The organism is Trichocoleus sp. Lan (genome assembly GCF_039961855.1).
Taxonomy (GTDB): domain Bacteria; phylum Cyanobacteriota; class Cyanobacteriia; order Cyanobacteriales; family FACHB-T130; genus FACHB-T130.
Genome location: NZ_JAMPKA010000019.1, coordinates 57,672 through 153,250, shown reverse-complemented (window position 1 = coordinate 153,250; position 95,579 = coordinate 57,672). Strand labels below are relative to the sequence as shown.

87 protein-coding genes, 1 tRNA gene and 3 pseudogenes (1 of these 91 only partly in view) are annotated in these 95,579 nt (G+C 47.1%); 43 read left to right on the top strand and 48 right to left on the bottom strand.

From position 1 onward, the window contains the following. Window positions 1–562: 562 nt before the first annotated feature. The 4 genes from NDA03_RS18060 to NDA03_RS18045 all read left to right on the top strand — a co-directional run bounded on the left by NDA03_RS18060 (window position 563) and on the right by NDA03_RS18045 (window position 4,725). Window positions 563–1,450: an MnmC family methyltransferase gene (locus NDA03_RS18060; protein ID WP_190437898.1), complete on the top strand. Its 888-nt coding sequence runs from the start codon at window positions 563–565 to the stop codon at window positions 1,448–1,450. Window positions 1,451–1,813: 363 nt separating this feature from the next. Next, entirely contained in the window at window positions 1,814–2,857 is a 1,044-nt protein-coding gene (locus NDA03_RS18055) for a two-component system response regulator (RefSeq protein ID WP_190414701.1), read from the top strand. A gap of 152 nt (window positions 2,858–3,009) precedes the next feature. Further along, window positions 3,010–4,389 (top strand): bifunctional UDP-N-acetylglucosamine diphosphorylase/glucosamine-1-phosphate N-acetyltransferase GlmU, encoded by a 1,380-nt coding sequence (gene glmU / locus NDA03_RS18050; protein WP_190426984.1) that lies wholly within the window; start codon window positions 3,010–3,012, stop codon window positions 4,387–4,389. A gap of 6 nt (window positions 4,390–4,395) precedes the next feature. Further along, the gene (locus NDA03_RS18045) at window positions 4,396–4,725 is read left to right on the top strand and encodes a YnfA family protein (protein WP_190673697.1); all 330 of its coding nucleotides are present in this window, start codon (window positions 4,396–4,398) and stop codon (window positions 4,723–4,725) included. 52 nt (window positions 4,726–4,777) lie between these two features. Here the strand turns inward: NDA03_RS18045 and NDA03_RS18040 are convergent, their stop codons facing one another. Beyond that, window positions 4,778–5,737 (bottom strand): isoaspartyl peptidase/L-asparaginase, encoded by a 960-nt coding sequence (locus tag NDA03_RS18040; RefSeq protein WP_190414704.1) that lies wholly within the window; start codon window positions 5,735–5,737, stop codon window positions 4,778–4,780. 107 nt (window positions 5,738–5,844) lie between these two features. Then, the gene (locus tag NDA03_RS18035) at window positions 5,845–6,006 is read right to left on the bottom strand and encodes a DUF2256 domain-containing protein (protein WP_190414705.1); all 162 of its coding nucleotides are present in this window, start codon (window positions 6,004–6,006) and stop codon (window positions 5,845–5,847) included. Window positions 6,007–6,119: 113 nt separating this feature from the next. Between NDA03_RS18035 and NDA03_RS18030 the strand changes: the two genes are divergently transcribed. Beyond that, the gene (locus NDA03_RS18030; RefSeq protein WP_348238761.1) at window positions 6,120–6,953 is read left to right on the top strand and encodes an RNA methyltransferase; all 834 of its coding nucleotides are present in this window, start codon (window positions 6,120–6,122) and stop codon (window positions 6,951–6,953) included. A 199-nt stretch (window positions 6,954–7,152) separates the two neighbouring features. Next, window positions 7,153–8,964, top strand: coding sequence for a serine hydrolase (locus NDA03_RS18025; RefSeq protein WP_348238760.1), 1,812 nt, complete (start codon window positions 7,153–7,155; stop codon window positions 8,962–8,964). Between the two features lie 596 nt (window positions 8,965–9,560). On the opposite strand, the pseudogene NDA03_RS18020 reads toward NDA03_RS18025, so the two are convergent. Next, window positions 9,561–9,683, bottom strand: a pseudogene (locus tag NDA03_RS18020) (Ycf66 family protein); the annotation flags it as partial. A gap of 394 nt (window positions 9,684–10,077) precedes the next feature. On the opposite strand from NDA03_RS18020, the pseudogene NDA03_RS18015 reads away from it, so the two are divergent. From NDA03_RS18015 to NDA03_RS17995, 5 genes and pseudogenes are all read left to right on the top strand, one after another. Beyond that, a pseudogene (locus tag NDA03_RS18015) lies at window positions 10,078–11,019 on the top strand (RecQ family ATP-dependent DNA helicase); the annotation flags it as partial. A gap of 121 nt (window positions 11,020–11,140) precedes the next feature. After that, the gene (locus tag NDA03_RS18010) at window positions 11,141–12,226 is read left to right on the top strand and encodes a tyrosine-type recombinase/integrase (protein WP_348238759.1); all 1,086 of its coding nucleotides are present in this window, start codon (window positions 11,141–11,143) and stop codon (window positions 12,224–12,226) included. 1 nt (window position 12,227) lies between these two features. Next, window positions 12,228–13,844 carry a tyrosine-type recombinase/integrase gene (locus NDA03_RS18005; RefSeq protein WP_348238758.1) on the top strand — a complete coding sequence of 539 codons (1,617 nt, stop codon included), beginning with the start codon at window positions 12,228–12,230 and terminating at the stop codon, window positions 13,842–13,844. Further along, window positions 13,828–14,694, top strand: a complete 867-nt coding sequence (locus NDA03_RS18000; protein WP_348238757.1) for a DUF6262 family protein — start codon at window positions 13,828–13,830, stop codon at window positions 14,692–14,694. Before NDA03_RS18005 ends, NDA03_RS18000 begins: the two co-directional genes overlap by 17 nt. Before the next feature lie 286 nt (window positions 14,695–14,980). Beyond that, window positions 14,981–16,321 (top strand): P63C domain-containing protein, encoded by a 1,341-nt coding sequence (locus NDA03_RS17995; protein WP_348238756.1) that lies wholly within the window; start codon window positions 14,981–14,983, stop codon window positions 16,319–16,321. Between the two features lie 336 nt (window positions 16,322–16,657). On the opposite strand, the gene NDA03_RS17990 is transcribed toward NDA03_RS17995, so the two are convergent. Next, window positions 16,658–16,894 (bottom strand): hypothetical protein, encoded by a 237-nt coding sequence (locus tag NDA03_RS17990; RefSeq protein ID WP_348238755.1) that lies wholly within the window; start codon window positions 16,892–16,894, stop codon window positions 16,658–16,660. A 107-nt stretch (window positions 16,895–17,001) separates the two neighbouring features. Between NDA03_RS17990 and NDA03_RS17985 the strand changes: the two are divergent. From NDA03_RS17985 to NDA03_RS17975, 3 genes and pseudogenes are all read left to right on the top strand, one after another. After that, window positions 17,002–17,517, top strand: a pseudogene (locus tag NDA03_RS17985) (RecQ family zinc-binding domain-containing protein); the annotation flags it as partial. A 79-nt stretch (window positions 17,518–17,596) separates the two neighbouring features. Continuing rightward, window positions 17,597–18,139, top strand: a complete 543-nt coding sequence (locus tag NDA03_RS17980; protein WP_190414709.1) for a GNAT family N-acetyltransferase — start codon at window positions 17,597–17,599, stop codon at window positions 18,137–18,139. Window positions 18,140–18,234: 95 nt separating this feature from the next. Next, window positions 18,235–18,417, top strand: coding sequence for a hypothetical protein (locus NDA03_RS17975; protein WP_190414710.1), 183 nt, complete (start codon window positions 18,235–18,237; stop codon window positions 18,415–18,417). Window positions 18,418–18,481: 64 nt separating this feature from the next. Here NDA03_RS17975 and NDA03_RS17970 read toward each other — a convergent pair whose 3' ends face one another. Both NDA03_RS17970 and petN read right to left on the bottom strand, forming a co-directional pair. Further along, a complete protein-coding gene (locus tag NDA03_RS17970; protein WP_190430644.1) occupies window positions 18,482–18,649 on the bottom strand; it encodes a hypothetical protein in 168 nt (55 codons plus the stop codon). A 7-nt stretch (window positions 18,650–18,656) separates the two neighbouring features. Continuing rightward, window positions 18,657–18,746, bottom strand: coding sequence for a cytochrome b6-f complex subunit PetN (gene petN / locus NDA03_RS17965; protein WP_190430645.1), 90 nt, complete (start codon window positions 18,744–18,746; stop codon window positions 18,657–18,659). Between the two features lie 149 nt (window positions 18,747–18,895). Between petN and NDA03_RS17960 the strand changes: the two genes are divergently transcribed. After that, a complete protein-coding gene (locus tag NDA03_RS17960) occupies window positions 18,896–19,339 on the top strand; it encodes a hypothetical protein (protein WP_348238754.1) in 444 nt (147 codons plus the stop codon). Here NDA03_RS17960 and NDA03_RS17955 read toward each other — a convergent pair. Together NDA03_RS17955 and NDA03_RS17950 are read right to left on the bottom strand one after the other, a co-directional pair. Continuing rightward, window positions 19,326–20,003, bottom strand: coding sequence for an SDR family oxidoreductase (locus NDA03_RS17955; protein WP_190430646.1), 678 nt, complete (start codon window positions 20,001–20,003; stop codon window positions 19,326–19,328). The two genes, NDA03_RS17960 and NDA03_RS17955, sit on opposite strands and share 14 nt — an antisense overlap. Before the next feature lie 101 nt (window positions 20,004–20,104). Then, on the bottom strand, window positions 20,105–20,731 hold the full coding sequence (locus NDA03_RS17950) for a class I SAM-dependent methyltransferase (RefSeq protein WP_190667149.1): 627 nt from the start codon (window positions 20,729–20,731) through the stop codon (window positions 20,105–20,107). A gap of 78 nt (window positions 20,732–20,809) precedes the next feature. Here NDA03_RS17950 and NDA03_RS17945 point away from each other — a divergent pair, with 78 nt between their 5' ends. Further along, window positions 20,810–21,514 (top strand): methyltransferase domain-containing protein, encoded by a 705-nt coding sequence (locus NDA03_RS17945; protein ID WP_348238753.1) that lies wholly within the window; start codon window positions 20,810–20,812, stop codon window positions 21,512–21,514. Window positions 21,515–21,579: 65 nt separating this feature from the next. Here the strand turns inward: NDA03_RS17945 and NDA03_RS17940 are convergent, their stop codons facing one another. Continuing rightward, a complete protein-coding gene (locus NDA03_RS17940; RefSeq protein WP_348238752.1) occupies window positions 21,580–22,734 on the bottom strand; it encodes an acyltransferase in 1,155 nt (384 codons plus the stop codon). 254 nt (window positions 22,735–22,988) lie between these two features. Further along, the gene (locus NDA03_RS17935) at window positions 22,989–23,933 is read right to left on the bottom strand and encodes a cobalamin-binding protein (protein WP_348238751.1); all 945 of its coding nucleotides are present in this window, start codon (window positions 23,931–23,933) and stop codon (window positions 22,989–22,991) included. Between the two features lie 124 nt (window positions 23,934–24,057). Here NDA03_RS17935 and NDA03_RS17930 point away from each other — a divergent pair, with 124 nt between their 5' ends. From NDA03_RS17930 to rpsD, 3 genes are all read left to right on the top strand, one after another. Then, a complete protein-coding gene (locus NDA03_RS17930; protein WP_348238750.1) occupies window positions 24,058–27,600 on the top strand; it encodes a PAS domain S-box protein in 3,543 nt (1,180 codons plus the stop codon). Further along, a complete protein-coding gene (locus tag NDA03_RS17925) occupies window positions 27,597–28,037 on the top strand; it encodes a response regulator (protein WP_339380773.1) in 441 nt (146 codons plus the stop codon). The genes NDA03_RS17930 and NDA03_RS17925 overlap by 4 nt, the downstream gene beginning before the upstream one ends. A gap of 107 nt (window positions 28,038–28,144) precedes the next feature. Then, window positions 28,145–28,753: a 30S ribosomal protein S4 gene (gene rpsD, locus NDA03_RS17920; RefSeq protein ID WP_190414721.1), complete on the top strand. Its 609-nt coding sequence runs from the start codon at window positions 28,145–28,147 to the stop codon at window positions 28,751–28,753. 61 nt (window positions 28,754–28,814) lie between these two features. Here the strand turns inward: rpsD and moaA are convergent, their stop codons facing one another. Continuing rightward, window positions 28,815–29,801, bottom strand: coding sequence for a GTP 3',8-cyclase MoaA (gene moaA, locus NDA03_RS17915; RefSeq protein WP_190673671.1), 987 nt, complete (start codon window positions 29,799–29,801; stop codon window positions 28,815–28,817). Window positions 29,802–29,845: 44 nt separating this feature from the next. Then, complete coding sequence (locus tag NDA03_RS17910; protein WP_347276109.1) at window positions 29,846–31,273, bottom strand: MFS transporter; 1,428 nt, start codon at window positions 31,271–31,273, stop codon at window positions 29,846–29,848. 793 nt (window positions 31,274–32,066) lie between these two features. Here NDA03_RS17910 and NDA03_RS17905 point away from each other — a divergent pair. Then, entirely contained in the window at window positions 32,067–33,281 is a 1,215-nt protein-coding gene (locus NDA03_RS17905; RefSeq protein ID WP_348238749.1) for a pentapeptide repeat-containing protein, read from the top strand. 821 nt (window positions 33,282–34,102) lie between these two features. After that, window positions 34,103–35,317, top strand: coding sequence for a pentapeptide repeat-containing protein (locus tag NDA03_RS17900; protein WP_348238748.1), 1,215 nt, complete (start codon window positions 34,103–34,105; stop codon window positions 35,315–35,317). A 97-nt stretch (window positions 35,318–35,414) separates the two neighbouring features. Here NDA03_RS17900 and NDA03_RS17895 read toward each other — a convergent pair whose 3' ends face one another. From NDA03_RS17895 to NDA03_RS17885, 3 genes are all read right to left on the bottom strand, one after another. Further along, on the bottom strand, window positions 35,415–35,636 hold the full coding sequence (locus NDA03_RS17895; RefSeq protein WP_190414726.1) for a hypothetical protein: 222 nt from the start codon (window positions 35,634–35,636) through the stop codon (window positions 35,415–35,417). A 95-nt stretch (window positions 35,637–35,731) separates the two neighbouring features. Beyond that, on the bottom strand, window positions 35,732–37,228 hold the full coding sequence (locus tag NDA03_RS17890; RefSeq protein ID WP_348238747.1) for a DUF4157 domain-containing protein: 1,497 nt from the start codon (window positions 37,226–37,228) through the stop codon (window positions 35,732–35,734). A 498-nt stretch (window positions 37,229–37,726) separates the two neighbouring features. Then, on the bottom strand, window positions 37,727–38,059 hold the full coding sequence (locus NDA03_RS17885; protein WP_348238746.1) for an STAS domain-containing protein: 333 nt from the start codon (window positions 38,057–38,059) through the stop codon (window positions 37,727–37,729). A 124-nt stretch (window positions 38,060–38,183) separates the two neighbouring features. Between NDA03_RS17885 and cbiD the strand changes: the two genes are divergently transcribed. Next, complete coding sequence (gene cbiD, locus NDA03_RS17880; RefSeq protein WP_348238745.1) at window positions 38,184–39,344, top strand: cobalt-precorrin-5B (C(1))-methyltransferase CbiD; 1,161 nt, start codon at window positions 38,184–38,186, stop codon at window positions 39,342–39,344. Window positions 39,345–39,582: 238 nt separating this feature from the next. After that, on the top strand, window positions 39,583–41,130 hold the full coding sequence (guaA, locus tag NDA03_RS17875) for a glutamine-hydrolyzing GMP synthase (RefSeq protein WP_199292247.1): 1,548 nt from the start codon (window positions 39,583–39,585) through the stop codon (window positions 41,128–41,130). Between the two features lie 200 nt (window positions 41,131–41,330). Here guaA and NDA03_RS17870 read toward each other — a convergent pair whose 3' ends face one another. After that, a complete protein-coding gene (locus NDA03_RS17870; protein ID WP_348238763.1) occupies window positions 41,331–42,263 on the bottom strand; it encodes a cation diffusion facilitator family transporter in 933 nt (310 codons plus the stop codon). Window positions 42,264–42,408: 145 nt separating this feature from the next. Here NDA03_RS17870 and NDA03_RS17865 point away from each other — a divergent pair, with 145 nt between their 5' ends. The 3 genes from NDA03_RS17865 (at window position 42,409) to NDA03_RS17855 (ending at window position 43,390) form a co-directional block, all read left to right on the top strand. Beyond that, complete coding sequence (locus NDA03_RS17865; RefSeq protein ID WP_190414730.1) at window positions 42,409–42,750, top strand: hypothetical protein; 342 nt, start codon at window positions 42,409–42,411, stop codon at window positions 42,748–42,750. A gap of 85 nt (window positions 42,751–42,835) precedes the next feature. Then, window positions 42,836–42,958 (top strand): hypothetical protein, encoded by a 123-nt coding sequence (locus NDA03_RS17860; protein WP_277878273.1) that lies wholly within the window; start codon window positions 42,836–42,838, stop codon window positions 42,956–42,958. A 39-nt stretch (window positions 42,959–42,997) separates the two neighbouring features. Next, entirely contained in the window at window positions 42,998–43,390 is a 393-nt protein-coding gene (locus tag NDA03_RS17855; protein WP_190414731.1) for a hypothetical protein, read from the top strand. A gap of 421 nt (window positions 43,391–43,811) precedes the next feature. On the opposite strand, the gene NDA03_RS17850 is transcribed toward NDA03_RS17855, so the two are convergent. The 5 genes from NDA03_RS17850 to NDA03_RS17830 all read right to left on the bottom strand — a co-directional run bounded on the left by NDA03_RS17850 (window position 43,812) and on the right by NDA03_RS17830 (window position 46,941). After that, the gene (locus tag NDA03_RS17850; RefSeq protein WP_190414732.1) at window positions 43,812–44,054 is read right to left on the bottom strand and encodes a DUF4327 family protein; all 243 of its coding nucleotides are present in this window, start codon (window positions 44,052–44,054) and stop codon (window positions 43,812–43,814) included. A gap of 295 nt (window positions 44,055–44,349) precedes the next feature. Then, on the bottom strand, window positions 44,350–46,020 hold the full coding sequence (locus NDA03_RS17845) for a glycoside hydrolase family 3 N-terminal domain-containing protein (protein ID WP_348238744.1): 1,671 nt from the start codon (window positions 46,018–46,020) through the stop codon (window positions 44,350–44,352). A gap of 5 nt (window positions 46,021–46,025) precedes the next feature. Continuing rightward, on the bottom strand, window positions 46,026–46,427 hold the full coding sequence (rbfA, locus tag NDA03_RS17840) for a 30S ribosome-binding factor RbfA (RefSeq protein WP_190414734.1): 402 nt from the start codon (window positions 46,425–46,427) through the stop codon (window positions 46,026–46,028). 51 nt (window positions 46,428–46,478) lie between these two features. Further along, the gene (locus NDA03_RS17835; RefSeq protein WP_190414768.1) at window positions 46,479–46,685 is read right to left on the bottom strand and encodes a DUF751 family protein; all 207 of its coding nucleotides are present in this window, start codon (window positions 46,683–46,685) and stop codon (window positions 46,479–46,481) included. Between the two features lie 94 nt (window positions 46,686–46,779). Next, entirely contained in the window at window positions 46,780–46,941 is a 162-nt protein-coding gene (locus NDA03_RS17830; RefSeq protein ID WP_348238743.1) for a hypothetical protein, read from the bottom strand. Between the two features lie 106 nt (window positions 46,942–47,047). On the opposite strand from NDA03_RS17830, the gene NDA03_RS17825 reads away from it, so the two are divergent. From NDA03_RS17825 to NDA03_RS17815, 3 genes are all read left to right on the top strand, one after another. Then, window positions 47,048–47,881, top strand: coding sequence for a DNA adenine methylase (locus NDA03_RS17825; RefSeq protein WP_348238742.1), 834 nt, complete (start codon window positions 47,048–47,050; stop codon window positions 47,879–47,881). 158 nt (window positions 47,882–48,039) lie between these two features. After that, window positions 48,040–48,708, top strand: a complete 669-nt coding sequence (locus NDA03_RS17820; RefSeq protein WP_190686311.1) for an SOS response-associated peptidase — start codon at window positions 48,040–48,042, stop codon at window positions 48,706–48,708. 173 nt (window positions 48,709–48,881) lie between these two features. After that, entirely contained in the window at window positions 48,882–49,973 is a 1,092-nt protein-coding gene (locus NDA03_RS17815; protein WP_348238741.1) for a DUF3616 domain-containing protein, read from the top strand. A 195-nt stretch (window positions 49,974–50,168) separates the two neighbouring features. On the opposite strand, the gene NDA03_RS17810 is transcribed toward NDA03_RS17815, so the two are convergent. Beyond that, entirely contained in the window at window positions 50,169–51,182 is a 1,014-nt protein-coding gene (locus NDA03_RS17810) for an SGNH/GDSL hydrolase family protein (protein ID WP_348238740.1), read from the bottom strand. 281 nt (window positions 51,183–51,463) lie between these two features. Here NDA03_RS17810 and NDA03_RS17805 point away from each other — a divergent pair, with 281 nt between their 5' ends. Then, on the top strand, window positions 51,464–51,661 hold the full coding sequence (locus NDA03_RS17805) for a hypothetical protein (RefSeq protein ID WP_190414739.1): 198 nt from the start codon (window positions 51,464–51,466) through the stop codon (window positions 51,659–51,661). A gap of 201 nt (window positions 51,662–51,862) precedes the next feature. Here the strand turns inward: NDA03_RS17805 and NDA03_RS17800 are convergent, their stop codons facing one another. After that, window positions 51,863–53,245 carry a cytochrome P450 gene (locus tag NDA03_RS17800; protein ID WP_348238739.1) on the bottom strand — a complete coding sequence of 461 codons (1,383 nt, stop codon included), beginning with the start codon at window positions 53,243–53,245 and terminating at the stop codon, window positions 51,863–51,865. Window positions 53,246–53,462: 217 nt separating this feature from the next. Here NDA03_RS17800 and NDA03_RS17795 point away from each other — a divergent pair, with 217 nt between their 5' ends. After that, window positions 53,463–54,095 carry an AAA family ATPase gene (locus tag NDA03_RS17795; protein ID WP_190414741.1) on the top strand — a complete coding sequence of 211 codons (633 nt, stop codon included), beginning with the start codon at window positions 53,463–53,465 and terminating at the stop codon, window positions 54,093–54,095. A 5-nt stretch (window positions 54,096–54,100) separates the two neighbouring features. Continuing rightward, the gene (locus NDA03_RS17790; RefSeq protein ID WP_190986258.1) at window positions 54,101–54,760 is read left to right on the top strand and encodes a hypothetical protein; all 660 of its coding nucleotides are present in this window, start codon (window positions 54,101–54,103) and stop codon (window positions 54,758–54,760) included. Between the two features lie 305 nt (window positions 54,761–55,065). On the opposite strand, the gene NDA03_RS17785 is transcribed toward NDA03_RS17790, so the two are convergent. After that, window positions 55,066–56,187, bottom strand: a complete 1,122-nt coding sequence (locus NDA03_RS17785) for a site-2 protease family protein (RefSeq protein ID WP_348238738.1) — start codon at window positions 56,185–56,187, stop codon at window positions 55,066–55,068. Window positions 56,188–56,458: 271 nt separating this feature from the next. On the opposite strand from NDA03_RS17785, the gene NDA03_RS17780 reads away from it, so the two are divergent. From NDA03_RS17780 to NDA03_RS17770, 3 genes are all read left to right on the top strand, one after another. Next, window positions 56,459–56,956: a 2TM domain-containing protein gene (locus tag NDA03_RS17780; protein WP_348238737.1), complete on the top strand. Its 498-nt coding sequence runs from the start codon at window positions 56,459–56,461 to the stop codon at window positions 56,954–56,956. A gap of 366 nt (window positions 56,957–57,322) precedes the next feature. Beyond that, the gene (locus NDA03_RS17775; RefSeq protein WP_190414745.1) at window positions 57,323–57,802 is read left to right on the top strand and encodes a hypothetical protein; all 480 of its coding nucleotides are present in this window, start codon (window positions 57,323–57,325) and stop codon (window positions 57,800–57,802) included. A 131-nt stretch (window positions 57,803–57,933) separates the two neighbouring features. After that, window positions 57,934–58,365: a hypothetical protein gene (locus NDA03_RS17770; protein WP_190437457.1), complete on the top strand. Its 432-nt coding sequence runs from the start codon at window positions 57,934–57,936 to the stop codon at window positions 58,363–58,365. Between the two features lie 103 nt (window positions 58,366–58,468). Here the strand turns inward: NDA03_RS17770 and NDA03_RS17765 are convergent, their stop codons facing one another. Both NDA03_RS17765 and NDA03_RS17760 read right to left on the bottom strand, forming a co-directional pair. After that, complete coding sequence (locus NDA03_RS17765; RefSeq protein ID WP_348238736.1) at window positions 58,469–58,870, bottom strand: DoxX family protein; 402 nt, start codon at window positions 58,868–58,870, stop codon at window positions 58,469–58,471. 201 nt (window positions 58,871–59,071) lie between these two features. Then, entirely contained in the window at window positions 59,072–60,280 is a 1,209-nt protein-coding gene (locus NDA03_RS17760) for a NupC/NupG family nucleoside CNT transporter (protein WP_190437462.1), read from the bottom strand. 157 nt (window positions 60,281–60,437) lie between these two features. On the opposite strand from NDA03_RS17760, the gene NDA03_RS17755 reads away from it, so the two are divergent. Both NDA03_RS17755 and NDA03_RS17750 read left to right on the top strand, forming a co-directional pair. Then, on the top strand, window positions 60,438–61,268 hold the full coding sequence (locus NDA03_RS17755; protein WP_190666606.1) for an N-acetylmuramoyl-L-alanine amidase: 831 nt from the start codon (window positions 60,438–60,440) through the stop codon (window positions 61,266–61,268). Between the two features lie 144 nt (window positions 61,269–61,412). Next, entirely contained in the window at window positions 61,413–62,057 is a 645-nt protein-coding gene (locus tag NDA03_RS17750) for a molybdenum cofactor guanylyltransferase (RefSeq protein WP_348238735.1), read from the top strand. 72 nt (window positions 62,058–62,129) lie between these two features. On the opposite strand, the gene NDA03_RS17745 is transcribed toward NDA03_RS17750, so the two are convergent. From NDA03_RS17745 to NDA03_RS17700, 10 genes are all read right to left on the bottom strand, one after another. Then, window positions 62,130–62,777 carry a hypothetical protein gene (locus NDA03_RS17745; RefSeq protein ID WP_348238734.1) on the bottom strand — a complete coding sequence of 216 codons (648 nt, stop codon included), beginning with the start codon at window positions 62,775–62,777 and terminating at the stop codon, window positions 62,130–62,132. A gap of 293 nt (window positions 62,778–63,070) precedes the next feature. Beyond that, on the bottom strand, window positions 63,071–64,243 hold the full coding sequence (gene moeB, locus NDA03_RS17740; protein ID WP_190414751.1) for a molybdopterin-synthase adenylyltransferase MoeB: 1,173 nt from the start codon (window positions 64,241–64,243) through the stop codon (window positions 63,071–63,073). A gap of 98 nt (window positions 64,244–64,341) precedes the next feature. Continuing rightward, window positions 64,342–64,836, bottom strand: a complete 495-nt coding sequence (locus tag NDA03_RS17735) for a Mov34/MPN/PAD-1 family protein (RefSeq protein WP_190414770.1) — start codon at window positions 64,834–64,836, stop codon at window positions 64,342–64,344. A 375-nt stretch (window positions 64,837–65,211) separates the two neighbouring features. Beyond that, a complete protein-coding gene (locus tag NDA03_RS17730; protein ID WP_190414752.1) occupies window positions 65,212–65,940 on the bottom strand; it encodes an ABC transporter ATP-binding protein in 729 nt (242 codons plus the stop codon). A 90-nt stretch (window positions 65,941–66,030) separates the two neighbouring features. Beyond that, on the bottom strand, window positions 66,031–66,255 hold the full coding sequence (locus tag NDA03_RS17725; protein ID WP_190414753.1) for a 4Fe-4S dicluster domain-containing protein: 225 nt from the start codon (window positions 66,253–66,255) through the stop codon (window positions 66,031–66,033). Between the two features lie 178 nt (window positions 66,256–66,433). After that, window positions 66,434–67,657 carry an ATP phosphoribosyltransferase regulatory subunit gene (locus NDA03_RS17720; RefSeq protein WP_190414754.1) on the bottom strand — a complete coding sequence of 408 codons (1,224 nt, stop codon included), beginning with the start codon at window positions 67,655–67,657 and terminating at the stop codon, window positions 66,434–66,436. Window positions 67,658–67,797: 140 nt separating this feature from the next. Then, complete coding sequence (locus NDA03_RS17715) at window positions 67,798–68,769, bottom strand: J domain-containing protein (RefSeq protein WP_348238733.1); 972 nt, start codon at window positions 68,767–68,769, stop codon at window positions 67,798–67,800. 113 nt (window positions 68,770–68,882) lie between these two features. Then, window positions 68,883–69,707, bottom strand: a complete 825-nt coding sequence (locus NDA03_RS17710) for an inositol monophosphatase family protein (RefSeq protein WP_190427486.1) — start codon at window positions 69,705–69,707, stop codon at window positions 68,883–68,885. Between the two features lie 60 nt (window positions 69,708–69,767). Next, a complete protein-coding gene (locus NDA03_RS17705; RefSeq protein ID WP_242033038.1) occupies window positions 69,768–70,262 on the bottom strand; it encodes a thermonuclease family protein in 495 nt (164 codons plus the stop codon). A gap of 52 nt (window positions 70,263–70,314) precedes the next feature. Beyond that, window positions 70,315–70,683 carry a 2Fe-2S iron-sulfur cluster-binding protein gene (locus NDA03_RS17700; RefSeq protein ID WP_190414758.1) on the bottom strand — a complete coding sequence of 123 codons (369 nt, stop codon included), beginning with the start codon at window positions 70,681–70,683 and terminating at the stop codon, window positions 70,315–70,317. A 63-nt stretch (window positions 70,684–70,746) separates the two neighbouring features. On the opposite strand from NDA03_RS17700, the gene NDA03_RS17695 reads away from it, so the two are divergent. Further along, window positions 70,747–70,831: transfer RNA gene (locus tag NDA03_RS17695), tRNA-Ser, on the top strand. Window positions 70,832–71,135: 304 nt separating this feature from the next. Here NDA03_RS17695 and NDA03_RS17690 read toward each other — a convergent pair. After that, window positions 71,136–72,893 (bottom strand): EamA family transporter, encoded by a 1,758-nt coding sequence (locus NDA03_RS17690; protein ID WP_190427481.1) that lies wholly within the window; start codon window positions 72,891–72,893, stop codon window positions 71,136–71,138. 644 nt (window positions 72,894–73,537) lie between these two features. After that, window positions 73,538–74,887, bottom strand: coding sequence for an inorganic phosphate transporter (locus NDA03_RS17685; RefSeq protein ID WP_348238732.1), 1,350 nt, complete (start codon window positions 74,885–74,887; stop codon window positions 73,538–73,540). Between the two features lie 284 nt (window positions 74,888–75,171). Between NDA03_RS17685 and NDA03_RS17680 the strand changes: the two genes are divergently transcribed. From NDA03_RS17680 to NDA03_RS17670, 3 genes are read left to right on the top strand one after another with little or no spacing between them, the layout of a single operon-like run. Then, complete coding sequence (locus NDA03_RS17680) at window positions 75,172–76,566, top strand: hypothetical protein (RefSeq protein WP_348238731.1); 1,395 nt, start codon at window positions 75,172–75,174, stop codon at window positions 76,564–76,566. A 15-nt stretch (window positions 76,567–76,581) separates the two neighbouring features. Further along, window positions 76,582–76,986 carry a hypothetical protein gene (locus NDA03_RS17675; protein WP_348238730.1) on the top strand — a complete coding sequence of 135 codons (405 nt, stop codon included), beginning with the start codon at window positions 76,582–76,584 and terminating at the stop codon, window positions 76,984–76,986. 54 nt (window positions 76,987–77,040) lie between these two features. Next, complete coding sequence (locus NDA03_RS17670) at window positions 77,041–77,682, top strand: hypothetical protein (protein WP_348238729.1); 642 nt, start codon at window positions 77,041–77,043, stop codon at window positions 77,680–77,682. Between the two features lie 156 nt (window positions 77,683–77,838). On the opposite strand, the gene NDA03_RS17665 is transcribed toward NDA03_RS17670, so the two are convergent. The 7 genes from NDA03_RS17665 to speY form a co-directional block, all read right to left on the bottom strand. Next, window positions 77,839–78,399 carry a chemotaxis protein CheW gene (locus NDA03_RS17665; RefSeq protein WP_190986242.1) on the bottom strand — a complete coding sequence of 187 codons (561 nt, stop codon included), beginning with the start codon at window positions 78,397–78,399 and terminating at the stop codon, window positions 77,839–77,841. Between the two features lie 111 nt (window positions 78,400–78,510). Next, on the bottom strand, window positions 78,511–82,341 hold the full coding sequence (locus NDA03_RS17660) for a response regulator (RefSeq protein WP_348238728.1): 3,831 nt from the start codon (window positions 82,339–82,341) through the stop codon (window positions 78,511–78,513). A gap of 211 nt (window positions 82,342–82,552) precedes the next feature. After that, window positions 82,553–87,976: a GAF domain-containing protein gene (locus tag NDA03_RS17655; RefSeq protein ID WP_348238727.1), complete on the bottom strand. Its 5,424-nt coding sequence runs from the start codon at window positions 87,974–87,976 to the stop codon at window positions 82,553–82,555. 122 nt (window positions 87,977–88,098) lie between these two features. After that, window positions 88,099–88,686 (bottom strand): chemotaxis protein CheW, encoded by a 588-nt coding sequence (locus NDA03_RS17650; protein ID WP_190412984.1) that lies wholly within the window; start codon window positions 88,684–88,686, stop codon window positions 88,099–88,101. Window positions 88,687–88,721: 35 nt separating this feature from the next. Beyond that, window positions 88,722–89,087 carry a response regulator gene (locus NDA03_RS17645; RefSeq protein ID WP_190412983.1) on the bottom strand — a complete coding sequence of 122 codons (366 nt, stop codon included), beginning with the start codon at window positions 89,085–89,087 and terminating at the stop codon, window positions 88,722–88,724. Between the two features lie 29 nt (window positions 89,088–89,116). Continuing rightward, a complete protein-coding gene (locus NDA03_RS17640; protein ID WP_190412982.1) occupies window positions 89,117–90,334 on the bottom strand; it encodes a response regulator in 1,218 nt (405 codons plus the stop codon). A 355-nt stretch (window positions 90,335–90,689) separates the two neighbouring features. After that, window positions 90,690–91,883: a deoxyhypusine synthase gene (gene speY / locus NDA03_RS17635; protein ID WP_190412981.1), complete on the bottom strand. Its 1,194-nt coding sequence runs from the start codon at window positions 91,881–91,883 to the stop codon at window positions 90,690–90,692. Window positions 91,884–91,910: 27 nt separating this feature from the next. Between speY and NDA03_RS17630 the strand changes: the two genes are divergently transcribed. Next, window positions 91,911–92,081: a hypothetical protein gene (locus NDA03_RS17630; protein WP_348232578.1), complete on the top strand. Its 171-nt coding sequence runs from the start codon at window positions 91,911–91,913 to the stop codon at window positions 92,079–92,081. Window positions 92,082–92,155: 74 nt separating this feature from the next. Here NDA03_RS17630 and NDA03_RS17625 read toward each other — a convergent pair whose 3' ends face one another. Next, window positions 92,156–92,674, bottom strand: a complete 519-nt coding sequence (locus NDA03_RS17625; RefSeq protein ID WP_190437520.1) for an O-acetyl-ADP-ribose deacetylase — start codon at window positions 92,672–92,674, stop codon at window positions 92,156–92,158. 68 nt (window positions 92,675–92,742) lie between these two features. Between NDA03_RS17625 and NDA03_RS17620 the strand changes: the two genes are divergently transcribed. Next, the gene (locus NDA03_RS17620; RefSeq protein WP_348238726.1) at window positions 92,743–93,183 is read left to right on the top strand and encodes a hypothetical protein; all 441 of its coding nucleotides are present in this window, start codon (window positions 92,743–92,745) and stop codon (window positions 93,181–93,183) included. A gap of 200 nt (window positions 93,184–93,383) precedes the next feature. Here the strand turns inward: NDA03_RS17620 and NDA03_RS17615 are convergent, their stop codons facing one another. Beyond that, window positions 93,384–94,475 carry a response regulator gene (locus NDA03_RS17615; RefSeq protein WP_190412977.1) on the bottom strand — a complete coding sequence of 364 codons (1,092 nt, stop codon included), beginning with the start codon at window positions 94,473–94,475 and terminating at the stop codon, window positions 93,384–93,386. 212 nt (window positions 94,476–94,687) lie between these two features. After that, window positions 94,688–95,579: the 3' portion of an ATP-binding protein gene (locus NDA03_RS17610; RefSeq protein ID WP_190412976.1), read on the bottom strand. It continues 713 nt past the right edge of the window; only the last 892 of its 1,605 coding nucleotides appear in the window; the start codon falls outside the window, past its right edge; its stop codon occupies window positions 94,688–94,690.

The following is a 95,579-nucleotide window of genomic DNA, read 5'->3' as shown; positions in this document are numbered from 1 at the left end:
GCAAGGGGGCATGGCGGCGGGAGTTGTCTCTTTCATTTATCACACCATAACGTGAAATGGTTGCCATGCCTGTATTATACCTTTTTAGAGTCTTGTTTTTCGTTTAAGCACCGTTAGCTGAGTATTAGAACCAATAAAATAGATAGCAAGACACGAAATTATCGCTAAGCTGTAAAGGTTACATTTTGACCAAAACTAAACCAGTTTCACCAAATAAACTGCAACCCGTTGGTAATGCATTTAATCAGCGGCATGATAAACTTTTCATTCGCTTATTAGAAAGCTTTCACGAGCGGTTTTCAAGAATAAATGACCTAAAATTTCTCACTTTAGAGCTTCCATAAAGCAGCATCTTGGTAATCAGGGCTTCATATTATCTCGTATTAAAGAGGCTGAAGTGATTGATGCATTATGTAAAAAGTGGGTTCAGGAGTGGGCAAGCGTAGCCGAAGTCGTGCAGTTTGCCTAAGAGTCACTCGTCATCTGGAAAAATTAAATTTAGTTTCAACTGAGCTTAAGCAGTTTTTGCAGTGCTTTATTAACCTGCCTTCCTCTCTAAAAAATGCAAGACATAGGCATCTTCACACCTCAACTCACCGCTGATGGCTCATTCACCTTCTTTTCAGAAGAGTTTGGCGAAACTTTTCATAGCCAGCAGGGTGCAAAGAAGGAAGCCGAACTTAAGTTTGTCGAACCGACTCAACTTAGGCAGAAAGCACAGCAACCAACATTACATTTGTTGGATATTTGTTATGGTCTGGGCTACAACACCGCGGCGGCTTTGGAAACGATTTGGGAAGTGAATCCAAATTGCCGAGTGGAGTGGGTGGGGCTGGAATTAGATGCATCGGTACCAAAAGCAGCGATCGCGCACCATCTCTTGAACCACTGGAACCCAGAAAACGCTCAAATTTTCCACCAGCTAGCCACTTCTGGCAAAGTTCAGACCGAACGCCTGAATGCTCAGCTAATCGTGGGAGATGCCAGAGCCACAATTCAGCAGATATACCACTCAAACTTCCGGGCAGATGCGATTTTTCTCGATCCTTTTTCACCCCCCCGATGTCCGCAATTGTGGACGGTGGAATTCTTAAGCTGGGTTGCCAAGTGCTTAAAACCCGATGGGAGACTTGCTACTTATTCTTGTGCGGCGGCGGTGCGGGCTGCTTTAATCGCCGCTGGGTTACAAATTGGTGCGACATTCCCGGTGGGAAGGCGATCGCCTGGAACGGTCGCTAGTTTTACAAACCTAGATATAGCGGCGCTTTCAGTACAAGAACAAGAGCATTTGCACACCAAAGCTGCCATTCCCTACCGCGACCCTCATCTGTGCGAACCTGCTGATGCGATTTTGCAGCGTCGTCAAATCGATCAACAAGCCAGTGCTTTAGAGCCAACCTCTCATTGGAAAAAGCGTTGGTTATTTCAATCTCAGCTCAGAATTCAATAGCTCTACAAGCTAGTGCTTTAGAACAAACCTCTGCTTGCAAACAGTGCGGGTTATTACAGTCCCCGATCGGGATTGAATGCGATCGCCGCAATGGTCTAGGTCTCAAACGGCGGTGTATAATCGTAGCATTCTTTGCAATCGCTCAAGTGAAAGATTATTAACTTTTAAGAACTGCCTGACCGAACCCGGATAGATAAAGAATCTCCGAATTTTGTAGGTTATCAGAAGATTAAATCGATGCCTGATGCCAGAAGACGGAAGCTGCAATCAAGATGTCTGCTAAGTGCTGTTAATATCCGTGAAAAACCCGATTCCACGGTTAAGCTATTCGCTCATACTAAAAACAAATTTATGTTATAAATCATGCTCAATTTATCAACGGCTGCTTCTTCTCAAACAAGGTTGTCTTCAGTGAGCTTTCTAGGTTCGGAGTTGCCCAAAATTCTGGTGGTTGACGATCATCCCTCCAGTCGGATGACGGCGGTAGCACTGCTATCGGTGGAAGGCTACGAAGTTTTGGAGGCAGAAAGTGGGCCAGATGCATTGAAGCGTGTAGTCGAGTGCAACCCAGATTTAATTCTGCTGGATGTAATGATGCCGGGGATGGATGGGTTTGAGGTATGTCGGAAGTTAAAACAAGACGAACAAACCCGCCTGATCCCGGTCGTTTTTATCACGGCGCTAAATGATAGGCGATCGCGCATTCTGGGCATTGAAGCAGGTGGAGATGATTTTCTGACTAAACCCTTCGATCGCTTAGAACTCTCTGCCAGAGTCCGGTCTCTCGTCCAGCAAAAGCGTTTGAATGAAGACCTGGATCACGCCGAACAAGTCCTGTTCTCGATCGCCCGTAGTGTTGAAAGCCGCGATCCGGCGACAGGCGATCACTGCGAACGGCTGGTGGAAATGGGTAAAGCTTTTGGTGAATTTCTGAATCTTTCTCGCAACGAAGTTCGGGATTTGATGTGGGGCGGTTATCTCCATGACATCGGTAAAGTGGGCATTCCCGACGCCGTGCTGCTCAAAACAGGGAAACTCAACGACGAAGAATGGGTAATTATGAAGCAGCACGTCCTGATTGGTGAGAAAATTTGTCAGCCGCTGCGAACCATGCGGGGCGTCATTCCAATTATTCGCAATCACCACGAACGCTGGGATGGAACGGGTTATCCCGATGGTTTAGCTAATGAGGAGATTCCCTTTTTGGCGCAGGTTTTTCAAATTATTGATATTTACGATGCCCTGACAAGCGAACGTCCCTACAAACGCGCGTTTACATCAGCACAAGCCTTAGAAATTTTTGCAGAAGAAACGGCAAAAGGTTGGAGAAATCCTCAATTAGTAGAGAAGTTTACTGAGTTTATTCAATCAGCTCGCGTTGCTGAGGCGATGCCAGAAGCCGTGTAGGGGCAAGCTCGGATTGACTCAAAAATTTAGTCGGATGCTGGCGTCGGCTGACTGAGCCAATGTTTCACCCGGAAAGAACCACGAACGCTCTTTCATGGTTCATGCTTCATCCTTTATTCTTTTAGCTGGTCTGATAACGCGAAAAGCTGAATATGGTAGCAGTAGCAATTCTTGCAGCGGGACGTGGGACGCGGATGAAATCGGATCTGCCCAAGGTCCTACATTCCTTGGGAGGGCGATCGCTCGTCGAACGGGTTCTCCATAGTTTGTCTGAAGTCGAACCATCGCGGTGCCTCGTCATCGTTGGGTATCAAGGCGATCGCATCAAAGATGCCTTGGTAGAAGTCATCGATCGATTGCCCCCACTTCCCAATCTGGAGTTTGTTGAACAAACCCAGCAGTTGGGCACGGGTCATGCCGTCCAGCAATTACTCCCCCATCTGGAAGGCTTCACCGGCGATTTGCTGGTTTTAAATGGGGATGTCCCTTTGTTGCGATCGCAAACGCTCAAAAATCTGCTGCAAACTCACCAAGAGCATCAGAACGCCGCCACCCTCCTTACCGCCCAAATGCCCAACCCCAAAGGCTATGGGCGGGTTTTTTGTAATGGTCAAAATCTGGTCAAAGAGATTGTAGAAGACCGGGACTGCTCGCCTGCTCAAAAGCAAAATCGCCGGATTAACGCAGGGGTTTACTGCTTCAATTGGCCTCAACTAGAAAAAGTATTGCCGCAACTGGTACCCAACAATGACCAGCAGGAATACTATCTAACCGATGCGGTTAAATTCATGGAGCCAGTGATGGCTGTGGATGTGGAGGATTACCAGGAAATTCTGGGAATTAACGACCGCAAACAACTGAGCAATGCTTACGAAATTTTACAAGAGCGAGTCAAGGATGCCTGGATGGCGGCGGGTGTGACTCTCGTGAGTCCAGACACGATCACCATTGATGACACGGTAGAGTTGCAACCGGATGTAGCGATCGAACCGCAAACTCATCTGCGGGGAAATACCACGATCGCATCTGGGAGTCGCATTGGCCCTGGTAGCTTGATTGAAAATAGCCAGATTGGGGAAAATGTGACGGTGGTTTATTCTGTGGTGACGGACAGTGTGGTTAAAAAGGGCACCCGGATTGGCCCCTACGCCCATTTGCGCGGTCATGTAGAAGTCGGGGAATCTTGCCGCATTGGAAATTTTGTGGAACTGAAAAATAGCACCTTGGGCGATCGCACCAATGCTGCCCACCTATCTTATTTAGGCGATGCCACTTTAGGGAATAAAGTGAACATCGGGGCGGGGACAATTACTGCCAATTATGACGGCGTGAAAAAGCATCGTACCAAAATCGGCGATCGCACGAAAACCGGCTCCAACAGCGTTCTGGTTGCGCCAGTGACACTGGGAGAAGACGTAACCGTTGCCGCCGGGTCTGTGGTCACGAAAGACGTTCTAGATGATTCTTTGGTAATTGCCCGTGCCCGTCAAGTCGTCAGAAAAGGCTGGCGCTTAAAACCCCAGCAGGAGTAAATCAAGATGCCAGTTATCAAGTCTGTATTCTATTTCGTCTTAGCCGGGTTATGCGAAATAGGTGGAGGATATCTGATATGGCTTTGGCTGCGGGAAAATAAGAGTATTTGGTTTGCTTTCTTAGGAGCGATCGCAATGATTCTCTACGGAATCATTGCGACGCTGCAACCTGCCAATTTTGCGAGAGTTTATGCAGCTTATGGAGGTGTCTTCATCGTTCTTTCTATTCTTTGGGGATGGCAGGTAGATAAGATAGCTCCAGACAAATTTGACTTGTTAGGAGGTTGGATTGCTCTGCTTGGCACGCTGGTCGTTATGTATGCACCTAGGGGTTAATATTTTTACACCCTAACTGCAAGTAGGCTGCAACCTGCCACCCTACTTGCACTTAAGAAATGAAGCCGGATAGGGTGTCACCCGTCCATTCCAAGGTATCGCCCATCTGTTCGCCAGTGTGAAAAGCAGCGAGGAGGACTTCGCTCGTTTTCCCAAATGCGATCGCTCCGGTTGCATCAATCCCAATCGCCCCAAAATCCCGCTGACGCCCACGCGCTTCCGTAAAGGAGCGCTCGAAGGCATCTGCAAGAGACAAACCATCCGTCACCCGCACCACAATCCGCGCTGCCAGACATTCATCAATAATGTCTTCTCCAATTCCCGTACAGCTAATTGCCGCTTGAGCGGTGGCGTAGTTCCCCGCAGGCATTGCGGAATCGCTGACTCGACCAATCCGCTCGAAACCCTTGCCTCCCGTCGAAGTGCCTGCGGCTAAATTTCCCTGACCGTCCAAAACCACAACTCCAATCGTGCCGCGTCCAGCCTCTGGGTCATCCACCAGCTCTTTTTCCGCTACCACCCCAGCGGCTTCTTTAATAAAATTCTCGCTCCGCTCTTGCAGCCACTCCTGCAAGCGAATCTCGATCATCGGATTGTAAATCGGAACCTGCAATTCCCGCACGAGTTCTGCCGACCCGTAATCTGATAGCACGCGATCGGGAGAAGCTTGTAAAGCTTGGGCCAGATCGATGGGATGTTGAATGCGGGATACATTAATCACGCCACTCAAGCGCTGAAATGCCCCATCCATCAGGGAGGCACTCATGCGAATTTGACCATCTGATTGCAGTACCGAACCTGTTCCCGCATTAAAGCGGGGATCGTCCTCCATCAAGTGGCAACCATGTACCACTGCTGCTTGGGCAGTTGCTCCTGCCAAAAGCAGGGTATAAACTTCTTCCACGACTTTGTAGAGTGATTTGCGGACTGCGTCAGCCCCCTCTTGACTTTTGAGGGCGCTACCGGCACCACCGTGAATAATCACCTTGGGTTGCACCTGATTGAGTGACATATTTCAATCCTTTGTAATTTTTAATAAATACCAAGACTCAGCCTTGATTTCAGATTTTAGATTTGTGATGTTTTCAATCCAGTATCGAAAATCTAAAAATTGGGCTTTTACGCGGACTCATTGGCTTGGTTGCGGCGGCGGCGACAGCGCTCCGAACAGTATTTCACATCATCCCAACAATCAGCCCATTTTTTGCGCCAGGTAAAGGGACGCTGACATACCGGGCAAATTTTGCTGGGTAAGTCGGACTTGGATCGAACGCGCTTCATGTTAATTTGACGGTACATTACCAATATTCAATTTTACGAAATAGATCGGAAGTCAGGTAATTATGTCCGCCCATAGAGAGATGCGCTTTTAGACTATTTTATTCTTTTTACTTATGGATGAGACTAGATTAGCTAAGCTGCGGATTGTATTGGTAGAGCCAGCAGGCCCGCTGAACGTAGGTTCTGTGGCTCGCGCGATGAAAAATATGGGGTTGCGGCAGTTGGTACTGGTGAATCCGCAATGCGATCGCCTCTCGAAAGAAGCAACGGATATGGCAGTTCATGCCATAGACGTCCTGGAATCGGCTCAGGTAGTCGCGACGATCCCAGAGGCATTACAAGGGTGCGTGAAAGCGATCGCCACCACTACCCGCTCCCGAACGTTAGACACGCCGCTAGAAAATCCCAGAATCGCTTTACCTTGGTTGCTGGAAGAACCGCTGCCATCAGCCTTGCTCTTTGGCCCAGAAGATCGCGGGTTAAGTAATGTGGAATTAAACTATGCTCAGCGATTTGTACGCATTACCACGAATCCGGAGTATCCTTCATTAAATCTGGCTCAAGCAGTTGGGATTTGTTGTTACGAGCTTTACCAAAATTGGTCAGCACTCAGCAGTCAGTCGCAAACTACTGACAATCAACAGTACGGGCATGGCAGTACCGTGCCTCTCCCAACTGAAAACCCACAACTGACCATTGACCCTGCCTCATTAGAAGTTTTGGAGGGGTATTATCAACAGATGGAAGCCGTGTTATTAAAAATGGGTTATCTCTATCCCCACACCGCTGGCAGCCGTATGGAAAAATTCCGGCGTCTGTTCAATCGAGCCAATCCCAGCAAAGCAGAAGTGGCAATGCTCCGAGGCATTTTCAGCCAGATGGACTGGGCGCTACAATTTTTGCCACATTCTGTTGCTAATGAACCAGAACAGCAAGACGCACCATAAAATAAGCAAAAGTTGCTAGGAACGTTAACGTTAACGCTCTTTTGTCCGTTAGCGGTGTTGCGATACGCAAAAGCATTCGTTCCCTGATGCAAGTGATAGACCCTGGAAAAGTAAAGCCAAGGCTTAGCCGGTACAGTGGTTAGTCACTCTTTTTAACAGCTAACAATTAACAATAACCATAGTGGTGGAGGAGTTAGGAGTGACTCAGCAGTCTGAAACTCAGTCAGTTGTGTCAGCGGTATCAGGAGGAAGTACGTTTAAAGATAATGGGCAAAGCCCAAATAGTTCATCCTCACCGAACCAACACAATCGTTCTGACATCCGCGAACGTCGGCGGGAGCAACAAAAAAGACAACCCGCGTCGCGGAATCGACGCGACGCACTCAAAACTATACCCTTGAGCGTGAGCCGTGAAGTGGCTGCGACGCCGCGAGGAAAGAATCAAAGTTCAGCAAGGATGGGTTTCGGTTTGAAAAATGCGCCCCTAGACACAGAACCAAAAAAATCTTCCCCGTCCCTACGTACTCGAAACTCCTCCCGCGCCAGTCTGTCACTGCGACAGGTGCAGTCAAATTCTGCTCCCAATCGTTCCTTAAGATCCACCACGCCAATGAGGAAATCACTCTCGCGATTCGCTTCCGATGTGAATCGGGGAAGGCAGGGGATAGAAGCACCTGCACCCCAAACAAGCCGCCGCGATCGCTCGCGTCAAGGCGGTTCAATCCCCAATCAAAGTCTGCGCGAGGCAGTGCGCCCTTACCCCGTCCCGTCACAGGGGAATGTGAGGCGCTTCCAGAAACGCCCTCCTGCCCAGCCAGCCCAGCCCACAGGCACGCATAAGAGCGGGGGAACTTTACCTCAGCGCCGGACGCGATCGCCCGGACGCCCGGTTTCTCCCTGGCTGTACGGTGCCCGTCTGCTCATCTTGGGAGTGGGAATTGGTGCGATCGCGGGAACTGTTTTATCTGCTTGGGACCCGGCAACCCGCCAGCTAGCAGGCGCTGCTAACAAGGATTCCGCCCTCCATCAGCAGTCAGCAGTCGGGGCGATTGGTCAAGCGCCGGGACAAAAATCACCAGCTCAAGCTGACGCGGCGATGGGTACGGCGGCGGGTACTTCTGTTCTGACGCTGAATCAAGAAATCCCAGCGCTGAAAGCACACGTACAGGCGCTGGTGACGCAAAATTCCAAATTAAATCCAGGCGTCTTTTTAGTAGAGTTGGAGACGGGTGCCTATCTCGACTTTTCGGGTAGCGAAATCTTCCCAGCTGCTAGCACCATTAAAGTGCCAATTCTCGTCGCCTTTTTCCAAGATGTGGATGCTGGAAAAATTCGTCTGGATGAACCGTTAACGTTAGAGAAAAATCTGATGGGTTCTGGTTCCGGCGATTTGCAGTACAAAAAGCCAGGGACAAAGTACACCGCCCTAGAGGTGGCAACGAAGATGATTGCGATTAGTGACAACACCGCTACCAATATGCTGATTCAGCGTTTGGGCGGTGCTGAGGCGCTGAATCAGCGGTTCCAATCTTGGGGATTGACGTCAACTGTTATCCACAACGCCCTACCGGACTTGGAAGGAACGAACACTACGAGTCCTAAGGAGTTGGCGACGGTGATGGCAATGGTCAATCAAGGCAATGTGGTCTCGGTGCCATCGCGCGATCGCATCTTGCATATCATGCAACAAACGGTGACAGATTCGTTGCTGCCACGGGGACTGGGGAAAGGCGCTAACATCGCCCACAAAACCGGCGACATTGGCTCTCTAATCGCGGACGTTGGCTTGATTGATATGCCCACTGGCAAGCGCTACATTGCCGCTGTGATGGTGCAACGCCCCCACAATGACGCTAAGGCATCAGAGTTGATTCGCCAGATATCTCGTACCGCTTATCAACACTTCAACCAACCGGCGACACCACCCAGTTCGACGGAAGCGCCATCAGGCATCTCTAGCCCAATTCCCAAGCCGATTACGGCGGGAAATCCTACCAGTTTTATTAATTAGCTGAAGTTAGGCAGATTGGTAAAAATAAACTGAATTTGTTGGGAATAGTAATGGGTAATTGATCGCCGGGAATTTTCAACAGTTAGCATTACTTGCAACTGACCACAAATAGGAGGGTAGCCCACCGAACTGTGCTACCCTCCTATTCTTATTACCTTTTTTACATGAAAAACGTAGTTATGTTTAATTAGGTTTATTAGGGGGAGATAAAAGAGCGATCGCTCTGAAGAATTACCACTTTTTCACCGGACACTGTTCTTAATTTATCTGTGTCGCTCTAACCGCTCAATTACAATATCTTTCGCTATCATATAAAGGATTAATAAAAATCAAAGAAATTGCCCAAATTGTAAAATTGGATTTAAACGCCAACCTTGCAAAAATAAAATTAGCCCGAAAATTAGCAGCAAACTTCTTATAATTGCAGATACAAATTTATCTAATTTTAAAACTGAGGCACTCAAGTTATTTCTTCATCCGGATGCTGCACCTTTAATTAAACTTAGATAGATTATAGCCAGAATAATATATATCATCCCTAAAATTGATGCTGAATTTAAACCAAAATTTATCCTTTCATTAACTCCTTTCCGATTTTAAATAAAATCAATATAAATATCTTTGATAATTATGCAAATAATGACCCCTGTTAAAAGAAATTGTACAAACTGAAGGATTGGGTCTAAACGCCAACCTTGAGAAAATAAAATAAAGCTACACGAGAACATTATTTTTGGTAAAATTACGATTTGAACAACCTAAAAAATTAGGAACAAAGCACTCGTCTGCCTTGAACGTTTAATCATTAGAATCATAGCCATTATCGGGTAAATTAAACCGATAATCCAATACACTAAACCGATTAACGAGGCTAAATTTAAACCGTAGTTAACCATTAAGCACACTCCTTCTTAAGAAAGAGCTAAAATAAACTACGTCAGATTTGGCTGAAGCTTAATATATCTTATTGCTAAAAATAGCCACTAGAAGTAATCCTATTTGAGCTGTAGATGCTAGCCCTTGAGATCCCCGACTTCTTTCTCGAAGTCGGGGATCTCTTATTCACGAATCATTTAGGATTGCTATAGAAGCGATCGCATCTACATACGAATGATGAATAATTCCGAAACAAAATCCTGGGAAGAAGTCCGCATCGCCTTCAAAAAAATCTGGGGATATGATGATTTTCGACCTCCACAAGGAGAAATTATTCGCAGCTTGTTGCAAAAGCAAGATGCCCTAATTGTGATGCCAACGGGCGGGGGAAAGTCGATTTGTTTTCAACTCCCGGCGCTTCTGCAAACGGGACTAACGTTAGTGATTTCGCCCTTGGTAGCGCTAATGGAAAATCAAGTGCAGGAATTGCGCGATCGCAAGTTACCCGCTGCCTTGTTGCATAGCGAAGTGCCGACTCACCAGCGACGGCAAACGCTGCAAACTCTCGAACATTTGAGATTATTGTACTTATCCCCAGAAACGCTGCTGAGTGCCCAAGTTTGGGAAAAGTTGTGTCAACCAAAACTAAAAATTAACGGCTTAATTCTCGATGAAGCGCATTGCTTAGTGCAGTGGGGAGAGACATTTCGACCAACTTATCGACGACTGGGAGCGGTGCGACCGGCGCTGCTAAAATTAAAGCCAGCTGGGACTAAAATCGCGATCGCTGCTTTCACTGCCACTGCCGATCCCGCAGCGCAGCAAACCATCCAACAAGTCTTACAACTCCAACAGCCAGCGGTTTTTAAAAATAGCCCCTATCGGCAAAATCTACACCTGAAAGTGCAAACCATTTGGACACCTAGAGGACGCCGCCAAGGGTTATTCAAGTTTATTCAGGAAAGACCCAAACAAGCAGGGTTAGTCTACGTCCGCACCAGGCGAGATAGCGAAGAATTAACTCAGTTACTAAGCGATCGCGGTTGTGCAACAGCAGCTTATCACGCGGGGCTGAGTCCAGAGGAACGCCGCTCAATTGAAGCAAGCTGGCTGAGTGATGAAATGCCTTTTGTCGTGTGTACCTGCGCCTTCGGGATGGGGATTAACAAAAGCAATGTTAGTAAACAACAGTCCTAATTCTTATATCTACAAAGTAAACAACAACAAATATAGTACACTTGTATTGACTTTGTAGAAGATTAGCTATATACTATTCTACAAAGTAAACAAGCTCTACAACGTGAAGGTTCAGAAAGTCAGGATTCCAGAAACGGATAAGTTTACCTGGACTGTCTTGGGAAACGATTTCCTACCTGTTGAGCCAATTGAACAATTTCTCTCTTACCTCAGAAGCGTAGAAAGATCACCCAATACCGTCAGGAGCTATGCCAGTCATCTCAAACTGTATTGGGAGTTTTTACAAGATTCTAAGTTGGGGTGGGAAAGCGTTAATTTAGAAGACTTGGCAGATTTTATTTCTTGGCTGAGAAGACCAGATCCCAGGATCGTTAGCTTGCAGACGGAAGAATCAAAAAGGCTGGAAAGCACGATAAACGTTATCCTTTCAGTCGTCTGTAGCTTCTACCAGCATCATGAAACACTGGGTAACATCAATGGAGTAGAAGTTTATCGGTATCAATTCCAGCCTGGAAGAAAGTACAAGCCATTTTTACACCACATCAGCAAAGGCAAGGAAACACGGACTCGCCTTCTAAAGCTCAAACAACCTAAGAAGTTACCCAAGACCCTCACTCAGGAGCAAGTTCAGCAGCTAATTGACGCTTGCAAACGGATTCGAGATAAGTTGCTAATTTGCCTGCTTTGTGAAACCGGAATGCGAATTGGTCAAGCACTAGGGCTGAGGCATGAAGACATTCGCTCTTGGGACAACGAAATTCAAATTGTTCCCAGAGACGATAACGCAAACGGAGCGAGAGCCAAGACAAAAGAAACTTATACGATTCATGTCACTCAAAAATTAATAGCGCTTTACTCCAAATACCTGACGGATGAATATCCAGAAGATGTTGATTCTGATTACTTATTTATCAATATCTGGGAAGGTAAAGTAGGCTATCCTCTTACCTACTCCACAGTCCAATCCCTGTTTGAACGATTAGAAAAAGCAACTGGGGTTGAAGCCACACCGCACGCTTTTAGACACACTCACGCCACAGAACTAATTCGCAGCGGCATGGAAATGTCCTACGTCCAAAAACGTCTGGGACACGCTAGTATTCAAACCACTCTCAGCACCTACGTCCATCTTCAGGACGAAGATTTGAAGCAAGCTTACCAGGATTATCTAGAACAACGCGATCGCTAATATGGAATCTCAACCAGAAGTAATACAGCCGCTAGTAGTTTTACAGTCTATTGGCACCGAACAATCAGTTACTAAGCCACCCCTACTCTGCACTCACTGCGGCGGCAATCGGTATGTCAAAAGACGCAAAGACAAAAAAAATGGGCATCAAATTTACCTTTGCAAGCAGTGCGGTCGTCATTTCATTGACAATCCCAACAAGTTTAAGGCCGTTGTTAATCCTCAAGCTGAATACGAAAAAAATATTTGGGACTGCCGGAACTTAGGTCTGGAACCTAAAGTAGGCACTACCCAATACAAGTTGAGCTTTGATGTCGTTCAGCCTTGGTTGTTGCCACCGCTTAAGCAATACATAAAACTCACCTTGGCGACACTGAGTTGGTCGTCTGGCTCTGAAAAACTCTGTGCAGTTAAGCGGTTTTCTAAATATTTGGCTGAAATATATCCCGATATTGTTCCCTCTGACATAGATCGGGCTGTAATCATTAGTTTCTTGGGGCATCTGGCAAGCACAAACTTATCGGCAAACACCAAAGCTTCAACAATTGGGTGTATTAGAGGCTTTTTAGAGTTTTGCTATCAGAACAAATACTTGGATGTGCGAAGGTATTTGATTCGGCACGAGGACTTTCCCAAAAGACCAAAGTCGCAACCAAGATACATTCCAGAAGAGGTAATGCAGCAGTTGAACCAGCATCTACCTAAACTGCCAGAACCCGTGATGCGAATGGTTTTGGTTCTCCAAGAGTGCGGAATGCGGATCTCCGAACTACTGCTGATGAAGGCTGATTGCCTCTTGCAAGACAAAGCAGGAGATTGGTTTCTTCGGTACTACCAATTCAAGATGAAAAAAGAGATCACTATCCCTCTCTCAAGAGAATTGGTGCGGGTGATTCAGGAGCAACAGCGCTACATTACCGACAATGTGGTGAAATTCGATTATTTATTCTGTGCCAATGAAGGCGGCGCACGGAGTGCAGGTGGGGTATTTGTGCCATCCCGTAGAAACATGACGGCTCAAGCTTTTTCAAGATATCTCAACAAACTAGCAGAACAGCAAAATATTGTTGATGCCCAAGGGAAGCGGTGGCATTTCCAATCTCATCAGTTTCGCCACACGGTCGGTACGCGCATGATTAATAACGGCGTTCCACAACACATTATTCAGCGCTATTTAGGGCACGAATCGCCCAACATGACTGCGGTTTATGCCCAGATCCACGACCAAACGATGAAAGAAGCGATCGCGAAGTTTCAAGGCAAGGTCGTGAATATCGCAGGACAAGTTATCGAATCCCACACGCCGGAAGTAGAAACGCTCGATCTGGAATGGTTCAAACGCAGCATCCAGGCTCAAGCCTTGCCAAACGGCTCCTGCGCTTTGCCAACTATATCTCAAGGATGCCCACACGCGAATGCTTGTCTAACCTGCGCCCATTTCCGAACCACGACTGAATTTTTAGAGAGCCATAAAGCTCAACTAGCTGAAACCGAAAAGCTAATCGAAAAGGCAAAAGGAAACAACTGGATTCGTCAGATCGAGATGAACGAAAAAGTTAAAGCCAATCTGGTCAACATTATCAACTCCCTGGAGGTGTCCAATGAAGCAGAAGCGTAGCGTCGAGGGATTGCGCCAAAACGCTCAAAAGAAAAGGCAGCAAGCAATAGAACGAACGGAAGAGGCGATCAAGCAGCTTATTAAGGAAGGAAGGAATGTCAACTTCAAGACTGTTTCTGAGGCTGGGCAAGTATCGACTGCTTGGCTGTACCGAGAGCCTGATATCAAAGCTCGAATCGAACAACTTAGGGAACAGGTACAAGGAAAGAAGCAAAAAACAGCCCCCCAAAAGGCTTCCGATGCTTCTAAGGATTCGATAATTGCCACCCTAAAGCGCCGAATTAAGGATTTAGAGCAGCAAAATAAAGACTTAAATCGTCAAAACGAGGTTTTTGCGGGGCAGGTTCTCCGAGTCCGAGAATTAGAGCAGCAAATTAAACGACTGGGGGCGGAGAACACTGCTTTGCGAGGTTCGTCAGGAAGCTCGTCAAATAAGCCCGTAGAAGCTGCTTCGGAGACGGAAGTTAAATTGAAAGAGCTAGGGGTTGAATTAAATTCAACTATCAGGCGGCTACTTCAAGACGCGCCTTCTGATGCCGTCACGCTTGCTCTTGAGTCTCTACGAGAAGCTATTTTTCAAGATAGAGCCAATAACCCATCTGGTTTTTTTGTCAGTGCTGTCAGCGATCGCTGGAAGCCAAACGAAGTTTACGAGCAGAAAGAAAGACGGGCTGTATTTAACGAGTGGTGGAATCTAGCTCGGCCTGCGGGAATAGTTAGCGCATCAATGGAAATCGACGGAATTCAATGCGTTCTAACAGCCGACGACGCATGGATACCTTTTGAGGAGATGCTGGCTCAGCATTCATTAGATGAACTAAGAAGCCGCATTAGCCCTCGGCACGGGTAGTGAAGAAGCTAGATAAACCTGGAGTTATCGGAGTCAAGAGCTTAGAGCAGCAGTATATGAATATTGTTTTAGCTAAAGATGACGGGAGGAGGATAGAACGGTCTTAATCGCAGAATGATTGATGTATTTTGCTTTAACTAGAAAAGCACATAGCTTGTAATTCGGTGTCAGCTCAGTGAATATCCTTACAAAAATACAAAAATATGCAAGCATTTATGGGTATATGCTTGCATATTTTTTGTCAACCTCCTAAAATGCAAGCATAGTCTCTAATAAAAATGCAAGCATGAAAAATAGCATTACTGGGAAGGCCATCGGTGGTCAAGCCCGAGCTAAAAACCTCAGCCCTGACCAAAGACGAGAAATAGCGAAGAAAGCTGCTGAAGCCAGATGGAGTAAAAAAAATATCTCAGAGCAAGCATCTCCTCACCGAGAAAATCTTGATTCTAAGCCGGGGGAGACCACTTCAGAGCAAGCATCTCCTCACCGAGAAAATCTTGATTCTAAGCCGGGGGAGACCACTTCAGAGCAAGCATCTCCTCACCGAGAAAATCTTGATTCTAAGCCGGGGGAGACCACTTCAGAGCAAGCATCTCCTCACCGAGAAAATCTTGATTCTAAGCCGGGGGAGACCACTTCAGAGCAAGCATCTCCTCACAAAGGAAGTTCTAGTATTGAAGTATTTGGTGTTGAAGATATAGAGACATCATTAGGCAGCGACGAATACCTACCAACAGCAATTCATTGGGGATTGCTCAACCTTGTTGGTATACAGCTTCCTTGTTACGTCTTAAACAATGGTCAAAGAATTATTGGAAGAGCTGCCGCTAATGAGATGCTGACTGGTCTTACGAAAGCAGGAAATTTTGAGCAAACAATCAGTGTCAAATCCTTAAAGCCTTTTTTAGATGCAGAAGAAATTATTAGCCAGTTTGTAGCTTTTAGATTGATAGATGTTCAGAAGAAATTCAATATCAGTGTAAAAGGTCTACCAGCAGACTTGCTGATTGATGTTTGCCGAGGTTTTGTTTCTGCACTTGAGTCCAGTTACCATCGTCCTGCGGACGCTGACTATCCTTCGTTGACATCAAGACAAAGGGAAATGGCAGTTCAGGCAAGCATGTTTCTTGGGGCTGTTGCCAAAGTTGGTTTAGATGCCCTTATTGATGAGGCAACAGGTTATCAAGAGGTTCGTCAGAAAGATGCACTTGAGGTTAAGCTTAGAGCCTATCTAGAAGATGAAATGCGTAAATGGGAAAAAACTTTTCCCGACGAATTATGGTTAGAATTTGGGCGTTTAACAAGCTGGAGAGGAAATATACACAAACGTCCTAAATATTGGGGAAAGCTTGTTATGGAACTCATATATGAATATCTTGACCCAGATGTTGCTCAGTGGTTAAGAGAACATGCCCCTAAACCTAGACGTGGGCAAAATTATCACCAGTGGCTTTCAGGTCAATATGGACTTAAGAAATTGATTGAACACATTTGGATGGTTATTGGAATGGCACGAGCCTGCCAAAGCATTCAAGAACTTAAGGAGAAGATGGCTTTGTATTTCGGCAAAGAACCAATTCAGTTAACGCTAACATTTTCGCGTTTAAACACACATTCTCACGAATAGAAATATTAAGACAGTGGATGGTACCACTGTCTTTTCTATCATGGGCGGCGCATGGTGCCAGTGGCGACTCCTAATCCCGGTCTGAGGGGTTCAATTCCCCTGCCGTCCACAATCAATCATATACAGACATGATAATGTACGGAACCCCTAGAGAAACGTGCTAGCTTCCCGAAGATTTTGAGTGGTGGGCACGGCTTCTAAACTGGATGTTTCCTGACACCTGTCATACTGTGAGCTAATCCGTTGGCTTGTCCGTCTTGATCTGACGAAAGCCAGCGGCGGGGGTCTCACCCGCCGACTAGATATTCTGTTGTTACGCTTGAGTTAAGTCTTTCACTAGCGCTGCTTAAAATGACGAAAAAGATTTTTGTCGAGGTTTTCAAGCTCTCGCACTAACTCTGAATCTGACGGAATTCTTATTCCTCGCGCCATTTCATATGCAGTATCGGTTGAGTTTTTACGAGACGCAGTAAGAATTGGGAGGAGTTGTGCAATCTCGTAGGCTGTAATATCGTCCTGTGGCTCAAATACATAGCAGGAGTTTGGGCCAGAAGAAAATTGTTCGTAGTTCACGGAAGGCATATGCTTGTTTTGAACATCAACACCTTCATTGTATACATATCTCCAAAGTAGAAGCCTTCCGGGGTAGGCATTCCACACTTTGTGCTATGGATAACAAGAGGTGGGTTGTTCATTTTCACTCGCCTTTACTACTTTCCGAGTACGTGCAGGAAGTAGGGAGAGCTGGACGAGATGGTAAATTATCTGAAGCTTTAACCTTGGTGAGCGAACGGACGGGGTGGCTGAACCCGGAGGATAAGCAAAGACGGGAATTTTTTGCGGGAAAGATGCGATCGCAATATCAAGAAGCTCAGCAACTCGCATCCAAACTCCCACCAAAAGGGGAAGTAACCGCCGTAACCAAACAGTTTCGAGACGGTGCTATAGCGCTTGCTCTCCTCCACAGTGCTGGACAATTGGAGTGGCAAGATCCCTTCAATTATGTTCGGCGTTCGGTTGGAAAATCTCGCTCTTTTGGGGAACTCAGTAGCCAGCAGCAGCAAGTTCAGTCCCAGATGGCTCAATACCTGAACACACGACAGTGCCGTTGGCAGTTTTTGTTACAGGCTTTTGGCTTCACCCAAGAGGCAGCTGGCTGGCGGTGCGGACACTGCGATAATTGCGCTCGACGCTAATCTTCGGAGTCCGTATCAGTCGTTAACCCCCTGCGAGCAACGTTGAAGATGAAGTAGGTTTTCACTTCGGAATGGAGCCATGTTTATTCAAACTCATCGTCTGCTGCTGCGGGAATTTACGGAAGCCGACTGGTCTGCCGTTTTAGCTTATCAATCCACGCCAGCATATCAACGCTTTTATCCAGAGGTCGGGCGCACTGAGGCAGACGCTCGCGCCTTCGTTAATCGCTTCCTCCAGTGGCAGCAAGAAACGCCCCGATGGAGGTATCAATGGGCAGTCGTCCGGAGACAGGACGGACTGATTGGTAATTGCGGTATTCGCAAAAGCGATCGCGATGCCTCAGAAGCAGAAATTGGGTGTGAATTGGCTCCCGAACACTGGGGGCGAAATTATCCTGTTGAAATGAGTCGTCCGCTACTGCAATTTGGCTTTACAGAGCTTGGACTGCATCGCATTTATGCACACTGTATCGCTGAAAATAGAGGGGCGGTGTCATTAGTGCAGAAGCTTGGAATGACCGAAGAAGGTCGGTTGCGAGAGAATGTCAGCATCCGGGGACGGTGGCATGACACGCTCGTATACGGGATCTTGAAGCAGGAATGGGCGGCGATGGTTGAATAACACCGGAACACGGACTCAGTTAAACTTCTTGACGCAAAAGTTTTTTCTTCTTCTTCATGGCTAGAGCCAAGGGCTTGAAACCCTGTCTGCTGAGGATGCCAACTTCTTTTTTACTGAGTCCTCAGTCCTCAGTCCTCAGTCCTCAGTCCTCAGTCCTCAGTCCTCAGTCCTCAGTCCTCAGTCCTCAGTCCTCAGTCCTCAGTCCTCAGTCCTCAGTCCTCAGTCCTCAGTCCTCAGTCCTCAGTCCTCAGTCCTCAGCCCTCAGTCCTCACTCCTGAAGAGTTTTTCGCTCAAAAGGCAAAAGGCAAAAGTAAAAATTTTTACTTTTGCCTTTTATAGACCCTAGACTTTAGTTGAGCGACGACGAGAGGGCTTATTCTCTCGCCTCTCCCGATCTTGGCGACGGCGATCGCGCCATTCTATCAGCGTCAGATAGATAATGCCCCCAGAAACCACCGTTAACAGGGCGAAGGTAGAAAAAGCCAGAACAGTCAGAACAGAAGTTTCCACAATGCTTTTAGAAGCCGTTACGACCCCAAATGACCATTGAAATCGACCAAGTAAACAAAACCAAAACTGAAACCCAACCGAGACTCAAAATATCCATAGTTGTATGTAAAGATAAGTGCCCAATAATCACTCCAGCGCCTATCATAATTCAATTTGAGGCATCTATGGCAGACCTCGGCGAATGACGAGGTTGCCAAAAAAACCTTTAACTGAACTAGGAGCGATTTTCACAGGATATTGCACGAGATGGTTGATCGGCTTGAGCGAATAGAATCTATCAAGGCAGGAACTGTTGCTGCTTTGTCTTTTTTCCTGGGTTATGGCATTGCTACCCTGAGCAATATTCTCGTGCTGTCGGAGCAGTTTGAGACACTCGCCAATCTGAAAGTCACGAATGGCGTTCACTTTCTAGTGAGTATGGCGATCGCTCTTTTGAGCGGCTTTCTGTTTGGCGTCACCTACCGCTATATTATTCGGGAAGACCCCAATCCGCACCTCAAGACTGGCGCAGTGTTTGCCTTTGGGTTGGTGCGGGGATTAGGGCAAGTGGAGGCTGGGTTAAATTTCCCCGATGCCTTCTGGTCGTTTGGGATTCTAGGAGGAGAGAGTATTTTGCTATTTGCGATCGCTCGTCTCCTCCTCGACTGGACAATTCAGCTAGGCTGGGTAAAACCGTTTAAGTCAAGCTAAATTCCGCAAACTCTGGTTGCCCATACATCATATTTCGGTCAACCGCTGAGAGGATTTTCTGGTTCGCAGCATCAGAATTAAGACACTGGCAAGTCAACTGCGCGACATCCGCGCGATGAATCGTCCCCGCAACTCGCGGATCTTCCGTCAAAACGCCATTGCCAGTTGCTGGTTCAGACTTCAATCCGCCGGGGCGGATAATAGTGTAAGTCAATCCGCTGTCAATCAGATACTTCTCGGCTTTCTCCTTTTCAATTAACACTGGCTTCAGCGTTTCTAAAGCTTGGGGAGGGATAGCCCCGACACTATCTCCACTTCCAATCGAAGAAATGAGAATAAACTTTTTTACCCCTGCTTTCACAGCAGCGTCAATAAGATTTTTGTTCCCCAAAAAATCAGCTCTTTCGCCGTCTTTGGGTAAACCGCCGATGGTGCTAATCGCAGCATGAATCGGTTCATCTCCTAAGATTGCCTGCTCAACTTCGGCAACATTTAAAGCGTCTCCCATCACTCCTTTAATTCCCATCGCTTCCAATTCGGCAGCAGATGCTGGCGATCGCAACAATGCCTTCACCTTCTGGTTTTCCTGTATTAAGTAGTTGGCAATTTCTCGACCAACGCCCCGACTGGCACCCGCTAGAAAAATATAGGATTCACTTGTCATCTTAAATTTCTTACTGTCCTAACTTGATATTTCATATTTTGCCGTAATTAGGGCGAAGAAAAAATGTAAAATTCCCAAACCTATTCTTCAATTTTGCATTTTTAATTTTTAATTTTTAATCTTCTCCTTGCCACCATCACCAGCCAAGATTGAGCTTCACAGGGCAATCCTGGGGGACGATAGTAGTGGTGGAGAATCTCAAAATCAGCTTGTTCTAGACAGGGTGCCAAAGTTTCATATTCCCACCCAGAAACAAAGCGATAGCCGGTTGGACGAACGCTATAGCCTTCGCTATCTCCACGACAAATAGAAATAATAATTGCACCGCCAGGAACCAGCGCTTGATGCAAATCCTTCAGCACTTTCACCATTTGGGAATGAGGAACGTGAAGTAGCGATGCATTCGCAAAAATCCCATCAAAGGTTTCTGGCGGCAGATCGAGATTGAAAAACGACTGCTGCCAAACCTCACAATCCGCAGCCTGTCGTGCCATTTCCACAAACGCAGGCGTTGCATCCAAGCCAATCACAGTATGCCCTTGGCGTTTGAATGCCAGCAAATCTCGTCCGGGACCACAGCCTATATCGAGGATTTTACCCGGATTTTTAGGCATCGCCGCTACCAAAGCATCACGATTTTGGGAAACATCGTGATCCCAAGTTCCCTCCCGAAACGATTCTGCTGTCGCTTGGTACTCCGCAATTGTCAGTTGCTCGTGTTCCTGCATCCTTCGCCTTGCTCAAACCTAATAGAATCTTACTATTCTCTATTTCCTCGTATTCTCTGTACCTCTGTGGTTTAAATTATGTTTCCTGGAGAAGTATTCGCCAACACCGCTGATTTTGACACTGGAATTCGCCATCTGTTGCCACGCTATGACGAAATGCTAGATGCGATTGCCCTTTGTCTACCCTCTAGCACCAAAGCTATCCTGGAACTCGGCTGCGGCACCGGCGAACTCAGTTTAAAAATCCTCAACCGCTGTCCTGATGCCCAACTGGTTGCTGTAGATTACTCTCCTCGGATGATCCAGTTTGCACAAAAGAAAATCCACGCAGCAGGCTATGCAGACAGGTGGACGGGAATTGAAGCCGACTTCGGAGATTGGGCGAATCATGCGTTGGAACTGGGAGAAAGCTTTGATGCCTGTGTCTCATCCTTGGCAATTCACCATCTCGCCGACGAAATGAAGTTGAAATTATTTCAGCGGATTGGTGAAAGCCTCAATCCAGGCGGCGTCTTTTGGAACGCAGATCCCATCCTGCCGGAATCACCAGTGATGCAGGAAATTTACCAAACGGCGCGGGAAGAATGGACATTGCAGCAAGGAACAACGCTGGCAGAAATTCGCGACAAAATTGGTAAGAGCAATCCTCAAGGTTACTCTAGTCAAGATCAATTAGCGACTCTAACCTCCCACTTAGAAATGCTGACAAATTCTGGGTTTACTACAGTGGCTATTCCTTGGAAATATTACGGTTTAGCCGTATTTGGCGGCTTTGTAGGATAAGCTTTTAACCCCAATTTATGGTTGGAAATCCTTATCTAACTCTGTCAACGGTAGTAATCCCAATCCTACTGCTGTAATGCTTGAGTGCCTTTCTTTGCCAAAATTGCTGAGGATAGGGCTGAACGCTTACTTAAAGAAAATAGGTAAGGAAATTTTATCTTTTTTGTTAGCTCATACAACAGGATTGGTAATATTAGACTAAAAATAGTTACCAGAATGATATGTAAAACCACATGATTGATGTGAAGACCTTTTTGGAGGAATATTCGAGTCGCTCCCATTGCTAACATATGAGCTAAATAAATGGGCATCGATAAAAAACCCAGGTAGCGAATAATATCTAATTTTTTGGTTTCTGCCAAGTAGAAAGATATGCCTAGGGTAACTATGATTCCTCCAGATGCCATAAAAAATCTAGTTCCTGGTTGTTCGCTTAAACCAAATTGTAAAAGTGTCATTTGAAAGATGACAAATATCAGCGCGATCGCGCCAATTTGCTGCTTGTTCAATTTATACAAGGTACTCGGAATATTTCTCAAGTCGTTGTGCAACCAGCGTGCCACAATTACCCCAACGACGAAAAACACAAACATACTCATGAATTTAGTCAGAATTTCGCTAGGCGCATAGGGATTCAGCAAGTAAATTAAAATAGAGAAAGAAAACAATATATATAGATTGATAAATTTTCGAGCGATCGCAAAGACTAAATAAGACGCAAATAAAACATATAAGAACCAAAGAGTAATTAAAGGAATGGGGTTAAAAGCCATGTAAAATGGTAAATCTTTAAACTGCAATTTAATGGGATTATTCGTATAGGTTGACATCAAAACCAAAATACTACCTTGGATAACAGACCAAAGTAAGTAGGGATACACAATTGTATTGAATTTATCCCCCCAGAATTTCTTCTTACCCTTCAATAAGCTTTTTTCTACAAATAAACCGGAGAGAAAAAAGAAAAGTGGCATATGAAAGCTAGAAATAAAATTAAAAGAGTAATCATGAAATAAATCATGCATTCCCATTCCAGCATTTTTTAAATTGGTCAAAACATGGACATAGACAACTAAAATGATGCCGATGCCTTTGGCATAATCAATCCAGTCAAGTCTAGTGCATGATAACGGTTCCGGCTTGCTTGGTAAAATTTGTAATTCTTCGACAGGCTTCATAATCTTGGTAGTTCCCCTTAATTGCAGTGCTGCATAATTCATGGAACCAGCAATGCCTGTTTTATAAAGTCAAGGATATAGCTTCCGTAAAGACTACAGAAATCCGATATTTCCGTTGTCATGCTACGTGCAACTTCTTTGCAAGTTCCGCAGCGAGTCAGACGAAAAAATCAACCCTCAGCTAGATCCGGGCAGACACACCTTCAGGTAACAGCACTTCTAAACTACTATCTTCATCTGGATAGTAGAGAGAGGTCAGCCCTAAGATAGATTTTTTTGTGAAGGAAGTATGTAGTCTATACCGGAGAATGATTTAATAAGCACTCCCAGCCAGTACCCTCGTATCCAAAATGGAAGCTTTCGGGATGCAGAATTTCGGCTAAGATTTCCAGAGAATCTACCAAACGGGGACCGGGACGGTTGAAGTAGGCGTTACCATCGGTGATGTAAACCCTGCCGGTTTGTACCGCTTGTAAGCTTTGCCATTCGGGATGTTGGAGTAGCGGCATTGCCTCAGCACGAGTGCGGTTTAAATCGAAGCCACAGGGCATGAAGATAATGGCAGTCGGGTTAGAGGTTGCGATCGCTTCCCACTTCAACCACGGCGAATGTTCACCCTCAACACCGAACAGAGATTGACCTCCAGCCATTTTGACTAATTCAGGAATCCAATTTCCCGCTGCCATTAGAGGATCGATCCACTCGATACAGGCAACTGTAGGACGGGCGCTGTCAGGAAGTGCTTGCGTCTTTTGCACGCAAGCGTCGATGCGAGACTGTAACCCAGCTAGCACGGGTGGCGCTGCGACACCCAAGGCATCAGCGACTCGTTGAATATCTGCCCAGACATCGCTTAAAAAATTAGGCTGTAAGGAAATAATCTGCGGCTGACTGCGGGTAAGCGTAGCAACCGCTTGCTCGACTTCACCGAGGCTAACGGCGCAGACTTCACACTGAGCTTGAGTCAAAATGTGGGTGGGTTGCAGCTGTTCGAGAACGTCGGTTTTGACTTGGTAAACACTCAGAGCAGATTGCAACAAATCTGTAACGCGATCGTGAATTTCCGGACTGGTGCCTTCGGGGTTAAATTTGGGCTGGGTGCAGACGGGCAAATTTTGGATTTCTGGCGGATAGTCGCATTCATGCGATCGCCCGACAATCGCCTGAGTTAGCCCCAAGATCGCTAAAATTTCCGTAGCGCTGGGAATCAGAGAGACAATTTTTAGGTTTGAATGAGTCACTTTTCCAACTCCTTTAGCAGCCTCGATCGAGAACTCATCATCAATTCTTGCTATCAAACAGTTCCAGGATGGCGCTGACGCCGTTAAAGAAAACAGCTCCTTTGGTTAGGGCTAAACCACGAATATGCCTCAATCTCATTCTCGTCTACTTTCTTTCCTGCAAATCGCGTCTCCAGCTGCGATCGCGATCGCGTTTCCACTTGGCTGTTTGGTGATGCTCGATTGGCTGTTCGAGCTTCCTTTCCTCAAGAATGTATTTCCACAGCACTCCCACAGCGACATCGGACTGGCAATCCTTGGAGTGATAAACGCGGTGGTTTTTGGCATCCTGGTTTGGTGGAATGTGAAAACATTAAAAACCATAGACTCCCAACGGCAACAAGCAGAAGAAGAACTGCGCCAACTCAATGCAGAACTGGAGGAGCGAGTCGAGCAGAGTACGGCACAATTGAGGCAAGCCAACGAACAATTGGCAAGCGAAATCGCCGAACGCAAGCAAGCAGAGGAGACACTCTCCCACCGCCCGCAGGAATCCAAAGCCGTGCTTGAAAATGCGCCCGATGCGATAATGCGTCTTGACAGACAAATGCGTTATGTATATGTCAATTCATTTGTCGAGCGGAGCACGGCAATGCCAGCGCAGGCATTCATCGGCAAGACTCCTGAAGAAGCTGGCTCACCCAAAGAGTTGTGCCAGCTTTGGGAAGATACCCTGCGGATGGTTTTTGAAACAGGTCAAGAACAAGCGATTGAATTCCAGACTGTCACGGTAAACGGATTCCGCAACTTTCAATCGCGTGTGGTTCCGGAGTTTAACCAAGAAGGTGAAATCGAAACTGCCTTGGTTGTGAGCCGCGACATCAGCGATCTCAAACGCGCCGAGGCAGCTCTCCAAAAAGAACGAGAATTCTTAAAAGTATTGCTAGATAACGTAGAAGCCGGAATCGTTGCTTGTGATGCCAACGGTGTCCTGACTCTGTTTAATCAGGCTTCACGAGCCTTTCATGGCTTGCCAGAACAACCGCTTCCGGCTGAGCAGTGGGCAGAATACTACGATTTATATATGTCCGACGGCAGAACGCCTATGAAGCGGGAAGATATCCCGCTGTTTCGAGCGTTACAAGGGGAGCATGTCCGCGATGTAGAAATGGTCATCGCCCCAAATTCAGGCAAATTTCGCACCTTACTAGCGAGCGGACAGGCATTCTTTGATTCGCAGGGAACAAAGCTGGGTGCGGTTGTTGCCATGCACGATATCACTGAGCGCAAACGAGTAGAGGAGGCACTGCGAGAAAGCGAGGAACGGCTACAGGCGATCGTAGATAATTCCACAGCGCTGATTTATCTAACGGATACTCAACACAGAATTCTGCTGATCAACCGCAGGTGTGAAGATTTGTTTGACCTGAATAAAGAGCAGACGATTGGTAAAAGCTTGTACGATATCTGGTCGAATGCGATCGCCGATGCCTTTGTCAAGAATAACCAAAGGGTACTCGCAGCCCAAATTCCGATAGAAATTGAAGAAGTTGCCCCTCACGACGATGAGTTACACACCTACATTTCAATCAAGTTTCCCCTTTATGACGCTAGTGGCGTTGTTTATGCCGTTTGTGGAATTTCCACCGACATCACCGAACGCAAGCAGATAGAGGAACACATTCGCACCCTGAACGCCGATCTTGAGGAGCGAGTGAACGAGCGGACAGCAGAGCTAAGGCTGATCAACCAAGCATTGCAAAGTGAAATCAGCGAGCGTCAGCGGGCAGAAGAAGAACGCGCCCAACTCTTGCTCCGCGAACAGGAAGCTCGTGAATTAGCCGAAGCAAGCGAACAGCGCTATCGCTTTCTCGCTGAATCCATCCCGCAGATAGTCTGGACTGTAGACTCAGATAGTGATTTCGATTACGTCAATCAGCGCTGGGTTGATTACAGCGGATTAACCCTCTCACAAAGCCAGGGTGACGGATGGTTCTCTGTCCTACATCCGGACGATCGGCTGGTGTCGATACAGCGGTGCCATCAATCTGCGGAGGCGGGCGAGAGTTACGAAATCGAAAATCGCTTCAAACGGGCTGCGGACGGACAATATCGCTGGCACCTAACTCGCGCAGTGCCGATGAAAGATCCTACCGGACGAATCGTTAAGTGGTTCGGCACCTGCACAGACATCGACGACCAGAAACATACGGCGGAGGCGCTGCGAGAAAGCGAGGCGCGGTTGCAGGCGATTCTAGATAACATTCCGGCAGTTATCTACCTCAAGGACACTGAGGGCAAGTTTATTTTTATTAATCACCAGTTTGAAATTCTTTTTCATATTGATGGAGAAAAGGTTAAAAGCAAGACTGATTACGATCTCTTCCCCAAAGAAATGGCGGATGTATTTCGGGCGAACGATCGAAAGGTACTCGAAGCCAGAACTGCTGTGGAGTGGGAAGAAGTTGTGCCTCAAGATGACGGACTACACACGTACATTTCGACTAAGTTTCCCCTGTGCGACGCGGCTGGAGTTCCTTATGGAGTTTGCGGCATCTCCACCGACATCACCAAACGCAAACGAGCCGAGGAGGCATTACAAGAAAGCGAAGCTCGGTTTAGGCGCATCGTTGAATCCAACATGATTGGGATTCTCTTCTGGGATGTGTCAGGTAACGTTACAGAAGCCAACAACGCCTTCTTAGAGATGGTCGGGTACACGCGGGAGGATCTGCTTTTAGGGAAAGTGCATTGGAAAAAGATGACTCCTGTGGAATATAACTATCTCGATGAAAAGGGCATCCAGGAGCTAGCCGCGACGGGGATTTGTAGCCCCTTTGAGAAGGAATATATTCGTAAAGATGGCAGTCGCATCCCTGTTTTGCTCGGCGGTGCTGTGCTGGAAGGATCTCAAGATAAAGGTGTGTGCTTTGTCATTGACATCACTGAGCGTAAGCGGATGGAGGAGACTCTCTTCAAACAAGCACAGGAACTCGCTCGTTCTAATGCGGAACTGGAACAATTCGCTTATGTAGCTTCCCATGACTTGCAGGAACCGCTGCGAATGGTTGCCAGCTACACCCAGCTTCTGTCTCGGCGCTACAAAGGGAGACTGGATGAGGACGCCGACGATTTTATTGATTTTGCCGTCGATGGTGCGAACCGGATGCAACGGCTGATTCAAGATTTGTTGGAGTATTCGCGCCTGGGAACGCGAAGTCGGGAATTTGAGATGGTGGATTGCGATCGCTCTTTTGAGGAAGCGATCGCGAATCTGCAAATTGCGATCGCCGAAAATAATGCCACCATTACCCGCGATCCCCTACCCTCGGTGAGGGGGGATGCGACTCAAATCGGGCAGCTGTTACAGAACTTAATTGGGAATGGAATCAAGTTTCGTAAAGATGCCCCCCCCCAGGTTCACGTTTCCGCTCAAACAAGCGAAAATGAATGGGTCTTCTCAGTCCGCGATAACGGTATTGGGATTGCCCCAGCTCATCAAGCACGAATTTTTGTCATTTTTCAACGTTTGCACGCACGCGAAACCTATCCTGGTAACGGAATTGGTTTAGCTATCTGCAAAAAAATCGTCGATCGACACGGTGGGCGGATCTGGGTGGATTCTGAATGGGGACAGGGAAGTGTATTCTACTTTACAATTCCCAGAACAGGAGAGAACCCAAGGTGAATCTGGGTAATAGACCCGTAGAAATCCTGCTAGTTGAAGACAATGAGGGTGATATTCGGCTCACCCAAGAAGCATTTAGAGACAGTCAGGTTGGGAATCACCTGAATGTTGTCCGGGATGGTGTTGAAGCGATCGCCTTCCTCAAAAGAGAAGAAAAGTATGCCAATGCCGTTCGTCCCGATATTATCCTCCTTGACCTCAATTTACCGAAGCGCAACGGTATTGAAGTGTTGGCAGAAATCAAGCAGGATGACCAGCTTAAAAGGATTCCCGTCATCGTTCTGACCTCCTCCCAAGCCGAACCAGATATTCTCAGCAGCTACGATTTACATGCCAACTGTTTCATCAGTAAGCCGATTGACCTAGATCGGTTCCTGCGGGTGGTGCAGTCAATCGAGGACTTCTGGCTCACTATCGTCAAACTCCCCCCAGAATAGAAAAAGCGAACCAAAAAATATTTTTCGGCTCACTTTAAATTTCTCCTAGATTGGGCTTACAATGATAGTTTTGGTTAAAGTCTGAAGGGTACACAAGAGGAAGCTATATGTCCCGATATCGAGGCCCACGCCTCAGAATTGTGCGTCGCTTGGGCGATCTGCCCGGTTTAACTCGCAAATCAGCCCGCCGTGCATATCCACCAGGACAGCATGGTCAAGCCCGCAAGAAGCGCTCAGAGTATGCTGTCCGCCTAGAGGAAAAGCAGAAACTCCGCTTCAATTATGGCTTAAGTGAAAAGCAGCTGCTGCGTTACGTGCGGAAAGCACGTCGCGCCACGGGTTCCACGGGTCAAGCATTGCTGCAACTGTTAGAAATGCGTCTGGATAACACCGTTTTCCGGATGGGGATGGCTCCCACGATTCCTGGGGCGCGTCAGCTAGTCAATCACGGTCATGTGTTGGTGAATGGTCGTGCGGTGAATATTCCCAGCTATCAGTGCCGTCCGGGAGAGGTCATCAGTGTCCGAGATAAGGAAGGATCTCGCCGGTTAGTGCAACAGAACCTGGAATATCCAGGTTTGGCAAATATGCCCAGCCATCTAGAGTTTGACAAAACCAAGATGACTGGCAGAGTCAACGGCGTGATTGAGCGCGAATGGATCGCGCTGCAAATCAACGAACTGTTGGTGGTTGAGTACTACTCACGCCAAGCTTAAGATAGTTTTGAGTTTTGAGTTTTGAATAATTCAGGACTCATTCAAAACTCAAAATTATTTTTTAGCCCCCAATTTGCGACATGGTGCGGCTATACGCACCAGTCGTGCCAGCATCTCTCTGCTTATAGTTAATCTCTGGTTTCATTAACAGCAATTGCTGCACTTGATTGCGGAGTTCGGCTGTATTAACACCGGCGCGGAGGGCGGTTTTTAGGTCAATTTGACCCGTCTCATTCAGCAGACAGGGACGCAACCAGCCATCCGCAGATAGACGCATCCGGTTACAGCGATCGCAAAAACACTCGGACATCTGACTAATAAATCCTAGCGTCCCTTTAGCTCCGGGAATCTGGAAGACATCGGCGGGACCATTACCACGAACATAAGATTCTGTCAGGCCAAAGATGTCGCGGATGCGTTGGCGCAAATCGGCGGATGCCACCCAACCATTTCCGACAAATAATTGATCGTTGCCGATTGGCATAAACTCAATAAACCGGACGTGCCATTGCCGGTCAATTGTCAACGCAGCCAGATCCAACACTTCTTGGTCGTTAACATGAGGAATGATCACCACATTTAGCTTCAGAGGGTCGAACCCGACGCGATGGGCGGCTTGAATTCCATCCCAAACTTTCTGCCACTGAGAACGACCGCGATTGCCGATAATTTTGTCAAAGGTTTCGGGATTGAGCGAATCCAGACTGATATTCAGGCGTCGCAACCCGGCGTCGTAGAGTTGTTGGGCGATTGGGGCGAGTAAAAACCCGTTGGTGGTCATTGAGAGGTCTTGCGTTTCCGGCAGGGACGCGATCGCCTCCACCAACTCCACCACCCGCGGACGCAGTAGCGGTTCGCCCCCAGTTAGACGAAATCGAGTAAATCCTACCGGGATAAATACCTCTTCGATCAGGGTGAGCAATTCTTCATCAGTTAACAGCTGTTGCTGCAAAATGTAGTCAAGCTCAGCACCCTCCGGCATACAGTACTGACACCGGAAATTGCAGCGGTCAATTAAGCTAATCCGAAGGTAGTCTACCTGATTCATGTTTTTTTGGGGTTGATGAGAACACCAACCCCTAACCCCTACCCTTATTCTGATCCATTTGTCAGTGGATCTACAGTAATTGGGGCCCGAAGCGGCACAAGTTGCAGTTTCGGCGAAATGAGCGATCGCCAAACCTTCCGAATCGGATGACTGCGATGCTCCTTGACAAAGACTAAAGGCAGGATAGCCACAAGTCGTAAAACAGCAGACAGAGCAAACACGGTTGGCAAGCCACCGAAATTGTCCAACTCAGCCAGAAATCCCCCGACAGTCGTTCCCAGTGCGCCACTGACACCCGCAACCGCCGCAGCGATCGCAAAGTAAGCAGATTGATGGCGTCCTGCTGCCACAGCCATTTGCAAATTGTTGGTACACAAGTCAATCGCTGCCCAGGTGCCACCCATGAACAGGTGTAAAAGCGGGAACCAAACCCAAACCGAAACTGGGTCAGCTCCCAGCCCCAGCCAGAGTAAAGGTGTCAGTGCTGCCAACACCCCCACAAATACCAGAAGTGGACGATTCCCAATTCGGTCTGCCAGCTTCCCCCATACCACCATCATTACCAAGGTAGCCGCCGCCGTTAAGCTGCTATAGAGCGTTACCCAGCTGACATCGATATTCAGGTTGTCCAGCAGATAGAGACCGAAGAAAGGAGTGCAGATATTAACTGCAAATGCCCAAAAGCTAAAGTAAAGCAGAAACCTGACAAAATTGCCATTTTTGAGCAGAGCGATCGCAGTTCCCCAACGCTCAGTTTCCCCTGCCTCATCAGCAGTGCCGTGCTGCGTCTGGGGATTCACATCCACCATGAAAAACTGACAGCCCAAACTAATTAACCCAATGATGACTCCCAAGAACAAGACCACACCGTATCCCTGAAGCGGCCCGCCAGGCCAAACCGACACGGCTAGACCGAGCAGCGGTACGGAGAGCAGAGTGGTCAAGCTGATAGCACTGTTACGAAAGCCAAAATATCGCCCCCGCAACTGTTCCGGAACCAACGCCGCCATCCAGCTGAGCCAGTTAGCACTGCCCAAGCTGCCAATGATATTGGTTGCCAAGACGATTGCTAATGTCCAGCTGACCAGGTTGGGCGAATTCGTTGGGTGCCAGCAACTCCAACCAATTCCCGCCACTAAAATTAGCCACAGCAGCCGCGACGGGCCGTAGATCCAGACATTAAACCAGTGGCGACTGATGGTTCGTTCTGACAGATACGCTCCCAGTGGTTGCAGCAAATTCACCAGCATGGGGACGGACGACAACATCCCAATCTCCATTGGGCTTGCACCTAATTGGAGTAAGAAATTACTGAGCAGGACGCCGCCGGTAATGCCGCCAAACACGACAGCAAAGACAGCATCCCAAGTAGACGCTTTTAGGCTAGACCGAATTACCTGTTTGGAAAGTTTGGAAGGTGAATTGGAAGAAACTACCAGCGGGGAAGCGGCGGGAGTTTCTAAAACCTCCAAAGCTGGAAGAGATACGGTTTCAGCTGGGACTTGCAACGGTAAACTCCTCGACTGGTTTAGATAGGCTGGAATAGGGAACCACTGACTTTGTCTCTATTAAAGAACCCTCTTGCCGACAGCACGGACGACAGCCTTGTCTGTCTTGGCTCGAAGATGGACGTTTTAGAAGGATAGACTGAGAATTCTAGGTTGGGCAGCTTCCCGCAGTCAGATAACTTTCTCAATCCTTTGAAACAAACATTCAAAATAATTAAATCTCTCTGCCGCTAGTTAATAAATGGTAGCAATTGTGTATCAGACCAGTGGACGTAAAACCAATACATCTTCACTTAACCTTTCCCCTAGAAAAGGCTGATTTCGTGGTTTCCCCTGGCCTTGTAAGGAAGGATTCAGGGGTTAGATTTGTCTGAGTGGAGGAAAAATTGAGCGCCAAACTTTTCTCCCTTAAACATCCCTTTCCCACTTTTTCTACCCAAAGACGGACTGGCGAGTAACAGCACTTGAAATCTCGGTTCTCTTCGTCAGAGTAGAGTCGCTGCCTCTTCTAGGGTTCCCAAGAAACCTCAGTGAATATCTACAAGCCGGTTAATGAGTTGCTCGAACTGCCATTGTCCAAAGCCTTTTCTTTCAGAAAACGGCGATTTCAGTAGTCTTTTGAGAATTTGTAACCAGTATCATCTCTATATCAGGGCGCAGGAGAACCGATTTAAACCGCCAAGACATCGTTGGTACCCTTTAGGGGTGCCTAACCAAAAATCATCGCATCTGCCAAAAGAGAGGGGAGCTGAAGTGCATGGCAAACAAGCAACAGCGAGCTTTACTCAAGCAAGGAGTAGAAGCTTGGAATAAGTGGCGTAAATTGAGTCCGGGAATCCCGCCAAATTTAATTGGAGCCGATTTACGCCAGGAAGATTTGGGTGGAGTTAACCTGGCGGGGGCGTCTCTGTGCAGTGCTGACCTGAGTGGAGCCAATCTGATGCAGGCATCTCTGCATCGAACAGACCTGCGGGGTGCGGATTTGAGGGGAGCATCCCTGAGTAAAGCGGACTTGTCAGAGGCAGATATCACTGAAGCTAATCTCAGCGAAGCCTACCTCTTTGAGGCGAACCTGAGCCGAGTAAACCTTGAAGGTGCAGATATGCACTGGGTCTACCTGGGTAAAGCTGATTTGTCTGGGGCGAATTTGGTTGGGGCGAACCTTAGAGAGGTAGATATGCGGGGAGCCAATCTAATCGGGGCGAACCTTCGCGAGGCGGATTTGTTTAAAGCGAATCTAATTGGGGCGGATTTACAAGGAGCCGATCTGCGCGGGACGAATTTGGGTGAGGCTAACTTAATGGGGGCAAGGTTGCTCAAGACTAACTTTGAGAATGCAAACCTAGAGGGTTGTTTAGTTTATGGGATTTCGTCTTGGGGGTTAAAGTTGGAAGGAGCCAACCAGTCAAATTTGGTGATTACTCCGCCAGATTATCCAGCGATCGCACTGGATAATCTGGAAGTGGCGACATTTATGTACTTGTTGCTGAATCACCAGAAAATCCGCGAGGTTTTTCCCTCAATAGCCTCCAATATCGTGCCGATCTTGGGCAGTTTCAAAGCAGATGGGCGGAAAGATTTATTGGAGGGGCTTCGCAATGCCCTTCGCCAACATGACTATTTGCCTTTGTCGGTGGAGTTGGAAAAAGCAGCGACGCCGGAACTTGCAGAAGCAATCTCCACCGTAGTTGGAATGGCGAAGTTTATGATTGTGGATTTCACGGACGCTAGCAGCATCCCCCAAGAATTACTGAAAATTCTCCAGGGTATCCCTTTGGTGCCGGTGCAACCGTTAGTGCAAGTGGATAGCGTGGATAGCAAAGAGGTAGCTGTGTTGAAGGAGTTTCAGGAATATCCTTACGCTCAACCCATTTACCAGTATCAGAATCTTGAAGATGCGATCGCTTCTGTAGAAGAAAAAATTATTGCCCCTGCTGAGGCAAAGGCGAATGATTTACTGAGCGGACGTTAGGGATGCCAATCCCTTACCTCTACGATGGCTGACGCTGATTTGATTGTTTGCTGAAATCGCCATCTTGCTTAGAATGTCTTCCGTAACTACGGAAACGGGGTTCGTAGCTAAAACTACAAACTACCGTCTCTATTGGCATGGCACACCTGGTAAGTTTTTCCGGAATTTGCGGGCGCGTGTCGAAAAAAACTGGCAAGGCTCTTGACAAAGCTCTGCTTACTTCGGCGGAAACTGAGTTTTAATTTTACCGAGTAGTTTTTCTAGAATTGCGTACCGAGCGGATGAGCGATCGCGAAGCCGATAACAAAGCGATTAAACTGACAAATGTTTTTCACCTTATCTAAGAGCGGCTAAAAAGCAATCACAGTATGCTTTTTAGCCTAAATAAAACCCTTGGCAGTATCGCTAAATGCGATCGCTTTTCCCCTCTTCTTCTGGTGTGCCCCCGTAATCTCACGTAGTTCAAAACAAAAGCCTTTTTTGTTGTTTTACATATTATGTTATTTCTGTCTGTATGCTTAGTAACATTTATGGCGAAATTTATCTTTAAGCTCAGTAAATATACTACTTGTTTAAAGATTGTGTAAATATGTACTCTTAATGGTAGTCAGACTCAAGGCGTATTCCTTAAGATATAGATCATCAAATTAAACCATTTACGTGTAATTACGTAGTTACTTAATTTGTTAAATCCAAAATTACAAAAATTAGCTGCCTGCAAAAGCGTAAAGTCGCTGGTCGCAATCACTTGAAGTATGTTTGGATATCTGAGTTCAAGTATTGAATGTTTGTGAATTTAGAGAGGATTTATGGAAAGCTATATGGCAAAAAACAACATAGATTTTAAAACAAACCCGACAGGAATTGAGATTGAAACCCGGTTGAAAAATCGGACAAATAAGCAACAATTGGATCTGCTCAAACAAGGAGTGAAAGCCTGGAATGAGGAAAGACAACAGAATCCTCAAATCCGAGCAGACCTAAAGATGGCTAACCTTAAACGAGCCAACCTCAGCACAGCCAATCTCAGTGGGGCAGACCTCTCCTTAGTCAACTTCAGTGGGGCTAATCTGACCTCGGCTAACCTGAGCGGAGCCAACCTCAGTAGAGCCAACCTCAGCGGGGCAGACTTGAGATGGGCAGACCTCAGCGGCGCACTCCTAGATGGGACAGACCTCAATGGCGCACTCCTAAGTGCTGCCAATCTCAGCAAGGCAAAATTCAACAAAACCAACTTAAAAGGGGCAGTCCTGAGCGGAAGCAACTTGAGCAATTCAGAAATCAGTGAAGCCAACTTCAGTGGGGCAGACCTGAGATGGGCAAACCTGAGACGAGCAGTCGTCAGCGTGGCAGACTTCCGCAAGACAGACCTGAGATGGGCAAACTTGAGCGAGGCTCAGGTGGTGCGGACAAATCTAGAGGGAGCCAACTTTGAGGAGTGTTCAATTTATGGGATTTCCACTTTGGGATTAAAACTGAAGGGAGCCAAGCAGTTGAGCCTAGTCATCACTACTTTTGGCGAACCCGCGATCGCAGTGGACAATCTGGAAGTTGCCGAGTTTCTCAGTCGGCTGCTCAACACTCAAAAAATCCCCGATTTCAATAACACTATCTCTTCTAAAGTCATACTGGTTCTGGGTCGCTGCACCCAGGAGCGCAAGCCAATCTTGGATGCACTTCGCAAATATAACTATTTGCCGGTGGTTATAGACTGCGAGACATCGACAAGTAAAGACCTGACGGAAACTATCTCGACGCTGGCTCAAATTTCGCGGTTCATCATTGCCGATCTCACCGATCCTAGAAGTATTCCTCAAGAATTGCACGCCATTATTCCCAATCTGCAATCGGTGCCGGTGCAGCCATTGCTACATACTTCAGCCCAGAAAGAATACGCGATGTTTGAAGATTTCCAACGCTATCCTTGGGTGTTGGAAACATATTGGTATAACGCTTTTGAGGAAGCGATCGCCTCTTTTAAGAACAAAGTCATTGTCCCTGCTGAAGCGAAGGCAAGGGCTTTATTAGGCGGTTGATTGAGATCGGTGGCAACTTGCGATAACAATCATTGATCGATCGTTATCTTCTACCTGATACCTTACCCCTGCACGATGATTGCAGGGGTTTTACTGCCTATGATGCTTGTTGACGCAGTTTTTCGACATACTGCTCAAACTCTTGCTCAGAAACATAATCTATTTCCCCGTCTCCCAAAGTAATCTTTGAAAGATACTGCATTGCACGCTTAAACTCGCCAGTATCCCACTCATAGGCAAGAACATCCATGCCCCCGTCTTCCGTCTCGATTGCTTTAACGGGTCGATCTCCTACAATGCAGTAGAGTGGTAAGTCCATAATATGATGATCCGCTAGTTAACTTGATTCGCTGCTTGTACCGATTCTATTTGAGTGCATACCGACATTACTTTGAGTTATCCAGTCAATGTCAATCATCCACCCGCGTTAGCTAAAGCCTGATCGTAAAGTGCTTTTGCTTCTGCATTAAGCTGATCAATTTTTGCTTTTTCTTCTGAGCTTAAAGCCCGATCGGCTGTTTGAGCTGCTGCCTCTATTTTCCGAACCTCTTCGTATATTTTATGCCCTGCACCTGACTTAACCTCTAGAATTTGGGTTAGATGGAGTTGCAATTCCGCAATATGACCATTTGATAGCTGAACGTTTAGAAGAATATCGCGATAGCCAGCTGGGGTAGGTTGTGCAAAGCGATTCTTTTCTCGCACCAGCGTTAAATTTCTATTGCAGACATCTAGCCCACCCATTAAGTCAGGAAATGACTTGTAAACTATAGAACCGCGTGCAATATCTACTAATTTAGAAACATCCCCCTTGTAATCAGCCATTGTTTTCTCCATTGCTCGTTCTCGCCCTTTTAAGGCTTGAGGTAGCTTTGCCACCCCAGAGGTCTCACTGGCAATTTGAGTGACTTTTTCGTACAGTTCCGGTTGAGCTTCTTCTGCTTGTTTGTAGAGTTTGTCTAAATCTCCTGCCACATCTCCACTAAATCCTGCTGTTGACTGTGCAGGACTTTGATCGCCTTGGCGCTGAATAACGGACTTTTGCTGCGGTTGCAGCGATCGCTGCACTGCACTGCCATTCTGCTGAACAACGTGAGTAAGTTCATGGGCGATCAACTCTTGCCCACCCCGGCTTCCCGGTTCATACGCTCCCTCCCGGAAGAAAATATCTTGCCCAGTCGTAAATGCCTTCGCCTGGATTGAGCGATTCAACTGGTTAGATTGAGCATCCGTATGAATCTTCACCCCGCTGAAGTCAGCCCCAAACGCCTGCTCCATCGGTTCGCGAATACTCTGCGCCAGTGCCTGTCCGCTTCCTCGTGCCTGTTGGATGGTTGCTTCGAGATCCGGTGAGGCGGGTTTCCCATCCTCACTAGACTGACACTGTATCATCGGCTTCATCTGGAGTTCTTTTTCTTCTTCCTCTTCTGGCATCACCTCGCGTTGGAGGGTGGGTACATCCAACTTTCTCATCAATTTGTTTTGATGATTTGGGATTCCCTGTTGATGAATCGAGTTAGAGTTTTGCACCATGCCAGCTTTTATGGTTTGAGCCAACTGACTTTCGGGCTGGCTAAGATCCCTTCCATAACTCGGCATCGGTGCATGAAGCCGCTGCACCACTTCTGCTGCTGTCTTGTCTGCTTCCTGTTCGTATTTATCCCCTGGCTCTCCAATCGTGAGTTTCGGTTGAATCGGTGGCGGTGTTGAGCTGTTAGGAGCAGATATAGAGATATTTGCAAAATTGTGACCAAAGCGCTGGGCACTTTCCAGTTGTGCCTGTAGGTCTGGTGTTTCGTGAGTTTGGGGTTTCTCCTGAACCGGGAAAGGGCGCGGCTTAAACTGGCTGTTAACTGGTACGAAAGTAGAATTTTGCGGAGCTTTTTGGGGGTCGTGCGATCGCGTTGCCATAGTTACAAATAACTTCTTCTATTTAGTTCAGTTAAGGAATAACTGAGAGCCATTAGGCTCATAGATCGAACCTAAGCGAGAACTCACGCTGTAAGTAGAGTATATTTACGGATTTTCTAATTTCGGAGAGTTAGATATAGCAACACAATGTAATAAATCGACTGTTGGAGAAGAAATCTATACCACCCAAATGTTGAGTTGAGAACCGTTTTTCCTAGTCAATTCGTTAAGGCGATCGCTTTAATGACCAATAACAAGCGAATGGATTCTGAAAAGACTGCCATTGCTGAATTCACGTGTACTGATGAAGTGACTCCTGAACCGGACAAAGCAGTAAGGTGAGGCGGTAACTTTGTCCGCTCCAAAAAAATATGCTTCTCTATCTTGGCTCACAACTGGGATGATTGATCGGTTCTCACTTGTATTTAATACATCGGGAGGTTAGTACAGCTAGCTCTGTGTTAACCTCCCGATGTACTGAACGCTCATTGACAACGGCTATAACGCAAAGTTGTTCTGAGCCGATTCCAGAACGGTTTGCGTCGCCACATCCAGAAATTCAATCGAAAGAGTCTTGCCTAGTGCTACAGCTCGCTTCATTCCAGTCAGTAAGCACTTGACTCCGTCCCTTTTCACGGCGTTGACTGACAGCAGATCCACTACGACAGTGTCAGTTGCCAACTCCAAGGCTTGCTCTAGAGACTTGCTGAAGGCGGGGCTGGTGACACTATCTAGACAACCGCTGGGTCTTAGTACCACTGTGCTAGGGCGAATTTCCTGGCAGATAAATTGAGCGCGAGGCTTGGTGACTGAGTTCATAATGGCTTTCATGGGATTTTCTAAAACGTGTCGTCAATCGAAGAACACAACCTATCTACAAACACATTCCACTAAAATCCCGAAGGTTCTGATGTCAAATGTCACGCTTGTCAGTGTTTGCGATCGCTATTAAACAATGATCTGTCCCCAACCCCGGTCTGGATATACATTGCCCGTGTTTGCCTGTGCCGCTGCTGTTGCCGCCTTGCGCTGGTTGCAGCAAGGAGCGTCACCGTTGGACGCCGTGCCAGTAGATTTAATTGAACCCGCCGAAACGGTGTTGATTCCGATTGAGCAGGTTGCCGGTATCGGTGAAGGGATGGCGTTAGCGATCGCTCGTAGCGATCCTGGCGATAACCTTGACCTTACCCGCAACACGCCAGTCTGGGCGCTGGTAGAAATTAAAAATCAAAGATTAAAAATTAATAATGAACAAAAAGAGTTTTTAGATCCTCCGCCCTCAGTCACGATCAAAGGTGGCGAAGGGATCGGGCGTTTGGTGAGTGCTGACGATCAACCCGCTATTTATCGTTATGCTCAGCGGCTGATCCGAGAGAATTTGGAGCGGATGCTGGAACCTGACGAGAAAATCCAGGTGACGATTATTTTGCCAGAAGGGCGTAAACTCGCTCAACGCACCTCAAATGAAGCCTTTGGGGTTGTGGAAGGACTCTCCTTACTCGGAACAAGCGGTATTTCCCAACCCCTGAGTGCCCCCGGACAACTGGAGGCTTTCCGCGAGGAACTGCAACAGAAGGCTAACTGTTTTGATTGTTTGGTGTTTTGTATCGGGGAAAATGGCTTAGATTTAGCCCAGCGGTTGGGAATCAATCCAGAAAGAATGATTAAGACAGCGAATTGGCTGGGACCATTGCTAGCATCATCAGGAGTGCAAAAAGTCAAGAATATCTTATTATTTGGCTACCACGGAAAACTGATGAAACTTGCGGGTGGGATTTTTCACACCCATCATCACTTGGCAGATGGACGTCAGGAAATTTTGACCGCTCATTGTGCGAATCTCGGTTTACCAACGCCGGTATTGCAGGCAGTTTTGAAGAGCGCCACTGCTGAAGACGCCTTGAAATACCTGCGCCAATTGGATGCAGCAGGTAGTACCGATTGGGTGGGGCAAGTTTATGGCGCGATCGCTCAAAGCATTGACAAGCGATCGCACGATTACATCCGCACTCACAGCGAACAACTCGTTACGGTCGGTTCCGTCCTGTTTGACCGCGATCGCCAAATTATCGTTAAAAGTAAAACAGGTACCTCGTTACTGTATCAAGTGTGTTAGTTTTATATGAATACACATCAACTTAATAAATAGCAATAAAGAAGTTTTTTATCTGCCGCTATTGTCAGTGGCGTAATCGAATCATGGAAGACTGGCTAATAGCAATAAACAATTAGCCAGTTTTTAATCCATTAAAGACTATCTGTACATCTGTACTCTACCTACTCAGGATAAGCCGGTGACTCTCCAGACTGAAACACCGCCTCAAATCGAGTATTTGGGGCAACTAAATCGCCAAATGATTGTGATTCTTGACTTCGGCTCTCAGTATTCTGAACTGATTGCCCGTCGGATTCGGGAAACACAAGTTTACTCGGAAGTTCTTTCCTATCGCACCACTGCCGAACAGCTACGACAGCTAAATCCCAAGGGGATTATCTTCTCTGGTGGCCCAAGTTCAGTGTATGACACGGGTGCCCCCCATTGCGATCCGGAAATATGGAACCTGGGGATTCCCGTCCTGGGAGTCTGTTACGGGATGCAGATAATGGTGCAGCAATTGGGTGGGGAAGTCACCAAAGCTGACCGGGGTGAGTATGGCAAGGCGTCGCTATTGATTGACGATCCCACAGATTTGCTCACCAATGTGGAAGATGGCACGACCATGTGGATGAGCCACGGGGACTCTGTAACAAAGATGCCATCAGGGTTTGAAGTGCTGGCACACACGATAAATACGCCAGCCGCAGCGATCGCTCATCACGAGAAAAAGCTATACGGAGTTCAATTCCACCCCGAAGTCGTCCATTCGATTGGGGGAATTGCCTTAATCCGTAACTTTGTCTATCACATCTGCGACTGCGAACCGACTTGGACAACAGCGGCGTTTGTTGAGGAGTCGATTCGAGAGATTCGGGCAAAAGTCGGCGATAAGCGGGTGTTGCTAGCACTTTCTGGCGGCGTTGATTCTTCTACGCTTGCCTTTTTGCTGCACAAGGCAATTGGCGACCAACTGACGTGTGTATTTATCGACCAAGGCTTCATGCGTAAGTATGAACCAGAACGGTTGGTGAAGCTGTTCCACGAGCAATTTCACATTTCTGTCGAGTATGTGCAAGCACGCGATCGCTTCCTCAATCAAATTGAAGGAATTAGCGATCCTGAAGAAAAGCGTCGCCGCATCGGGCACGAATTTATCCGCGTATTTGAAGAAGAATCTCGACGCCTTGGCCCCTTTGACTACCTTGCCCAAGGTACTCTCTACCCCGACGTGATTGAATCAGCCGACACGAACGTCGATCCCAAAAGTGGCGAACGGGTGGCAGTGAAAATTAAGAGTCATCACAACGTCGGCGGCTTGCCCAAAGACTTGCGCTTCAAGTTGATCGAACCTTTACGAAAATTGTTCAAAGATGAAGTGCGAAAAGTCGGTCGCTCGATTGGATTGCCAGAGGAAATTGTACAACGGCAACCCTTCCCCGGCCCCGGACTGGCGATTCGCATTTTGGGCGAAGTGACGGCAGAACGGTTAAATATCCTGCGGGATGCTGACTTAATTGTTCGTCAGGAAATTAATCGCCAGGGGATGTACCACGACTTCTGGCAAGCTTTTGCCGTGTTGCTGCCGATCCGCAGCGTAGGCGTAATGGGCGATCAGCGCACCTACGCTTACCCGATTGTCTTGCGCTTTGTTTCTAGCGAAGATGGCATGACGGCAGACTGGGCGCGTGTTCCCTACGATTTGTTGGAAACGATTTCCACCCGAATTGTGAATGAAGTTCGGGGGGTGAATCGTGTGGTTTACGATATTACTTCTAAGCCGCCTGGAACTATCGAGTGGGAATAATAAAGTAGTCAGGATTTTTAACGCAAACGTAACCAAAGGTTAACGCAAAAGTACGCAAAGTTTTAGAGACGGGGCTGAAGCTCCGTCTCTTTTTGGCTTGACAGAACGGTTCAACTTTATTTTGAAATAAATTATGTTTTCTTTAACTTTTGTGGAAAACTCGTAAAATTCTGTGGAAAAGTCCCCTCATCTGTGGAAAACTACCTAGATTTTGATTCTGCTTCGTAGGTAATTTGATCGGATTGGTAAGCAGGTGGCTCGATGTGAATCAAAATTCGGACGGGGCTAAATCTTTCTTTTAGGCGGTTCTCGACTTCTTCTGTAATTTGGTGGGCAGTTTCTACATCGGTGACGTCTACAATCAAGTGCATTTCGATGAATACCTGACGCCCAACAACGCCTCTAGAAGCAATTTCGTGACAATTAATCACTCCTGGAACTTGGATGACGATCCCATGAATGGCTTCGGGCGCGATCGCCATCTCATCGACTAGCCAGGGCAAATTATCTTTAATCACCTTCCAACCACTGCGAAACACTAACAAGGCAACGGGAAAGGAGAGAATAATATCCAACCACTGAAGTTGCGGCAGATTCAATACCTGTCCTTGCCAGACGCCAATCAACCCACCCAAAACAGCAATTGTCACCCAGACATCGCTCATGGTGTGCTGGGCATCTGCAATCAAAATGGGGCTGCCTACCTGCTGCCCAACATGGCGTTCGTAGAACGTGACAAAAATATTCACGCCCAGCACAATCAGCAGCAACCACAGCTCTGAGGGGGAAATGATGACGGGTTTACCACCACCGCTGAGAATTCGCTCAATTGCCCCTTGCAGAATTTCAAAGCAGGCAATTCCTAAGAAGGCGGCAATTCCTAACGCTCCCACACCTTCAAATTTCTGGTGTCCGTAAGGATGATCCCGATCGGGTTGAGGTGAAGAAAATCGGCTGGCAATTAATCCCAAAATGTTGTTGGCGCTATCGGTAACGCTATGCAAGGCATCCGCTAGCAAGCTGAGAGAACCCGTCCACGACCCCAGCACTGCCTTCAACGTCATGACGAACAGATTGAGCAGTAGGGTAATGATTAAAACCTTACGCACTGCCGAGCGGTTATCTGCTACCACAGAATTTTCCTCACTCGCCATTTAGAGTTCTATGGCATTCAGTCTAAAGCTTATGACTTCACCTTGCATCTATCCTCTTGTAAATGCTGTCTGTTCTAAGTTATGAGTGATAAGTTGATTCACAATTCAAAACTCTTGATTGCTCATGTCTTCTTCAAAACTCATCCTCAACTTAGTTGAAGGTTCTGTTTCCTTTAGCTTTACGCCCCAGGCAGCCCAAGATTTACAAGGCGCGATCGCTCAGTTGATGCAGAGTCTCAAAGTCATTGCAGGTGGCGGCGGCAAAACCAATCCCCAAAAACCAATGGAATATCGATACACGGGGGATGTCTTTCTAGAGATTTTCTGCAATCCTAATATCTGGCCGACTCCCTTTGCCGCTAAAGTTTTGATCTCCCTCCGAGATGACCGCATTCGCCTGACTACGGAGGCAGAACTTACTCGCTTAATTGAGGATGTTAATCAGTATTTAGAACAGATGGGCTAAAACTGGGCGGGCAAATGGTTTCTTTAGATTCTTTCTTAGGACGGATGCTACTACCCTAAGAATTCTGCAAAATGTCCCTTTGTGTGTGCTAAATGGTAGCATTAAGACGCCAGATCCTGCGTTTGTTTACTCGCTTGGCGGAAAGCCGAAAGCTAGAAACTTAAAAGTGAGTGGTGCCGAGCGGTTATTTATCGAAAGCGATCGCTAAGGGCTGTCTAACCTTCATTCAATCTGACTGATTTATCTAATGAACTCTAATAATCTGCTGGAGTTAGTACAAAAAGGATTTCGCGTTACTTTGGGTGCAACCGCTTCTCTAGTTGAGAGCGTACAAGACACTCAAAAGCGAGAGCAAAATCTTGAGCTGTTAAAGTCAGACGTCAATCTGGTGGTTCAACAACTAGCAGAAAAAGGAGAGATTACGGAGCTTGAAGCCCGCACTTTCCTGAATTCTCTAATGGCGCAAGCCAATGATGCAGCTAGCACACAATCTTCTGGAACTCCGAGCCGCCCTGCGACAACGCCGGTGACAACGGTTGCCCAGCCAGATACGCAATTGGAGCTAGAGGAGCTAACTGCACAAATTGCTGCAATGCGAACTGAGTTAGAAAAGCTGCGCGACCCCAACTCAGGGATTTAGGTCGGGGATTGCTAGCAGCTTTATCAAAGCATTTATTAGGCTTGCTCCTAGTAGCCTATCTGAAGGTTTGTGCTGAGCAAAACGAAGGACTTGAAGTGTTGTCACGCATCTCGGTTTGAGCAGAGATCCTGCAAAGAGATTTGTGCGATCGCAGCGCGATTGTTGATGACAACGTTACGCCAACGCTCCACAACGTTTTGCTCAGAATGGCATCTTCACTTTTTGGATAGGTCTAAGAAGCGAACTTAATTATTCGCACTAGAAAGAATCAGAATATTCTCCAAACCAGGCTAATTAAGAATCAACAGGTGAAAGAATAAAAGCAGTCTTTCCTTAAGTTGAGACAAGCGTGGAATCAAGCTTGTCCTGAGTTTCACTGTTTTCAGTGGAACTGTAGGATTGTCTTAAAGGTAAAAAAATATCAATCGTTGTCCCATTGTTCTTGCCCCATCAGATCGCCGATGCGATCGCGGAGTAAGATATTGCATCTTTCTAATTCACACTCAACACAAACCCACTCCCGTGCAGGGATGTACTGGCACAGAACGTAGATGGGTTGCTGACGAGTCACAATTCCTTTCTCCACTAATTGACGGGCTTCTTCTTGAAGAACGTCGATGGAGTATTGCACAGATGATTTAGGCGGCATTATATCAGCAGTCATGGTCTCAGCCTCGAAACTAACGAGCTACGACTATAACTTAATATAATCCAATACTGCCTAGCGCGGAAATAATTTTTGAACAGTATATCAAGTTACAAATGAATTTATTCGTTTAATAAGGATTTCAAAAGTCAGGGAACTTTGACATAAAAATATATCCTTATGCTGATGAAATTGTTGAAGGACGGGTCTATTTATAATTAAGCCTGTATTTTCAAATTGAAGACACCGTAAATAATCGGTGATAACGGTTATGACATTGATTAACAAAATTAATCAATGTGCTGCACAGTTGCTAAATGCTTAGAGCTGGGGCACCGAACAAAACTTCAAGGGCGATCGCCTGAGCTGCTGGCATCTGTCCGTAAGAAAACACACAAGGGATATGTGGGGGCAGGTGTGGGAGAAACTGTTCCAGAAGATAAGGACTGCCGTAAATCACTAGCGCTTGGAGTTCGGCATTGCCTAAGAGTTTTTTAAACAAGTCCTGAGCCAACGGTGTCAAGCCAGCACTGCCTCGGAAAGGATTCCCACGGATGAACAGCTGGAGTAGGGTTGGCTGGGCATTTAAACCCGATTTATGATAAAACACCCAGCCAGGAATTAAGGTGGTGTGGGGATCGAGTAGTTGGAGTTGATAGCCGTGCTGTTTGGGCAGAGCCACAGCCGGTGCTTGTTTATCGAGAAAATCACAATTCAGGGTGTCATCCACCACGATTAAGTTGCGTAAGTTGCCCTGACTGGGAAGTAAAGGAATTTCGCCATGAACGACGAGTGCCTCTCGCACGATGTTGGCAGATGTGGCGAGGGCGTGTGGTTGAGCTAGTTGGAGGAGATGGGGAGGGAATGGTGAAGGCGCTGGTTGGACTTCAGGCGCGATCGCCCTTGCCTCTACAGGCGGCTGTGCTGTGCCTTGTTGGACTCGGCGCTTGGCTGTCCAGATACGCTCAACAGAGGCACGAATTCGCGCCTCTGAAATGCGTCCCTGTGCTACCGCGTCGCACACCGCTTGGATAGCACCCGCAGGATCGACTGGCATCAGCAAAATATCTGCACCGGCTTCGACAGCTAAGACTGGAGCTTCATTTGCTCCATAGCGGTTGGCGATCGCTCCCATCACCAATGCATCGGTAACAATTAATCCTTCAAATCCCAGCTGTTGCCGCAGCAGTTGAGTCAAAATCGGTTCGGAAAGGGTGGCAGGGCGTTCGGCATCCCAAGCCGGGATCAGGAGATGGGCACTCATTACGGCATCTACACCGGAGGCTGTACCCGTACCGATTGCTTCTTGAAACGGCAGTAACTCGATCTCAGCCAGTCGTGCCGGGGAATGGGGCAAGACGGGCAAATCGAGATGGGAATCCACCGCTGTATCGCCATGTCCAGGAAAATGTTTAGCAGTCGTTAACACCGGATAAGCTTTCGCCCCCCGGATGAAAGCAGACGCTAGTTGACTCACTTCCTCTGGGGTTTCGCCAAACGCCCGGACGTTAATCACGGGATTATTGGGATTGTTATTCACATCCACAACCGGCGCAAGCACCCAGTTGATGCCAATCGCGAGGGCTTCCGAGGCGATGATGCCTCCCATTTGTTCGGCGTATTTCAAGGCAAGAGAGGCATCTTTCCGGAATACTGCCCCGATTGCCATCGGTGGCGGAAACCAAGTTGCCCCAGAAAAGCGTTGTCCGACGCCTTCTTCAATATCAGCCGCGATCAGCAAGGGGGTTTTTGCCCAGTCTTGGAGTTGTTGCGATCGCAGTGCTAATTCTCCAGCACTGCCTCCCAACAAAATGACCCCCCCGACGCCCAAATCCTGCACCCAGTGTTGCAGAACTGCCGCCGGTGGTTCCCAATCTGGATACTGAATTTGGTGGTCGAACAGGTAGCCTGACGCCCGTACCACGACCATTTGCGCTACCTGTTCTGCTAGAGAGAGCGATTCCCACTCCGGCAGCAATGCCACAGATTTCAATCTTCTGCCTCAACGATGTCTTCTTCTTCCACTCTCGCAGCCGGACGGTCTTGATTAAGCTGATTCAACAAAGACAAAATGCGATCGCCTCTTTCCAGAGAACGATCTTCCTGAAACAGTAACTCTGGTGTCCGACGCAGTCGCAACCGTTGACCGAGTTCGCTGCGGACAAAGCCAGTTGCTGCTCTTAACCCAGCCATCGTTTCTACCTTTGCTTCCTCGGTGCCATAGATGCTGACGAAGATTTTAGCGTGTTGTAGGTCGCCTGACACATCCACATCGGTGACGCTGACCATGCCAGCACCCACGCGATCATCTTTGATTTCGGTTAGCAGCATTTGGCTGATTTCGCGTTTAATCAATGCGGCAACGCGAGAAACGCGGCGACTTGTAGCCATAATCATCTGCTGCCTTTAAGACAGTGTGAGCAATGCTTTTACTCATCCTACCTAAATCGGACTCACTCCCAGCATCGCCCGTAGGGTTAGGGTAATAAAAGTTAAGGCTGCCACCAGAAAGCCCATCAAAGCGATCGCGCTGGTTCGATTTTGGAGTAGCGGTTTCAACCACCCAAAGGTATAAAAGAATACCCCTAGGATAATGGTGACAAAGTAGCGGGGGTAGCGAGAGATATTTTCCCAAAAGCCATCAAACATATTATTTAAAGTAGCCGACACAAAAAGCGGCGATAAGTCACTGCATCTTAACTGGTAACATTTGTCTGCGAGTTCGACAAGCTCGGCATCGCCCCTAAATGGGGTTTCGTCTAGAGATGGTTCGCCAAGCGTCTGGTGGTAGCAGGCTACTACCCGCTATATTTGTGCAACCGCGACATATTGACTCATAACACATTGCCCCATAACACACGGACTCATAAGAGCGATCGCGTGTTTTGGTCGCGGTGATAGTCATTTTTTTCCTCTTGTCGAACCCGCTAGGTATTCTAAATTAAATCATATCCCCCCACTTCCACAACAACTGTTACAAACGCTTTAATTTTTTTAGATAGCTAGAAGCAATGTCAACTCAGGCGACACAACAAGAAATAGCGCGTCCCTTTCTAAAATGGGCTGGTGGGAAAAGCCAGCTAATTCAGCAATATATTCCCTATTTTCCCCCAAAATTTACAACTTACTATGAGCCATTTTTGGGTGGCGGCGCTCTTTTCTTTCATTTATTGCCGAAAGTATCTATTTTGACGGATATTAATGCCGATTTGGTCAATGTTTTCCGATGTGTAAGGGATGAAGTAGAACCGCTAATTGAATTCTTGCACCAGCATCAAATGAATCATAGTAAGGAGTATTATTACTGCGTGCGTTTGATGCAACCTAGCACCCCTCTAGAAAGAGCTTCTCGATTTATTTACCTCAACAAAACCTGCTTTAACGGATTATATCGAGAAAACTCAAAAGGGCAATTTAATGTTCCGATTGGGAAATACAAAAATCCAAAAATTTGTAATTCAGCTTTACTTAGGGCAGTTTCCGCTGCACTTCAGAGTGCCCTGATTGATGTTAAACCTTTTGAAGCTGTCCTGCAATCTGCGGAAAACGCTGAAGATTTTGTTTTCTTTGACCCGCCTTATTATCCTCTAAGCCCTACTAGTAACTTTACCGCCTATAGCCGTAATTCTTTTAATGAAGCTGACCAAATTCGGCTCAGGGATGTCTTTGTAGAACTGGCGAAGCGTGGTGTCAAAGTGATGCTTTCTAATTCTGACTGTCTGTTTATCCGAAAAATTTACAGCAATTTTAATATTTATGAGATATCAGCTTCCAGAATGATTAATTCCAACACTAGAAAACGGGGTAAAATATCTGAATTATTAATCACATCTTATGCAAGATAACTGTTTACCCATAAAATAACGTAAAGTATTTGCCGTACAATTTTATTGAATTATTGGTATTTGTTATAATAGGATGTATATATTATTCGACCGTTGAGTGTTAATTGCTCGATTGAAATAAGCTTGCAAATTTGTAATTTACCGCGTGGGATAGAAGTATGTGTGGAAGATTTACCCAAAGTAAGTCCGCTGAGACAATCGCCCAAGCATTCCAGGTAAATGATGTTCCTCTCCTGACGCCTCGTTATAACATTGCCCCTACCCAGTCAGTACAGACAGTTTTACAAAATACAGAACAGTCTCAACGACAGTTCAAGATGTTGCATTGGGGGCTGATTCCCCGCTGGGCAAAAGACACCAAAATGGGAGCAAAGCTAATTAATGCACGGGCGGAAACGGTGGCAGAAAAACCAGCTTTTCGGGCAGCTTTTAAACAACGCCGTTGCTTAGTCGTGGCGGATGGTTTTTATGAGTGGAAGCAGCAAGACGGGAAAAAGCAGCCATTTTATTGTCGCGTCAATGATGGACAACCTTTCGGCTTTGCTGGTTTGTGGGAGCATTGGGAAGGAGAGGATGGTGAGGAAATAGATTCTTGCACAATTTTGACAACAGAACCCAATGAGGTAATGCGCCCGATTCACAACCGAATGCCAGTCATTCTCGATCCAAAAGATTATGATTTGTGGTTGGATTCACAGGTGCAAAAGCCGGAGTTATTACAGCCTTTGTTGCGTCCATATTCAGCAGAAGAAATGGCAACTTATCCAGTCAGCACAAAGGTAAATAAACCAATGAATGATACGGCGGAGTTGATCAATAGCCTTTAAGCGATCGCACTCTCAAAATAGTCGGGTGAGCATCGATCGCCTTACTTTCCAGTTTGCCTCCTCAAATACTTCCAAAACTTCTTTCTTTCGGTAGAGGGTAAAAACCAGTCAAGCGTGAGCTATGCTGGCAGTGATTTCTATCGAGTCCAAACCGTTTTAGGAAAGCAGGCGTTATGCCAGAAAGTTTCTTGCTCAGCCGCGTACTCATTCGCTTCAACGGCAAAGCTGATGAACCTCTTAGCCAAGATTTATCAGCGGCTGCTTTGACACCTGATGGCAGCTTGTGGGTAGGTTCTGATGAAACGAGAACGATTGAGCGCTTATCCCCTGTCGAGCCATATATCTTCAGCAAACATCAGCAATTTTTTGTAAAAGATTTTATCGATTTAGCCGATCCGGAAGGCGAAATCGATATCGAGGGAATGGATTATACAAACCATTATCTTTGGTTCATCGGTTCCCACAGTACAAAGCGTAAAAAAATAAAGGGCAAAGACCTTGAGAAGGATCTTGATAAACTAGCAACCATAAAGTTTGAACCAAACCGTTATTTACTTGCCCGGATTCCTGTAGTAAAAGGTAAATTAGTTAAATCAGTCTCTCACCCAGAGCAGCCAGATAAAAAACTGACAGCAGCCTGTCTGCAAAAAATAGGAAATAGTAACGTTCTGATAGAAGCACTCAAACAAGATCGGCACCTAGGGGCATTTCTAACAACTTCTATCCCCTCTAAAGAAAATGGATTTGATATCGAAGGCTTAGCGATTCGGGGAGATAGGATTTTTATCGGCTTGCGAGGCCCTGTACTGAGAGGGTGGGCAATTATTTTAGAGGTTGAAGTTGCAGAAACCGAGCCAGGAATTTTAACGCTGAAGAAAATTGGCAAAGATGGGAAGCAATACAAAAAACATTTTGTAGAGTTGAATGGGTTAGGTGTCCGGGAACTATGTCTGGATGGTGAAGACTTGATCGTTCTAGCGGGACCCACGATGGATTTAGAAGGTGCGCTGAGAGTCTTCCGCCTGAAAAATGCCTTACAACGTGATGAAAACAGCATCTCTTGGCAGAAAGAGGGAGATTTGGAAGTGTTGTTTGATCTGCCTTTCAGATTTGGTTCCGATCATGCGGAAGGGTTGGCACTGTTTCCCTGTTTAGGACAACCAAATTCTCTAATGGTGGTTTATGATTCTCCGGATGAGAATAGAGTCGTGAAGCCGAATGGTATTTTTGCAGATGTCTTCAGTTTGAAGTCTCTACCTTGTTAACTCTCAGGGACACGGCATTGCCGTGTCCTTACAAACAATATGTATTGCACGTTCATTGAGAACCTCACTAATCGCTAAATGTGTTGGAGATTATTAGCCCTTAGCAAAAGAGAAAAATGCAAACTGACAAGTTAGCGATGCTAACGCGATCGCGTCCTTCTTATACTAGCCACGCAGGAAAGGGCAAATCGCTTCTTAGGATTTGTTTTTCATCCCCTGAATGCGCGTCACGATTAATCCGCCACCAACAGCACCTAATAATATAATCCCGCCTACTGCGATAGTAGGTTCAACCGTGGTTTGAGAGCTAGAAACTGTGCGAGGTTCGAGCGTAGATTTTAGCGCTGGGAAGGCTAATTCTACAAATAACTTATGGGCGGCAGTCGTAGGATGAATGCTATCCCAAAATAAATATTCGTTTGGATTGTTACATATTTTGGATCTGCTAACGCAGGCGTTGGTTACATTCGTAAAACCGAATTTTTTTGGATTGTTGGTGACTTGATTGTAAAGAGAATTGACATCAAGATAGGTGATTTTGATATCAGAGTTGAGTTGCTGACGCAAACCGTTGAGGGATGCGGCTAATCCAGAATTATGCTTCTTTGTTAAAACGTTGAGGGAGCCGGAACGTTGAGTTGTGCGCGTGCCGGGAAGCTTTCCTAAATCTGGTAAGTTAACAACTACGATATTTTTTGCGCCTGCTGCGGAAAGGGACTTCACCGCGATCGCTAAATTGTTAATTGGCACGGTAGAGTCGGTAGCGCCTCTTAGGTAATCATTCGCACCAGCCCATACAACATACAGAGCCTTAGGATTAGCCGCGGAATGGGTTGCCTTAAAGCTCTCGATTTGTGCCAGCAATCCAGGGGGAATCTGCTTAGAATTGCCTGTAGTCGCGCCTCCGTAGGCGAAATTCGTCTCTGTACTGGATTTTAATTTCAGCTTAGAGGCGAGATAATCTGTCCAAACCGGGCCATTGGAATAGCGTCCTTGAAAGTAGGGTGGGCTTGGGGGATAGTGCCCGTTGGTAGCCTTTAATACATTGCCAACATCGGAGAGGCTATCTCCAAAAACATAAATCTGATTAAAATTCTGTGCCGAAGCCGGATTCGGAACTCCCAAAACGCTGAAGAGCGTGAGAAGCGCAAGGACGCGCCGAGGCTTTGCGATCGCTGCTTTAGCAGTAGCCATCCACAACTTTTTCATGAACATCCCCAGAAACTCCGATTAGAGTTATCACCAGCCGCTTTCTCCTTGTAGCAAAGTTTCTGGAAGATGGCTGAGCGAGTAGCGATCGCTTGACAAACTGTGCTTGTCATTTGCAATTCATCCATAAACGCGATCGCGCTTATGCTTGGGGACTTTCAAGTCTTTACCCTAACTCATGTTTCAAAAATGTAACTTTAGCTACTTTTTGCTGAAAATGTCATTAAAATATGACTTATACGGTCTTACCGCGCACCCGTTCTATCAGCAGAGGTTGTCTTATGCCAGAACTTATCTGTACTGTTCCCGTTCCCAAAACCCCACAAGAATTGGAACAAGCCGTTGAGCAATACATCACTAGCGATATCAGCGGTACTGAACTCATTTGTAAGTGGCAAGCCATCCGCGATGCTTCCCTAGATCAAGACTTTTGCGTGCCTACTGATAGCGACCAAGTTGCAGGCGGAGACAGCTATTAAGTTACATCTATTGACACGGATTGGGCGCTTAGGAGTATGGGTTGATTAACCCCCCATTTCCGGCGTAGGGGTATGGCAATGCCATACCCCTACAGATTGGGACTTTTGTAAGTTATTTAGTCCATGTTCATTGGCAATAAATCGATAAAAACTCCCCCAGATGAGCTGAGGGAGTTTGATTTTAAGTTTTCAAAAACCGAATTACACCGAGACTGGAGTATTTACAAGCTTCTTTAGCCGAGGAGTTGCAACCATTTTCATTCCTTCCGGTGCGGCTAAAGTCAAACCCCGACGCACTGGAATCACCGGACGCTTATTAACGAGCGACACTTGAAAATGCGACACAATTGTCGCGAGAACCAATTTCATTTCATACATGGCAAATGCCATCCCGATACAGCGACGATTTCCGCCACCAAAAGGCAAATACTCGTATGGAGAAAATTGCCGTTCTAAAAAGCGCTCTGGCTTGAATTGCTTCGGCTGCGGAAAAGTTTCCTCCCGATGGTGGGCTAAATAGATACTGGGGACGATAACCGTTCCTGGGGGCAATTTGTAGCCGGATATCTCAATGGGCGATCGCACAACCCGAATAAAAGTATTCGCAGCAATTGGATAGATACGAAGCGTTTCAGAGCAAACCGCCGTTAGATAGGGTAGTTTGGCAATGACACTGGGATCTGGATCGGCGTCAACCGAGTCCAACTCGGCGAGCAGTTTTTCGCGCACCTGCGGTAATTGGTCAACCCAGTACAAAGCCCAAGTCAGTGCAGAAGCGGTGGTTTCATGTCCGGCGACTAGCAGAGTCATTAACTCATCGCGTAACTCTATATCCGTCATCGGTTGACCCGCTTCATCGCGAGCAGACATCATTAAGCTGAGGATATCTTGCCGATTCGGGTTAGCTTCCGCTCGACGTTCCGCAATCTGAGCGTAAATCAGTTCGTCAATTTGTTTTATTTGGCGCAGCATCCGACCCCAAGGACTCCAATCGCCTAAATCTTGTTTAAGAAACTCAAAAAAGAAGGCGCTGGAGTTGAAGCGAGAAGTCATTAAGTCCAGGGTTGAACCGATTAAGCTGCGTAGTTGTTCCAAACGCGACCCCTCATCTAGTCCAAACACCACCCGTAAGATGACGCGCAGGGTGATTTCTTGCATCGACGCACGGATGTTGAAGGGTTTGCCAACCGTCCATTGATTCATCACCTGCTCGGCGATTTCAGAGATAATCTGACCGTAAGCCCGCATCCGTTCGCCGTGAAAGGGAGGGGTTAACATCTGTCGTTGGCGCTGATGGCGATCGCCATCCAGCAGGAGCAGAGAATTTTCTCCCATTAAAAACTCTAAGCCGCTGTTCCCCCTCCCAGCGTCTAACTGACTAGAATCAGCAGTGAAAATCGTTTGTAGGTCTTGGGGTTGGCTGAAATAGACAATCGGAGTCCCCTGGCTTCCCTGGATGGTGAAGGTGTCACCATAAGCTTTTGCATAATCATCCAGGTACTTGATGGGCTGAAAAATAAATTTCATTAACCGCAGCGATCGCGGAGTGTTTGGCCCCTTAGGCAGGTTATGAGTGAGTTCCATTGAGGCGTTTTGTGTTCAGAGCTATTCGATTCTATTGTGGCGAGTTTGGAGGGCGGAGTGTTGACTTTCAACCCGATGTCCTCAGAGGGCGATCGTTCGCTTCTCATCGTAGCGATTGACAAAGGTTGTGCCAGTCAAGCGCTGCGCTAAGGCACAAAAAGCTCCCCTCGATCCCATTAAGCGGTATATTCGGTGGAGTCAGCATCACAAGCGAGCAGTGCCAAGAATAATTGCGATTCTCAACGGTAAGGGAGGAGTCGGTAAAACCACTACAGCAGTCAATCTGGCTGCAACCTTCTCGGAAGAAAAACGGGTTCTTCTGGTCGATGCAGATATTCAGGGTTCGGCGACTTGGTGGGTTGAGCGTAGCGAGAAAGGAATGGGCTTCGATCTCGCTCAAGAGACAGATCCAAAACTTTTAGGTCGTTTACGTAAGATAGAAGGCTACGATTTAGTAGTAGTGGATACGCCTCCAGCATTGCGATCGGAAGCATTAGCGGCGGTAGTAGCGATCGCTGATTATCTGGTTTTACCCACGCCTTGTGCGCCGATGGATCTGGCTGTACTCATTGAGACAGTAAGGGAAACCGTCATGCCAGTTGGAATCGCCCATCGGGTACTTCTGACAAAGGTGGATGCGCGAAGTTTGGGGGAAGCACTGGAGGCTCAAAACACACTTCAAGAGCTAGGAATTCCTGCTTGCCATAGCTTTGTCCGTGCCTACAAAGCCCACGAACGAGCGGCTCTTGAGGGGGTGCCGATTCATCAATGGGCGGGGAAAAAGGCGCGGGAGGCGGAAGCAGACTATCGCCGCGTGGCTAATGAAATACAGCGTGATTGGAGAAACTAAAAATAATGGCTAAAAAACGTATCTCAGACTTACTACACGAAGAAGCACAAAAATCCCCAGATTCAGAAACTGAACCTGTTCTAGAGGCGACCGTTGAGGAAGTTATAGAAGTGGAGGCGGAAATAATAGAGGATTCATCAACAGATACGCCTGATAAAACTCCTGCTAAAAACTCAAATCCAACGAAGGCTGACTTAGAAGCAAGTGTGACAGAGTTAAAAACAGCTCTGGATCAAGCACGCGAAAGGGAAGAAGCTCTACAACAGCAAATTACCAATTTGCAATCCAATTTGGATGAGCAAAAATCTCTGATGGCTGACTTAAAAGGTGTTGTGAAGGAAACCCGTAAAGTGGAAGCTTCTTTACACCAGCAAATTGCCAATTTGCAGGCGGATTTGGATGAGCAAAAAAAATTGCTAAACAAGCATCAAAAAGCTCAAGAGCAAGCCAAACAGTTGAAAACAGAGCTAGAGCAAGCCAAAAAAGCAGCGATGCAACTTGCAGAAGCGAACTCTAAGCTAATTGAAGAAGCCAATGCTCTACACAAAGCGCCGCAAGCTGCTCAACCACAGAAGCACAAAACATCTGAGCGGGTATCTAACATCTTCTCTGAACCTCCAACCGATGAGCCTGCTGATTTTGCCTCAAAAAGTTGGTTGCTGTAAATACTCTTAGTAAAGAGGGCGAATAGAATTCGCATCTATACAGACTAAACCCACCTATGCGGGTTTCAAAAGTCCGCGTTAGCGTAGCGTGCGCGTTAGCGCATAGGCGGATTTTGTTGAATAGAAGCGAAGCAACTTCTGCCCCCCGTCTTCTTGAAGGGGGGTAAGGGGGTTGGCGTAGCCGCGATTTCTAATCGCCAGGAATATTTGCAAGATTGGGATGTATAGCAGTAGGGGCGGGTTATTAACCCGCCCCTACATCTAAGCGCACTTGTTATTTAGCTGAATTCAAAATCCGAAATTGATTAAGCAGGATTTGCTTGCGCTCTTCTCTGGAGTAAGTTGAGAATCGAAGCTTTTTCCAGAAGTCCTACTAGCACGCCGTTTTCACGAATCACGGGTAGTTGAGTGAGTTTTTCTTGTTCTAGTAGTGTCACCACTTCTAGTAAAGATTGATCGGATTTGACGGTTGTGGGGAATTCGACGGGTTTTGTTAGCTGTGCGACAGATATTTCAGTCCACTGGGAAGTCGGGACGGCTTTGAGATCGTCAACTGCGATCGCTCCCACTAATTGTCCTTCCTCATTGGTAACTAAGAACCGCGACGCTTCGTTTTTGCCAATGATGTACTCGTTAACAAACTCTCTCAGGGAAAGCGACTCAGATACAATCGGGCTATCACTCATGACTGCATCTTCTGCGGTCAAAGCGGCTAGTTGTTCTTGCACTCTGGCAGCTTGAGTTGCTCGACCCGCGTTTTGCAGTAAGAACCAACCGATTAACAAGTTCCAGAAGTTAAGACCGCCGCCTAATAGTAGCGGAACCAGACCAGAAGCGATCGCTATCCAACCAATGACTTGACCGGCGCGACCCGCAAACACGACACCTTTATAAGGATTGCCGGTGATCTTCCAAACCAACGCCTTGAGGATATTCCCACCATCCAGGGGCAAGCCAGGAATCAGGTTAAACAGCGCCAGCACTAAGTTGACGTAAGCCAGCACTCCGAGGATTGCTCCAAACGGCCCGGAAATGCTCGTGGTAAAGCCAATCGCGCTAATTAGACCAAACAGCGCCAAACTGACTAAAGGCCCTGCGATTGCCAGCCAGAATGCTCCTGCTGGGGTCTTTGATTCTTTTTCTAAGCTGGCGAGACCACCAAACAGAAATAAGTTGATAGATTTAACTTCAATTCCCTGCTTGATAGCCACAAAACTGTGTCCCAGTTCGTGCGCTAAGACCGATGCAAACAACAGCAGCGCCGCAATTAATCCCAGTAGCCAGGGTAATCCCCCGCCGAGTCCGGGAAATTGAGCCGCTAGTCCACTGCCATAACTCACCGTCACCCAAGCCAGGACAAAGAACCAGGTTGGATGTACGTTGAAGGGAATTCCGAATAAATTGCCGACGCGAATCGTGCCGTTCATTACGCCACCTCTGCTTTAACATCTGAGAGGCTTAAATTGAACCTCTCTTTCTTGCACCTCTTTATCGTAACGATATGTAACGAGGATTTTAATCTTTCACCTACCGTACTATCCGTCCGTTAAGGTTCGGTTTTGGAATAGCCTAGTGTGAGGCATTCTTACTTTTGCCTCGGCATAATAGAATCAGTACTGCTCTTGAAAGGCTGACTTCTGCATCACGTCCTTGGGGCAGAAAAGCTCTCCCAACCTCGACGACCGCAGGTGCCTTCCTATGCCCGTCTCCGAAACTCAAATCACCCGCTCTTATAATCAAGAACAGATTCAGCAAATTCTCCAGATAGCGATCGCGCGTCAAACTGACGATACAGAATTTACCCGCGAACAGCTACTGGAAATCGCTTCTGAATTAGAAATCTCTCCAGAGTGCCTTCAGGTGGCAGAACAGCAGTGGCAAGCCAAACAGGGAGAAATCCAAAAGCGGCAGGATTTTAATCTCTACCGGCGCAGCAGATTACAGAAACAAGCTGGCAAATATACAGTTATCAATTCGTTTTTGATGCTGCTGAATATCGTGAATGCTGGTCAGCTTTCTTGGTCTTTATATATCGCCTTATTCTGGGGATTAGGTCTGGGGCTTAATGCTTTGAATACCTTTCAATCTGGAGGCGAAGATTACGAAAAAGCCTTTCAGAAATGGTATCGTCAGTACCAATTGAAACAATCACTGACCACTGTTTGGGATAAGGTTCTCAAAGCTTGGCAGACTTAAAACAGATTCCCCTAGCGAAGAGAAATTTGCGGCTACGCAAAGGAAGGGGGTTGGAAATCAGTCTTTATGAGCGAGAATTTTGCCTAGAGACATTGTATCAACCTCTTTAGATTCGGTAACGCACGCTTGGCAGATATGCCAAAGGCGCGATCGCGTACAGCCCTTTGGGCATGAAAACAGCGAAGCGAAGCGTTAGCCTCGCGCTGACTTGTCAGTTCTCATTTTCCCCCAGTCAGCATATCTCCTACAGGAACAGCTTTCGTTTGCCTTAAAATAATCCTGTCGGCTTGGTTAAACTAACCAGACTTTTACGGCTAGACAAGTTACGGCTAGACAAGTTCTCTCTGCATTCTCCCTGCATTAGATATGGTTCAGTACACTCTCGCACAAAGCCCAGAAGTCATCCTGACTGTTTCAGGCAAAGATTCAAAAAAAGCCCGTGAGAAAGCGATGGAGCAGCTCATGGAACTCATGGATGCAGACAAGCTACCCACCGATCTTGAAGATGGATTTAGTCCGGAACAACTGATTGAAGTCAAAGAGCTGGAAGCGGATGGGACTAGCGATGAAGACGCCGTAACCCAAGCTGTACAAGTTCTGAGCAACCTTGCCACACTGAAGCTGAAGGTGCAGGAATCACGCGCCGAGGCGCTCAAGGTTCGCGCTCAAGTAGATATCCTGTTTTCAGAAAAGTCGGTGAGTGAAGAGGAAATCGCGCAACTCAAGGACGGTTTTAAGGTTCTCAAAACCTTTGCTCAAGTGAATCTGCGCTACCACGAGGCTCGCTCGAAAGCAGAGCAAGCTCGGAGCGTGTTAGATCAAGCTTTAAAATCTCCTGAGAGCTAATTTCTCTGCTTAGGCGCATCCGCTGCGCGATCGCGTCAGCGAAAATTCAGACTTGATAAGCGATCGCGTTGTTGAGTTTTTCTCTCATTCGCAGCGCCAAATGCATCTGTAACCACCCAAGAAGATAAGCAATGATTCAATTTGGTAAAACTCCTTCTGATTCCGGAGAAAAAAGCTGGCGAAACCAGCTGGCTCAGTTTGTCAAAGCTAATCAGCAAGAATTGGCAGCATTATCTTGGGGTTTGTGGTTAGAAAATGGAGACACTCAAGGTTATCTAGGGATCGATGTGCAACCAAAGCCGCATTTCGTCTATTGTCCAAAAGAGGCGATAGAAACACTCAATAATAAAGTCGAAAACCAGCTTCAGGAGATGGTAGGAGTTGTGGAGGCTCATAACCCTGAAGTGGAGGTTCTGATCATTGGAATTGGTGAGGGGCAAATAAAGCTGGTTCAGTTTCAACCAGAACCTCCACCTCCCGCTTGCTTTGAGAAAGTCGCCGCAGATGTTAATACATTGCTAGAGCGATTAGAGCAGCAGATGGGCGAGCAGATACAAGGTTAAATCCTAAAAAGCGATCGCGTCAGCGTATGTCTTCTTAGTGTTGCTCGCACGCTTGCTAGTGAGGGGAAACGCGATCGCATCTTTCATCAACCACGTTAGCGAGTTAATCAGAACGCTTAGATGCCATCTGTTCGTCTAAACTCACTGGTCCAGACCCAATATAGTACACCATCAGTAATCCCCCGATAATTGCTAAATTTTTCATGAACGCAATCACCTGCATTCGGTCGGCAAAATCGGTGTGAAAAATTAGCGTAGCCGGAATCATAAAGATAATTAGCGCGATCGCTCCCCAACGCGCTTTATAACCGAGCAATACAGATAATCCGCCAGCCAGTTCAAGAATAATTGCTGCAACGAGCAACAATCCTGTCAGCGCTTCCGGGATGTCCTTGCTAGCCATAAACTGTTGCGTGCCACTAAAGCCCGTAATCTTATCAAAGCCGGATTTCAAAAAAATGGCGGCGAGGAAAGCTCGTGCTATGAGGGGGATGTATTTTTCCATATTGACCTGCGATCGCTTCGCTTTTAACTTACAACAACATCCGGGCGGGAAGCAAAGTAACGGGATAAGCGATCGCCTTCACCACCGCCGATGATATCCTTTGCTGCGACTACCCGAACCTCTAGCTATAGCGAATTAACATAACAATAGTGCTTCTAGAGAATTAGTGCTTCTAGAGAATTCTTCAACTGAATGCCTTGCTCACAATAATATTCCCGCGATCGCAGCGGTCATAAAACCCGCGAACAAACCGCCTATCATCGCCCTGACACCCATTCTCGCTAAATCTTTTTGACGGTTCGGTGCCATCCCGCCAATCCCGCCGATTGTGATTCCAATCGAGCCAATATTGGCAAAGTTGCACAAAGCGTAGGTTGAGATAATTACCGCCCGTTCGGATATCGCCTTCTGCTCAATCAGCGTCTTCAGATCCAGATAGGCGATAAAATCATTCAAAATCGTCTTTTTTCCTAACAACACCCCCACCTGAGCGCAGTCAGCCCAAGGCACTCCGAGCAGCCACGCAACGGGAGCCATTACAAAAGACAACATCCACTCCAAGGACAGCAAAGGCACGCCAAGAAGCCCCCCCAACCATCCCAGGAGCGCATTGACGAAAGCCAGTAACCCCAAAAAGGCAATAATCATCGCCGCGACATTCACTGCCAGTTTCGTCCCGTCAATTGCTCCCCCAGCCGCTGCGTCAATCGCATTCACAAAGGTACTCTCCACCTCTATCCCTGCCTTGCCAACCGTCTTGGGGACTTCCGTTTCTGGATAAAGCAATTTTGAGGCAACCAGCGAAGTCGGGGCAGTCATGAAGAAAGCGGCAATCAGATGTGCCGGTGGAATCCCAAAGGAGAGATATGCCCCTAATACGCCACCCGCAATTGTCCCAAAGCCCGCGGTCATTACTGCATGAAGTTCTGATTGCGTCATCGTCGCCACATAAGGCTTCACCAGTAACGGTGACTCAGTTGGCCCTAAAAAGACGTTCCCCGCACACGATAAAGACTCAGCCCCTGATGTTCCCATCGTCTTCATCATGACCCACGCCATCCCATTCACCACTCGCTGCACAATGCCGTAGTGGTATAGCACCGTGATGAAGGAAGAAAAAAAGATAATCGTCGGCAGCACTTTAAAAGCAAAAAAGTGTTCGACAAAGTTATCTCCAAAGACAAATTTGGCACCCACATCAGAGAATTCTAAAAAGCGGCTAACGACATCGCCGAGAAACTTAAATACAGCTAAACCGCCGGGAGTTTTCAGAATCAGCAGTGCAAAAATAAACTCTAACCCAAGCCCCCAAAATACCGGACGCCAACGCACAGCACGCCGGTTCACTGAGAAGGCATAAGATAATCCCACAAAAACAGCCAACCCCAGTGCTGAAATCAACCGCTCCATCGACTCTCTCAGGGCTAAGTTACAATACGGCGTATCATAGCCTGGATGTGTGGGCAAGAAAGTATCAGCTGAGCCTGCGGATTCTATCTTTGTGGGGATGGATCGGAATGAATTACGACAACATTCAAGGCCATTAGAATTCTGGAGAGATCGTAAAATGGTACGAATTTTTCTTTCCGCTGGACATGGTGCTGGCGATCCGGGCGCACAATCTGGAGGCACTACAGAAGACAGAGAAATGAGGCTTACCCGCGATGCTGCGGTCAAGGAAATGCGATCGCGCGGTTTAGAGGTTTCCTCTGTTCCCGATTCCCTGAGTTTGAAGGAAACGATTACTTGGATCAACGCCTACTCCCGCCGTGGCGACGTCGCTTTAGAAATTCACGCCGATTCCGTCGGGAACACCAATATCCGGGGTGCCAGCGCCTTCTATACTGATGGCAACGAGCAACGCGAAACCGATGCCCAGTTGCTGCTGCAATCCTTACTGAAGGCAGTTCCCAGTTTGCCGTCTCGTGGGGTTAAATCGGATATTGCCACGGGTGTTGGTAGTTTAGGTTTCTGCCGTCAAGTGGATATTCCCTCTGTGCTGATGGAGTTGGGGTTTATTACCAATCCAAGCGATCGCTCTTTATTTCAAACGAAGCGTCCAGACTTCGCCCGTGGATTGGCGGACGGTCTAGAAGCATGGAGTCGGAAGGAAGCTCAGAGGCAGGGCTTAACGCCTCCCCCTCCTCCTAGCTACCCCGTTATTAGTGTCAAAATCAACGCCCAGCTATATCAAAATCAAGGAATTTTGGTGAATGGGAATGCTTGTATTCCGGTTGTTTTCCTAAAGTCTTTAGGAATCGATCCGAGTAAAGTCGCAGACTTCCGCACCACTACTCACCGGAATCTCGAATATATCAAAGCGGTAGATTTGCAGCCATTTAAAGTATCCGTTAAATGGGACAATCCAACCCGCACAGTCGTTTTAACAACCTATTAATTTGCTTTCAATTTATTGGGTCATGGGTAATTTATAATCGGTTAAATTTTTGAGTTTTGAATAAATCACTCATGACTCACCGCTTATGCGCGATCGCTCTAAAATTACCGATTCCCGATTCCCCGATTGTTCAATGAATATTCAATGAACCCATCCTCGGCTGTATCGCTGACAGCAATTGTTTTGGCAGGTGGAAAAAGTTCTCGTATGGGGCGGGATAAAGCCTTGATTTCTGTTAACGGCGTTCCCCTGATTCGGCGGGTTTGTGAAATTGCCCAAGCGTGTGCTTCAAAAGTGTATGTAGTAACGCCGTGGATCGAACGATACCAAGATATTGTACCCAGCACCTGTCAATTAATTCAAGAAGTCGGGACAGGAGAACCCCGCCCTTTTTCTACAGAGGAGAAACCCCACGGGCCACTGATTGGCTTTGCCCAAGGACTCGCGCCAGTGCAAACAGAATGGGTGCTGTTACTTGCTTGCGACTTGCCCAATTTAAAAGAGGAAATTTTGCTCAATTGGGTACAGCATTTACCTGAGGTGCCAGAAGATTGTATTGCCTTTCTTCCCCGACATCCCAAAGGCTGGGAACCGTTATGCGGTTTTTATCGCCGTCGCTGTTTGTCTAGCTTGACTGAATTCATTAATAAAGGGGGCAGATCCTTTCAGCAATGGTTGTCTCAACATCTCGTACAAGAACTGCCCCTAACCGAGCGATCGCTCTTATTTAATTGCAACACACCGGCTGACTTGGGAGAGGTAATGGGTAATAAGAGTTTTGAATTTTGAGTTGTAGAGACCCGATAAACTTTTTACCTTTTACTCATTACCCACTACCGATTACCCATTACCGATTACCATTTAAGGATTAACCGGCGCAGCCGGAACAACGGGTTCTGCTTCCAAATTGGGCAAAGGTGACAACTGAGGAATAGGTGCCTGTGGCGGCGTAAAGTCCGGCGTCGGCTTCGCGGGTGGCGGTGGCGCAAAGGTGGGGGATAAGTTGCGGGGCAAATTATCTGCGGAAATGCAGGTATCCAGCGCCTTAGTGGCAGAAATCTCTAACTGACGATTCAAGCCAACAACGCATTCAGCAAAGCGGATGGGTAGGAGGCTACGACGACAGGATTCGAGTACCTCAAGCAACGGCGGGTTTTTGGTATCTTGGGAAATATTAATCACGCACCTGCCTAACTCGATGGGACGTCGCACCCTGAGACAGGCAGCTAGAGCATCTTGTGAGGCAATCTGAGTTTCTCGGTTAATATTAAACACGCAAGCGGATAAATCTGTGGGTTTAAGGGCATCCGAACAGCTTGAGGCAGAGAGTTCTGTAGAGATACCAACCGCCCTTAATTCAGCAGCGCAGTATTGAAAGGGGCTGAAATGGGTGGCGGTGGCAGGAACGGTCTCAACAGCGATCGCCAAAAATCCTGCGGTAAGGGCTAGCCCAGTCGTGGATAATCGTCGGGAACGAGACAAGGCACGTTCGCTACTTTTGTTTTGCATGATAGTTCTACATAAGTAGGTCACAAGCTATCCTACTTGGACATTGGTAGCAGTTTGCACCTTTGCACTCAGTTTAATGTTATCGGCTGCAACTAAAAATGGGCTTGGGAAAGCGAACCGACAGGTCGGCGCTTTGCTATCGCACTCCAAAAGCGAATAACAATCGAACCCCACATCTGCACCCAAGAAGTTAGCAAGTTAAAATCTAGAATCAAATCTAGAAAAATAGAGACGTTCTCACAGAACGCCTCTATTAAAGGTTACTAAATTCAAAGCTGTAACCTTAAACCTTTTTAGTATTCAGGCACCGAAGGGTCAATTTCTCGACTCCAAGCGGTAATTCCGCCTTTGACGTTGGTGCCTTCTATTCCAGCTTGTTTCAAAATACCCAGCGCCTTCGCCGAACGTCCACCCATCTTGCAGTGGGCAATCAAGCGATGACCGTTGAGCAATTCTTTCACTTGGGCGACACCCGCACCGTTTTCAATATCGGGTAACGGCACCAAAACGGAACCCGGAATTTTAGCAATTTCGTACTCGTTAGGATTGCGAACATCAAGCAGGACAAAATCATTTGCACCGCTATCGAGCAATTCCTTCAATTCCCGAACTGTCATTTCTGACATTTCCATCTGCTGTTTTGCCTCTTCTGCTTTTGCTTGTGGAATACCGCAGAATTCTTCGTAATCAATTAACTTGTCAATGACTGGTCTTTCCGGGTTCGGACGCAGTTTCAGTTCCCGGAACTTCATTTGCAAGGCGTCATACAGCAACAACCGCCCACTCAGGGTATTCCCCTGACCTAAGATGATTTTGATGGCTTCAGTTGCCTGGATGGTGCCAATCACGCCGCACAGAACGCCGAGAACGCCTCCTTCAGCACAAGAAGGAACTAATCCGGGTGGTGGCGGTTCCGGGTAAAGATCGCGGTAATTAGGACCCCCTTCGTAGTTAAATACTGTTGCTTGTCCTTCAAAAAAGAGGATGGAGGCGTAGACGTTGGGCTTGTTTAACAGCACGCAAGCATCATTCACTAGATAACGTGTGGGGAAGTTATCGGTGCCATCTACGACAACATCGTAGGGTTCAAGGATTTGCAGGGCGTTCTCTGAACTCAGGCGGGTTTCGTACAAATCAACTTGGCAATCAGGATTAATTTCTAAAATCCGGTTTTTTGCCGATTCAATTTTGGGTTTCCCTACCCAAGAGGTGCCGTGAATGACTTGCCGTTGTAAGTTGGAACTATCAACGACATCAAAATCGACAATGCCGATGCGTCCGATACCAGCAGCTGCGAGATACAGCAGCAGGGGCGAACCCAGTCCACCTGTACCAACACACAGGACACTGGCGGCTTTGAGGCGTTTTTGTCCTTCCAGTCCAACTTTGGGCAGGATTAGGTGGCGAGAGTAGCGTTCGTATTCTTCTTTGGAAAGCTGGATTTCATCCAGATTGGGATTGAGCATGGCCTTTTAGTGAGGGCAGACAGAGTTAACAGCCTATCAAAAATACAATAGTCTTTGTATCCTTGGGTCTTAATCGTTTTTAAAATTAAGTTATTAATCTAGGTTGTTTCAACAATTATCATTTCTTCAGGCTGGAACTGGTGGGCGTCGTCGAGACTCCAGTTGCGAAGATCGCCAGCTTTACCTTGTTGAACAGAGACAATAATATACGAGTACACTGACCACGCACACGCCCGATCGAATTCCGAAGGAATTGCTGGATGGTCGGGATGGGAGTGGTAGATTCCAATGATATCGAGTGGGCTGGGCGAAGCACCGCGTCCCTGCTTTTGTGCTTTCAGCATATCTTCGGGAGCGATCGCGTATCTGTCTCGCTTATCTGAACCCAGTTTGGCGGAACCTTCAATTTCTTGAAATACTTCTACTGCTTCTGCATTCCAGCGATTCTCGGTTGGCATGACTTCCACTACGGTTTTGCCATCTTCCGCCAGTTTACCCAGCAGCAAACCGCAGCACTCTTCGGGATAGGTGCTTTCGGCATGGGTGCGGATGGCTTGCAAATGCTGAGGGTGGAGTTTTAATACTGCCAAGATGCCAAATCATCCTGCGCGAGACGTGGAACTATTGTATGCCACAGATGTCTCTCGTTTTGATTGTCTGACTATCTGCTTTTCTTTCACAACAGCCTTGCTTCTATAGGAATTTTGAAGAAAATCTTCTCTCTTCTCGCTGCTGCCTTGTCTATCAATTCGTTGAGATTGAAACGACAAATTTTATCGGGAATTCAATCAAAAATATTTTTAATTTCCGGAGGGTTGCTGTAAAATTCCAGAAGTTAATTGTATTGTTCTAAATTTCAGCAATATATATGGGCGCATAGATTCCAATTATCAAAAATATAGTACCAAAGCGAACAATATTTGTATAGTGCCAATTTCTTTAATTTTTAGCAGCGATCGCTCAATGCGTCAGTGAGCTTTACCTGCGCCCAGATACAGTTCTCCTACCTTCGGGTCGTTCAAGAGTTCGGAGCCGGGACCTGTGAAGCGATCGCGTCCTGTATCCAGCACATAACCCCGGTGTGCCATGCCTAAAGCTTTCCGGGCATTTTGTTCCACCAGGACAATTGCTTTGCCCGTTTGATTAATCGCTTGAATCTGCTCAAAAACGTTATTGACCAATAAGGGAGACAGCGCCGCAGAAGGTTCATCCAGCAGCAACAGAGTAGGTTCCAACATCAAAGCTTTTCCCATCGCCAGCATCTGCCGTTCTCCCCCTGACAGAGTTCCAGCCCGCTGATGCCGCCGTTGAGCCAGAACGGGAAAAGTGGTAAAGATATGATCCTTAAGTGGTTTCAAAGGGACGTTGCGAATAAACGCGCCCATCTCCAGATTCTCTTCCACCGTCAGCGATGGGAACACATTCGAGATTTGCGGCACGTAGCACATTCCCCGCCGAACAATTTGATCCGACTTTAAGCCAGCAATATTTTCGCCTTTGAAAGTAATTTTGCCTTTATGAGGGTTTAAAAGTCCAAAGATAGTCTTTGCTAATGTTGATTTTCCGGCACCATTAGGGCCAATTACGGCAACTAATTCACCTGGATATATCTTGAAATTCACCCCTTGAAGGATATCCAAATCTTTGACATATCCCGCCCAAACATCTTCAACTTCTAATAAAGGTTCATTAGTCATTCGTTCTTATTTATTATTTAATATTTATTTTTTATGGTTCATGATGTATTGCAATTCCTGCATCAACCATGAACCATGAATAATCAACAATTAGGGTGTTTTTTGCAAATCGGGGCGTTCTTCGGGGACAATTGCGCCTTCCACGGGGCAGACTTGTAGGCAGATGCCGCAGTCAATGCAAGTGGAAAAATCAATCCAGTACCAGTCAGTCCCCTTCGTGTTTTTGCCAGGTCCTTCGTGAATACAGGCAACAGGGCAGGCATCGACACAATCAGCGACGCCTTCGCAGGTATTAGTAACAATCGTATGCGGCACAGTGTTCTCTCTCTTGGGATTGGCAGACGGCTGCTTCTATAGCCTACCAAAGTCTTTTGAAAGCTGATAGCTGAAACGAGACTTTTTAAATGCAAAAGTACGCAAATAAAGGTGAAATTTTGCAAGAAAAAGCGCCTCCCCTTTGCGTACCTCTGCGCGTACCTTTGCGTTAAAAAATCTAACTCAGCGTCTCAATTTTAGTAGCACCCTCAGCTTCCACCCAGGCAATGCGACGGATGTGACGGCTACGGGCATATTCTCGCACATCTTCAGGCGAGCGCTCCCCTAAATCCATTTCCACTCGTACCAGATGAATAGAATCTCTCAGGGTTTGGGCGTAGGCGAACGCTGCCAGATAGGCTTGGGGAGATGAAGGAACGACTAACCAATCACTCGCGGGCGTTTCGCGGGGTATCCCAGCCTTCGAGAGCAAGACTTGATATAAGTCTTCAATATTCAGCGCAAAGCCAATACTGGGGTAAGTTTGCCCCTGGGGATGATAGAGTCCCAGCAGTTCGTCATAGCGTCCACCCTGGGCTAAAACCCGTGCTTGAGTGTCTGTATCGCTAACGACTTCAAACACAATGCCGGTGTAATAGTTAAAGGTTTGGATCAAGCTGAGATCCAGAGTTACGGGGAAGCTTTGCTGATGGGAACAGCCTTCATTGAGAAGATCGATCAGGGATTTCAGAGTATTGACTGTTTGCCGCTCAGATTCTGCTAAATCTAGGGTGGAAACTTGTTGCAGCACATTAGCAGGATGTCCCCGCAGCTCAAATAGAAATAAAGCTCGTTCTCGCAATTCGGGGGAAAGGGGCAGAGTTTCCAGTGCGATTCGATCGAGATGCGCGATCGCCCGTCGCACTTTTTCTTGCAGATGAACTGGAAACGGAGAAAAAAGCGATCGCGTTAACCCCGCTTCTCCCAAAATTACCTGCCACTGGCTTAACCCCAGACACTTCAAGCAGTCTCCCAGCAACAACAGCACTTCTGCATCTGCCAAGACACCCCCCGCACCCAACAGCTCTACCCCTGCCTGGTAAAATTCCTGCTGACGTCCGTAATTGCTGCCCTGCGAACGGCGGAATACATTTGCGTTGTAGTAGAGGCGTTGCGGATAAGTAACACCAGCCATCCGCGTCACAGATGCACGGGCGATCGAAGCCGTCAGTTCTGGGCGCAGTCCCAGCGTCCCCTCCTCAGCATCCTGGATTTGAATCACTGTGGAGCGCTGGATTGCTCCGCCTGCCATCAAAGTATCCAACCGCTCTAGAGTGGAGGTGATAATCCGGTGATAGCCCCAGCGGTGATACACCTGCTGCAACCGATCTTCAATCCAGCTTTTTTGAGCGACATCGAGAGGCAGCAAATCCCTCGCGCCTGCCGGGGGTTGATAAACCATTCAGTCGTTGTTTTTTGTTAGTTGACAAGCGATTTTCAAGCGAAGTATTCACGATTAGCGAGTTGACGGTTTGACTCTAGCTCTCACCGAGAACTTCCAAACATCTAATAGCCGAGTTGCTAATCGAAGAAATCGCTTTCTTATTTCTTCTTACCAAACATACCAAATAAACCGCCTCCAGACTTATCCTCCGGCTTGCCCTGCCCTGGCTTGCCCTGCCCTGGCTTAGGCGGCGTCGTTGTCTTGCCACCCGCAACTTTTTGTGCCAGCTTGTCTAGTGCCTGTTTGCCCTCTATCCCAATCGGATCTTGAGGGTTTAATTTCAAAGCTTGGGTGATATGTACCTTCGCCATTGTCACCTTAGGCGGAGTTTGCTTCAAATAAACCATCCCTAATAAGCTATGGCAACGGCTATTGTTCGGCTCCATTTTCAGGGCTTCCCGCAACTCTATCTCCGCCTTCGCAAACTGGTTCTTCGTTATCAACTCATCAGCACGACGGAAATAGGGTTCCGCCACTGATGATGGTGTTGGTGTTGGTGGCGGTGGGGGCGGTGGGGGCGGCGATGCATTTCCGCCAGCAGCCCCCGTGGCAGGACGTTTATCTGACATCATCGGGGTTGCTACCCCAGAACCCCCCTTCCGCCTCAGATAAACCATATTCAGTTCGCTGATTTGAGCCGTCACTTCTAGGACTTGGCTCAAAGATTCATATTGCGTTTGTGCTAGCTTTTGCAGTGCCGTTTTATAGGAATGCTCTAAATCGCCCCCCGCTTGAGCTAACTGTTTCGCGGTTTCACCTTGGGGTTGAGCGTTCGCCCCTTCCCCAGCCAAGCGCTTACCCATACGCCCGACCATAACCACGTATTCTGCCCGCGTGCGATCCTGAGACAGTTGCTCGTAGGCAGGATTTACCAATTTTGACAACATCTGGCTGGCACGCTGTTTTTCTGCTTCGCTTTCAGCCTTGCAACTATCCGGATGCAATCTCCGGGCAATTTTGAGATACCGTTTGCGGATGTCATTGACGCCTGCATCTACTGGCACCCCTAAAATTGCGTGGTGGTCTGTGAAATCAAACTTGAACAGTCCACGGTCGATCCGAAATGACATAGCCCGCTGTCCCACCGTCAGAGCCGAATATTCTTTCTAATATACTTCCCTTGCGAAACCTATGTGTGACCTTGCTTACAGAGAAGCCTGATTTTTAGCACTTTGCCATCTACTTATTGCCATCTACTTAGAGGTGTAATTTGCAAAAGTTCTTGACTGAGCTGTGGGTGTAGATAACCATTTGTCGCCAAAATCCGACCGGAATGAATCGCTAAAGGACTCCCATCATAGGCGCTGACTTTGCCCCCAGCTTCCTCCACGATTACCACTCCGGCTGCCAGATCCCAAGGCTGTAAACCCCTTTCCCAGTAACCATCCAGGCGTCCGCAGGCAACATACACGAGATCGATGGATGCGGAACCGCTGCGCCTGACCCCCTGAGTGAGATGGGTAAGGTGACAAAATTCAGCGTAGTTATTGTCTGCTGTTTCGCGTCGATCGTAAGCAAAGCCGGTGACAAGCAAGCTTTTGCTCAACTCGGCTGTTTTGGAAACTCGGATGCTCCTCCGGTTGCAAGTGGCTCCTAAGCCTTTGGCAGCGCGATACAACTCCTGATGAAATGGATCGTAAACGACACCGACTTGGGGAACTCCGTCAATCAGTAACCCGATTGAGGCGGAGAAAAAGGGATACTGATGAGCATAATTCGTGGTGCCATCTAGGGGATCGATTGCCCAGAGGTATTCGCTGTTAGTATCTCCCAGTTGCCCGGATTCTTCTGCCAGGATTTGATGGTGGGGAAAATGGCGATTGATGACTGAAAGAATGGTGGCTTCGGCGGCTTTATCTGCTTCGGTTACGAGGTCGCCTGGACGTCCTTTTTCTTCAACGGCTTCTAATTTGCCCCAGTAGCTTTGCAAGACGGCACCAGCAGCTAGCGCCGCCTCGGTGGCAATATCTAGAAAAATTTGCAGTTGGTCAGGGGTATGGTGTGTCATATTTGTGGCTAATAGCTAATGGCATTGAACAATGAATAATTAGCCATTCGCAATGAGCCGTTAGCGATTTTGACGCCGAAACTCTGCTGGAGTCCAGCGCATGGGTTTTTCTGGGTTCCAAATGCCTTTGCCCATAATTCGAGCATATTCTTGAGCGGTGGTGAGCCGTTGGTCATATTTGTTGTTGAGCGATCGCGGTACAAACACATACCCTTCTACCACCATCTGCTCGTTCAGCAATACCCCATCTTTCCACACATAAGCTAACCGGCGCTCAAACTGGTCTTTGCTCGATCCATCCGACTCTAACAAAACGGATTGTCCGCCAATCAACTGCTTGAGCCGCTCTTGAGCCGCCGATCCCCAAGGCTGCTGTTTCATGTCGGGTGCCTCGATTCCCAGCAGCCGCACTCGCTCTACCAAAGCGGATTGCTTGCTGGTATCCAGCACTTCCAGGGTTTGTCCGGTGACAACCCGCTCCACCTTCACGGTGACGCCTGTCGGAACTTCTTTCGCTTGGCAACCGACCAAAAAAAACCAAAAACCAAAAGCCAAAAGGCAAAAGAATTTCCTCTTTTGCCTTTTTGTTTTTCGCGATCGCCTTTGGTTATTCTTCATCCAGCGGTAAACCGAAACGGACTTTGCCCTTGCCAAAATAGCGACCGAACTGGAGTTCGTAAACTTCATCCTCATCCTGAGTTTCTACTTCCAAGTCGGAGCGGGGATAACTTACGCAGAGTAGAGCATAGCCTTTGTCGCGCAGTTGCGGAGAAAGCCCCATTGCTTCTGGCTGATGGATTTCCCCTGAGAGGACGCGCACGGCACAGGTGGTACAAGCGCCATTGCGACAGGAAAAAGGCAACTCGACGCTCTGATGCTCGACGCTAGATAGGATATAGCGATCTTCTGGCACCTGAAGGTCATGGTGAGTGCCGGTTTGGCGATTGCGTATCCGAATGGTGTGGTAATTCGTCATAGTTTTAGTGTATTATTAAAAATCGCAGCTTTGAGTTGCACATTTCAAAATAAATAAACCTCTGGAGAGGTGGCCGAGTGGTTGAAGGCGCAGCACTGGAAATGCTGTTTAGGGCAACTTAACGTGGGTTCGAATCCCACCCTCTCCGTTGAAAATCAAAACTCAGCATTGCTGAGAGGCTTATCGCCCTAGAAGTATCCTCTGGGGCGATATTTATTTTTGGGGAGCGCTTCAGTATCAGCGCGTGAATCCCCAGCAGAAAAAGCGATTGGTATTTGATTTTGCAGCAGGAGTGTTGACGTTGGTGGGGTAAGAGCGATCGGATTCAAATTTGACTAGAGAGAAAGACGCGATCGCGCGTTTTGAATAAATTAGAAGTGCCTAATAAAAAACAATAAAAAAAGGGTGAGCATTGCCCACCCTAAGACGAATCAAGTAACCAACAGGATCGTTTATTTTGCGGGTTGCGCCTTGTTTTGAACCAGCAGCCGCTCAAAACTTAGGGCAAACACTCCCAGCGTCACCAGTACGATGCCGAAAATTGATATCGGCTGTAAAGCATTCTGAGCGCTCGGAATAATCAAAAATGCCAAAACTGCTGTTAACACAGGGCCACTAGAAGCGATAATCGAGGCTCGTGCGGCACCCAAGAAGCGAACGCCAAAGTTATTTAACAAATAGCCTGCTAGAGTTAATATCCCCAAGACAACGCCGCCGATAATTAAACCCAGGCGCTTATCCGGGATGACCTGAACAGCCAAATTTTCTGGTAATGGCAACATCAGACTGATGCTAGCCAGGACAAAGATGGTTGTAAACTGAACCAAGCTGACGGGGACGGGGTGAAGCTTTTGAAAGCCAAGCTGCATAAAAATCAGGTAGAAGGCAAAGGCGATTCCTGAGGCGGCGGCGGTGCCAACTCCCACCCCAGAAATGCTTGCCACCCCACTATTAACCGCCGGGAAGATTTTAGGCCAAGCTGCGAGGATAACACCCAAGGAAATCGTACACATCACTCCAACGCGCAGGAAGGTGGGGCGATCGCCAAAAAACAGCCACGCCAGCGGGACTGTAATAATTGGATACATAAACAGAATTGTCACTGCAACCCCTGGGCCAATTTGGGGGATGGCGATATAAATCAGGACTTGCGACAAAAACAGGAAGAAGCCACTCCCGACTACCGTTAAAAGTCCGCGCCGGTCTGGATCTAATAAAAACTTCTTAATATCCCTCCACACGTTGGGATAGAGAACGATGGCAAGTAAAGCCATTAAAGGCAGCACCACCATCATGCGGAACCACAAAATTAACAGCGAGTTGCCCAAACCTAGCTTGATGAATCCTCCCAAGGAAAACAAGTTAAAAATTTGACTTTCTCTGCCAATGATTTGGACAACCACGTTATGAACCGACAGCGCCACGGTAGAAATTAAAATCAACAATAACCCTAACTGACCTTGGGAGCTTGGTTTAGGTTGGCGTGGCGGTGGTAACGGGGCAGCCGGAACCGAGAACGGAATCGCATTCGCTTCTGGAGGCTGTTTGCGATCGCTATAAGCTTGCCCTCCTACCTCTGACTCTGATGGTACTAAGGGCAGCGCATCGCTTTCTGCTTGCAGCTGTTCGTGCAGGCGATTGACGAGAGTTTCTAAAATTGCTTCTCCTTGTTGCTCCAAGCCGTGCATCCGCGACAGCTGCTGGGAGAACGAACTTTGATAGCTGCTGATGTCTTGTTGCAGTGTTTTAAAAGTCGTTCTTAGGGTTGTATCCAAGGAAGAGAGGATTCGGTAGGCACTGTCGTTGTAGTCATTTGCCGAGGGCGGCAAATTGGCGCTGCTAGTGCCACCCAGCGGGTGATAGGAGCTGCCTGGTTGCTGGGACAGCCGTTGCATCAGCAGATCTTGCAGGTGTTCTGCGATCGCTTGGGTGAGTTGCCCAACTAAATATTGCTGCTGATCCTGATCAATTTGTTCTTGAGGCAGAGAGCTTTGGGACGAGGGTAATTGCTGACGCTGAGCTTGTAGATGATTGATCTCATCGACCAACCGGGATTTCTCAGCCTGGAGTCGCTCAACGTCTTGATTCAACTGGACGATGAGATTCTGCTTCAGGTTCTCAAGTTCCTGCGTCATCGCCCTCAAAAGAGCCTCTGTTGCCGTAGCATTTCCGGTGTTGTGATTTTCCGGTAGATTGTCCAGTTGCCCCATTAGCGTATAACCTCGGTACGATTGGCTATAACGAAGTGTAGTTTTAACTTAGTCTACTTAAGTCTTGTTAGTATTTCTGATATTTTGGCAGATACACTTTCTGATGGATGTGATTTTGCTCAACTAGGTGTTGTTTCTCCGATGAAGGAAAGTGTTTGATGTTTTGTCATCAATCCTGACAGATTACTCCAAAATTCTGGTGCTTTTTAAGAGATTTTTCTGGTGAATTTAATTTTGTTCTAGACTGTTGAATCTTGCAGTAACTGCAAGAAAAACTACTAAGACACCATCCTCCAGTGATACATTGAACAACCAAGAGTGAGTTTCTTCTTCCCCGCGAGCGAGAGACTTTTGGGGGAGCGGACAACTTTTGCAAGAAGTCTAGTATTTTGCTCTCCAACCGCCTCGACAAAAGGAGGCAAAAAAGTTCGCGCCATCTTATAGAAGCAGCGGTTCGAGCTTTGCAACACGCGGCTAAAACGGCGCTGCGTTCCCCTTGCCTGGAAACCAATTAATAACTGGCATTTAGGATCGAGTTTTTGGACGCGGACGCATTTTCCCCAACAGGGTAGCAGCCGCCGCCTAGAAACTCCTTCCAGAAAGAGTGTATCCCAATCGGGCAACCGGAGAGGGGATGTAAAGTTTTAAATTGAATCCATCAAGTGGAAAATTCCGAATTGTCCCCCTATCTGACGGATAACTAGAAAGATAATTGCCCCCAAACCCGCACTAATGGGAAGGGTAATTAGCCAAGCGAGTCCAATCGATTGCAGCGTTTGGAAGCGGATGGATTTCCAGTCTTTGACTGCACCAATGCCAACCACAGCACCGACAAGGGCGTGGGAGGTGGAGACGGGCAAGCCGAGCCGGGAAGCAAGCAAGATGGTCGTAGCGGTTGCGAGTTCGGCGCAGAAGCCACCGCTCGGTTGGAGGGAAATAATGCCTTCTCCAATTGTCGCAATGACTTTTTTGCCCCAGACGGCAAGACCGGCAACGATACCGGCACCGCCCAATACTAGAATCCAGAGGGGAATGCTAAAGCCAGTGATAGGAACGGAACCTGTGCGATTGATATAAACGATCGCCGCTAAGGGAGCGATCGCGTTGCCAACATCATTGGAACCGTGGGCAAAGGCAACGAAGCAGGCACTTAATAGCTGAAACCGTGCTAGCTGACGCTCAATGGGATTGAAGATTTTAGATTGGGGATTTTGGATTTCGCTGTTGTCCGTCTCATTGGCTCTCGCGATAACCCTTGTGTCTACAAGCTGTTCTGCTTCCTCGCGGGCTAATTGTCGCCAGATGAACCGGGTAAGGCCAACTGATGCGATCGCGCCAATCAACAGAGGGATATCGTGGGCAGGAAGGTTGATGCCGAAACGATTTGTCAGCCAGGTATCGATGGGTTGACTCACAGAGGGTAGAACAATCACCCCAAAGACGCCCAGCAACGTCACGCTCAACCAGGGAATCCATTCGCGCAGTTGAAAAAGTGGATTGGGTTGATCGAGAATCCAACGCTTGACAACGCTGTAGAATAACGCGGCAATCGTGCCACTGATGACCGGCGTTATCACCCAGGCGAAGCTAATTAGACCAATTAATGACCAATCGATGGCACCGACACCCGCCGCCACCCAGCTAAAACCAGCGATCGCGCCGACTACCGCATGAGATGATGCGACTGGCAAGCCCAGACTGGTGGCAATTTGCAGCCAGACGCCACAGGCTATCAATACCGAAACCATGCCAATCAGTAGCATCTGAGGTACGGCAGCGAACAGTTCTGGATTGACAACCCCGGTTGCCAGCGTCTCCGATACAGAACGACCAAACAGCACGGCACCTGTAAATTCCAACACTCCGGCAATCACCAATGCCTGCCGTAGGGTGACAGCCTTCGATCCCACCGACGTTCCCATCGAGTTAGCAACGTCGTTTGCGCCCAGATTCCAGGCAACGTAGAAAGCTAGCAGGGCAACAAAAACAATCATGCCGTAAATATAGATATCGACACAGCTAGTTTATCCGGTGAAGGATAGGGGAGCGAACTGAGAACTCAGCGTGCGGCTAACGCCTCGCTTCTCTAACGCGATCGCGCTGAAGGGAGAGGAAGCGGCGATCGGGATTTGAAGCGATGTTTTTTACTCAAATCGAGGCAAAATTTGCGCGATTATCACTGCGGATACACGCGCCCAACTCTGTATAAGTATCTATTCAACGATTTGGGAAGACCGACTTCTCAATTGGAGCGGTGTGAGTTTAGTAGGGCTAATTTATGCGTTTTCCTCATGTTGCTGTTTGTACTTTAGCTGCTTTTGTGGCTGGAGGGATGACAGCCCAAGCAAGTGAAAGTCCGAGTTCCGAAGGTTCTCCCCAGGCAGCCGTGACCGATGATGGGAGTGTTGCTACCCTGATGGTGACTCCCATGAGTATGGCAGCGATCGCTGCCCCAGAAATCCAACCAGAACCACGATTGGCATCCAGGCAGGAATTTGCGCCGCCTTCTGAGAATGCCCCAGGATTCACTGTAAGGCAACTTCCGGCATTGACAGCTGCCCCCCAAACTGATTTGCCAGAAATCCCTGAAACTGCGGCGCTTCCCTCAAATAACGTCCTCTCCCAGTTATCAACAGCTTCTGATATTAACCAGTCTGCATCTGAGGAATCCGGGAGGAAAGCTTCTGACTTAGCTTCCTTCCGAAACGGGGAAACCGTTAACGAAGTGGCTGTCAATGAACGAACGATACCCGGTGGAAGTGTATTTACATCCAAGGCTGAGGCACTCCGTCCAGATGAGGCGATCGCTAACTCGTCAACGGTACAAACCAGCCAGTCAATGGCAACGGAACCGAAAGCCAGAAATACCTGTGCCTCGCAAAGAATCAAGAACGTTAAATCCTTAGATAATGCAACTTATCAAGTTGCTCAAGAAGTAAGCACACCGGCTACAGAACGCTGTCCGGGTCCGGAACCTGTTGCGCCGCTAGCGTTGCCAGCACCCATCGAGGAATTTGAAGGTTCGCCCGCCCTGAGCATTTATATCCCAGTTGGCTATGGTGCCGATAGAAACACCGCCTTTATCAGCGGCACCTATCAACCCAACGTGCGAGAAGATAGTGGTTCTGTGGGGGCTGCGGGAATCGGCATCGGCTTAGGCAATGCTGATAAAGCCGTCGGGGTAGAACTATCCTACGCTTTAGCGACAAATGACAGCTTCGGCGAAGGTGGTTTTAATGGCAAGCTGCATCGTCGATTTGGGGGAGATGTATCCGCAGCATTAGGCTGGAATGGTTTTTTAAATATTGGTCACAACGACTTTGAACAATCCAAATATGGAGTTGTTACCAAAGTATTCCGAACGAGAGAATCTCTCAATGATGCTTTCAGCCGCGTTGCTTTTACGGTTGGTGTCGGCGATGGACAGTTCCGTTCCAACGGTGCGGTTGATGCGGGTGAAAACAATATCAACGTGTTTGGAAATTTGGCAGTTCGCGTTGTTCGACCTGTTAGTTTGATTGCGGAATGGACAGGACAGGACTTAGCATTGGGTCTTTCCATCGCTCCCTTCAAAAACTTTCCTTTTGTGATTACTCCAGCCTTGCGCGACGTTGCGGGTGCGGGTGATGGCTCTCGATTTGTATTAGGTGTTGGGACAGCATTGAAGTTTTAAGGAGGAGTACCCCAAATGCACACCATAAAATCTCTGGGTTGGGTTGTTGGCTTATCAATTGTGGCGCTGGGTATGGCTGCGCCTGCGAGAGCCGATCGTAGTTATTCTGACATCACGGGAACGAATATCTGGAACAATACGGCACCCGTTTTTGATACTGATGACAAGTTAGATCCGGAACTAACCGCAAATATTACCCGGCTTAACCAAGAGTCAGAAGCAGCTTTTCAAGCCTGCGGGGCAGCCTTGACGGAGCAAACTCCTACTACGCGCCGGTTTACTCGACAGCCTCAAACACCACCCCCTGTTCCGCAGGCGTGTCAGCGTCTAGAGGAGTTAAGGACAGAAGTAGAAAACTTGAGAACGACTTTGCAGCAAAAAGACATTTCCAGAGCCAACTCCGGTTTGCGGACTTGGTAGCGGTTCGGTTGTCAGTTGCACAGTCATTCTAGTGTGAGCAGGAGCAAGAATACGATGAGGCAGATGAAGCGTAAAAACGGTAGAACCACCGGGTTCAAGTGGCTACTGGGAGCGATCGCGGCTGGGTTTATGGGCGTGGCAACGCCCGTTCACGCTGAAGATTTGTTTGGCAATGAAGCTGTCCAGTTCCCGGTGGATACGACGATTGAATTTGAATTCAAAGAGTCCCACGGAGCTTATCGATCAACGCTTGGCGTTGTCAATTTAGATACGGGTGAAGAGACCGTGCTGTTTCAGGAAGTCAAACCCTATGACGGCTTCGGAAGCGAACAGCCTCAGCCTTCCTCGCCCGGTCAAAATAATATTGGCACGGCAATCGATTTTCTGGGGACAGTTGATGGGGGCGCTGTACAAAATCGACTCAGCGAATATACTTTTAAGGCGAATACCCGGTATGCTTTCTACCTGGAATCTGTTAGCCCTACAGGTCAAACTCGACGCAGTGTCAGATCCACCACTAACTTGGCAGCTGCGTTTAATGGCAGTTTAGATGGTGGCACGAACGAAGAAATTACTGGCGTTCGCATCGCTTGGGACGATACAGGTCTACCCCAACCAGGAAAAGATGAGGATTTCGATGACTTCGTGATTGAGGCGGGAGGTTTTCCACCCGTTCCCTGTCCACCAATCCGCTAATCGCAATTTCATTATTTTGATCCCCCAAATTTACTCCCTTCAAAAGAGGAGGTAAATTTGGGGGATTTGGTTGTAAGTCAATATCAATTAACGAGAGCGATCGCGCTTCAGGAGATGAGGATGCGATCGCTAACTCCTACCGATTCCAACCGGGTATTATTGATGCTGCTGTTCTATGTCCTCATCCGTACCAGGTGGCAGAGCCAAATTTCCCCAAGAAAGGCTCGTTGTTGTATCAATATCTAATAGAAATAAGGTTAGAGAAGTCTCTGGTTGAGAAATGACAGCAACGTGACTGGCTATCCCTAGGGAGTTAGCGTGACGAAAGGATTCGGGTAAGACTCGAATCGTAGATAAAGGTACATCTATCAAAGCGGGAACGGTTTCAACGGGGATACCATACAGTTCACCCTCTGTATCTTGAATAACAATCAGGTAGGCTCCCTGAAGGGTTTCTTGGGTTGGGTTGGATGAAAATAACCGCTGCTGTAGATTCAAAACAGTCACTTCGCGATCGCCTACATGAGCAATACCGACTCCATTCAGTTCGCTGCCAAAAATTTGGGTAGAATTTAGCACTTTGTAGATAGACTCAATCCGCAAACCCAAGTTTAAGCTACCAATGCTAAACACAAGCACTTTAATAGCGGGTACAGACGCGGAAACATCTAACGGATCGAAATCTGGGGGGGTTGAGTTGATTAAAGTGCTGTTCATGCCTTTTTTTCAGGGGAAAGTAGGATTCATCCCTCCCGATTCACCCAGAGGGGTGGGGTGGGTTTCTGGACTGTAATAGATATTTTTAAAAACATTGAGATGCTCTCATTATTATGAGCTACGAACGGCAGCTCCTAAAGAGCCACTTTTTTCAAAAAGGGCTTTGAGGGCTGCTAAGAATTCTTGCTCTAAGTAAGGTTTGCTAAAGTAAGCACTGGCTCCCAAGTGAGTGGCTAATTGTCGATGTTTTTCACTACTGCGGGAAGTCAGCATTGCTACAGGTATTTTCGATAGTTGCGGATCTTGACGACGATGGTTAAGAAATTCAAAGCCATTTAGATTCGGCATTTCTACATCGCAAACTACCATTTGAATGTTGGAATTTTGCTGTAACTGTTCGATGGCTTCCCGTCCATCTCTTGCTTGTAAAACGCGGTATCCTGCTTTTTGGAGTGTTAAAGCTAAAGTTTGTCTCAGGGTAATGGAGTCATCTACGATTAATATCAAAGGCGATTTAGCTGTGTTTGCAGATACTTTACTTTTGTCAATTGATGCAGTTTGGATGGGGGAAGCAGTTGGCAGATCGGTGAAAGTAGTCGTAGCGATCGCGTTCTTACTTTGCCCAACCATCTGGGTGAGAAGCGTTGCCCCATCAATTACCGGAATCAGGCTCCCATCTCCTAAAATCGTGCAACCGTAAATATAACTTGGAGGCGCGATCGCTGCACCAAAGGGTTTGATCACCAATTCTTGCTCTGTGACCAAGCGATCGATTTCTAAGGCAAGAATTTGGTTATCTCGGCGGATTAGCAGCATCGGTGGTGCCCAAGCTTCGGGAGTGGGAACGGCGACTAAAGCTTGGCTGGGAATTGATTCAGGCAACGGACAACTATAGTCCAGTAATTCTGATAAGTGATAGACAGGAACGATTCGCTTGCGCCAGTGCAAGAATCTCTGTTTTCCAGAGTGCTTCATCTGGTCAGTTTTCGGAATGACGATCTCTTCAATGCTGTCAGCGGGGAAGGCGTAAGCAGTGGAACCAACCAAGCAGACGAGTAATTTAGCAATCGTCAGCGTCAGCGGGATGCGTAACGTAAAGGTGGTACCTTTTCCAGGAGTGGTCGTGACGGTGATGGTGCCTTTGAGCGATCGCAACTGCGATCGCGCCACATCTAATCCCACACCTCGACCCGACAGTTCGCTGACTTGAGCCGCAGTGGAAAATCCTGGCTCAAATAGTAAATCTAAAAGTCGAGTGGTTGAAGTTGTAACCACTTGTTCTGGTGAAAGCAACCCCAACTCTAGTGCTTTCAAACGGATGCGTTCTAGGTTGACTCCTTGACCGTCATCCCGTACTTCAATAATCGTGTGACTCCCCTGATGATAAGCCTGAATTTCAATCTGACCCCGCTCCGGTTTCCCTTGCTGACGGCGTACTTCTGGTGGCTCAATCCCGTGATCGAAGGCATTGCGGAGCAAGTGCAGTAAAGGATCGTTGAGTTTTTCTAAAGCGGCTTTATCAACTAAAACTCCCGTCCCGCTTAATTTCAGCTCGACTGGCTTTTTGTATTTTGTGGAAAGGTCGCGCAAAACTCTAGGAAAGCGGCTCAACACTTCGCGCAGGGGAAGCATCCGCGCCCACATCAAATCATCCCGCAAGTGGGCGATCATTTGACGTTGACTTTCTAAAGTTTGGCTTGACTGTCCAGCTAAGTGTGCCACATCCCCGACGATTTCTTCGAGTTGCACCATCTCTTCGAGGCTCTCTTGCACCATTGAGTGCAATGCTCCATAGCTGTCCATCTCTAGGGAGTCAAACGAAGAAGTTAGGGGTGTAGAGGTGCTAGAAGACAGGAGATTTTGCTCTATATTTTCCTCGGTTTCAGACGCAGGAAATCGCGTTTTTACATCCGGCTTTTCTGCTTTTCGAGATGCGATTTGCTGGTCTGACGCAATAGAATGGCGTTCTGGAGCCACTATCATCTGGTCTGATAAATCGCGCAGATGATTGGCGATTTCCTGAAATTTAGTAAACCGCCGCAGCAGTTCTTGTACCGTTGCTTGCAGTTGTTCGTTTTGGAGGAAAAGACCGTTTCGGTTAATGGCAAGTTCACCCACCAAGTTATTCATTCGTTCCAGTCGATCTAAGTCAACTCGAACAGAAAGTTGGGGAGTAGAATTGGTAGGGACAATGGTTTCTTTCTTCTTGTCTTTGGCAGCAGGCAATTTAGCGGATCTAGAAGTTTTAGGCGCTGCTTTGTCGATTTCAGACTGAATTATCTGAGGCGAATTTTTTGTGTTGACTAGATTGACCGGAAGCTCGGTTACGGAAGGCAAACTATCAAATAATTGCTCGATTTCCTGAACAACTGCTTGAATATTCGTTGAGGATTTTGTTGCAATTAATTCTGAGTGTAGTTCTGGAGCTGGGGGAGAAATAGTAACTAGGTTAGTTTCTTCAACAGCTAGCTCTAATTCAGGAATTTCCTCAATCAGCGCCATCGGCTCAGCTACTTCAAAAGAAGATGAGTTTTCAATTTCTATCTCTGGTAAATTTGAGGCAAAACTACCAAAAACTTCATCTAGAGAAGGAGGGGAAGCGAGGATTTCTTCTTGAGCGATTAACTCAAATTCTTGATTTAGATTAGCTGCTGGTAGCGCCGGAAGTTTCAGCCCGTTGAAAGATGAATTATTATAAAAATCTGTAATTTCTGCTGTTAATTTTGAATCCTTAAAAATTTTATCTGAAGTTTGTTTCTGTTTTCGCTCGTCTAAGTTTGGTTTGAGACTTTCCTCATCTGTAGTTAAGGTTAGATGCTCAGGTTCATCAACTTTGAGAAGAGGGAGTTGATTTTGAGTTGATAGGCTGGAATCTGAGAAATCAAGAATTTCGTCGAAAGCAGCGATAGAAGTTAGCGTTTCCCCTGGAATGCCTAACTCGGTTTCGGAAATTTCTTCAGATGTGAATAGTGCCGAAACGTCTAAGAAATCTTCATTGATTTCAGAAGGGAGGACAGAGCTACCAAAAATATCTTCAATAGAAGAAAAGGAAAAGGAGAGCGCTGATTCCTCTTCATCTTCAGTCAGTGTCAGTAGCTCTAATTCGGGAGCCAGTTGGACGCCTGTAACCGTTGATCCAGGGGAAGTTTGAACTGGAGAAGTAGCAGCAAGTTTTGTTAAAGCGGTAGAGGGAGAACCGCCAAGCAAGCGATCGCCTGCGAGTACGTCTTCTCTCGCTGCCAGAAAATCAGCTAATGCCAGTTTAGCAATCTGCAAGGCTTGTTCGGGATGAGCATCGAGCGCCGCCAAAGTAGTTTGCGCGATCGCTCCAAATCCTGGCAAACTTAATAATTCTGCGATGCCGGTAAATACATCAGCGAGTGCCCGCAATTCTCCGGCTACTTGATTGCTCTCAGGATGGGCTAAAACATGAGTGAGGCGCTCTAGTTCTTGCGCCACGTCCACTTCAAATATCGATAAGGTGATATCAATTCCCAATTCCACCGCATTGGGTAAAACTTCCTCTCCGGTGAGGAAATCTCCTAATTGTGCCTCAATTTTGGCAAACACGGGTTCGGCGATCGCGATCGCCTGTTCTGCGTTGAAATGACCCGCCAGAATCTGCTCCGTTAAAGGGAGGCGGAGACAATCATAGGCTTGCAGCAATAAGCTTTCTAGTTCGGCATCAATCTCTAACTCTTTGTTGTGGAGCGCCTTAAAGATGTCTTCAAGGCGGTGAGCTATCGTTTTGATCGTTTCGAGTCCTACGCAAGCAGATCCCCCTTTAATCGAGTGAGCCGCACGCATGAGACTGTGAACTTTCGCGGTTGTCCGCTCTGTCTTGAGCGTCAGCAGTTCCGATTCGATGACCTGCAACAGCTCTGGAGCTTCTTGAATGAAGAACTGATAGGCTTGGTCGCGGATATCAGAGTCGAGCGCCATAATACTGAATTGGTAATTGGTAATTAGTAATTGGTAATTGGGGAAAAGGCGTATGGGAATTGGGAATTGATAATTGATAATTGGGGAAAAGGGGTTTAGTAATTGATAGTTGGCTGGATTCTTCCCATTACCAACTACCCATTACCAACTACCCATTACCAACTACCCATTACCAATTACCCATTACCAATTACCCATTACCAATTACCCATTAGCTAACTTTAAATCGACCCACGTTTGCTTGCAGTTCTTGCGCCAACGCTAGCAATTCCTTAAAGGATGCCGATACATCGGTGGCTCCCGTTGAGGTTTTAGTGGCGATTGCTGCCACGTCGGTCATGGTTTTGGTGACTGCATCGGAAGCTTTGGATTGCACGACAGCCGCTTGGGCGATCGCTTCCACCAAGGCGCTGATCTGGGCGCTGGCAGTCGTAATTTTGTTCAGGCTTTGGCGGGTTTCATCCACCAGTTTCGTCCCTGTAACGACCTGCTCAGTGCCTGCTTCCATCGCCGCTACCACCTCATTAGTTTCTGCTTGAATGCCTGCAACCAGCTTTTCGATTTCCGCCGTTGCTGCCGCCGATTGCCGCGCTAGCGATCGCACTTCATCCGCAACGACGGCGAAGCCTCGACCCTCTTCCCCAGCGCGTGCCGCCTCAATTGAAGCATTGAGCGCCAACAAGTTCGTTTGAGCGGCAAAGGTGCCAATTAGGTTCACCACTTTGGAAATCTTTTGCGAAGATTCGCCCAAACGCTTGACTTTTTTAGAGGTTTCTGCGACAGTTTCCCGAATCGCTAGAATCCCGTCCACCGTGCGGTTCATGGCAGCGTCACCCTCCTTCACAATCTGCGTCGCTTGTTGAACCGCAGCTTCCGCTTGTTCGGCATTGGCAGCAACCGCTCGAATCGAGGTGGACATTTCCTGAATTCGATCCAGAGCAGCTAAAATTTCCTCTGATTGCCGTAAAGCTTCTGCCGATAGCTCTTGAACAGAGACTTCATTGCTGCTGGTGGTTGCTGCCACTTGTTTGGCGGCGGTTTGCACCTGGCTAACAATTTTCCGTAAGCTACCGATCGTGGCATTGTAGGAGTCAGCAATCGTGCCAATTTCATCCTCAGTCACCTGCGCCCGAATGGTGAGGTCTCCTTTACTGACAGGATCGACTTCCAGCAGCAGTTCCAGCGCTCGTTTTTGCAGGGCTTCCTTGGCTGACCTTTGCTGTTCGGCATTTGCAGATTGTTGGCGGGTCGCTTCCTCTTGCGCCGCCAGCAAAGTTTGAATCTGTTCCAGCAGCGTCGCTTGGTTGAGGGCAATACCCACTTGAGTTGTCAACTGGGTGAACAAATCGATTTCACCCTTCTGCCAAATGCGAGTCCCCGAACATTGATGAGCAATCATCAAGCCGAATAGCTCGTTATCTACTACGATGGGCACGACCAAGTTAGCTTTGACTTGAAAGCGCTCCAACATTTTAATGTGACACTCGTTCAGACCCGCTTGATAAATATCCTCAATCGCACGAATGCGCCCTTTGTTGTAGCTTCCCCCCTGCGTCTCTTTCAAGCAGGTATCTTCGATTTTGACGCCTTGAGTGGGCATCCAACCCGTCGCTACAGATTCTGCAATTACCGTCCCATCCCAGTTCGCATCGAAGCGATAGACGATTAAGCGATCTGTTTTAAATGCGCGTCGCACCTCTTCGACCGCTGTATTCAGAATGTCTTCCAGCTTCAGAGATTCCCGAATGCGGAGGGTAATCATCGACAAAAGTTGCGATCGCGTGGCTTGAGCTTCTTTCTGTTCCAGATAGCTGATGCGGTCTATCGCCAAACCAACTTGAGTGGACAACTGCGTGCAGATAGCGACTTCAGACTGCTGCCAAGTCCGAGGGGTTGAACACTGCTGGGTACACATTAAGCCCAGTAGTTTGTCACCGCTAACAATCGGGGTGATCACATTGGCTTTGATTTTTAATCGCTCGTACAACTCAACGTGACAAGGGGCGAGATTCGCTTGATAAATGTCATCGATAACAAACACGCGACCTTTGCGGTACAACTCTACCCCCGCCTCTGAGTCGGTGAAATAGGTATCTGCTACTTTCATGTTCATGCAGGTCGGTAATCCGGGCGTCACCGCTTCCGCAACTACATTCCCACTCCAGTCCGGGTTAAAGCGATACAAAAACACCCGTTCCGCATTCAGGATTTGTTGAGCGCCAATCACTGCTTTCTCGAAAACCTCTTTGACATCGAGAGATTCACGAGCGCTGTTGGCAATATCTGCAAACAATTGTGTCAAATTGGCTTCGACTTCTCGCTGTTTGGCTTCCGCTTCCTTCTGTTTGAGGAAACTGATTCGGTCTAAAGCTAAGCCGATTTGAGTAGATAACTGCGAGCAAAAATCTACTTCATACTGCTGCCAAGTCCGAGGAGTAGAACACTGCTGCGTACACATCAAGCCTAATAGTTTGTCACCGCTGACAATTGGGGTGATTACATTGGCTTTGATTTTTAATCGCTCGTACAGCTCAATGTGACAACCTGTAAGATTGGCTTGATAGATGTCATTAATGACAAATACGCGACCCTTGCGATATTTTTCTACACCCACATTCGAGTCAGTGAAGTAAGTATCGGTCACGGTCATTTTCAGGCACGAAGGTAAGCCAGTTGTCACCGCTTCCGCAACAACATCTCCACTCCAATCCGAGTTAAAGCGATACAAAAACACTCGTTCTGCATTCAGGATTTGTTGAGCGCCAACAACGGCCTTTTCAAATACTTCCTTGACATCTAGCAACTCACGAGCGCTAGTAGCAATATCAGCACACAGTTGAATGCGCTTAGCTTCAACTTCTTGCTGTTTTGCTTCAGTTTCTTTCTGTTCTAGGAAACTGATTCGGTCTAGAGCTAAGCCGACTTGAGTAGATAACTGCGAGCAAAAGTCTACTTCATACTGCTGCCAATTCCGAGGATTTGAACACTGTTGCGTACACAGCAAGCCTAATAGTTTATCACCGCTGACAATCGGGGTAATCACATTGGCTCTAATTCTTAATCGCTCATACAACTCAACGTGGCAATAAGTCAAACCAGATTGATAAATATCATTAATGACAAATACGCGACCATTGCGATATCTTTCTACCCCCACATTCGAGTCGGTGAAGTAAGTATCGGTAACAGTCATTTTTAGACAGGAAGGCCAACCCGGCATTACTGATTCAGCAACTACATCCCCACTCCAATCTGGGTTGAAGCGATATAAAAACACCCGTTCCGCATTCAGGATTTGTTGAGCGCCAACAACGGCTTTTTCAAATACTTCCTTGACATCGAGAGATTCACGAGCGCTAGTAGCAATATCGGCACACAGTTGAATGCGCTTAGCTTCAACTTCTTGCTGTTTTGCTTCAGCTTCCTTCTGTTCTAAGAAACTGATTCGGTCTAGAGCTAAGCCGACTTGAGTAGACAACTGCGAACAAAAATCGACTTCATACTGCTGCCAATTCCGAGCATTTGAACACTGCTGCGTACACAGCAAACCTAATAGTTTATCACCGCTGACAATCGGGGTAATCACATTGGCTTTGATTTTTAATCGCTCATACAACTCAATGTGGCAACCCGTAAGATTGGCTTTGTAGATGTCATTGATGACAAACACGCGACCATTGCGGTATCGTTCTACCCCCGCTGGAGAGTCGGTGAAGTAGGTATCCGTGACGGTCATTTTTAAGCAGGAAGGCCAACCTGGAGCAATAGATTCCGCGACGATATCTCCACTCCAGTCTGGATTGAAGCGATACAAAAACACCCGTTCTGCTTTGAGGATTTGTTGAGTTCCTTGAACGGCTTTCTCGAAAATTTCTTTGACATCTAACGATTCCCTGGCGCTGGTGGCGATATCGGCACACAACTGTAATCGCTTGGCTTCAACTTCTTGTTGTTTAGCTTCAACTTCCCGCTTTTGCAAATAGCCAATCCGATCTATGGATAGCCCTAATTGAGTGGACACCTGGGTACAGAAATCGACTTCAGACTGCTGCCAAGTCCGAGGATTAGAACACTGCTGCGTACACATCAAGCCGAGTAGTTTGTCGCCGCTAATCAGCGGGGTAATTACATTGGCTTTGATTTTTAATCGCTCATATAATTCAATGTGGCAAGGGGTGAGATTGGCTTTGTAGATGTCATCAATGACAAAAACGCGGCCCTTCCGATAGAGTTCTACTCCCACCTTGGAAGAGGTGAAGTAGGTATCAGCTACCTTGATTTTCATGCAGGTCGGCAATCCGGGCGCTACCGCTTCGGCAACAACATAGCCACTCCAGTCAGGATTGAAGCGATAGATGAATACTCGTTCTGCATTCAGGATTTGTTGCGTGCCTTGAACTGCTTTCTTGAATACTTCGTGAATATCAAGAGATTCTCTGGCACTGGTAGCAATATCAGCACATAGTTGTAATCGCTTGCCTTCAACTTCTTGCTTGCTTAATAAGTCTTTAACTCGTGCTACCAAGTTATTGAAGCTGACAGCTAGAGTTTGGGTTTCAGTAGTCCCGCGAGGTTCAACGTAGGCATCCAAATTTCCAGCAGCAACCTGCTCTGATGTACCCGTCAATTCTTTCAAAGGAGCAGACCAGCGACGTGCTAAACTCACCACAATGCCTGCACCTACGGCTCCCAAGGAAAGAAAAATTAGGACAAAAATTAGTCCATGCTCATTTCCAGCCGCAGCAATTTCCGAAAGTTCAATTGAGGTGACACTGACCAAATCGATGCCAGGAACTGCGGCAAGGCTATACTTTCTGCCGTCCCGATCGAGTGAAGTAGTCAGAACTAATTGTCCCTCTTGGTGAACGTAAGGGATAATGGTAAGTCCCTGGAGTTGACCTGTCGTGGCAACGTAGCTTGGCTTTTTCCCAAGGGGAGCGTTTTCCCCAAAATTAGCCTTTTGTACTTCTAGTTCGGCTAACAGAGCTGTGGCTGTTTGTAAAACCGCATCGCCACCCAATACTTCTTTTTGAGCGATCGCTCCGTTAGATGTAATGGTACTAATAACGGCTTTGCTTGCCGGAGCCAAAATCTGAATTTTTTCAGTGTTACTCAGTCCCACATGCTCCAACGGCACCGCTAGTTCGTCAAAGTTAGCAGCACGCGCAACATCAATAGTTAAGGAATTTTCTGCCAAAGACGACGAAATCAAAGCATCCTTGACCTTTACGCCAGCCAAGTTGGAGGATAGCATCGCGTCATTCCATAATTTCGTCTCGGTGCGCCCAGATGCTTGATAATTCGTCATCCCCCAGCTCACGATACCTGCGATCGCTAGCGGTGCTAGTACCACAGGTAAGATGGTCCTCAACAATTGGCTGCGGAGCGTGGGGCTTTTAGATAGATTCAGTTGTGGAGGCGGCGGGTTAATGTGGTCTTGCTCTGTTTGCTCTAGCTGCTCTTTTCCCTTGTTCTCTACCTTTTGCTCAAGATTTTGAGAGCCGTTTAAATCTTGTTGGTTCGGAATGAGCTTAAGAGGAGGGGGTTGATGGCTAACACCTGTCTTGCGACCCCGGAGACGACGCTTAATATTGGCTTTTGTTGTATCTGATTGAGGATCGGAAGGCGTCTTCATAGTTTAAACTTTGCTAAAGGTAGATGAGTGTGGCGAGTTGAGTTGATTAAGGGATACAGATAGAGGTTAAAAAATTGAAATTCCAGACCCAAAGAAAGACATCTGGATATTCAAACAGCCATTCAAACTTCTGGCTTAGGCATTCCAGCCATGATGGATTCTCCCTCTAGAACCACCAGTATTTCACCATTTGATTTCAGCCAATATCCCCGTAAAAATGGCACCAATTCCGGGGTGACAGATGATTGTGGAGGAGATTGAATTAAATCTGGATCGCAGCTTTCGATGTCTTCGACTCGATTCACTACCAATCCCAGCATCTTTTTTCCTGTGATTTGGCTACCAGTTCGCTGTTTCCCAAGGATTTGCTGTTCCCCATGAATCACAATGACTGTGTAGGTTGATCGGTTAATTGCCTGTAAGTATAAGGGAGTCAGCCCTACCAAATGACCGAGATCCGCAATCCATAAAATCTCACCGCGCCAGTTATAAACTCCCATCACCCAAGCTGGCATATGAGGAATGGGGACAATCTGACTAACTGGAATTGTCAGCACCTCTGTCATTTGGTGCATGGGGAATAGTGCGGTAATGTCAGGAAAAAGATGAAACCGCAAAAATTGCTCTTCCACGACTGCTTTATGTTCTGCGGTTGGGATTTCAAGTTGTTGAATTAAAGCTTTGTTTCCAGACAAAAATTCAGATTCCATTGCTTGTCTCTTGACGGTGCTGACGAAGATTTTTCCTAACCTTTAATTAATTGATTAACAGTACGCAGTAGTTCCTCTTGATCGACTGGTTTTGGAATGTAGGCATCTGCTCCTTGTTTCATGCCCCAAAATTTATCCATATCAGTGCTTTTGGTGGAACACATCACGACTGGAATTTTGCTGGTTTCTGCATCTGCTTTGAGTTCGCGGCAGAGTTCAAAGCCGCTACGACCGGGCAATACAACGTCTAAAATGATCACATCAGGTTTATGGCTACTGATTTTTTCTAAGGCTTCTTCTCCAGTATTGGCTGTTAAAACATTTAACCCACCTCGTCGCAAGCAGCTAGCAAAAGTTTCCCTTTCAGTTAGGGTATCTTCAACGATTAAAGCAGTATGCATTGTATTAAGGCTCCTAGGAAAAACAAAAATCAACTGACCACGAGGGAACTGTTTTTGAGGTGCTTGAGGTACTTGTTGGTTATCGCTAGCACCTTTTCTGCATCGACTGGTTTCCCCATGAAATCTGAAGCTCCGACAACCTTAGCTCGGACTCGGTCAATGATACCGTCATTTCCTGTCAAAATAATAATTGGGGTATCTCGGAAAGCAGAAACTTTACGCAATTGGGTACAAATTTCATAGCCGTTCGTATTGGGCATTACCAAGTCTAAAAAGATGATATGAGGTTTGCGGTTTAATAAAGTAGCGATCGCTCGCATCGAATCTGGTACTGCCAAAAATTGATACCCGGCTGACGTAAGAATCTTTTCCATATTTTTGCAAACCAACGGGCTATCATCCACACAAGCAATGAGTGGTTTTCGAGTTGCCGCTTGAGCGGGTGTTTTGCCTGAAGAAGTCGGAGGATTTTTAGCAGTTAATTCTGAAGAAGTCGGGGAAACCGGATTTGCTAAATCAGGAATATCATTTAACTCTACTAATCCAGTTTCAAGGTAAGGCAATAGAGATCGGGTTACTTCCGCAACATTGCGCTTAGTTTGAACTGCAATATCTCGTAAGGTTCTTTGCCCATCTAATAACAATGTCAGAGATTTATAAACGGTAGGCGATGTTTTTTGTTGGAGTTGTTCTGGTTGCTTGATCGATGGCGCTCGATTGGGAAGCACATCAGAAATTTTAGCGATTTTCCAGGCTTGCCAAATTTCTTGAGTTTTCGCGATCGCTTGTTCGGCATCAATCAATAACAACTGGGGGGCTAAGGCATTTTCTTGCTTGATTTGTAATGCTTTTGGTACTTCTTGAGTAATGTCAAACAATAATTCAAGAACAATGCCTTGAATTATTTTTACAACTTGTTCACGGGTAATTTTTTGCTGCTTCAGCCATAAACATAACAAATAATATTCTCGACAGTTTTTGCTAAGATCGGAAGAAGTTTCAGAAATATCAGTTTGTAAACTAAGTTGATTCGGACTAACATTAGAACAATTTATTCCTAAATGTCTTTGCCACCTTCTAACTGGATGAGTTCCTCCAGTTGCGTACAAAATCCGACCCAGGTAGAAGTAAAGAATCCACTCTCGCCCCAAAGTACCTTTCAGGAACAGCCGCCCACTAAAGCGAGCTTCCTTCAAAGTAGTCAGCTTGCTAGCAAAAGCAGTAATCGTCATAGGTTGGGCGGTCATAATTCTTGATTCCTTCTTGCAAAGTTCGCTTGACTTTAGCGAAAACCAGAGTTTACATTTATAAATATTTCTGATAAAAAAGCCTATTAATTTAATTAATAGCACTATATAGAAATAACAAGTCTCAGTAATTTTACTGAAATATTTTTAGAATTTTAGGCGTTCCGTAAATTTACGAAAACCCCCTATTTTAATAATTTTTATTAAGATACGAGCAAACAATTTGATTTCGCTTTGATAATAGTAAACTGAGTCTTAGTTGAGTAAACAATTAAGATAGTTTATTGAGCATAAAACGGAATAAAAAATCCCCCAGGTTGATGCAACTTGGGGGATTTGATCCAAAAGCAGCCTGCTATTGGGTATTAGGAATTAGCCTGCCGCAGGGATAAGTTGCTACAGGTTGTTCAGAAGCATTTTCGACAACAGCGGCAGGAATTTCATCGGAAGGCTGGGTTTTTGCTGCTTGATAGTCCGTCCGCAATTTTGAGAACATCTCTTCTCGACGATCGTACAAGCGCTTCAGGGGGCGGGGCTGACATTGGTTCATCACGTAGGCGGCGATGAGAGGTAGGGCAATTGTGCTGTCGGTGTAACAGACAATGGTGCTAGGTAACTCTTCGGGGTCAATCTTGCCCCAGCTAACGGCTTCGCTGGGTGTTGCACCAGAGAGTCCGCCGGTATCAGGACGCGCATCGGTGACTTGTACGAAGTAATCGTGACCTCGTTCCTCTAATCCCAACACTTCGTGAAGTTGCGGTTGAGTTTGCAGCAGGAAGTTTTTGGGACTACCACCGCCAATAATCACGGCGGCGCTTTTGCCTTCTACGTCTGGGTTGCCGGTTTCACGAGCGCAGTAGGCGATCGCAGCTGTCTCATTCACATCAATGGCTGGATCTAGCACTAAGTTTGAGCCTTCCAAGGACAATGCTGCTACGTTCATCCCAATCGAACTATCCCCCGGCGAAGAAGTATAAATAGGCACACCACATTCATAAGCTGTCGCCAATAAGCAGGAATTTTTCACTCCTAACTGCTTTTCCACTTCCCGAACATACTTTCCAAGCAGGTAGTGAAATTCAGCAGTTCCCATCCGCTTTTGGAACGGTTCTGCTTGCAAAATCTTTCGGATGAAGGCATCAGTTTCCAGCAGCACATCGTAGCCAAAGATAATGTCATAAATGCGAATGGTGCCTTCTTCGCGCAGTTTCACATCATCTGCAAACGGATTCCCTGCGTAAAGGTCGAAACCCAGCCCGAAATGCATATCGTGGTAAAGATTGGCACCCGTGCTGATCATCCAGTCAATAAAACCGTGGCGAATCAGGGGAGCCAAAATTCCCACACCCATCCCAGCGGGGGTCATCGCGCCTGATAGACTGACTCCGACGGTGACGCCCTCACGCATGACCTCTCGGCTGAGCAAGTGACACATTTCCCGCAGACGCGCTGAGTTGTAGGCGCTGAAGTAACCATCAATTAGATCGACAACATTAATTGCTGTCGGCATGGGGGCGGGTGCGATTTTGTTACCGGGCAGTTGTGACATTTTTTACTTTTAAAAGAATGAACCGCATTGTCAACTATAACCAGCAAAAGCGAGTCAGAAACCCAACTGGAGCAGGAAAAATATAAGTGTGGGGAAAAGATAAATGAGAGCGAGAGCGATCGCACTCGTTGCATCCTCACGCAGATAATTTTGTCGGGTAAGCAGCGATCGCGATCGCGCCATCCCTTATCTGATTGAATTCTACTCAGTATCGGTGGGGTCTTTTTGCCCTTACAGCACTTAGGATTTTTTCAGGCGATCGCTACCTTGTGTTAAATAATTTCTTTGATCGCAGCCGAGTAAGAATTATAGGCAGTATCCCCAAAGCAAACGAAAATCGTCTGCTCTATCGAGGTAGTGCGCTCCAGAAACTTCTTCACTTCAGTTACAGCAATTCTAGTGGCGCGTTCTATCGGGAACCCATAGACACCCGTGCTAATAGCTGGGAAGGCAATGCTGCGTATCTCGTATTGCTCCGCCAACGCCAGAGAATTGCGATAACATCTAGCTAGCAGCTCATCTTCCTGGCGATCGCCCCCTCGCCAAATTGGGCCAACTGTGTGGATTATCCACTCGGCGGGGAGATTGTAACCTTTTGTAATCTTTGCTTCACCCGTGGCACAGCCCTTCAACTGGCGACATTCTGACAACAATTCTGGTCCAGCGGCGCGGTGAATTGCCCCATCGACGCCGCCACCACCGAGTAAGGAGGTATTCGCTGCGTTGACGATCGCATCTACCTTTTGCTGAGTTATATCACCTTGAACGATTGCAATTTTGCCTAAAATCATGGGATTTTTTCCCTTAGCACAAAAAACTGACCAAGACCGGCTGAGTCATAATTGCCATCATAGGGGTGTTGCAAAGCTCCCTGCGGGGATCGCAAAAGCGATCGCCACAATTCGATAAATCTAAAATTTTTGTAAACTGGAAAAAGGTCATTCTCATGGCTTTAATCCAGAGAAGGATTTTGTCTCAGTCCAGTCAATATGACAAGATGGCAAGCAATCTTTCCTCTCGCAATCCAGTTAGAGTTCAATCAGCATCTCAGAGTCAGCACCATAATCATTGGTCTAATTTTGAGGAAATGTTGCAACGGCTTCATGCAGAAGGTTTGTACATTCATCCCGATCATCTGGCAGAATTTCTGCTGGCGCATGGTATCCCTGTCAACCTCCGCTATGTACCCGAACATTTGAAGAGTAAAGCGGTTTTCATTAACGAGAACTACCAGGGCGATATGGCTCATTTAGTTGAAGAACCCGATGCTACTTCCAGCCAGTTTCCGTGGTTGAATTAAGACCCGATAATCGCTAATGGCTAATCGCTCTTGGCTAATTGTTAATAGTTATGGGCGATTAGCGATCGGCTCTCAATTAGAGATGTAAAATCAAAACTTTGATTTTTCCTCAACAAGGGGAGAAATTTAATTTAGCAGTTTATTTATATCTATTTACTGATAATAGTTGTGCTACAAATTGCACATAGTTTTAAATTCGTTCACATAGGCAGGGCAACACGCACAATGGTTTTTTGAGTGGGAATACTCTCAATTGATAATTCGCCAGCGTGTAGTTCGGCTAGGCGTTTAGCAATGAGCAAGCCCAAACCAGAGCCTTGCTGTGAAGCGAGTTTGCGCTCAAATCGCATATAGGCTCCAATTGTCGCAATTTGCTCTGGTGTCATCCCCTGTCCGAAGTTGCTCACGGACAGTACAAAAGTGCTATTTTTACATCGAGTGGCAACGCGAATTGCGGTGTTGGGAGACGAAAATTTACAGGCATTATCGATTAGTTCTTCCACAATTTTTCGCAATTTTGGCTCTGAAATTAAGACGGCAGCTTCTTGGAGGTCTAATTCCAAATCCATTTCCCGACAAACTTGCTTGGCTTTTTTAATCGCCGCTTCTGCGATCGCGCTCTTCGCTGAATCAGTTCGGCTGTTTTGTCTAAGATCCGCTATCTGAAGCGGATCGGTTCCGATTAGCTCTAATTGAGCGAAGAGTAAAAAATTCTGGACTAACTTAGATAAACGTTCCGCAGAGGTACGAATATCGACTGCCATTTCTAGAATTTCTTGCGGTTCTAGGGAGTCGGCTTCATCAATTAACATTTGCGAACAACACAAAATGCCATTGAGGGGAGTATGGAGTTCGTGAGGGAGGGAGAAAGAGATATTGCTGCGTAAATCATCGAGTTTTTTTTGCGAATGTCGCTCAATCGCCGCCTGTTTTTCCATCCTCGCTGCGATCGCTCCCAGTAATTCCGCTCTCGTAAATGGCTTGGTGAGGTAGTCGTCTGCACCCAATTCCATCCCTTGACGCCAATCGGTTTTCGCTGCTTTGGCAGTGAGAAAGATAAAGGGAATCGTTGCCGTGACAGGGTTAGAGCGAAGTGCCTTCAGAACGCCATAACCGTCGAGTTCCGGCATTAGCGCATCGGAGAGAATTAAATCAGGGATTTCTGCTTGAGCTAACTGCAACCCTATTTGACCATTTTCGGCTGCAATAGCGTCAAATCCCTCTGCTTCTAACAACTCCAGAATGTTCTCTCTGATAGATATTTCATCTTCAATTACCAGAATCTTTGCCATATCAGCGATCGCCTAGCAGGTAAGCAATTAAAAATTAAAAATGTCAGCTCCCAGGACTGCAAACAAGATGTTCGCTAGGATTGTCCAAATTCAATGCACAACAACCGAGCAGCTTTAATAAGGTTTGAGTATGTTCGGGGCACTTTCTTCTATACACCCAAACTTTCCTTTTAAATAAAGACTTTAGACTTTATCTTGCAAGAAAGCTTACCTTAGCACGGGCGGGTAGACCTTGCCTCTACAGCACTCTTCAGGGGTAGTCTTACTTTAAATTTAGTGCCCACACCCACTTTACTCTTAACGGTAATCTCACCCCCGTGAAGATCCACACACTTCTTAACGATTGCTAATCCTAAACCAGTTCCAGGGATGTTGCCGACATTCGCGGATCGATGAAATGCTTCAAATAAGCACTGACGCTCTTGCAGAGGAATCCCAATTCCTTTGTCTTCAATTTGGAAGACGATTGCATCTTTTTGTTGGGTAATTTCAAATCTGACTGGACTCCCTTCAGGCGAATATTTTATCGCGTTTGAAAGGAGATTGCTAAGAATATGTCGCAGCAATTTTTCATCTAGACTAAAGGAGGTAGATTTGCAATGATTAATCAAGTTAATTGCACGGGAATTGCCCTCATTCAGTTGCAATTCTTTCACTAATTCAATACAAAATTCTTCCAGATGCAGCGGTTCAGGTTTGAAGTCCGACTGTCCGGCTTCGGCTTTACCAATGATTAATACATCATCAAGCAGTCCAATCATGTGCTTAACAGCGATTTGAATGCGATGCAGGTGGATGAGTTTTTTCTCTTCAGACCAATTGTTACTGTAATGTTCCAATAATTCGGCAGAAGAGAGGATCGTACTCAGGGGAGTGCGGAATTCGTGGGAAGTCATGGAGATAAAGCGGGATTTTAGGTCGCCGAGTTCTTTTTCTCGCTCAAGCGATGCTCGCAGTTCTTCTTCTAATTGCTTTCGTTTGGTAATATCAATTCCTACTGTGACAGCCGCTTGATCTTGGTTGTATTTCTGCGCCACCATAAGATAATTTTTGATATTGCCGTCAACTTCTGCGGTCACTTCCTGAGAGGTTGTTTTCGTCGGG

Excerpts from the sequence above, each read along its gene's own strand:
- NDA03_RS17940 (WP_348238752.1), bottom strand. The coding sequence starts at position 22,734 with ATGAATTATGCAGCACTGCAATTAAGGGGAACTACCAAGATTATGAAG.
- NDA03_RS17680 (WP_348238731.1), top strand. The coding sequence starts at position 75,172 with ATGCGTTTTCCTCATGTTGCTGTTTGTACTTTAGCTGCTTTTGTGGCT.
- NDA03_RS17855 (WP_190414731.1), top strand. The coding sequence starts at position 42,998 with ATGAACTCTAATAATCTGCTGGAGTTAGTACAAAAAGGATTTCGCGTT.
- NDA03_RS17775 (WP_190414745.1), top strand. The coding sequence starts at position 57,323 with ATGGTTCAGTACACTCTCGCACAAAGCCCAGAAGTCATCCTGACTGTT.
- NDA03_RS17660 (WP_348238728.1), bottom strand. The coding sequence starts at position 82,341 with ATGGCGCTCGACTCTGATATCCGCGACCAAGCCTATCAGTTCTTCATT.
- NDA03_RS17730 (WP_190414752.1), bottom strand. The coding sequence starts at position 65,940 with ATGACTAATGAACCTTTATTAGAAGTTGAAGATGTTTGGGCGGGATAT.
- NDA03_RS17670 (WP_348238729.1), top strand. The coding sequence starts at position 77,041 with ATGAGGCAGATGAAGCGTAAAAACGGTAGAACCACCGGGTTCAAGTGG.
- moaA (WP_190673671.1), bottom strand. The coding sequence starts at position 29,801 with ATGAATCAGGTAGACTACCTTCGGATTAGCTTAATTGACCGCTGCAAT.
- NDA03_RS18030 (WP_348238761.1), top strand. The coding sequence starts at position 6,120 with ATGGATGAGACTAGATTAGCTAAGCTGCGGATTGTATTGGTAGAGCCA.
- NDA03_RS17640 (WP_190412982.1), bottom strand. The coding sequence starts at position 90,334 with ATGACCGCCCAACCTATGACGATTACTGCTTTTGCTAGCAAGCTGACT.
- speY (WP_190412981.1), bottom strand. The coding sequence starts at position 91,883 with ATGTCACAACTGCCCGGTAACAAAATCGCACCCGCCCCCATGCCGACA.
- NDA03_RS17950 (WP_190667149.1), bottom strand. The coding sequence starts at position 20,731 with ATGCAGGAACACGAGCAACTGACAATTGCGGAGTACCAAGCGACAGCA.
- rbfA (WP_190414734.1), bottom strand. The coding sequence starts at position 46,427 with ATGGCTACAAGTCGCCGCGTTTCTCGCGTTGCCGCATTGATTAAACGC.
- NDA03_RS17650 (WP_190412984.1), bottom strand. The coding sequence starts at position 88,686 with ATGGAATCTGAATTTTTGTCTGGAAACAAAGCTTTAATTCAACAACTT.
- NDA03_RS17710 (WP_190427486.1), bottom strand. The coding sequence starts at position 69,707 with ATGACACACCATACCCCTGACCAACTGCAAATTTTTCTAGATATTGCC.
- NDA03_RS17825 (WP_348238742.1), top strand. The coding sequence starts at position 47,048 with ATGTCAACTCAGGCGACACAACAAGAAATAGCGCGTCCCTTTCTAAAA.
- NDA03_RS17895 (WP_190414726.1), bottom strand. The coding sequence starts at position 35,636 with ATGGACTTACCACTCTACTGCATTGTAGGAGATCGACCCGTTAAAGCA.
- petN (WP_190430645.1), bottom strand. The coding sequence starts at position 18,746 with ATGGATATTTTGAGTCTCGGTTGGGTTTCAGTTTTGGTTTTGTTTACT.
- NDA03_RS17890 (WP_348238747.1), bottom strand. The coding sequence starts at position 37,228 with ATGGCAACGCGATCGCACGACCCCCAAAAAGCTCCGCAAAATTCTACT.
- NDA03_RS17665 (WP_190986242.1), bottom strand. The coding sequence starts at position 78,399 with ATGAACAGCACTTTAATCAACTCAACCCCCCCAGATTTCGATCCGTTA.
- NDA03_RS17900 (WP_348238748.1), top strand. The coding sequence starts at position 34,103 with ATGGCAAAAAACAACATAGATTTTAAAACAAACCCGACAGGAATTGAG.
- NDA03_RS17780 (WP_348238737.1), top strand. The coding sequence starts at position 56,459 with ATGCCCGTCTCCGAAACTCAAATCACCCGCTCTTATAATCAAGAACAG.
- NDA03_RS17835 (WP_190414768.1), bottom strand. The coding sequence starts at position 46,685 with ATGTTTGATGGCTTTTGGGAAAATATCTCTCGCTACCCCCGCTACTTT.
- NDA03_RS17750 (WP_348238735.1), top strand. The coding sequence starts at position 61,413 with ATGAACCCATCCTCGGCTGTATCGCTGACAGCAATTGTTTTGGCAGGT.
- NDA03_RS17800 (WP_348238739.1), bottom strand. The coding sequence starts at position 53,245 with ATGGAACTCACTCATAACCTGCCTAAGGGGCCAAACACTCCGCGATCG.
- NDA03_RS18045 (WP_190673697.1), top strand. The coding sequence starts at position 4,396 with ATGCCAGTTATCAAGTCTGTATTCTATTTCGTCTTAGCCGGGTTATGC.
- NDA03_RS17685 (WP_348238732.1), bottom strand. The coding sequence starts at position 74,887 with ATGATTGTTTTTGTTGCCCTGCTAGCTTTCTACGTTGCCTGGAATCTG.
- NDA03_RS17715 (WP_348238733.1), bottom strand. The coding sequence starts at position 68,769 with ATGTCATTTCGGATCGACCGTGGACTGTTCAAGTTTGATTTCACAGAC.
- NDA03_RS17995 (WP_348238756.1), top strand. The coding sequence starts at position 14,981 with ATGAAAAATAGCATTACTGGGAAGGCCATCGGTGGTCAAGCCCGAGCT.
- NDA03_RS17785 (WP_348238738.1), bottom strand. The coding sequence starts at position 56,187 with ATGAACGGCACGATTCGCGTCGGCAATTTATTCGGAATTCCCTTCAAC.
- NDA03_RS17865 (WP_190414730.1), top strand. The coding sequence starts at position 42,409 with ATGTCTTCTTCAAAACTCATCCTCAACTTAGTTGAAGGTTCTGTTTCC.
- NDA03_RS17615 (WP_190412977.1), bottom strand. The coding sequence starts at position 94,475 with ATGGCAAAGATTCTGGTAATTGAAGATGAAATATCTATCAGAGAGAAC.
- NDA03_RS17675 (WP_348238730.1), top strand. The coding sequence starts at position 76,582 with ATGCACACCATAAAATCTCTGGGTTGGGTTGTTGGCTTATCAATTGTG.
- NDA03_RS17930 (WP_348238750.1), top strand. The coding sequence starts at position 24,058 with ATGCCTCAATCTCATTCTCGTCTACTTTCTTTCCTGCAAATCGCGTCT.
- NDA03_RS17805 (WP_190414739.1), top strand. The coding sequence starts at position 51,464 with ATGCCAGAACTTATCTGTACTGTTCCCGTTCCCAAAACCCCACAAGAA.
- NDA03_RS17690 (WP_190427481.1), bottom strand. The coding sequence starts at position 72,893 with ATGGGGCAACTGGACAATCTACCGGAAAATCACAACACCGGAAATGCT.
- NDA03_RS18060 (WP_190437898.1), top strand. The coding sequence starts at position 563 with ATGCAAGACATAGGCATCTTCACACCTCAACTCACCGCTGATGGCTCA.
- glmU (WP_190426984.1), top strand. The coding sequence starts at position 3,010 with ATGGTAGCAGTAGCAATTCTTGCAGCGGGACGTGGGACGCGGATGAAA.
- NDA03_RS17760 (WP_190437462.1), bottom strand. The coding sequence starts at position 60,280 with ATGGAGCGGTTGATTTCAGCACTGGGGTTGGCTGTTTTTGTGGGATTA.
- NDA03_RS17765 (WP_348238736.1), bottom strand. The coding sequence starts at position 58,870 with ATGGAAAAATACATCCCCCTCATAGCACGAGCTTTCCTCGCCGCCATT.
- cbiD (WP_348238745.1), top strand. The coding sequence starts at position 38,184 with ATGATCTGTCCCCAACCCCGGTCTGGATATACATTGCCCGTGTTTGCC.
- NDA03_RS17960 (WP_348238754.1), top strand. The coding sequence starts at position 18,896 with ATGGTTGATCGGCTTGAGCGAATAGAATCTATCAAGGCAGGAACTGTT.
- NDA03_RS17720 (WP_190414754.1), bottom strand. The coding sequence starts at position 67,657 with ATGGTTTATCAACCCCCGGCAGGCGCGAGGGATTTGCTGCCTCTCGAT.
- NDA03_RS17850 (WP_190414732.1), bottom strand. The coding sequence starts at position 44,054 with ATGACTGCTGATATAATGCCGCCTAAATCATCTGTGCAATACTCCATC.
- NDA03_RS17645 (WP_190412983.1), bottom strand. The coding sequence starts at position 89,087 with ATGCATACTGCTTTAATCGTTGAAGATACCCTAACTGAAAGGGAAACT.
- NDA03_RS17975 (WP_190414710.1), top strand. The coding sequence starts at position 18,235 with ATGCCAACTTCTTTTTTACTGAGTCCTCAGTCCTCAGTCCTCAGTCCT.
- NDA03_RS18040 (WP_190414704.1), bottom strand. The coding sequence starts at position 5,737 with ATGTCACTCAATCAGGTGCAACCCAAGGTGATTATTCACGGTGGTGCC.
- NDA03_RS18035 (WP_190414705.1), bottom strand. The coding sequence starts at position 6,006 with ATGAAGCGCGTTCGATCCAAGTCCGACTTACCCAGCAAAATTTGCCCG.
- NDA03_RS17810 (WP_348238740.1), bottom strand. The coding sequence starts at position 51,182 with ATGAAAAAGTTGTGGATGGCTACTGCTAAAGCAGCGATCGCAAAGCCT.
- guaA (WP_199292247.1), top strand. The coding sequence starts at position 39,583 with ATGATTGTGATTCTTGACTTCGGCTCTCAGTATTCTGAACTGATTGCC.
- NDA03_RS17700 (WP_190414758.1), bottom strand. The coding sequence starts at position 70,683 with ATGACGAATTACCACACCATTCGGATACGCAATCGCCAAACCGGCACT.
- NDA03_RS18055 (WP_190414701.1), top strand. The coding sequence starts at position 1,814 with ATGCTCAATTTATCAACGGCTGCTTCTTCTCAAACAAGGTTGTCTTCA.
- NDA03_RS17980 (WP_190414709.1), top strand. The coding sequence starts at position 17,597 with ATGTTTATTCAAACTCATCGTCTGCTGCTGCGGGAATTTACGGAAGCC.
- moeB (WP_190414751.1), bottom strand. The coding sequence starts at position 64,243 with ATGCTCAATCCCAATCTGGATGAAATCCAGCTTTCCAAAGAAGAATAC.
- NDA03_RS17625 (WP_190437520.1), bottom strand. The coding sequence starts at position 92,674 with ATGATTTTAGGCAAAATTGCAATCGTTCAAGGTGATATAACTCAGCAA.
- NDA03_RS17755 (WP_190666606.1), top strand. The coding sequence starts at position 60,438 with ATGGTACGAATTTTTCTTTCCGCTGGACATGGTGCTGGCGATCCGGGC.
- NDA03_RS17905 (WP_348238749.1), top strand. The coding sequence starts at position 32,067 with ATGGCAAACAAGCAACAGCGAGCTTTACTCAAGCAAGGAGTAGAAGCT.
- NDA03_RS18000 (WP_348238757.1), top strand. The coding sequence starts at position 13,828 with ATGAAGCAGAAGCGTAGCGTCGAGGGATTGCGCCAAAACGCTCAAAAG.
- NDA03_RS17655 (WP_348238727.1), bottom strand. The coding sequence starts at position 87,976 with ATGAAGACGCCTTCCGATCCTCAATCAGATACAACAAAAGCCAATATT.
- NDA03_RS17830 (WP_348238743.1), bottom strand. The coding sequence starts at position 46,941 with ATGACTATCACCGCGACCAAAACACGCGATCGCTCTTATGAGTCCGTG.
- NDA03_RS17790 (WP_190986258.1), top strand. The coding sequence starts at position 54,101 with ATGGCTAAAAAACGTATCTCAGACTTACTACACGAAGAAGCACAAAAA.
- NDA03_RS17955 (WP_190430646.1), bottom strand. The coding sequence starts at position 20,003 with ATGACAAGTGAATCCTATATTTTTCTAGCGGGTGCCAGTCGGGGCGTT.
- NDA03_RS17885 (WP_348238746.1), bottom strand. The coding sequence starts at position 38,059 with ATGAAAGCCATTATGAACTCAGTCACCAAGCCTCGCGCTCAATTTATC.
- NDA03_RS17945 (WP_348238753.1), top strand. The coding sequence starts at position 20,810 with ATGTTTCCTGGAGAAGTATTCGCCAACACCGCTGATTTTGACACTGGA.
- NDA03_RS18005 (WP_348238758.1), top strand. The coding sequence starts at position 12,228 with ATGGAATCTCAACCAGAAGTAATACAGCCGCTAGTAGTTTTACAGTCT.
- rpsD (WP_190414721.1), top strand. The coding sequence starts at position 28,145 with ATGTCCCGATATCGAGGCCCACGCCTCAGAATTGTGCGTCGCTTGGGC.
- NDA03_RS17770 (WP_190437457.1), top strand. The coding sequence starts at position 57,934 with ATGATTCAATTTGGTAAAACTCCTTCTGATTCCGGAGAAAAAAGCTGG.
- NDA03_RS17745 (WP_348238734.1), bottom strand. The coding sequence starts at position 62,777 with ATGCAAAACAAAAGTAGCGAACGTGCCTTGTCTCGTTCCCGACGATTA.
- NDA03_RS17815 (WP_348238741.1), top strand. The coding sequence starts at position 48,882 with ATGCCAGAAAGTTTCTTGCTCAGCCGCGTACTCATTCGCTTCAACGGC.
- NDA03_RS17820 (WP_190686311.1), top strand. The coding sequence starts at position 48,040 with ATGTGTGGAAGATTTACCCAAAGTAAGTCCGCTGAGACAATCGCCCAA.